Below are 113173 nucleotides of genomic sequence, written 5' to 3'. Positions count from 1 at the left end.
GGCTGGCGACCAGCGCGTCCCAGGAGGCGCCGCCAAAGGCCTGGCGGAAGTGGCTGAGGGTGAAACCGCTCGGCAGCACGCCGTTCCACTGTTCGCTCAGGCTGGACATCAGGATCACCGCCAGCGGCAGGCAGAAGAACAGCGCGAACAGCGTGACCGCCAGCGTGCAGGTCAGGGTGCGGCCGGTGCGAGACCAAATCAACATCGTCAGTTCCTCAGCCCGGCGCGCGCCGCGGCGTAGCGGTAAAGGGAGAACAGCCCGAGCGACAGCGCGATATTCACGACGGCGATCGCGCAGGCGACGGCGTAATCCGACTCCAGAATCGCTTTGGAGTAGACCATCATCGGCAGCGTGGTGACGCCCTTGGCGCCAATAAACAGCACGATGCCGAACTCATTGGTGGTCAACAGCAGGCACAGGCTGCCGCCGGCCAGCAAGGCCGGCAGCGCGGCGGGCAAAATCACCTGGCGCACCACGCGCCCCGGCCGGGCGCCGAGGATGCTGGCGGCTTCGAGCTGGCTGCGATCGATCTGCGACAGCGCCGCCATCAGCGGACGCATCACCAGCGGCGTAAACACGGTGATTTCCGCCAGGATCACGCCCCAGATGGAGTAAAGAAAGTCTACCGGCGGCAGGGTGAAACCGAAGGTCGCCATCAGCGTACCGTTCAGCAGGCCGGCGGAGCCGTAGATAAAGGTGAAGGCCAAGGTGATCAGGAAGGTCGGCATGGCGATAAAGGTATCGATCACCCAGGCGATCAGCCGGCTGCCGGGGAACGGCGTGAACACCAGCAGCAGCGACAGCAGGGTGCCGAGCACCAGGCAGCCCAGCGTCGCCAGCAGCGCAATCTGCAGCGTATTGAGCAGGGCGCTGACAAAGCGTCGGGATTCGAACACCTGCTGCAGCGCGGCGGCGCTGAACAGCCCCTGATCGTCGGTAAACGCCTGTTTGACGATCAGCGCCAGCGGATAGAAAAACAGCGTCGCCAGCACCAGCAGCGGCAGCAGGATCCATAAACGGCGCGGTGAACGCGGCCGCCGGGCCGGGCGAGTAAGCGTAGAGTCGGTCATGTCAGTCCTCGATCAGTACCGCGTCGTCAGGGGCGAAATAGAGCGGCACGCGCTCGCCGATCTGCGGCATCCGGCTCTGATGGGTGGTGACCACGCGCAGCGGGTGGCCTTGCGCGTCGAACTGCAGGTGCGTCAACTCCCCCTGCCAGTGAATATCGCGCAGCGTGCCGACGATGCAGTTGCTGCGCTGGGCATCGGCATCGAGCGCAATATGCTGCGGCCGAATGCACAGCAGTTTGTCGAAGCCGCGTTGTGCGCCGTAGGTGAAACAGCCGATCACTTTTCCAGCGCAGCTGACGGTGGTCATGCCTTGGCCGGCGGTGGTTTCCAGCGCGGTGGCCGGCAGCAGGTTGGCGCGGCCGAGGAACTCGGCGGCGAAGCGGTTTGTGGGATGACGGTACAGCGCGCGGGTCTCGCCGTGGGCGATCAGGTGTCCGTCGCGCATGATGCCAATCTTGTCCGCCAGCGTCAGCGCTTCGCCCTGATCGTGGGTGACGTACAGGATGGTCAGCTCCGGCAGCTCGCGGTGCAGGCGGGCGATCTCTTCCACCATGCTGTGGCGAATCTGCGCGTCCAGCGCCGACAGCGGTTCATCCAGCAGCAAGACTTTGGGTCGCACCACGATGGCGCGGGCGATCGCCACGCGCTGCTGTTGGCCGCCGGAGAGCTGGCTGGGATAACGCCTGGCGTAGGCGGACATGCCGACGATGGCCAGCGCCTCCTCGACGCGCTCGGCGGTGAGGCCGCGCGGCTTGCCCTGGGCGCGCAGGCCGAACGCCACATTGTCCTCGACGCGCATATGCGGAAACAGCGCGTAGTTCTGTACCACCATGCCCAGACCGCGCTCATAGGGCGGCACGTCGGTGACATCGACGTCACCGATGGCAATACGCCCGGCGGAAGGCTGCACGAAACCGGCGATCGCCCGCAGCACGGTAGTTTTGCCCGAGCCGGAGGGGCCGATCAGCGCCAGCACTTCGCCGGGGGCGATGGTGAGCGTCAGGGGTTTCAGCACTTCGGTGCCGCGATACGACACGCTGACGCGGTCGAGTTGGATGCCCGACGGCCCGGTGATGTCGAGGCTGTTATCCCGCGCCTCGGCGCGGGAAGAGAGGGTAGAAGGCATTGTCAGCGTCATTCGGTCACCTTGTGCCAGCGTGAGATATCGGCGGACAGGCTGCTCACCACCTGATTCCAGTCCGGCGCCCAGATGTCCACGCCTTCCAGCGCCGCCTGCGACCGCTTGAAGTTATCGTCGGTCGGGATGACGTCCTTACGCACCGGCATGCCGTAGGACATGGCGCTAACGCTGCTCTGCGCTTCTTTGCTCAGCAGGAAGTCGATCAGCTTTTTGCCGTTGGCGCTTTGCGGCGCGCCTTGCACCAGGCCGACATAGTAAGGCAGCGCCAGCGTGCTGCGCTTGCCGTCCGGCCCGGCCGGCCAGAACACCTGCACGTTCGGGTTGCTGCGCATCTGCGCCAGGTTCATCTGCAGATCGCCGTTGGCCACCAACAGCTCGCCTTTATTGACCAGCGCGGTCAGCTTGCCGGTGGAAGCGGAAGGGCCGACGTTGTTGCTTTGCAGCTTGCCGAGGTAGTCGAAACCGGCGTCTTTGCTACCGAAGCTGTGAAACGCCTGCAGCAATACTGCGGTGCCGTCACCGGCCTGGCCCGGCGTGGAGTACTGCAGCTTGTTGCGGAACTGCGCGTCCAGCAGCTGTTGATAGCTGGCGGGCGCCTGCGGCAACAGTTTGGCGTTATAGATGAAGCTCAGGTAGTTGTTTACCAGCGGCACGAACTGCGGCTGAGCGTCGGCGATCTGCGCCGCATCCTGCGGGGTGAAATCCTGCAGCAGTTTTTCCGCGGCGGCGCGCTGGATGAACGGCGGCGGCGTCACCAGCACGTCGGCCTGCGGGTTGCTGCGCTCTTTCGACAGCCGCTCTACGATGGCGCCGGAACCGCCTTCGACGTACTGCACCTTGATGCCGGTTGCCTGAGTGAAGGCGTCGAACTGGGTTTGATACCAGCTGTGATCGCCGGCGTGCAGACCATCGGCGGAGTAGACGGTCACCACCGCGTCGGCGGCCCAGGCCGGCGCGGAGCCGAGTGCGATGGCGGTCATCACGACCAGACGAGAAAGTTTCATAGCTTCAGCCTCACTGTTGCGGATTTATGCGTAACTGGTATACACCAGATATGCGGCCACGCTAATCGGCGAATATGACAAACAAATGAAAGCGGCAAAATATATTTGCCGGCAACGGGGAATTGGGCGTGGGGGAGAAAGGCGGGGCGGCGGGCGCAGCCCCTGTCATGCGGGGTTAAAGCGTATCGACTTCGATGCGCAGGCTGTCGTGGCGCCAGTACTCGATATCGAAATCAAGAATGCGGCCGTGCTGGTCGTAATTCAACCGGCGCAGCAATAAGGCGGGCAGGCCGACCATGGCGCCGAGCGCGTTGGCGGCGCGGTAAGGCAGGGCCGTCGGGTAGAACGACAGGTGCATGTTGCTGTAAATCAACGCGTAATGCTGTTGATAGACTTCGGTCAGGCTGCCGTTGAGATCGTGGCTGAGCAGTTCCGGCACCCGCTGCGGCAGGCAGTGGTTTTCGCAATAACAGATGGCGCGGCCGTCGGCGTAGCGCACGCGGCGCAGCAGATACACCTGGTCGAAGGGTTCGAGCGCCAGCGGCTGCATCACGTCGAGCGGCACCGTGGTTTTTTCGCCGGACAGCAGCGCGGTGCGCGGCACGCGCCCCTGCTCCTGGCACAGGCGGTGGAAGTTGGTGTTCTGCGTCGGATCCAGCCACAGCCGTTCCGGCGTGACGAACCAGCCGCGGCGATCGGCGCGATAGATGGCGCCGGTGGCCTCCAGCTGCGCCAGGCTCTCGCGAATGGTAACGCGGGTGGTGGAGAAGATGGCGCACAGCTCGCGCTCCGAAGGCAGCTTGTCGCCCGCCTGCAGCGCGCCGCGGGTGATGCGCGCCTGAAGCTGATCCTTGATCTGCAGGTAGTGGGGCATTTCGCCCTGATGTTCTTTCATTTCATCTCGCTATGGCATCGGCCCGTCATTCCGGCACGCGCTTATTATACATAGCCAGATGAATTTTTTGTTTCACCGCGCTTTGTCGTTTGACCAGGGAAGGAATTTTCCGCCACAATGCCTGCAATCTGGTATAGACCAAATAGGTGAATAACATGTCCGATCGAAACTACCTGCTGTTGACCCCCGGCCCGTTGACCACGTCGAAAACGGTAAAAGAGGCGATGCTGTTCGACAGTTGCACCTGGGATGAAGATTACAACCTGGGCGTGGTGCAAAGCATCCGGCAGCAGTTGGTGGCGCTGGCGACGCCGTCCGCCGGTTACACCTCGGTGTTGCTGCAGGGCAGCGGCAGCTTTGCGGTGGAGGGCGTGCTGGGCACGGCCATCGGCCCGCAGGACAAGCTGCTGATCGTCAACAACGGCGCCTATGGGGCGCGGATGATCGAAATGGCGCGGCTGATGGATATCGACCACCACGCTTTCGACTGCGGCGAGGTCAATGAGCCGGACGTGACGGCGATGGAGGCGGTGCTGAAAAGCGATGCGCGCATCAGCCATATCGCCATGGTGCACTGCGAAACCACCACCGGCATGCTCAACCCGCTGCAGAAGGTCGCCGGCCTGGCGGCGCGCAACGGCAAGACCTTTATCGTCGACGCCATGAGCAGCTTCGGCGGCATCCCGCTGGATGTAGACGCGCTGGGCATCGATTTTCTGATCAGCTCCGCCAACAAATGCATTCAGGGCGTGCCGGGCTTCGCTTTCGTCATCGCCCGCCGCAGCGAACTGGAGAAATGCGCCGGCCGCTCGCGCTCGCTGTCGCTGGATCTGTATGCCCAGTGGCGCTGTATGGAAGACCAGGCCGGCAAATGGCGCTTTACGTCGCCGACCCACACCGTGCTGGCCTTCGCGCAGGCGCTGAAAGAGCTGGAACAAGAGGGCGGCATTGCCGCGCGCCACCGCCGCTATCAAACCAATCAGCGGCGGCTGGTGGCGGGCATGCGCGAGCTGGGCTTTGAGACTCTGCTCGATGATGCGTTGCATTCGCCGATCATCACCGCATTCTATTCGCCAAAGGCCGACACTTACCGCTTCGCCGAATTTTATCAGCGCCTGAAACAGCAAGGGTTTGTGATCTATCCCGGCAAAGTGTCGCAGAGCGACTGCTTCCGCATCGGCAACATCGGGGAAATTTATCCGCAAGATATCGAACGTTTGCTGGCGGCCGTCGGGCAGGCGATGTACTGGAATCAATAAGGATTGACCATGAAACAGATCAACGCAGTGATCCTCGACTGGGCCGGCACCACGGTGGACTTCGGCTCCTTTGCGCCAACGCAGATTTTCGTCGAGGCGTTCAAACAAACCTTCGATATCGACATCAGCCTGGCGGAGGCGCGCATTCCGATGGGGCTGGGCAAATGGCAGCACATCGAGGCGCTGGGCAAGCTGCCGGCGGTCGACGCGCGCTGGCGGCAGAAGCTGGGCCGCTCGATGAGCCACCAGGACATCGACGCGCTGTATCAGGCGTTTATGCCGCTGCAAATCGCCAAAGTGATCGACTTCGCCGATCCCATCGAGGGTGTGCCACAGGTGATTGCCGGGCTGCGCGAACAGGGCATTAAAATCGGCTCCTGCTCCGGTTATCCGCGTGCGGTGATGGAGGTGCTGGTGCCTGCCGCCGCGCAGCGTGGCTACGCGCCGGATTACTGGGTCGCCACTGACGATCTCGCGGCCGGCGGGCGGCCGGGGCCGTGGATGGCGCTGCAGAACGCCATCGCGCTGGGCATCGATGCGGTGGCGCACTGCGTGAAGGTGGACGACGCGGTGCCGGGCATTCATGAAGGGCTGAACGCCGGGATGTGGAGCGTCGGGCTGGCGCTGTCCGGCAACGAGTTTGGCGCGACCTGGCAGGAGTACCGCCAAATGGCGGCGGCAGAGATCGAGCTGCGCCGTACGGCGGCGGCCGATAAGCTGTATGCGGCGGGCGCACATTATGTGATAGACACGCTGGCGCAATTGCCGGGCGTTATCGCCGACATCAACCGGCGGCTGGCGGACGGCGAGCGGCCGTAACGACCGGGCGCGGGGCATAAAAAAACCGGGGAGAATCCCCGGTTTTTTCGTTTTGAGACGGCGTTAACGGTGAGCCAATTCGACTTCGTCTTCGCTGTCCATCACGGTTTTGTCGGTTTGCTTCATCAGCTGGCTGGTGATGGTGCCCGCCGCCATGGAGCCGTTGACGTTCAGCGCGGTACGGCCCATGTCGATCAACGGTTCGACCGAGATCAGCAGCGCGACCAGCGTTACCGGCAGGCCCATCGCCGGCAGCACGATCAGCGCGGCGAAGGTGGCGCCGCCGCCCACGCCCGCCACACCGGCGGAGCTGATGGTGACGATGCCGACCAGGGTGGCGATCCACACCGGATCCAGCGGGTTGATGCCGACGGTCGGCGCAACCATCACCGCCAGCATTGCCGGGTAGAGGCCTGCACAGCCGTTCTGGCCGATGGTGGCGCCGAACGACGCCGAGAAGCTGGCGATGGATTCCGGCACGCCCAGGCGACGGGTCTGCGCTTCCACGTTCAATGGAATGCTGGCGGCGCTGGAGCGGCTGGTGAAGGCGAAGGTGATCACCGGCCACACCTTGCGGAAGAATTTCAGCGGATTAACGCCGGTGAAGGCCAGCAGGGCGGCGTGAACCACGAACATGATGCCCAGGCCGATGTACGAGGCCACCACGAAGCTGCCGAGCTTGACGATGTCGTGAATGTTGGAACCGGCAACCACTTTGGTCATCAGCGCCAGCACGCCGTACGGCGTCAGTTTCATGACCAGACGCACCAGCTTCATCACCCAGGCTTGCAGGGTGTCGATAGCCACCAGCACGCGCTCGCCTTTCGGCTTGTCGTCTTTCAGCAGCTGCAGCGACGCCACGCCGAGGAAGGTGGCGAAAATCACCACGCTGATGATCGACGTCGGGCTGGCGCCGGTCAGATCGGCGAACGGGTTTTTCGGGATGAACGACAGCACCATCTGCGGCACGGTCAGGTCGGCCAGTTTACCCACGTAGTTGGTCTGGATTGCCGTCAGGCGCGCGCTTTCCTGCGCGCCCTGCACCAGGCCTTCGGCGGTCAGGCCGAACAGGTTGGTGACCAGTACGCCCACCAGCGCCGAGATCAGCGTGGTGAACAGCAGCGTGCCGATAGTCAGGACGCTGATTTTGCCCAGAGAAGAGGCGTTATGCAGCTTGGCCACCGCGCTCAGGATCGAGGCGAACACCAGCGGCATGACGATCATTTGCAGCAGCTGCACATAGCCGTTGCCGACGATGTTGAACCAGCTGATGGATTCTTTCAGTACCGGGTTGTCGGAGCCGTACACCAGCTGCAGGCCCAGACCGAACACCACGCCGACCACCAGGCCGACCAGCACTTTTTTCGCCAGGCTCCATTGCTTGTGGCGGGTTTGCGCCAGCAGCAACAGGAGCGCGACAAACACCAGCACGTTAATCACGAGCGGAAAATTCATCCCCAATGTCTCCAATCATCTTTCTTATAAAAACGACTACGCATCACGTATGTCGCGATGTAAATATCGTAACAGTTTGCCGGGTGGCCCACTTATATCCAAATGGAATTTGATATAGCTTTTCGTGTGTTTTTGTTCGTTTTATATACATTAAGGTGATTGGTTGAGCGGATTTTTGTGATCAGAGTCTAATATTTCTGATTTGCTCGACATAGGATTGCACCGGCAGGGTGAAATCACCTTGCCAGCAGATGGCAAACGCCACCAGACATAGACACAACACACGCTCCAGCTGGTTGCCTTTTTGCGAGTTGAGCAGCGGCAGACGAAAACGCCAGCGGCACGGCCACAGCAGCGGAACGCCGGCGGGGGTGAGCATATCGGCCAGCAGATGGCTGAAGTAACCGATGATCATGGCGTGCAGCGCGTCGGCCGGGATCGGCCAGCTGCGCGGCACGTCCAACTGGAACAGCGCCATGCCGCCGGCGATCGCCAGCAGGCTGTGGGTGAAACCGCGGTGGCCGAATGCGCGGGCGATGGGAATGGCGAGCCAGCGCAGACGCTGGCCCAGCACTGACTTGGGGTGATCGATGTCCGGCAGCAGCGAGGTCAGCAGCGCGGCGGGTATGATGTGCCACCAGTCGCCGGCAGCCAGCTCTGGCGTCACTTCCGCCTTCTTGGCGAAGATCGCGCAAGCGACAGAGAATATAAGGTGTCCTTCCGCGGTCATGCTGTTGCGATTCCGGCTGGTAAACTGTTAATTTATCCAGTATATGGGAAAATTCCCAGTAGTGGAAGCAGTTACCCTGTAACCAATTGTTTATTTTCCCCTGTTTTACAACGGGTTGTTACGGCAATGCGTAACAAATCATCGATTTTGACCGGTGAGAATTAACGGCGGGCGATGGGCGGGTGCGGAACGGAAAGAAACGAGGGCAGTTGTTTGGCGTGCGGCGGGAGGAAGCGGCGGCCTTGAACAGCGCTGCGTGGCAGTGACAACGCTCCGCGGGCCGTCGCTTTCCCTGCCGCCCAGCATAATAATAACAACATGCCAATTCAATAATAATGAAACACTGTTTCGTTTGTTTTGCGGCGTGGATCCCCTTTATGCGCAGAGCGGCAAAGCCAGGGCGCCGGTGGCCGGCGCCACAGGTCAGGCAAAGTGGGCGGGGGTGAGCTGTTCCAGGGTCTCCAGCTGGTGGTCCGCCAGCGCCCAGCGCGGATCGTGGCGGTATTCGGCGGCCGGGATGACGATGGAACGCATGCGCGCGGCCTTGGTGGCGATCATGCCGTTAAAGGAGTCTTCCAGCGTGATGCAGCGCAGCGGATCGCTGCCCAGGCGCTCGGCGGCGATCAGGTAGACCTCCGGATGCGGTTTGCTGTACGGCAGGTATTCGGCGGAAACCAGCTGATCGAAGTAGCCCTCAAGATCGAACATCTTCAGCACCTGCCGTTGCATGTGCAGCGGCGAGGCGGAGGCGAGGCCGATGTTCAGCCCCTGCTCGCGGCACAGCTCCAGCGCCTGCCGGACGCCCGGCAGCAGCGGGCGCGTCTCGTGCACCAGCTCGATGGCGCGTTCGATAATCCGCGCCGACACCTCATCGAGCGATACGCCTTGCCACGGCATCGCCTGGTACCACATCTTCACCACCAGATCGATGCGCAGCCCCAGGGTGTCCGGCAGCTTGTGGCGATCGGACAGATCCAGACCCAGCGCGCCGAAGATATCCAGCTCGGCCTGCAGCCACAGCGGTTCCGAGTCGATCAACAAGCCGTCCATATCAAAAATTGCGGTTTCAATGCGTTGCGAATAAGCCATTAACGGTTAACTCCTGCCGGCGCGGGTGAATGTGCCGACACTCTATCATCGCCGGCGGCGAGACTAAAATCTTTGCCTGCGCGTTTGGCTTTTGCCAAAGCGAAGGATATTCCACACCTCGCGTAATTTTAACCACCAGCGTTGGTGTTGGCGCTCGGTGACCTGTTGCAACATGCGGGCATAGTCCAGCACCAGTCCCGGCGTCCAGGTCATGCTTTCGCCACGGCTGCGCAGCACCGCCAGCATCCACAGATTGGGATCCAGCACCAATAACAGAAAACGGCGCCACAGATGTTTATCGCCCAGCACGCCCTCCAGCGCGCTGTCGAGCGCGCCGATGACCGTGGTGGAGCAGTTGCGCCGAGTCAGGTTGTAAGTCGCGTCCTGCCGATACCGCCGCCAGAATGCGCGCAGCGCCGCCGGGTTATAGCGATAGAACTGAATTTTCTTGTCCGGCGGGCACCAGGCGGCGATCTCGCCCGGCAGGTCGGGCAGGAAACGCCCGTCGACGTTGTTCTGTTCGCCGGCATGCAGCAACTGGCGGAAATCCTGAACGGAATGGCTGATGTCGTTGAGCGGGTAGTGACTGATATACACATCCGGCGCGAGCGCCAGGGCGGCATGACCGGTGGAGATATTGCCGCCGCCGTCGACCGCCGCGATGTATCGGTCGACGATGTAACGCCGGCGTGGATCTTTAGCCGCACCAATCGGTGTCCAGACATACACCGTGAGCGGCGTAGCCTCGTCCGCCGGGGGCGGTGGCTGCCGCGCGGGGTGCTGATTCAGAGAGAAGCTTGCCAGCCTCCGGGCGATACGCAATAAAGCCCAGCCGGAAAGCACCATCATCACGCCGAGGCAAAAGGGCACCGTCATCCGGTGCGGCGCCGGCCAGCCGACAAAAATCATCAACGAAAGCAGGATCTCGCCGCCGCCCGCCAGCGCCACGGTTTTCCATCGACTGTGTTGAATCACCGTGGAGGAGGCGATGCGCACGGCGCCGTCAAGCAGCAGCGCGCTGCCAAACACCACGGTGGCGACGATGTTATCGTCTGCGGGCACGTCCAGCATTAAAAAGGCCATAAACACGAAGCCCAGCCCCTTCAGCAGCACCGGTCTGCTGGCGGAAGAGCCAATCACCAGCGCGGCGGATATCGCCACCAGCCCCTCCAGCGCCAGGATGACCGCCAGCGCATCCAGCGCCAGCACGGATCGGCCATCCTGCAGTATGTCGAACAGCACCAGCGCCCCTGCGGCTATCCACAGCCAACCGAACAGCACCAGCAGGCGGCGCTGGCCGTGCAGCGCCTGCGCGCCCAGCAATAAGATAATCAGTCGAATCATGGCGGCCTCTGCCCGAATGGATAACTTTATCTCTTCAATGATAGTGCCCGGACGGCGTTAAGCAGTTGATTTCGGCGAATTCGGCTAAGCTTGTAGCACAGCGGGAATGAAGAAAACGGTGGGCGAGCTTTGCCAACTGCAGGTAGACTTAGCCGATTCGGTTACGTCGCTAACAAGGGGAACACATGACGTATCAACAGGCCGGGCGTATCGCCATTTTGAAACGCATTCTCGGATGGGTGGTTTTTATCCCGGCGTTGCTGTCGACGCTGATTTCCGTGCTGGGCTTTGTCTACCAGCACAGTGAAAAAACCAAGGGCATCAACGCGGTGATGCTGGATTTTGTCCACGTGATGGTGGACATGGTGCGTTTCAATACGCCGTTCCTGAACCTTTTCTGGTACAACTCCCCGGTGCCTGACGTGGATAAAAGCCTGTTCAGCGGCGCCAATCTGATGTTCATCATCATCTACATCCTGATCTTCGTCGGGCTGGCGCTGCAGGCTTCCGGCGCGCGCATGTCGCGCCAGGTCAAGTTCATCCGCGAAGGGTTGGAAGACCAGATGATCCTGGAGCAGGCCAAGGGCAGCGAAGGGCACACGCGCCAGCAGCTGGAGGAGCGCATTACGCTGCCGCACCACACCATCTTCCTGCAATACTTCCCGCTGTACATCCTGCCGATCGTGATTGCGGTGATCGCCTGGTTCGTGATCCGCCTGTTGGGGCAGTTGGCCGGCGCGGCCTGAGGCATGAACGGGGCGCCGAGCGGCGCCCCGGAACGTTACGACGCCTCGGGCTGCAACAGCGCCTCCACCGCGCGTTGCGCAGCCACCAGATGCTGGCCGCCGAACAGGTTGCTGCGGTTGAGCAGGTAGTACAGCTGATACAGCGGCTGGCGCTCGATAAACCCGGCACCCAGCGGCCACACGCTCTGATAGCCGTCGTAGATCTGCGGCGGCAGCTCCGGATACAGCGGCAGCATCGCCAAATCGCACTCTCGGTCGCCCCAGTAACTGGCCGGGTCGAACAGAATCGGCCCGTTGGCGGTCATCGCGCAGTTGCCCGGCCACAGGTTGCCGTGCAGCAGGGAAGGCTGCGGCTGGTGGTGCTGCAAGCGCAGATACACCCGATCGACGATGTCGTCGATATCGCCGAAGGTCATGCCTTTCTCCGCCGCCAGCTGCAGCTGCCAGCCGATGCGCTGCTCGGCGAAAAATTCCGACCAGCGGCGCTGCCAGGCGTTGGGTTGCGGGGTGGTGGTCAGATCGCTGTCGAAGTCGAGACCGAACTGCGGTTGCTCGCTCCACTGGTGCAGATGCGCCAGCTGCTGGCCCAGGCAGTAGGCGCCGTGGGCGTCGAGGGGTTTCAGCTGCTGATACTCCAGCAGCAGGAAGCTGTAGTCGCGATCGCTGCCGACGCCGTACACTTCCGGCACCCGCACGCTTTTGCTGCGCGCCAGCAACGCCAGCTGATCGGCCTCGGCGGTGAATATCGGCAGTTGTTCACGGGCGTCGCATTTCACGAACACCTCGTTGTCACCGTAACTCACGCGCCACGCCGGGTGAATGTCGCCCCCGGGCAGTTCAATCCTTTCGCGTATCTCTGCGCTGCCAAGATGTTCACTTAACAGACGGCTAACGGCTTGCCACATGGTATCTCCCCCTCTGTGCTGCCTGATAATTCATTAGGTTAGCGTCTTTCCCGTGGTGAAAACACGACGCGGCGCACAGCCGGCGTCAAAGGCGGCGATTTTTTCAGCGTCTCGCCAGCTCAAAGTATATACCCTATTGATTAATTTAAGCGCAATACCGGTTGCAACTTGATGACAACAACGCAATGAGCGGGGGCAGGCGATGCGGCGAGCAGAGGGCATCGCCGCATCGAAGGTAATTAACCGACGGTGAGGGCGGTTTGGTTACGCTGTAACGGACGCAGCTTGCTGTACAACAAGGCGATAACGAACAGCACGGCCTGTACGATGACGATGCAGGGCCCGGTGGCACCGTCGATGTGGAAGCTGATCAGGGTGCCAAGCACGCAGGAGAACACCGACACCACCGTCGCCACCACCAGCATGCGTTCGAAGCGGCGGCACAGCATAAAGGCGATGATGCCCGGGGCGATCAGCATGGCGATCACCAGGATCACCCCCACGGCCTGCAGCGAGGCGACGATGGTCATTGCCAGCAGGCACAGCAGCCCGTAGTGCAGCAGCTTGACCGGCAGGCCAATCACCCGCGCATGATGCGGATCGAAGCAGTACAGCATGAAGTCTTTGCGCTTGAGCAGCACCACCGCCAGGGTGATGCCGGCGATGAGCAGTGTTTGCTTCAGCTCGCCGTCGGTAATGCCCAGCATGTTGCCGAACAAAATGTGGCTCAGGTGCTGGTCGGTATCGATGCGCGAGAACAGCACCAGGCCGAAGGCGAACATGCCGGAGAAGACGATGCCCATCACCGTGTCTTCTTTCACCCGGCTGTTCTCTTTCAGGTAACCGGTGGCTACCGCACAGAAGATGCCGGAAAGGAAGGCGCCGATCGCCAGCGGAATGCCGACCACGAACGCCACCACGATGCCGGGCAGCACCGCGTGCGAGATGGCGTCGCCCATCAGCGACCAGCCTTTGAGCACCAGGTAGCAGGAGAGCACGGCGCACACTACGCCGGTGACGATGGCGGCGACGATCGCCCGCTGCATGAACGGGTAGGCGAAGGGTTCGCTGAGCAGTTGATACAGAGTGTCCATCAGCGGCCTCCGGTTTGCGAATGCGCCACGCGGCGCCGGGACGCCAGCAGGCCGTGTTTCGGCGCGAAGAAGAACGCCGCCAGGAACACCAGCGTTTGCAGGGTGACGATCACCCCCCCGGTGGCGCCGTCGAGGAAGAAGCTCAGGTAGGCGCCGATGCCGCTGGTCAATGCGCCGATGATGATGGCGATGATCACCAGCCGGCTGAAGCGATCGGTCAACAGATAGGCGGTAGCGCCCGGCGTGATCACCATGGCGATGACCAAAATGGCGCCGACGGTTTGCAGCGCGGCGACGGTGCAGGCGCTGAGCAGGGTGAAGAACAGGATCTTCAGCCGCAGCGGCGACAGGCCGATCGACACCGCGTGGCTTTCGTCGAAGAACACCGCCAGCAGGTCTTTCCACACCAGGCACAGGATCAGCAGCGAAACGCCGATAATGATTTCCACCTGCAGCACGTCTTCATCGGCGATGCCGAGGATGTTGCCGAAGATGATCGACTGCACGTTGACCGAGGTGGGGTTGAGCGACACGATCAGCAGGCCGACGGCGAAGAAGGTGGAGAAGATAAAGCCGATGATGGCGTCTTCGCGCAGCCGGGTGATGTGGCGCACCAGCGTCATCGCCAGCGCCGCCAGCATGCCGGTAAAGAAGGCGCCGGCGGCGTAGGGCAGGCCGAGGGCGTAGGCGCCGGCCACGCCGGGCACCACCGAGTGCGACAGCGCATCGCCCATCAGCGACCACCCTTTTAACATCAGGTAGGCGGAGAGGAACGCGCAGGCGGCGCCGACGATGGCGCTGACCCAGATGGCCTTCACCATGTAGTTGTAACTGAAAGGTTGCAGCAGAAGGTCCAGCATCAGGATTGTTTCTCCCTGGCCTGGCTGTTGGCCGGCGGATCGCTCTTGGTGTGGCCGTAGAACACCGCCGGGCGCTCATCGTCGGTCAACACCGTAACGGTGCGCGGATCGTTGTCATCGTGCAGATCCGGGCCGGAGAGGTTGATATGGCGCAGCACGCCGCCGAACGCCTGCTCCAGATTGCTCTGGGTGAAGGTGGTTTCGGTCGGGCCGGCGGCCAGCACCGTGCGGTTGATGAGGATCACCCGATCGCAAAACTCCGGCACGCTGCCGAGGTTGTGGGTGGAGACCAGGATCAGGTGCCCCTCGTCGCGCAATGCGCGCAGCAGATCGATAATGGCATTCTCGGTTTTCACATCCACGCCGGTGAACGGTTCATCCAGCAGCAGCACGGTGCCCTGTTGCGCCAGCGCGCGCGCCAGAAACACGCGCTTCTTCTGGCCGCCCGACAGCTCGCCGATCTGCCGGCCGCGCAGCTCGCTCAGGCCGACGCGCTCCAGCGCCTTGTCGACCCGCAGCCGATCCTCGCGCGACGGAATGCGCAGGAAGTTCATCTTGCCGTAGCGGCCCATCATCACCACGTCTTCCACCAGCACCGGGAAGTTCCAGTCGACGTCTTCGGTCTGCGGCACGTAGGCGATCAGATTCTTTTTCAGCGCCTCCGCCACCGGTTTGTCGCTCAGCGACACCCGGCCGGCGGTGGGCCTGACCAGGCCCATGATGCTTTTGAACAACGTCGACTTGCCGCTGCCGTTGACGCCGACCAGCGCGCAGATCGAACCGCCGCTCAGGGTAAAGCTGGCGTTGTGAATGGCGGTGTGTCCGTTGTTGTAGGTCACTGTGACGTCGTCCACGTTCAACTCAGGGCGGACAAACGGTTCATGGGTCATTGATCGAATCCTTTGGCGATGGTTTGCACGGTGGTGTTAAGCAGGTCGATGTAGGTCGGCACCGGACCGTCGCGGGTGGACAGCGAGTCTACGTACAGCACGCCGCCGTATTTGGCGCCGGTTTCTTTCGCCACCTGTTTGGCCGGCTTGTCGGAAATGGTGCTCTCGCTGAACACTACCGGAATATGGTGGGCGCGCACTGCGTCGATCACCCGGCGCACCTGCTGCGGCGAGCCTTGCTCATCGGCGTTGATCGGCCACAGATAGACTTCTTTCAGCTGATAGTCCTGCGCCAGGTAGCTGAAGGCGCCTTCGCTGGTCACCAGCCAGCGCTGTGCGGCCGGAATGCGCGCCAGGCGTTCGCGCAGCGGGGCGTCCAGCGCGCCGATTTTCTCTGCGTAGGCCTTGGCATTGCGGTTATAGGTTGCCGCGTTGGCCGGATCGTGCTCCACCAGCGCTTTGCGGATGTTCTCGATGTACACCAGCGCGTTGCTCGGCGACATCCAGGCGTGCGGATTAGGGTTGCCGTTATACGGCCCTTCGCGGATCGGCAGCGGGGTAATGCCTTCGGTGACTACCGCCGCCGGCACCTGCTTGATGTTTTCGAAGAAACGCTGGAACCAGCGTTCCAGGTTCATGCCGTTCCACAGGATCAGGTCGGCGTGCTGCGCTTTGACGATATCGCGCGGGGTCGGTTGATAGTCGTGGATCTCGGCGCCCGGCTTGGTGATGGATTCTACCACGGCGGCATCACCCGCCACGTTCTGGGCGATGTCCTGAATGATGGTAAAGGTCGTCACCACGCGCAGCTTTTTTTCCGCCAGCGCGTTTTGGCTGACCAAGGCGGCGCCGAGCAGCAGGCAGGCGAGCGTGAAAGGGCGTAACAGTGTGGCAGCGCGGAAAGGGCGACTGCGACGAAAAGCGCAACTTATCAATGGCATGATGACGTCTCCTGGTTCAAATGAAAATGATTATCAATATCAATTGAAGCGAAGTCAAGCGTCACTTGCCCACCGCCGGCGGGGTACATCTCCAACTGAAAAAATAATACCCTCCGGGAAGTTATAGCATTTTATGTATCAGTATGTAACCGCTGAAGGTAGTCCTTACAGGCGCATATCGCCACCTCCGGCTGTTTTCCCAATGCCAACTGGCCGAACCCCTGTGCCAGGCGCTGTACATCCTCTTGATCCAGCACGGTTATGAACGCAAAACTGTTGCTGCCGAGCTCATGGTGCACGCCATTTTCGTCTGTCACCGACGTGACAAAACCTTCGCGCGTCAATTGCCCGGTCAGCTTCGCCAGGTCGGTTAATCCCTCTTCCTGATAGCGAAAAGTCACCACAAAGCAGTTTGTTGCAGATTGACTCATAAATCACCTCTTGGTATATGGATAGCTTGAGATTAGCCCAAAAAATTACTGCAGGTGTCCTTACAAGTTGTATATGCTACGCAACTCATTGAAAGGAGTGAGGGATTCTGTGAAAACAAAAATAGGTTGCCTTACGGCAATTTTGCTTTTGTCGGGGTGCGCCAAAGATCCGCAAACGGCAAGCAATATTTCAGGCAGTGGCACAACGCGCGGCGGTTGGTTAAAACCCCCTCCGCAGGCACCGGTAAACCGCACAGGCACGCCGGTTGCCTATAACGATTACATTCGTCAGGCCGCCAGCAACTACGGCGTTGACGAAACGCTGATTAAAGCGATTATTCAGGTGGAGTCCGGGTTTAACCCGAACGTGGTCAGCACCTCGAACGCAGTGGGATTGATGCAGCTTAAGGCTTCTACCGCCGGCCGCGACGCCTATCGCATGAAAGGAAGAAGCGGGCAACCCAGCTCGCGTGAGCTGAAGGATCCGGCGGTCAATATTGATCTGGGAACGGCCTATATCAATATTCTTCAAAGCCAGCAGCTAGCCGGGATCAACAACCCACAGACTTTGCGTTATGCCACCATCGTTTCGTACGTGAACGGGGCGGGGGCCATGTTGCGTACCTTCTCATCGGACAAGCGCGTGGCGGTCAATCGCATCAATCAGATGAGCCCGGATGAGTTTTATCAGCACATCCAGAAAAAGCATCCGGCGCCACAGGCACCGCGCTATTTGTGGAAGGTGACCACCGCCTATCAGGCGATGTCGCAGTAACCCTCTCTCTTGTCGAATCGGCCGCTGAACGCGGCCGATTTTGTTTCCGGCACCGTTCCAGCGCGCGAGCTGCTTCTCATTTTTCGTTATTTCCTCACCGCTTATCGGAAAAACCGCACGAAAAGTTAAATTTACGTTAGCAGATAAATCTTTACGTTCATTCAATAAGTTACCGGTAACATTTTTGCGCTTGGATGCATTCTGACCTTCAATAAATATACAAATAAGTAACAAATTATTTTAAAAACCCGTATCGATCGCAAGGTTGCGGTTAAATAGTTGTGACTATCTTTGGATGGAATGTGACATGTCGAATCATAAAACCAACAATTCGCGGCGCGATTTCTTGTTGAAATCGATGACCTTAATTCCTGCGGCGGTAATTGGTGGCAGCGGCGTTGGCGCGCTGACGGCACCGACACCGGCGGTCGCGGCCTCGAACACCTCAACGCAGAACGATTACCAACCGACCTTTTTCACCCCGGAAGAGTGGGCCTTCATCAAGGCCGCCGTGGCGCGCCTGATCCCGGCCGACGAGCGCGGCCCAGGCGCACTGGAAGCCGGCGTGCCGGAGTTTATCGATCGCCAGATGAATACCCCGTACGCCACCGGCGCCATCTGGTACATGCAGGGGCCGTTCAACCCCGATGTGCCGAAGGAGATGGGCTATCAGCTGCCGCTGGTGCCCAAGCAAATCTACAACCTCGGCATCAGTGACGCCGACGCCTACAGCAAGAAAACCGCCGGCAAGGCCTTCGCCGAACTGGATGGCGCGCAGCAAGACGCCATGCTGCAAAAGTTCGAGTCCGGCGAGGCGGAGTTCCCGCAGCTGCCGTCGAAACTGTTCTTCTCCTATCTGCTGCAAAACACCCGCGAAGGTTTCTTCAGCGATCCCATCCATGGCGGCAACAAAGACATGGTGGGCTGGAAGCTGATTAATTTTCCGGGCGCGCGCGCCGATTTTATGGACTGGGTTGAGCGAGGGGAGCGTTATCCCTTCCCGCCGGTCTCGATTCGTGGGGAGAGGGGCTAAGCATGGCAACGGTAATGAAAAAAGTAGACGCGGTGATCGTCGGCTTCGGCTGGGTGGGCGCGATCATGGCCAAAGAGCTGACCGAGGCCGGCCTCAACGTGGTGGCGCTGGAGCGCGGCCCGATGCGCGATACCTATCCGGACGGGTCTTATCCGCAGGTGATCGACGAGCTGACCTATAACATCCGTCGCAAACTGTTCCAGGATCTGTCGAAAAGCACCGTCACCATTCGCCATAACAGCAGCCAGACCGCGGTGCCTTACCGCCAGCTGGCGGCGTTCCTGCCGGGCACCGGCGTCGGCGGCGCCGGTTTGCACTGGTCGGGCGTGCATTTCCGCGTCGATCCGATCGAACTGCGCATGCGCAGCCACTATGAAGAGCGCTACGGCAAAAACTTCATTCCGAAGGACATGACCATCCAGGACTTCGGCGTGACCTACGACGAGCTGGAACCGTTCTTCGACAAGGCGGAGAAAGTGTTCGGCACCTCCGGCACCGCCTGGACCATCAAAGGGCAGAAAGTGGCGCAGAAGGGCGGCAACCGCTTTGCGCCGGATCGCTCCGACGATTTCCCGCTGCCGGCGCAGAAAAATACCTACTCCGCCCAACTGTTCGAGAAAGCGGCGCTGGAGGTGGGTTACCACCCTTACAACCTGCCGTCCGCCAACACCTCGGATTCTTACACCAACCCGTACGGCGCGCAGATGGGCCCGTGCAACTTCTGCGGTTTCTGCAGCGGCTACGCCTGCTACATGTATTCCAAGGCCTCGCCGAACGTCAACATCTTGCCGGCGCTGCGCATGGAGAAACGCTTCGAGCTGCGCACCAACGCCAACGTGCTGAAGGTCAACCTGACCGACGACAAGTCCCGCGCCACCGGCGTGAACTACGTCGATGCGCAGGGGCGCGAGATTGAACAGCCGGCCGATCTGGTGATCCTGGGCGCGTTCCAGTTCCACAACGTGCACCTGATGTTGCTGTCCGGCATCGGCAAGCCTTACGATCCGGTGACCGGCGAGGGTGTGGTCGGGCGTAACTTCGCCTACCAGAACATGACCACCATCAAGGCGTTCTTCGATAAAGACGTGTTCACCAACCCGTTTATCGGCGCCGGCGGCAACGGCGTGGGCGTGGACGACTTCAACGCCGACAACTTCGACCACGCCAAAGAAGGCTTCGTCGGCGGTTCGCCGTTCTGGGTCAACCAGGCGGGCACCAAGCCGATCTCCGGTCTGCCGACGCCTCCGGGCACCCCGGCCTGGGGCAGCAAATGGAAAGCGGCGGTGGCGGATGCTTACACTCACCACGTTTCGATGGACGCCCACGGCGCGCACCAGTCGTACCGCAACAACTATCTGGATCTCGATCCCAACTACAAGAACGTCTTTGGCCAGCCGCTGCTGCGCATGACGTTCGACTGGCAGGAGAACGACATCAAGATGGCGCAGTTCATGTACGACAAGATGGCGCCGATCGCCAAGGCGATGAACCCGAAACTGATCGCCGGCAGCCCGAAAAACGCCAACAGCCACTTCGACACCACCAGCTACCAGACTACCCACATGAACGGCGGCGCGGTGATGGGGGAAGATCCGAAGACCAGCGCGGTCAACCGCTATCTGCAGAGCTGGGACGTGCACAACGTGTTCTCGATCGGCGCATCGGCCTTCCCGCAGGGGCTGGGCTACAACCCGACCGGCACCGTGGCGGCGCTGGCTTACTGGTCTGCCCGCGCCATTCGCGAGCAGTATCTGAAAAACCCAGGCCCATTGGTGCAGGCATAAGGACGGCGAACGATGAAAGCATTTGTACCGGCACTGGTTCTCAGTGCAGTGAGTTTTTCCGTTTGGGCGCAGGACGCCACCGTCAGCAGCGAGCTGATCAAGCGCGGTGAATACCTGGCGCGCGCCGGCGACTGCGTGGCCTGCCACACCGACGGCAAGAGCGGCAAAACCTTCGCCGGCGGCCTGGCGATGGAGACGCCGATCGGCACCATCTACTCCACCAACATCACGCCGGACAAGAAAACCGGCATCGGCGATTACAGCTTCGAGGATTTCGACAACGCGGTGCGTAAGGGCGTAGCCAAAAACGGCAGCACCCTGTATCCGGCGATGCCGTACCCGTCGTTCGCGCTGGTGAAAGAAGACGACATGCGCGCCATGTATGCCTATTTCATGCACGGCGTGCAGCCGGTGGAGCAGGCCAACAAGGATTCCGACATCCCGTGGCCGCTGTCGATGCGCTGGCCGCTGAGCATTTGGCGCGGCATGTTCGCGCCATCGCCGGCGGACTTCGTCGCCGACGCCAAGGCCGATCCGATCATCGAGCGCGGCCGCTACCTGGTGGAAGGCCTGGGCCACTGCGGCGCCTGCCATACCCCGCGCAGCATCACCATGCAGGAAAAAGCGCTGAGCAACAGCGAAAGCGACGATTACCTGTCCGGCAGCAACGCGCCGATCGACGGCTGGGTGGCTTCCAGCCTGCGCGGTGATAACAAGGACGGCCTGGGCAGCTGGAGCGAAGCCGAGCTGACCGAGTTCCTGAAAACCGGCCGTAACGACAAGGCGATCGTATTCGGCGGCATGAGCGACGTGGTGGAGCACAGCCTGCAATACCTGAGCGATGACGATCTGACCGCTATCGCACGCTACCTGAAATCGCTGCCGCCGAAAGACGGCAAGCAGCAGGCGGCGCCGGTCGAAGACAGCGTGGCCAAGGATCTGTGGCGCGGCGACGACAGCAAGCCCGGCGCGGCGCTGTATGTCGATAACTGCGCGGCCTGCCACCGCACCGACGGGGTGGGTTACAAGCGCGCCTTCCCATCGCTGAAGGGCAATCCGGTGGTGCAGACCGAGGACGCGACCTCGCTGATCCACATCGTGCTGACCGGCAACACCACGCCGGCGGTGCAGGGGGCGGTGTCCAACATCACCATGCCGCCGTTCGGCTGGCGTCTGAACGATCAGCAGGTGGCGGACGTGGTGAACTTCATCCGCACCAGCTGGGGCAACAGCGCCAAACCGGTGAGCGCCTCCGACGTGGCCGACGTGCGTAAAGACCGCTCGATGATCCGCGACGAGAAGGAGATGGGCAGCGCCGAGGTGCCGGACCATCCGGACGCGAAGAAGTAAACCGTTTAAGGGCTCCGCAAGGGGCCCTTAGTTTTTACTGGGTGCGCCGGTTTTTTCAGCATTTCCTGTTCGTAAATCGTTCGTTCGGCCGATAAAACATAGACCCGCAACGGATTTTTCATTATCCTTTGCCGTCCTTTCATCAGGCGCAAGTATGAAATATCGCTTTAATTCACTGATTATTATTAAAAAATTCGCGGAGAAGGATATCCCGTTAGGCGCAATCGTTGGCGCCGCAGATTAAGGTAGACTGTCTCATGAGTACGATTTCTCCCGATTCAGGCACGCTGACGGCCGCTCAGCCCGCCAAATGGAACAAAACCGACACCGTCTGGATGTTCGGTCTCTATGCCACCGCGGTGGGCGCCGGCACGCTGTTCTTGCCGATCAACGCCGGCCTGAACGGCCCGCTGGTGCTGCTGTTGATGGCGCTGTTCGCTTTCCCGCTGACCTATTTGCCGCACCGCGCGCTCAGCCGCTTCGTGCTTTCCGGCTCCAGCCGCGACGGCAATATTCACGATGTGGTGGTCGAACACTTCGGCGTACTGGCCGGCAAAATCATCATGATGCTGTATCTGATGGCGTTCTTCCCGATCGTGCTGGTGTACAGCATTTCGATCACCAATGCGCTGGACAGCTTCCTGATCCACCAGTTCCACGTGGCGCCGCTGCCGCGCATCTGGCTAAGCCTGGCGGTGGTGGTGGTGCTCAATCTGGTGCTGCTGCGCGGCAAAGACAGCATCGTGGCGGCGATGGGCATGCTGGTGTTCCCGCTGTTGGTGTTCCTGATGGGCATTTCGCTGTACCTGATGCCGAGCTGGAATACCGCCAATTTCGTTCACGGCCTGGCCGCCACCCGCTTCGACACGCCGGGGCTGTGGCATTCGCTGTGGCTGGCGGTGCCGGTGATGGTGTTTTCCTTCAGCCATGCGCCGATCATCTCTTCCTTCGCCTCGACCCAGAAGAGCCTGTATGGCGATAAGGCGGAACGCCGCTGCGCGCGCATCATGCGCTACAGCTATGTGCTGATCTGCGTCACCGTGCTGTTCTTCGTGTTCAGCTGCGTGCTGAGTTTGTCCCATGAAGACATGCAGCAGGCGAAAGATCAGAACATCACGGTGCTGACCACCCTGGCCAACAAGTTTTCCAACCCGCTGATCGCCTATCTCGGCCCGGTGATGGCGATGCTGGCAATGGCGAAATCCTATCTCGGCACCTCGCTGGGGGTCACGGAGGGGGCGACCAGCCTGATCGACGGCGTCACGCGCGCGGTCGGCAAACCGCTCAGCTCGCGCATGACGCACCGCATCTCGGCGGTTTCGCTGTTCCTGCTCACCTGGGCGGCGACGGTGTGGAACCCCAGCGCGCTGCACATCATCGAAACCATCAGCGGCCCGCTGATTGCGGCTATCCTGTTTATCCTGCCGATGTACGCGGTGCGCGCGGTGCCGGCGATGCGCAAATACCGCGCGGCGAGCAACGTCTTCGTGCTGGTGATGGGCCTGATCGCGCTGTCGGCGCTGATTTACGGCCTGGTGTGATCCCCTGGGCGCGCCGCCTTCGGCGCGCCTCTCAATCCTGCGTTACACATCCCTTTGCAATTAATCGCCGGGTTGCCGGGCGTTATCTTTGATAATGCAAGCCATTCTCATTAGTATTTCCTGATTGCGTTCATGACTAAGGAGTCTTTCGTGCACCGTCGAATCACGTTGCCGGCGCTGATTTGCGCCGCCTTACTCGCCTCTCCGGCGATGGCCACCACCTATCCGCTGACCCTGACCGACACCTCCGGCCAGACCCTCACCCTCCAGCAAGAACCGAAACGTATCGTGGTGCAGGACGGGCGCGACATTCTCACGCTGGCGCTGCTCGATCGCGCCAACCCGTTCGGCCGGCTGGTGGCCTGGAATAACCTGCTGAAGAAAAGCGACGCGGCGACCTGGGATATCTTGCAGAGCAAATGGCCGGCGGCGAAAAACATCATCGATATGGGATTCAGCGACAAAGGTGAAGTGAATCTGGAGAGCGTGATCGCCAAGCGGCCCGATCTGATGATCGCCCAGCTGCGTTCCAAACCTTCGCTGAGCCAAACCGGCGTGCTGGATAAGCTCAAGGCGCTGAACGTGCCGGTGCTGTTTATCGACACCATGCTCAAGCCGGTGGAAAACACGCCGAAAAGCGTGACGCTGCTGGGGGAAACCCTCAACCGGGAAAGTGAAGCCAAGCAATATACCGATTATTATCAGCAGCATTATCAGGCCATTCTGGCCAAGACGCAGGCGGTGGAACCCAAGCCGCTGGTGTTCTTTGAAGCCAAGGCCGGCCTGAACGGGCTGGAGTCCTGCTGCTTCACCCATGCGCACGTCGGCTGGGGCGCGTTGGTGGAAGCGGTCGGCGCGCGCAATATCGGCTCTGCGCTGTTGCCGGGCGCGACCGGCGACGTGGCGCTGGAAAAGGTGATCGCCATGAAACCGGATGCCTACATCGTTTCCGGCTCGCAGTGGGCCAGCAAGACCAACGCCGCGGTGCCGTTCGGCTATGGCGTCACGCAGCAGCAGGTGGATGAGGCTTTCAATCGCATGAAACAGCGCCCGGGCTTCGCGCAGGTGTCGGCGGTGAAAGAAGGGCGGTTCTACGGCATCTACCATAACTTCTACAACCATCCGTACAACATTGTCGGGTTGGAGTATCTGGCGAAGTTTATCTATCCGGCGCAGTTCCCGGATCTGGATCCGGCCAAGACCTACAGCGAGATCCTCAGCCGCTTTACCGAAGTGCCGGAAGGCAAGGGCATTTTGGGCGCGCAGGCGCCGACGGGGAAATAACGGCAACGGGCGCGACGACGCGCCCGTTTTTGATCTTTAAGCGGCGGCCGGCGTATAGGTGGAGATGATCTCCAGCACGCCGTTGATGATGAACTGCACGCCCATGCACACCAGCAGGAAGCCCATCAGGCGCGAGATCGCCTCGATGCCGCTTTTCCCCACCAAGCGCATGATGGCGCCGGAACTGAGCAGGCAGCCCCACAGGATCACCGCGACCGTCAGGAAGATGGCGACCGGCGCCACCGCCAGCACCCAGGGTTCAAAACCCAGCGTGTTATCTTTGACGCTCGACGCTGAGCTGATGATCATCGCGATGGTGCCCGGCCCGGCGGTGCTCGGCATGGCGAGCGGCACGAAGGCGATGTTGGCCGAGGTCTTATGGCGCAGCTCGTGCGACTTGCTCTCCACCTCCGGCGCCTCATCGGCGCTTTGTTGCGGGAACAACATGCGGAAACCGATGAAGGCGACGATCAGGCCGCCGGCGATGCGCAGGCCGGGGATCGAAATGCCGAAGGTGTTCATCACCACCTGCCCGGCGTAAAACGCCACCGTCATGATGCAGAACACATAAACCGAGGCCATCAGCGACTGCTGATTACGCTCTTCGCGCGTCATATTGCCGGACAACCCGAGCAGCAACGCCACCGTGGTCAGCGGGTTGGCCAGCGGCAACAGCAGCACCAAACCCAGTCCGATGGCCTGGAATAACTGCAAAATACCCGTCATAAAAGAGACTCCCTGTGCAACGTTCAAGCCGCCACGCGGCGGCCCATGAGCTGAACAGCCTAGCCTGCCGTGCGCCTGGCGGCAATGGGGACAGCTCGTAACGTTCATTAACCGTCGGCCGGCGTTTCATCACTGCCGTTGCACTCGCCGGCGAGCTTCGGTCCATCCTCGCACCCCAGTGGCGCTTCATTGACCGCAATCGCCCGCGGCACCGAACGCTAGCCAAAATGCACCCGCCCATACAGCGTCGTTAATACTGGGTACATATTATTAATTATTTTTAACTGTTTTTACCGTTTAACCGCTTAAGAGATTAAACACTTCTATACTGGTAAGGCTTTGTGGCATTTCTTCATAATCGAAAAGCTTAAAAGGAGTTTTACTATGGAAGTGGCAAAAGAATGGGTAGCGGCGAAAAAAATCTCCTGGGGCAGCGTCATCGGTGGTGTGATCACCGTATTGGCTGTTTCACTGTTGCTGTCGACGTTGGGCACCAGTTTGGGATTTTCCATCGTGGATCCGACATCAGACGATCCGATCAACGGAGCCGGTACCACCGTAGTGATTTGGTCCGCTGTTTCAATCATCATTAGCTTGGCTGCCGGCGCTTTTATTGCCGGACGTTTGGCTGCTAATGACGGCCTTATTCATGGCTTCCTGGTATGGGCTACGTCACTGATTGTGGCGGCGGTGTTGGGTGGAATGCTGGTCGGGTCTGCAGTGAAGGCCACCGGTAATGCGCTGGGTGCTATCGCTTCGACCTCTGGCAGTTTGCTTTCCGGCGCCGGTTCCGCGATTGGCAAAGGGGCAACCGGGTTGGCAGACGTGGGCGGTAAGGTGTTTGACAAGTTGGGTATCGACACCACGTTGGAACCTGAACAGCTGCATGGTGATGTGGTTACGGCGCTCAAAAAAAGTGGTATTCCGTCATTGCAGCCTGAATTCATGCAGCAACAGTTGAATGCGGCCAAGACTGATTTGGCAGACGCAGTAAAAGCCCTGGCACTTCAGCCTGACAATAGCGATGCGATTATTAAGCAACTGGTCGACAAGCTTAAAAAACATGGTGAGGCCATCTCGCAAGATGTGGATCAAGACACACTGAAAAAAGCTCTGGTTGAAAATACCAATATGACGCCGCAGGAAGTGGACCAGACGGTGAAGAATTTGGTCGACGCCAAAAATAAAACTGCGCAGCTGGTTAATCAGCGCTTGGATGAAGCCGAAGCAAAAATCAATCAGGCAAAACAGGAGTATGCTGAGCTGAAACAGAAGGCGCGCGAACAGGCTGCCGCGGCTGCGGACGAATTGTCTCGGGCTGCCCTGTGGTCATTCTTTGCGTTGTTGATTGGCGCAGTGGTCAGTGCATTGGCAGGCTTGTGGGGCGTTAACACCAATGCCCGACGTGTAACCGTATCATCTCCGCAGGCGTAATCTCCAGGCTCGTTTGCGCGTCTCGATGATATAGGGATGAGAGCCTGAAATACCGACGACGATGAAATGACAGCCAGGAAAGACTGGCGCTTACCCCGGCCATGTGCCGGGGTTTTTATTGTTTGCGGCGTGATTAATGACCACCTTAATCGCTGTGTAGGGTATTAGGCATCAATTGCCACGATCCCTGGGGACAGGTGGATAACATAGATGCGCTGTAAATAATAATGAGTGTGATTATGAAACAAGAACTGCATATTTTGCTGGGGAAAGCCGTTACCTTTCTGCTCTACTGCGCTTTTTTGGCGGCCTTGGTCGGCCTGGTATTTATCGACGTACACTGGCTGCATAATTTCGTGCATGAAACCTCGCTGACCGAAGCGGCGCAGGAGCTGTTGCTGCTCGCCATCTCCGGCGGTTTCTTCGCCGCGGCCCGGCGGCAGGCTGAACGCCGCTCCGCCTGGATGCTGGTCGGCGGTTTCTTTCTCTGCATGCTGATCCGCGAGATGGATTTCGCCTTCGATGCGCTGTGGCACGGCGCCTGGGTGTGGTTCGCGCTGGCGGTCGCCTTGGCCTGCCTGGTGCATGCAGCGCGGCACATCGCGGCGGCGGTGCGCGGCCTGGCCTATTTCGTGACGCATCCCGCCTACGGCATGATGTGCGCCGGCCTGCTGTGCATTTTGGTGTTTTCACGCCTGTTCGGCATGAGCGCGCTGTGGCAAACGCTGATGCTGGACGGCTACAACCGGGTGGTGAAAAACATGGTGGAAGAGGGCTGCGAACTGCTGGGCTACGGCCTGTGCCTGCTGGCCACCCTCAGCTACATGAAAACCGTTTTTGCGCCGGCTGACGCGAAAGCGTGAGGGCGGCGCTTTATTTATCCGGAACAATTTTAGTGATACTATTCGCTTAGCCGAATGTGGCTGAGAAGGTATGCGTTCCATTCTGTATACCCAGTGAGGTTTCAATCTGGCAATTGTGGGCGAGATCTGAAACCTGGCTGACCAAACCCAAAATCCAATTTTCGTACTGCATGTGATCTGTCGTGTGGGTCACCACTGTAGATAAGGAATTATTAATGCCTGTTATTACCCTTCCTGACGGTAGTCAGCGTCATTTCGATCACCCCGTTTCCCCGATGGATGTCGCGCGCGATATCGGCCCTGGCCTGGCGAAAGCCTGTATCGCCGGCCGCGTCAACGGCGAGCTGGTCGACGCCGGCGATCTGATCGAATCGGATGCGCAGCTGGCCATCATCACCATCAAAGATGAGGACGGCCTGGAAATCATGCGCCACTCCTGTGCTCACCTGCTGGGTCATGCGATCAAGCAGCTGTGGCCGGATACCAAAATGGCGATCGGTCCGGTGATCGACAACGGTTTCTATTATGACGTGGATATCGACCGCACCCTGACGCAGGAAGACCTGGATCTGCTGGAAAAGCGGATGCACGAGTTGGCCGATAAGGATTACGACGTCATCAAGAAGAAGGTCAGCTGGCAAGAAGCCCGCGACACCTTCGCTGAGCGCGGCGAAATCTACAAAGTGGCGATCCTGGATGAGAACATCAGCCATGACGATCGTCCTGGCCTGTACCACCACGAAGAATACGTCGACATGTGCCGCGGCCCGCACGTGCCGAACATGCGTTTTTGCCACCATTTCAAGCTGCAGAAAACCTCCGGCGCTTACTGGCGCGGCGACAGCAAAAACAAAATGCTGCAGCGTATCTACGGCACCGCCTGGGCAGACAAGAAGCAGTTGAACGCCTACCTGCAACGCCTGGAAGAAGCGGCCAAGCGCGATCACCGCAAGATCGGCAAACAGCTCGACCTGTATCATATGCAGGAAGAAGCGCCGGGCATGGTGTTCTGGCACAACGACGGTTGGACCATCTTCCGCGAGCTGGAAGCCTTCGTGCGCATGAAGCTCAAAGAGTACCAGTACCAGGAAGTGAAAGGTCCGTTCATGATGGACCGCGTGCTGTGGGAAAAAACCGGCCACTGGGAAAACTACAAAGACGCCATGTTCACCACCGCGTCGGAAAACCGCGAATATTGCATCAAGCCGATGAACTGCCCGGGCCACGTGCAGATCTTCAACCAGGGCCTGAAGTCGTACCGCGATTTGCCGCTGCGCATGGGCGAGTTCGGCAGCTGCCACCGCAATGAGCCATCGGGTTCCCTGCACGGCCTGATGCGCGTGCGCGGCTTCACGCAGGATGACGCCCACATCTTCTGTACGGAAGAGCAGGTGCGCGCTGAAGTGAACGAATGCATCCGCATGGTGTATGACGTGTACGGCACTTTCGGCTTCGACAAGATCGCCGTCAAGCTGTCCACTCGCCCGGAAAAACGCATCGGCACCGACGACATGTGGACCCGTGCGGAAGAAGACCTGGCCGCCGCGCTGACCGAGAACGGCATTCCGTTTGAATATCAGCCGGGTGAGGGCGCCTTCTACGGACCGAAAATTGAATTTACCCTGCATGATTGTTTGGATCGCGCATGGCAATGTGGTACCGTGCAGCTCGATTTCTTCTTGCCGGGCCGTTTGGGCGCTTCGTATGTTGGCGAAAACAACGATCGCGTCGTGCCGGTAATGATTCACCGCGCCATTTTGGGCTCCATGGAACGTTTCATCGGTATCCTGACCGAAGAATACGCCGGGTTCTACCCGACTTGGATCGCTCCGGTGCAGGTGGTGGTGATGAATATCACCGACAGCCAGTCTGATTACGTCCAGCAATTGACCAAAAAACTGCAGGATGCAGGCATTCGCGTGAAAGCGGACTTGAGAAATGAGAAGATTGGCTTTAAAATTCGCGAACATACTTTACGTCGAGTCCCTTACATGTTGGTGTGCGGCGACAAAGAGGTCGAAGCAGGCAAAGTTGCCGTTCGTACCCGCCGTGGCAAAGACCTGGGAAGCCTGGACGTAAACGAAGTCGTAGACAAGCTGCTGAAAGAGATTCGCAGCCGTAGTCTTCATCAACTGGAGGAATAAAGTATTAAAGGCGGAAAACGAGTTCAACCGGCGCGTCCTAATCGCATTAACAGAGAAATTCGCGCGCAAGAAGTTCGCCTAACCGGCGTCGATGGCGAGCAGATTGGTATTGTCAGTCTGAATGAAGCTCTTGAAAAAGCTGAGGAAGCGGGCGTTGATTTAGTAGAAATCAGCCCAAATGCCGAACCGCCAGTTTGCCGAATCATGGATTACGGCAAATTCCTCTACGAGAAGAGCAAGTCGACGAAAGAACAGAAGAAGAAGCAAAAAGTTATTCAGGTCAAGGAAATCAAATTCCGTCCTGGCACCGATGATGGCGACTATCAGGTCAAACTACGCAACCTGATTCGCTTTCTGGAAGATGGCGATAAAGCCAAAATCACCCTGCGTTTCCGCGGGCGTGAGATGGCGCACCAGCAGATCGGTATGGAAGTGCTTAACCGCGTCCGTAAAGACCTGTGTGAAGATATGGATCTGGCAGTGGTCGAATCCTTCCCTACGAAGATCGAAGGCCGCCAGATGATTATGGTGCTCGCTCCTAAGAAGAAACAGTAAGGCTTACAAGTAATGGAACCCGCGCGGCGCTTGCGCTGTGTGGGTTTTATTCGCCCAACTGATTCGTTGTTTAACAATGCGAAGTGGATTTAATTAAAATGCCAAAGATTAAAACTGTACGTGGTGCAGCCAAGCGCTTCAAAAAAACCGGCAGCGGTGGTTTTAAGCGTAAACATGCCAACCTGCGTCATATTCTGACCAAAAAAGCAACCAAGCGTAAACGTCACCTGCGTCCGAAAGGCATGGTGTCTAAAAACGATCTGGTCCTGGTTACCGCGTGCCTGCCGTACGCATAAGCCATTTTTTTTGAATTTAGAATAAGACTTTAGGAGAGAGCATATGGCTCGCGTAAAACGTGGTGTAATTGCACGCGCACGTCACAAGAAAATTATGAAGCAGGCGAAAGGTTACTACGGTGCCCGTTCGCGCGTATATCGTGTTGCCTTCCAGGCAGTAATCAAAGCAGGCCAGTATGCTTACCGTGACCGTCGTCAACGTAAGCGTCAGTTCCGTCAGCTGTGGATTGCACGTATCAACGCAGCTGCTCGTCAGAACGGTCTGTCTTACAGCAAGTTCATCAACGGCTTGAAAAAAGCGTCGATCGAAATTGACCGTAAGATCCTGGCTGACATCGCAGTCTTCGACAAAGTGGCCTTCGGCGCACTGGTTGAGAAAGCGAAAGCAGCTCTGGCGTAAGTCAGTAGAAGAGGGAGCTTGCTCCCTCTTTTAATCTTTGTTTTCAGCGACAAATATTGACTTTCATTGTCCGCAGCTATATCACTGGTGGGCAATCATCGACAAGGTACCGCAATCATGCACGCAGCTATTTTTCGTTTCTTTTTTTACTTTAGCGCCTGATTTCAGGAGGCTTTGCGCGTAAGAAAAGAAACGAAAAGTAGCGCCTAAGCCTCCCTCGTGGAGGCTTTTTTGTTTTTGGCCATCGTCCCGCCTTGCAACGCGTTGCGGTGAGTACGGCTGGCGTTCAGCTCAGGTGAGCCGCCCGGCCGGCAACGCATTGAAAAGTCTTTGAAGATTGCTCAAAGGCGTGTTCGAATATAGATAACAATTACTTAGGGCCATCCCGGCCAGAGGAAGAGGAAAGCAATGCCACATCTCGCAGAGCTGGTTGCCAATGCCAAGGCAGCCGTAGAAGATGCCCAGGATGTTGCCGCGTTAGATTTGGTGCGCGTCGAATATTTTGGCAAGAAAGGTCATTTCACCTTGCAGATGCAGTCTCTGCGCGACGTCCCGGCGGAAGATCGTCCGGCGGCCGGCGCGGTGATCAACCTGGCCAAGCAGGAGGTGCAAGACGCCCTGAACGCGCGTAAGAACGCGCTGGAAAGCGCTGCGCTGAACGCGCGCCTGGCGGCTGAAACCATCGACGTCTCCCTGCCGGGCCGTCGCATGGAAAACGGCGGTCTGCATCCGGTGACCCGCACCATCGACCGTATCGAAACCTTCTTCGGCGAGCTGGGCTTCTCCGTTGCCACCGGCCCGGAGATTGAAGACGATTACCACAACTTCGACGCGCTGAACATTCCAGGGCATCACCCGGCGCGCGCCGACCACGATACTTTCTGGTTCGACGCCACGCGCCTGCTGCGCACCCAGACTTCCGGCGTGCAGATCCGCACCATGAAGAACCAGCAGCCGCCGATCCGCATCATTGCGCCGGGCCGCGTTTATCGTAACGACTACGATCAGACGCACACCCCGATGTTCCATCAGATGGAAGGGCTGATCGTCGATAAAGACATCAGTTTCACCAATCTGAAGGGCACGCTGCACGATTTCCTGAACAACTTCTTTGAAGAAGACCTGCAGGTTCGTTTCCGTCCGTCCTACTTCCCGTTCACCGAGCCGTCCGCTGAAGTGGACGTGATGGGCAAGAACGGCAAATGGCTGGAAGTGCTGGGCTGCGGCATGGTGCATCCGAACGTGCTGCGCAACGTGGGCATCGATCCGGAAGTTTACTCCGGCTTCGCCTTCGGTATGGGCATGGAGCGCCTGACGATGCTGCGTTACGGCGTCACCGACCTGCGCGCATTCTTCGAAAACGATCTGCGTTTCCTCAAACAGTTTAAGTAAGGCGGGAATATCACATGAAATTCAGTGAACTCTGGTTGCGCGAGTGGGTAAACCCGGCCATCAGCAGCGAAGCATTATCCGATCAAATCACCATGGCCGGCCTGGAAGTGGACGGCGTGGATCCGGTTGCCGGCGCGTTTAACGGTGTCGTCGTGGGCGAGGTGGTCGAGTGCGGTCAACATCCGAACGCCGACAAACTGCGCGTCACCAAGGTTAACGTAGGCGGCGATCGCCTGCTCGACATCGTCTGCGGCGCGCCAAACTGCCGTACCGGCCTGAAAGTGGCGGTCGCCACCGTGGGCGCGGTGCTGCCGGGCGACTTCAAAATCAAGGCCGCCAAGCTGCGCGGCGAACCTTCGGAAGGTATGCTGTGCTCGTTCTCCGAGCTGGGCATTTCCGACGATCATGACGGCATCATCGAGCTGCCGCTGGATGCGCCGATCGGCACCGACATCCGCGACTATCTGAAACTGAACGACAACACCATCGAGATCAGCGTCACGCCGAACCGCGCCGACTGCCTGGGCATCATCGGCGTCGCGCGCGACGTGGGCGTACTGAACCAGGTTGCGCTGACCGAGCCGGACATGAGCCCGGTGGCCGCCACCATCGACGCCACGCTGCCGATCCGCGTTGACGCGCCGCAGGCGTGCCCACGCTATCTGGGGCGCGTGGTGAAAGGTATCGACGTCAAGGCGCCAAGCCCGCTGTGGATGCGTGAAAAACTGCGTCGTTGCGGCATCCGTTCTATCGATGCCGTGGTAGACGTCACCAACTATGTGCTGCTGGAGCTTGGCCAGCCGATGCACGCTTTCGATCTGGGCCGCATCGACGGCGGCATCGTGGTGCGCATGGCGGAAGAAGGGGAAACCCTGACGCTGCTGGACGGCAACGAAGCCAAACTGAGCGCCGACACCTTAGTGATCGCCGATCATCAAAAAGCGTTGGCGATGGGCGGCATCTTCGGCGGCGAGCATTCCGGCGTCAACGGGGAAACTCAGGACGTGCTGCTGGAGTGCGCCTTCTTCAGCCCGCTGTCGATCACCGGCCGCGCACGCCGTCACGGCCTGCACACCGATGCGTCTCACCGCTATGAGCGCGGCGTCGATCCGGCGCTGCAGTACAAAGCGATGGAGCGCGCCACGCGCCTGCTGCTCGACATCTGCGGCGGCCAGGCCGGCCCGGTTATCGACGTAACCCACGAAAACGAACTGCCGAAGCGCGCCACCATCACGCTGCGCCGCGAGAAGCTGGATCGTCTGATCGGCCACGTGGTGCCGAGCGAGCAGGTCAGCGACATTCTGCGCCGCCTGGGCTGCCAGGTGACCGAGCAGGGCGACAGCTGGCAAGCGGTCGCGCCGAGCTGGCGTTTCGATATGGAAATCGAAGAGGATCTGGTGGAAGAAGTGGCGCGCGTTTACGGCTACGACAACATCCCGGATGTGCCGGTGCGCGCCGATCTGGTGATGACCCAGCATCGCGAAGCCGATCTGACACTCAAGCGCGTGAAGACCATGCTGGTCGATCACGGCTACCAGGAAGCGATCACCTACAGCTTCGTCGATCCGAAAGTGCAGGCGCTGCTGCACCCGAATGAAGAAGCGCTGATCCTGCCGAGCCCGATTTCGGTCGAAATGTCGGCGATGCGCCTGTCGCTGTGGACCGGTTTGCTGTCCGCGGTGGTGTATAACCAGAACCGTCAGCAGACGCGTCTGCGCCTGTTCGAAAGCGGCCTGCGCTTTGTGCCTGATAGTGCGGCAGATCTGGGTATTCGCCAGGACGTCATGCTGGCAGGCGTGATCGCCGGCCATACGCACGATGAGCATTGGGATCTGGCGCGCAAGCCCGTCGACTTCTATGATTTAAAAGGGGATCTGGAGTCTGTCCTCGAACTGACCGGTAAATTATCCGAAATTCAGTTCCGGGCGGAAGCCAATCCGGCCCTGCATCCAGGGCAGAGTGCGGCGATTTATTTGCACGGCGAACGCGTAGGTTTCATCGGTGTGATTCACCCGGAACTTGAACGTAAACTGGATCTTAACGGCCGCACCGTGGTGTTTGAACTGGAGTGGAACAAGCTTGCGAGCCGCGCCGTGCCTCAGGCGCGGGAGATTTCGCGCTTCCCGGCAAACCGCCGTGATATCGCCGTTGTGGTGGCTGAAAACGTCCCCGCAGAAGATATTTTGGCCGAGTGTAAGAAAGTTGGCGCAAATCAGGTAGTTGGCGTAAACTTGTTTGACGTGTACCGTGGCAAGGGCGTGGCAGAAGGTGACAAGAGCCTGGCTATCAGTCTGGTATTGCAGGATACCGCTCGTACACTGGAAGAAGAGGAGATAGCCGCTACCGTTGCAAAATGCGTAGAGGCTCTAAAACAGCGATTCCAAGCATCCTTGAGGGATTGAACCTATGGCGCTTACTAAAGCTGAAATGTCAGAACACCTGTTTGAGAAGCTTGGGCTTAGCAAACGGGACGCCAAAGACCTGGTGGAACTGTTCTTTGAAGAGGTCCGTCGGGCCCTTGAGAATGGCGAACAGGTAAAACTGTCGGGTTTTGGCAACTTTGATCTGCGTGACAAGAACCAACGTCCGGGGCGTAACCCGAAGACCGGCGAAGACATTCCGATTACGGCGCGCCGCGTGGTGACCTTCCGTCCGGGGCAGAAGCTGAAAAGCCGGGTAGAAAACGCCAGCCCGAAAGGGTGAGTGACGTGTGATATCAAAAAAGGCCGCTTGCGCGGCCTTTTTCTTTTTTGGCATAAAATTCAGTTTATTCCTAATGGGCAATGTAAGAATTAAAATCCTGCGTTCAAACGCTACGGCGAAAGTTTATTTAAGCTCGATTTCGGAATATTCTTAACTCTTATTTGGTGAGTGGCATTGTTTTCGCTTCAATAACGGCCGTGATAATGGCCAGGGCCATCGCCACGGTGGCCGCCGCCCCAGTGCGGGCCCCAGCAGCAGGCGCTGAGGCTTGCTGTCAGGGCCACAACGGCCAGCAGGCTGCCTATACGTTTAATCATCTTATTCTCCTCCGATGGAAATTCGCTTAATTATAATTGCCACGCCGCTTGAGAGCCGTCAGTTATTCGTTAAGCCTTGTCAGCGGTTATGATAATTAAAGGCGAGGGCAAACAGTGTAGGGATTGTGTAAGGCCGTCGAAAACAATCTGAAAATAGGCATCGGTGAGATAGTGGTTAAATAAACGCGCTGATATAACCACTGCAGCAAGAAAAATAGAGTGAGAAGGTAAAATGAAAAAGATCCTGTTGCTGATGTGTTTCCCGCTGTTGCTGCCGCTGGCGGCGCAGGCCGATGTCTCTGTCGATATCAATGTGCCGGGCGTTTCTCTGCATCTGGGGGATCAGGACCGTCGCGGCTACTACTGGGATGGTTACGACTGGCGTCCACCGCAGTGGTGGCATGCGCATCAGGGCCGCGGTCTGGGTGAGCGCAATGCGCGCGGCATGTACTGGGACGGCGGCCGCTGGCAGCCATCGCCGCCGCGTGGCTACGATCACCGTGAGCCGGCACGCAGCGGCAATCCGTTCCGCGGCGATCGCGATAATCGCGACCACGAGCGCAATCATGACGATCGCGGTGCCTCCGACCGCCGCGATGACGGCCGCGGCCAGCCTTATCCACCGGGCAACGCCGGCCCGCATCGTTAACCCTGAGTTTATCGGCGGCTGGTTTTGCCATCATCGTTGCGATGACGGGCAAGGCCAGCCGCTGCTTTCCTGCGCCATCATCCACGCAAGGCTTCCCCTTGCGGCGTTAACCCCCTAATATTCGACTCAAACGTCAATTATCCGGCCACGACAGCGGCCGGCAGGGAACCGCCGCGCCATGCCAACCAGCCGTACCTTCACCTTATTGTTGCAACATCAACGCTACCGCGATAAACGCCAGATCGGTCTGTTGGCGCTGGGCGTGGCGGTGGCGTTGCTGTTCAGCCTTTGCGCCGGCGACCAATGGATATGGCCGTCAGAGTGGTTCAGCGATCGGGCGCAACTGTTCGTCTGGCAACTGCGTTTGCCGCGCGCGCTGGCGGTGATGCTGGTCGGTGCCGCCCTGGCGGTGGCGGGCGCGGTAATGCAGGCGCTGTTTGAAAACCCGCTGGCGGAGCCCGGTCTGCTGGGCGTCGCTAACGGCGCCGGCGTAGCGCTGGTGCTGACGGTGTTGTTGGGGCAGGGGTTGTTGCCGGTGGCGCTGATGAGCGCCGCCGCGATAGCCGGTGCGCTGGCGATGACCTTCCTGTTGCTGGGCTTCGCTCGCCGCCGACGTCTGACCAATGCGCGGCTGTTGCTGGTCGGCGTAGCGCTGGGCATCGTGTGCAGCGCGCTGATGACCTGGGCGGTCTATTTCAGCACCAGCCTCGATCTGCGGCAGCTGATGTACTGGATGATGGGCGGTTTCGGCGGGGTCGACTGGCGCCAAAAGTGGCTGGTGCTGGCGCTGCTGCCGGTGCTGCTGTGGTTGTGTGGCCAGGGCAAAGCGCTCAACCTGATGGCGCTGGGCGAGGTACAGGCGCGGCAACTAGGGCTGTCGCTGCATCTGTGGCGTAACCTGCTGGTGCTGGCGATCGGCTGGCTGGTCGGCGTCAGCGTGGCGCTCGCCGGGGTGATTGGCTTCGTTGGGCTGGTGATCCCGCATATCTTGCGGCTTATCGGCCTGACCGACCAACGCTATCTGTTGCCGGCCTGCGCGCTGGCCGGGGCCGGGGTGTTGCTGGTGGCCGATGTGGTTGCCCGCATTGCGCTGCTGGCGGCCGAGCTGCCGATCGGCGTGGTGACCGCCACGCTGGGGGCGCCGCTATTTATCTGGTTACTGACCCGGGCAAAAGGCGTAAGGTAGTTCTCTTCATTCACCTGCCATTACAAAACCAAAGGATGACAACCGATGAGCAAGCCAATCGACAACCTGCCGTTACAAACCATTGAAAATCAGCCGACCACGCTGGGCGCCTACCGGGGTAAGGTGTTGCTGGTGGTCAACGTGGCCTCGGAGTGCGGCCTGACCAAACAGTACGAAGGGCTGGAAGCGCTGTACGAAGCCTACCGCGATCAAGGGCTGGAAGTCCTCGGGTTCCCGTCCAATGAATTCCTGGGCCAGGAGCCGGGCAGCAACGAAGAGATCCTGGCGTTTTGCCGTGGCACCTTCGGCGTGCAATTCCCGATGTTCGCCAAGATTGAGGTGAACGGCGAACGCCGTCATCCGCTGTACCAGGCGCTGATTGCCGCACAGCCGGAGGCTGTCGCACCGCAGGGCAGCGAGTTTCTGGCGCGGATGACCAGCAAAGGGCGTGCGCCGAAGCACCCCGGCGATATTCTGTGGAACTTCGAGAAATTCCTGATCGCGCGCGACGGCACGGTGATCCAGCGCTTCTCGCCTGACACTACGCCGGAAGATCCGGCGCTGGTGGCGGCGGTGAAACAAGCGCTGGCAGGATAAGACAGATGCTGCAACTCGTTGAGGTTGGGGTGGCGGGGCGCCTGGCGCCTTTTTCGGCACAGATTGACGGCGGGTTGCAGGTTCACCTGATCGGCCCCAATGGCGCAGGGAAGAGCACCCTGTTGGCGCGGGTGGCGGGCATGCTGCCGGGGCTGGGCGAAATCTGCCTGGACGGACGCGCGTTGGCCGATTATCCGGGGAGCGAGCTGGCGCGCCGACGCGGCTATCTCAGCCAGCAACAGCCGCCGGTGTCGCTGATGCCGGTGTTTCAGTATTTGGCGTTGCACCGGCCTGCCGGCGCGGCGCAAACCGAAGTGGAGCACGCCATTCTCTATCTATGCCAGCGGTTGAAGCTGGTGGATAAGCTGTCACGCACGTTGACGCAGCTTTCCGGTGGCGAATGGCAGCGGGTGCGGCTGGCGGCGGTGTTGCTGCAGGTGTGGCCCAGCGTCAATCCGCACAGCCGATTGTTGTTGCTGGATGAACCGACCAATAGCCTGGATGTGGCGCAAAAGGTCGCGCTGGATCGCCTGCTGCGCGAATTCTGCCAAAGTGGGCGCAGCGCGCTGGTGTGCGCGCACGATCTGAATCATACCCTGCAGCAGGCCGATCGGGTTTGGTTGCTGCACGCTGGGCAGCTGGTGGCGCAGGGCATCACTCGTGAGGTGATGGCGCCCGACCTGTTGTCGCAGATCTATGAAGTGGATTTTCACCTGCAATGGGTGGGGAACCAGCGTTGGATCATGACGCGCACGGCTTAATTCGTCCCGGCAGCATAAATGTAAACGAAAACTAAACGTAGTGAATATAAATAGCCGGGTAATCATCGGCTATTATTGTTCCACCGCTCATTTTATCGTGGGTTTTATTGAAAAACGTCAATGACGTGCTAGGCTTGATTCGGCAAAAATAAAATAAGTAAATAATTATTAATATATATAGTAAATTGATTTTCATAGTAAATTTAAATTAATGATGACGGCACCTATCCATCAGTTCTCCCACTGATGACACGTCTCGTCTTAAGGTTTAGTTAAGCTTGCGGCCTTACATTGTCAGTTAATCCACGGAAACGATTCTTCTCTGGCGTTTAATATTCGTTAAACGAAAGGGATTTACAGTGTCATCAAAGCAGCTCGATACGTTTGGGGTTAACTATGGATCAATTTTTGCCTTTCTCTCGTCCGGCCATCGGCGATGAAGAAATCGCCGCGGTAGAGAAAGTGTTGCGTTCCGGTTGGATCACCACCGGGCCGCAAAACCAGCAACTGGAAAGTGACTTCTGCTCCACTTTCGGCTGTAAGCACGCCATCGCCGTCAGTTCCGCCACGGCGGGCATGCACATCACGCTGATGGCGCTGGGTATCGGCCCCGGCGACGAAGTCATCACCCCTTCGCAAACCTGGGTCTCCACCCTCAACATGATCGAGTTGCTGGGCGCCACGCCGGTGATGATCGACGTTGACCGTGATACGTTGATGGTCAGCGCCGCCGATGTCGAGGCTGCCATCACCCCGAACACCAAAGCGATTGTTCCGGTGCATTACGCCGGTGCTCCCCTGCAAATGGATGCGCTGCGCGCCGTAGCCGCACGCCATCGCTTGCCGCTGATCGAAGACGCCGCCCACGCGGTCGGCACGCGCTACAACGGCGAATGGGTCGGCGCACGCGGCACGGCGATTTTCTCTTTCCACGCGATTAAAAACGTGACCTGCGCCGAAGGCGGCCTGATCGCCACCGACGACGATGCGCTGGCGGATCGCCTGCGTTGCCTGAAGTTCCACGGTCTGGCCGTCGATGCCTTCGATCGCCAGCAGCTTGGCCGCAAACCGCAGGCCGAAGTGGTGGAGCCGGGTTACAAATACAACCTGTCCGACATTCATGCGGCGATCGCCGTGGTGCAACTGTCGCGCTTTGCTGAGCTGAACGCGTGCCGTAAGGCGCTGGCACAGCGCTACCTGAGCGCGCTGGAAGGCTCGCCGTTCCAACCGTTGGGCGTGCCGGATTATCCGCATGACCACGCCTGGCACCTGTTTATGGTCCGCGTCGATCCCGCGCGTTGCGGCATCGATCGCGACCAGCTGATGGAGCGCCTGAAAGAGGTTGGCGTCGGCACCGGGCTGCATTTCCGCGCCGCGCATACTCAGAAATTCTACCGTGAGCGTTATCCGCAGCTTTCTTTGCCGAATACCGAATGGAACTCGGCGCGGCTGTGCACCTTACCGCTATTCCCTGATATGACCGACGCCGACGTGGATCGCGTGGTCAATGCCTTGTCTTCTGTTGTGGAGTCTTTACGTGCCTCGCGTTGAACCGATTAAAAAAGTCTCGGTAGTCATCCCGGTATACAACGAGCAGGAAAGCCTGCCGGCGTTGCTGGAGCGGACTACTGCCGCCTGTAAGCAGTTATCTCAACCTTATGAAATCATCCTCGTCGACGATGGCAGCAGCGACAACTCCGCTGACATGCTGACTGCGGCGGCGGAAAAGCCGGATAGCCACGTGATCGCCGTCTTGCTGAACCGCAACTATGGCCAGCACTCGGCCATTATGGCCGGTTTCAATCAGGTGACCGGCGATCTGGTGATTACGCTGGACGCCGATCTGCAGAACCCGCCGGAGGAGATCCCACGGCTGGTCAGCGTGGCGGAAGAGGGCTATGACGTGGTGGGCACCGTGCGCGCCAACCGTCAGGACTCCTGGTTCCGCAAAAGCGCCTCGCGCGTAATCAACATGATGATTCAACGCGCCACCGGCAAGTCGATGGGGGACTACGGCTGCATGCTGCGCGCCTACCGTCGTCATATCGTTGAGGCGATGCTGCACTGCCATGAGCGCAGCACCTTTATCCCGATCCTGGCGAATACCTTCGCCCGCCGCACGACCGAGATCGACGTGCGTCACGCCGAACGCGAGTTTGGTGACTCCAAGTACAGCCTGATGAAGCTGATCAACCTGATGTATGACTTGATCACCTGCCTGACCACCACGCCGCTGCGTTTGCTCAGCGTGGTCGGCAGCATCGTGGCGCTGTCCGGGTTTGTGCTGGCGCTGGTGCTGATAGCGCTGCGTCTGCTGCTCGGCCCTGAATGGGCCGCCGGCGGCGTGTTCACCCTTTTTGCCGTCCTGTTCACCTTTATCGGCGCCCAGTTTGTCGGCATGGGGCTGCTGGGTGAATACATCGGCCGCATCTATACCGACGTGCGCGCGCGTCCTCGCTATTTTGTTCAGAAAGTGGTCGGTGCACAGCAGGGCCACAATACTCAGGAAGAAGAATGATGAAAGCTATTGTATTTGCTTACCATGATATTGGCTGCGCCGGTCTGAAAGCGCTGACTGAGGCGGGTTATGACGTGCAGGCCGTGTTCACGCACACCGACGACCCTGGCGAGAACAACTTCTTCTCCTCCGTGGCCCGTTTGGGCGCCGAATTGGATCTGCCGGTCTATGCGCCAGAGGACGTAAACCATCCGCTGTGGGTTGACCGCATTCGCGCACTGCAGCCGGACGTGATCTTCTCGTTCTATTACCGCCACATGCTGAGCGACGAGATCCTGTCGCTGGCACCGCAGGGCGGTTTCAATCTGCACGGTTCGCTGCTGCCGCGTTACCGTGGCCGTGCGCCGGTGAACTGGGCGCTGGTGAACGGCGAAACCGAAACCGGCGCCACGCTGCACAAGATGGTGAAACGCCCGGACGCCGGCGACATCGTCGGGCAGCAAAAAGTGGCCATCGCCGACAGCGATACCGCGCTGACGCTGCACAAAAAAGTGCTGGAAGCCGCGCAGATCGTGTTGAAAGAGCAACTGCCGAAGCTGAAGAACGGCACCGCCACCTTCACCAAGCAGGATGAGTCCCAGGCCAGCTACTTCGGCCGCCGCAGCGCGGCGGACGGCGAGATCCTGTGGCACAAATCCGCCCAAGAGATCAACAACCTGGTGCGCGCCGTCACCGAGCCGTACCCGGGGGCGTTCAGCTACCTCGGCCAGCGCCAGCTGATCGTCTGGCGCTCTCGCGTGCTGGATACCCAACACGATAAGCAGCCGGGCACCGTGCTGAGCACCTCGCCGCTGGTCATCGCCTGTGGCGAAGGCGCGCTGGAGATCGTCGCCGGTCAAAACGACAGCGGTCTGTACGTGCAGGGCAGCCGCCTGGCGCAGGAAATGGGCATCGTCACCGACGTGCGTCTGGCCGCCAAGCCGAACGCCGCGATGAAACGCCGCACCCGCGTACTGATCCTCGGGGTCAACGGCTTCATCGGCAACCACCTGACCGAGCGCCTGCTGCGCGACGATCGCTACGACATCTACGGTCTGGATATCGGCTCTGACGCCATCAGCCGCTTCCTCGACAACCCGCGCTTCCACTTCGTGGAAGGCGACATCAGCATCCACTCCGAGTGGATCGAGTATCACATCAAGAAATGCGACGTGGTGCTGCCGCTGGTGGCGATCGCGACGCCGATCGAATACACCCGTAACCCGCTGCGCGTGTTCGAGCTGGACTTCGAAGAGAACCTGAAGATCGTTCGCGACTGCGTGAAATACAACAAGCGCATCATCTTCCCGTCCACCTCTGAAGTGTACGGCATGTGCGACGACAAAGAGTTCGACGAAGACCATTCGCGCCTGATCGTTGGGCCGATCAACAAGCAGCGCTGGATCTACTCGGTCTCCAAACAGCTGCTGGATCGGGTGATCTGGGCTTACGGCGCCAAAGAAGGTCTGAAGTTCACGCTGTTCCGTCCGTTCAACTGGATGGGGCCGCGCCTGGATAACCTGGACGCGGCGCGCATCGGTTCTTCCCGCGCCATCACCCAGCTGATCCTCAACCTGGTGGAAGGTTCGCCGATCAAACTGATGGACGGCGGCGCGCAGAAACGTTGCTTCACCGACATCAACGACGGCATCGAAGCGCTGTTCCGCATCATCGAGAACCGCGACGGCCTGTGTGACGGCCAGATCGTCAACATCGGCAACCCGACCAACGAAGCGAGCATTCGCGAGCTGGCGGAAATGCTGCTGGAAAGCTTCAACAACCACCCGTTGCGCGACCGCTTCCCGCCGTTTGCCGGCTTCAAGGACGTGGAGAGCAGCAGCTATTACGGTAAAGGTTACCAGGACGTCGAGCACCGCACGCCGAGCATCAAAAATGCTCACCGCCTGCTGGGCTGGCAGCCGAACATCGAGATGAAGCAAACCATCGCCGATACGCTGGACTACTTCCTGCGCACTACCGTTCAGGAAGGGAACGGTGCATGAAGAAAGTCGGTCTGCGGGTTGATGTAGATACCTTCAGCGGCACCCGTGAAGGGGTGCCGCAGTTGCTGGATCTGTTCGAAAAGTACGACATTCAGGCCAGCTTCTTCTTCAGCGTGGGACCGGACAACATGGGGCGCCATCTTTGGCGCCTTTTGCGTCCGAAATTTTTGTGGAAAATGCTGCGTTCGAACGCCGCCTCGCTGTACGGTCTGGACATTCTGCTGGCCGGCACCGCCTGGCCGGGGCGCAACATTTCACGCGCGCTGGGGCCGCTGATGAAGCGCACCGCCGAAGCCGGCCATGAGGTCGGGCTGCACGCCTGGGATCACCAGGGGTGGCAGGCCAGGGTCGGCAAGTGGAGCGAGGCGCAGCTGACCGAACAGGTACAGCTGGGCGTCGACGCCCTGAGCGCCAGCACCGGCCAGCCGGTGAAATGCTCCGCCGTGGCGGGCTGGCGCGCCGATACGCGCGTGCTGGAGGTCAAACAACGCTTCGGCTTCCATTACAACAGCGATTGCCGCGGCACCCATCCGTTCCGTCCGGTGCTGAGCGACGGGCGCCACGGTACGGTGCAGATCCCGGTGACGCTGCCGACCTTCGATGAAGTGATTGGCAGCGAAGTCAGCATGGCCGACTTCAACGACTATATTCTGCGCGCCATCGAGAACGATCGCGGCGTGCCGGTGTACACCATTCACACCGAAGTGGAAGGCATGTCGCAGGCGGCGATGTTCGAACAGTTATTGCAACGCGCACAGCTGCAGGGCATCGAATTCTGTCCGCTGAGCGCGCTGTTACCGCAAGATTTGGCGTCACTGCCGTTGGGCCGCATCAAGCGCGCTCCTTTCCCCGGCCGCGAAGGTTGGCTGGGCTGTCAAACCGATGTGAAGGACGTTACATGAAGGCGCTAAAAGGATCCTGGGCCATTGTGCTGGCCGTTTTTTTTGCTCTGGTTTACCTGATCCCGCTTAACGGCCGCCTGCTGTGGCAGCCGGATGAGACGCGTTATGCCGAGATCAGCCGTGAAATGCTGCAGCGCGGCGATTGGGTCGTGCCGCACCTGCTGGGGCTGCGCTATTTCGAAAAGCCGGTGGCGGGTTACTGGTTCAATAACATCAGCCAGTGGCTGTTTGGCGAAAACAACTTTGCGGTGCGTTTCGGCTCGGTGTTCAGCACCGGCATGACCGCGCTGCTGGTGTTTGCGCTGGCGATGCTGATGTGGCGCAATGCGCGCCGCGCCAGCCTGGCGGCGCTGATGTTCCTGTCGATGGTGCTGGTGTTCAGCATCGGCACCTACAGCGTGCTGGATCCGATGATCTCGCTGTGGCTGGCGGCGGCGATGGTCAGTTATTACCTGACGCTGAAAGCCACCTCGGTCAAAGGCAAGCTGGGCGCTTACGCGTTGCTGGGCCTGGCCTGCGGCATGGGCTTTATGACCAAGGGCTTCCTGGCGCTGGCGGTGCCGGTGATCGCGGTGATCCCGATCGTCATTCAGCAACGCCGCATCAAGGATCTGCTGTGCTATGGCCCGGTGGCGATCGTGACCGCTACGCTGCTCAGCCTGCCGTGGGCGCTGGCGATCGCGCAACGTGAACCCGATTTCTGGAATTACTTCTTCTGGGTCGAGCATATTCAGCGTTTCGCCGAAGATAACGCCCAGCACAAGGCGCCGTTCTGGTATTACCTGCCGGTCCTGCTGGCGGCGGTGCTGCCGTGGCTGGCGCTGCTGCCTGGTGCGCTGCTCAAGGGTTGGCGCGAGCGCGTACAGCGTCCGGAGCTGTTCTTCCTGCTGAGCTGGGTGCTGATGCCGCTGATCTTCTTCAGCATCGCCAAAGGCAAGCTGCCGACCTACATTCTGCCGTGCATGGCCCCGCTGGCGCTGCTGATGACCGCCTATGCGGAAGACTACGCCGCCACGCTGCGCGCCAGGCTGTTCAAGGCCAACGCCTGGCTGAACGGCCTGTTCGGCCTGATCGGCATCGTGGCGCTGGTGGTGTTGAGCGCCGGTCTGCTGCCGAAGGCACATCTGTTTACTCCGCAGGAGTGGCCGAAACTGGTGCTCGGCCTGATCGCTTTCGGCGGCTGGCTGCTGTTCGCGCTGGTTTCCGTACGCGACAACGGCCGCCAATGGCGCTGGGCGGCGGCTTGCCCGGTGCTGCTGTGCCTGGTGATCGGTTACGCCATCCCGCAACAGGTGACCGATTCCAAACTGCCGCAAAACTTTGCCCGCGCCACGATGGCCGAACTGAGCGACAGCCGCTATGTGTTGAGCGACAGCGTCGGGCTGGCAGCCGGCCTGGCCTGGGAGCTGAAGCGTAGCGACGTGCTGATGTACAGCCAGAAAGGCGAGGTGGCCTATGGTCTGGAGTACCCGGACGCCAAGGGGCACCTGATCAGCGATGCCGACTTCCCGCAGTGGCTGGCGCAGGCGCGCAAGCAGGGGAACGTGTCGCTGGTGCTGCAGCTGTCCCGTGGCGAAGCGCTGCCGCAGGAACTGCCCGCCGCAGACAAGGTGGATCGCATGAACCGCCTGGTGCTGATGTGGTATAAACAGCAACCATGATGGGTTTTCTGTTGGTGATTGTGGTCAGCCTGCTCACCTGTGGTGGGCAGCTGTGCCAGAAACAGGCGGCGCACTGTTGGGAACGGGGGGACGAGGCGCGGCTGAAGCTGACGCTGCGCTGGTTGGCGCTGGCGGTGCTGCTGCTGGGGCTGGGCATGGCGGTGTGGCTCAATGTGCTGCAACGCCTGCCGCTCAGCCTGGCTTACCCGATGCTCAGCCTGAACTTCGTGATGGTGACGCTGACGGCGCGCTGGCTGTTTCATGAGCCGACGACCGCCCGCCACTGGTGCGGCGTAGCGTCGATTATGTTGGGGATCCTGCTGATGAGCGTGCATTCATGAGGGGCTATGCCTGGGGCGCCGCCAGCGTGTTGCTGGTGACGTTGGCGCAGTTGCTGATGAAGTGGGGCATGGTGCAAATCCCGCTGATGTCGTTCGCCGACGTCTCGCTGGCGCTGATCGGCGGCTACTGGCTGCCGCTGCTGGCGGTGGGCGGCGGCATCTGCGGTTATGCGCTGTCGATGCTGTGTTGGTTCTTTGCGCTGCGCCACCTGCCGTTAAACCGCGCTTATCCTCTGTTGAGCGTCAGTTACGCGCTGGTCTATCTGGCGGCGGTGATCCTGCCGTGGTTCAACGAGTCCGCTACGCTGCTGAAAACGCTGGGCACGCTGTTTATTCTGTTCGGCGTCTGGCTGATTAACAGCAAGTCCGAGACTAAATCGCCGGAATAGGGCCAAAACCGGCGATCCTGTCATTATCTCCCTTATGGCGCTTGCCTTTTTCCCCGTGCGGGAGATAAATTAACGCCAAATAGCGCTCTCCTTACGTGGTGCCGGCTTTGCCTCGCAGGCGGTGTGGTGGTGTACCGGATGGCATAATGCGGCAACGTGTTCAATGAAGGGATATTATGCGGATGCGTGTGTGGTTTTTATTAGCCAGTTTGATCCTCGCCGGGTGCAGCAGCCATGCGCCGCCGCCCAGCGGCCGCCTGGCGGACTCTATCGTGGTGGTGGCCCAGCTCAATGAGCAGCTGCGCCAGTGGTACGGCACGCCATACCGTTACGGCGGCCTGGATCGGGGCGGCGTAGATTGTTCCGGCTTTGTTTACCGCACGTTCCGCGATCGCTTCGACATGCAACTGCCGCGTTCGACCGAAGAACAGACCTCGCTGGGCACCAAGGTCTCACGCGATGAGCTGATGCCGGGCGATCTGGTGTTTTTCAAAACCGGCGGCGGTGAGAACGGCCTGCACGTCGGCATTTACGATACCAACGACCAATTTATCCACGCGTCGACCAGCCGCGGGGTGATCCGCTCCTCGCTCGATAACGTCTACTGGAAGCGGGTGTACTGGCAGGCGCGACGCATTTAGCCTTAACCCATTGATTTGGTGTATCATGGCGGCATCTCATGTTTTGGACGGTGCCTGCCATGAACAGCCTGCGTTTACTGATCTCCGACTCCTACGATCCCTGGTTCAACCTGGCGGTGGAAGAGTGCATCTTCCGCGAAATGACCACGCAAAAAATTCTCTTCCTGTGGCGCAATGCCGAAACGGTGGTGATTGGCCAGTCGCAGAACCCCTGGAAAGAGTGCAACACCCGGCGCATGGAGCAGGACGGCATTCGGCTGGCGCGGCGCAGCAGCGGCGGCGGGGCGGTATTTCACGACCTGGGCAACACCTGTTTCACCTTTATGGCCGGCAAGCCGGGCTACGACAAGAGCGTCTCGACCGACATCATTCTGCAAGCGCTGCGGCAACTGGGCGTTGCGGCCGGCGCGTCGGGGCGCAACGATCTGGTGATGGAAACCGCCGACGGGCCGCGTAAAATATCCGGCTCGGCCTATCGAGAAACCCAGGATCGCGGTTTCCACCACGGCACGCTGCTGCTGAACGCCGACCTGGAACGGCTGGCGAACTACCTCAATCCGGATCCCAAAAAGCTGCAGGCCAAGGGCATCACCTCGGTGCGTTCACGCGTCGCCAATCTGGCGGAGTTTTTGCCGGGCATCAGCCATGAGCAGGTATGCGACGCCATCGTGCAGGCTTTCTTCGCCCACTATGGCGAAACGGCCGAGCCGGAGATCATTTCGCCGGACGTGTTCCCCGATCTGCCCGATTTTGCCGCGCAGTTCGCCAAACAAAGCAGCTGGGAATGGAATTTCGGCAAGGCGCCAGCATTCAGCCACTTGCTTAACGAGCGCTTTGTCTGGGGCGGCGTAGACCTGTTCTTCGATGTGGAGAAGGGGGCTATCGTTCGCGCGCAGGTGTTCACCGACAGCCTTAATCCCGCCCCGCTGCAGCGGCTGGCGGATATGCTGGTGGGCTGCCCGTATCGAAGCGAGCCCGTTGCCGCCTGCTGTGACCGACTAATGGCGGATTATCCGCAGCAGGCGGCCGAATTAGCCGAACTGCGGCAATGGTTGAGTGAAACGATCCGTTAGCGAAGGCCTGGTGATGAAGGGATGAGCGTGCTCATCCCTTTTTTTATCGCTGAAATCGACGTTTTGCACGGCGGTAGCGCAGATTTTCTGAAAATCAAGGTGGGCATTTTTTTGCGTTTTCAATGCCGAGAATAACGGGCGGAATTGATGCGTTATTAAATTTAATCAGTCATCGTTAACGGCAGGAAAAATCGGCGTTAAGGCGGGAAGATTATTTTACTTTATTTAAGATTTTTCTTAAATAAAACAAAGGAGATAAGTCAAATTTGGCCGTCAATCCATTCCACTTAAGCCAAATACCTTTTCACATAACGCGTTTGGCGGGCGCCATGGCATAAGTTAGGCTGCTTTTCTTTGCGCCTTTCACGATTGTCGTATAGCTTTAATCTATCAATTAAATGATATTTCATGGGTATTTACATTGATATTTCCGATTAATCCTAGAGGGATTGATCGATAAAATATATTGATATACGATGATACGCTAGCCATTCATCCTGTGGCATTAAAATGAACATCCAACTCGAAGCTGACTTTATTAGTAGCTATGTTTTTCAACCTGTTTACTCAATGGAGGGCGGGCTGTTGGCGGTGGAAATGTTGAGCCGATTCAACAGTCTCGACGGTGATTTAGCCATGCCGGCCGAAATTGGGATTAATTTATTGGCGCCTGAACAAAGGATTGAGTTATTTAATGAGCAACTGAAACTTGCGGAGCAGCATGCGGCTTGGTTTACCGGTAACAACGTGCAGTTGACCATCAATATCGAAGAAACCATCGTTGAGCTTATTCTTTCCGATTCGGCGTTGTGCCAACGGATCGGGCAATATCCTTTTATTGCATTTGAAGTGAGTGAGAGTTTTCCGAATCTTTCGGCCGGGAAGAACAACCCGAGCGTGCGGCGATTAAGCGAAATGTTTACGCTGTGGCTCGATGATTTCGGTTCCGGTAAAGCCACGCTGACCGCGTTGTACGATGGTTTGTTTGACTACGTAAAGATAGACAAGCGTTTTTACTGGCAGCTGTTTACCCATCAGGGATATGACGTGGTCATCGACTCGTTGTTAAAGAATATCAACCTGTTATGTAAAGGCGTGATCGTCGGAGGAATAGAGAAAAAAGAGTATTTTAATAAACTCAGGTACGCCGGTGTTTTAGGTCTGCAAGGTTTTTTATGGCCCAGCGTTGGTGTGGATAATCTGCAAGCTTTGCTGGCGACGCCCAGCGAGTTCAATAATTAAGAAGTGATATAAAAAATTACACACAATGAGGTAAATCATGCGCGGAATGAGGTTACCGTGATTCCGCTACCGTTATTGATCCTCGTTGTTGGGCTGATAACACCGTTTATCAGCCGGCATTAAACCCGCGCTTCCTCAGCCAGGCGGAACGCTAAACTCCCCGCATCCGTCCTGACGACAGGCGGATGCGTTCTCCCTGCATTCCTTCGGTGTTAATCCGCTCGTTCAGGCTCTACACTACGCTGAAACGGAGGGCCTATGCCGCAGTTCGATAACGCTTACTACCAACAGTTACCCGGCTTCTACACCGCTCTGAACCCGACGCCGCTCAAGGATGCGCGCCTGCTGTACCACAGCGAGCCGCTGGCGCGCGAGCTGGGGCTGGATGAAAGCTGGTTTACTCAGGATAAAACCCCGATTTGGGCGGGAGAAACGCTGCTGCCGGGCATGCAGCCGCTGGCGCAGGTGTACAGTGGCCACCAGTTCGGCGTGTGGGCCGGGCAGTTGGGCGATGGCCGCGGCATTTTGCTTGGCGAACAGGTTCTGGCGGACGGCAGCCACCGCGACTGGCACCTGAAGGGCGCCGGGCTTACGCCGTATTCGCGCATGGGGGACGGCCGCGCGGTGCTGCGTTCGGTTATCCGCGAGTTTCTGGCCTCTGAGGCGCTGCACCATTTGGGGATCCCCACCACCCGAGCGTTGACCATCGTCACCAGCAGGCAGCCGGTATTCCGCGAGCAGCCGGAACGCGGTGCCATGCTGATGCGGGTGGCGGAAAGCCACGTGCGCTTCGGCCACTTCGAACACTTTTACTACCGTAAACAGCCGGAGCAGGTACGGCAGCTGGCGGATTTCGTCATTGCCCGTCACTGGCCGCAGCTGCAGGATCAGGCCGAGCGCTACCTGTTGTGGTTTACCGACGTGGTCGAACGGACGGCGCGCCTGATCGCCCATTGGCAAACCGTCGGTTTCGCGCACGGCGTGATGAACACCGACAACATGTCGATTCTCGGTATCACCATCGATTACGGCCCTTACGGTTTCCTTGACGACTACCAGCCCGGCTATATCTGCAACCATTCCGATCACCAGGGGCGTTACGCCTTCGACAATCAGCCGGCGGTGGCGTTGTGGAACCTGCATCGTCTGGCGCAGACCCTATCGGGGCTGATGACCACCGAACAGCTGCAGCAGGCGCTGGCGGCGTATGAGCCGGCGCTGATGCGCGCCTATGGCGAACAGATGCGCGCCAAACTCGGCTTCTTCACGCCGACGGCGCAGGACAACGACGTGCTCACCGGTCTGTTGAGCCTGATGGCGCAGGAAGGGCGGGACTATACCCGCACGTTCCGCCTGTTGAGCGAGACCGAACAGCAGCAGGCGCAGTCGCCGCTGCGCGACGAGTTTATCGATCGCGCGGCGTTCGACGCCTGGTATCAGCAGTATCGTCAGCGTTTGCAACAGGAGCAGGTGAGCGATGCGGAGCGGCAACGGGCGATGAAGGCGGTGAATCCGCGGCTGATCCTGCGCAACTATCTGGCGCAGCAGGCGATTGAGGACGCGGAGAAAGACGACGTGGGCCGTTTGCAGCGATTGCATCAGGCCCTGCTGCGGCCGTTCGACGATGTGCCGGAGTATGACGATCTCGCCGCGCTGCCGCCGGACTGGGGCAAGCACCTGGAGATTTCCTGCTCCAGCTGAGATGAAGAAAGGGCGCTTGATAGCGCCCTTAAATTTTTTATTGGCGCAGGTAGACCTGCGGCAGCGACACTTCGGGATGATGCACCACGCCGAGATCGGCCTGATACCAGCGGGTGAGGATCTCCGTTTGCAACACTTCCTGCGGCGTGCCGCTCGCCACCAACCGCCCCTGATGCAACAGCAGGATCCGATCGGCGTACAGCGCGGCCAGATTGAGATCGTGCAGCACGCAGCAGACGCCCAGCGGCTGTTGGCGCGTCAGTGAGCGCAGCAGGCGCAGGGTGTGCTGCTGGTGATACAGATCCAGCGCCGAGGTCGGTTCGTCGAGGAACAGCCAGGCGGGGGACGGCTGCGGTTGCCACAGCTGCGCCAACACTCGCGCCAGCTGCACCCGCTGTTGTTCACCGCCGGACAGCTGGCGGTAGTCGCGCTGCGCCAGCGCCAGGCAGTCGGTTTGCGCCATCACCTGTTGGATCGCCTGATGCTCGTCGCGTTTGCCGTGCGGCGAACGCCCCATGCTGACCACTTCTTCCACGCTGAACGGAAACGCCAAATCGCTGTACTGGCGCATCACGGCCCGGACTTTGGCCAACTGTTGCGGCGCCCAGTGTTCCAGTGGGCGGTCAAGCAGCCGACATTCGCCGCAGTCCGGCGTCAAATAGCCGGTCAGCAAGCGCAGCAGCGTCGACTTGCCGGCGCCGTTAGGGCCGATAATCGCCACCATTTCACCGCCGGCAAGGCTGAGCGAAACGTCGTTGATCAACCGGCGCGTACCGAGGCTGTAACGCAGCTCCCGGGCTGTCAGGCAGGCGGCGTTATCCACCGGCTCGCTCCCGCTGGCGCATCACCAGCCACAAGAAATAGGGACCGCCGATCAGGCTGGTCATCAGCCCCACCGGCATTTCGGCCGGCGCCACCAGCGTGCGCGCCAGCGTATCGCTGACCAGCAGCAGGCAGGCGCCGCCCAGCGCGGAGCAGGGCAGCAGCCAGCGGTGATCGCCGCCGAGGCGCATGCGCACCAGATGCGGCACCACCAGGCCGACAAAGCCGATCACGCCGCTCATCGCTACCGCCGCGCCGATCAGCAAGGCGCTCAACAACAGCAGCTGCAGCTTGGCGCGCTGGACGTTCACCCCGAGGTAGTGGGCCTCTTCGTCCCCCAGCTGCAACAGGTTCAGCCGGCGCGCCTGCAGCAGCGTCAGCAGCGCCGCAGGCAGGATCAGCGAGGCGGAAACCGCCAGGGTCGGCCACTGCGACTGGCTGAGGCTGCCCATCATCCACAGCGAGAACTGGCGCAGCTGTTGATCGCTGCTGACGTAAGAGAGCACGCCGATGGCCGCCATGCACAGGGCGTTGATGGCGATGCCCGCCAGCAGCAGCCGCGACAGATTGCCGTGCCCGCTGCGGCTGATGCCGTAGATCAACAATGACACCAGCAGGCTGCCGAGGAACGCCGCCAGCATATGACCGTACAGCGCGATCGTCATCGGCAACGCCAGCGGCATCACGATGAACAGCGCGACAAACAGCGCGCCGCCGCTGCTGATGCCCAGCAGGCTAGGATCCGCCAGCGGGTTGCGGAACAGCCCTTGCATCACGGCGCCGGATACCGCCAGCGCGCAGCCGATCACCACCGCCAGCAGCACGCGCGGCAGGCGAATGTTCAACCAGATGTGCCAGGCTGCGTCGCTGAAGGGCTCGCGCCATAGGGTGCGAAACGACAGCGTCAGCGCGCCCAGGTTGGCGGCGACCAGCGCCAGCAGCGTCAGCAGCACCAGCAGACCGATGATGGCCAGCTGAGGCGAGGTGCGACAGCGCATTACTTTTGCTCCGCCGCGTGGCGCAGCTTGGCCAGCGCCGCCGGCGTTTCCAGACCGAAGCCCAGCAGCGCCATGTCATCGACGATCAGCACGCGGCGCTGCTTGCCTGCCGGCGTCAACGCCAGGCCCGGCAGCGTCCACAGCTGCTGTTCGCCGCCGAGGGTGCGCACGCCGTCGGTGGTGACCAGCAACAGATCCGGCGCGCTGGCGATGACGCCTTCCTGCGACAGCGGCCGGTAGCGGTCAAAGCCCTGCATGGCGTTTTTCAGACCGGCGGCGGCAATCACCGCGTCGGCGGCGGTGTGTTGCCCGGCGGCCATCGGCGTAATGCCGCCGTGGCTCATCACGAACAGCACCTTGACCGGCAGCGGGGAGGTATCCACCGCCGCCAGCTGTTGTCGATAGCGCTCGCTCAGCTGTTTGCCTTGCTCAACGCGCTGCAGCGCGGCGGCGATCGTAGCGATTTTCTGCGGCACCGCCTGCAGGGTGGTGTCACCCGGCACGCTGACCACGTTGACACCGCTGTCCGCCAGCTGTTTGAGCACCAGCGCCGGCTGTGCCAGCTCGGTCGTCAGCACCAGAGTCGGCTTCAGCGCCAAAATGCCTTCGGCGTTCAGCTGGCGCATATAGCCGACGTCCGGCAGCTTTTTCACCGCTTCCGGATGCAGACTGGTGCTGTCGCGGGCGATCACCTCGTCGCCGGCGCCGAGCGCGAAGGCGATTTCCGTCACGTCGCCGCCGATCGAGACGATGCGCTGCGCCGCTGCGGCGGTGAGCGGCAGCGCCAGCGACATCATCAACGCCAGGCGGCGGATCAAGGAAGATTTCATGCGGCGATGTCCTTGGCGGCGAGCGCGGCAACCTGCTCGCGCCACTGGGTTTGTTCCGGCTGGCCTTCGGTGCGCTGGCCATACAGCTGCGCAATCTGCGTGCCGTCGGCGGCGAACAGCTCCAGGCTGGTGACGATGCCGTCCTTGGTCGGTTTGCGGGTGATCCAGCTTTCGGCGATGGCGTCTTCAATCAGGTGCAGCGTGAAGCGGCGGTTGAACACGTTGATCCAGCCTTCCTGCGGCATCAAACGTTCGATCTGGCCGGTGAAGATCTGCACGCAGCCGCGGTTGCCGACGAAGATCATGATCTCGTTTTGCTGTTGCTGCGCCGCTTCGAGCAGCTGCGACAGCGCGCTATTGTCCACCTGGTAGGCCAGATCGTTGCCGACGGCGCGGAAGGCCTGTTGGCGCGTCAGCTTGTTGCGGCTCAGCAGCTGGAAGAACTGGTGAACGTCGGTCATCGCGCGCCACTCACCGTCGATTTTGGCATGATCCTGCGTCGTTTCATCGGTGGTTGCCGCCTCGGCGGGCTGCAGCGCCAGCGCCGGGTTTTCTTCGCTCAGGTGGCGCTCCACCAGCGCCATCCAGGCCGGCAGATCGGTTTCCTCGGTGGTGTAGACCTTGTGCAGCGCATCGCCCTGTTGGTCGAAGAACTGAATGCTGTGGCGCACGCCGCGCTTGTTGGTTTCGCTCATGGCGAAGACGCTGGTCCAGTGGTTGAGGAACAGGCGCAGATCCAGCTCGCGTGGGTTGAGGATCAGCCCGGCGTGGCCGTTGAGGTGCTGGTTGCGGTAGCGGCCCATCTGCTCATGCACCGCATAGCTGTTGCGGGTGATGGACTTGGTGACACCGACCTGCTCAAGCTCGGTCAGCAGGGTGCGCGCGTCGGCCTGCAGGCGGCGGGTGTCGTGGCCGACGCGGGCGTGCGTCAGCTCCGCTTCGCTGACGCCGAGGATCGCCGCCAGATCGCGGGCGTATTTACCGGGGTGATCGATTTTAGCCTGTTGGTAGCGTTCGTATAGGGTGTTGCTCATGCGGGATTCTCCTGCGCTGTAATGCGAACGGCGGACAACCGGGTTGTCCGCCAGATAGTCAAATGATTACCACTGGTAGCTGACCAGCAGTTTGGCGTTGCGGCCATCCTGCGGGACGCCCTGCGGCGAGTAATATTCCTTGTCGAAGGCGTTGCCCAGCACCACGGTGGTGGTCATGCCCTGCAGCCGATCGCGGCCCTTGTAGCTCAGATAGAAGTCGTTGACGCCATAGCCGCCTTGTTCCGAGTAGGTGGCGGGCACTCGCTTGGCGCGTTCGGCGAAGGTGGCGACCCAGCCGGCGGACAGACCGGTTTCGCCCAGCGGCACGTCCAGCGAGCTGGTAACGGTATCCGGGCTGATGTCGGCCAGCCAATCGCCGCTTTTCGCGTTCAGCTCGCCATTGCGAGACTTGTCCTTGCCGCGTGTACGGTTGTAAGCCAGATCCCAGTTAAACCACTTGGTCTGATAGTTCAGCGAGGTGTCCCAACCCCAAATTTTGGCGCGAGAGATATTCGCTGAGGCGGTCTGCGTGCGAGTGACATACATGAAGATGTAGTCTTTGGCATCGGTATCGAAGTAACTGGCCTTGAATTGCAGGCTGTCATCCGCCAACAGCAGATCGTCGAAGCGCAGCCCGAAACCGGCTTCGGTGGTGCTGGTGGTTTCCGGCCGCAGATTAGGATTGGGTACCCAATAGTTGCCGGGGAAGTGGCGCGAATCGTTGTACATCTCGCCCATGGTCGGGGCACGGAAGGCCTGGGAATAGGAACCGAACAGCATCAGCCAGTCGGTCGGCGAGTAGCTCAGGGCTCCGCGGGACGACCATTTGTCGGCCTTGACGTCTTCGTGGCCCTGGCTGCTGCCTTTGTAATCGTCGTAGCGCGTGCCTGCCAGCACGGTGATCGGAATGTCGCGCAGCGTAATTTCATCCTGTAGCCAGCCGGAGGCGAAGTTGATCTTGGCCTGCGGGAAGCTGGTGGTGGCGCCGCCCGGCTGCTGTTTCTGTTCATAGACCTCGGAGCCGTAGGTCAGCAGGTGTGACGCAAAGCTGTCGGCGAACAGGCGCGTGCGGTTTTCCAGCTTGCCGCCGTTGGTGGTCTGCTTGCGGAATTCGTCGGTCGCGCCGGCGTTGTGTGCATTGATTTTGACTTCCGAGGTGTACAACTTGGCGGTGGCGTCCAGCCAATCCTGGCCGACTGGCTTGAGTTTATAGCTCAATGCCGCATCGCGCTGGATGGTCGAGCGGTTGGTCATCGGGTTGCCGCTCGAGCTGCCCGGCGTCTGCGGATTTTTCGGCTCTTGAGCGCTGTTGTTGTAGTAGCGCAGATCGCCGCTCAGCGACTGATTGTCGTCGATCTTCCAGGTGCCTTTGGCCAACACGTTGCTGATGGTTTCGTCGTTAGGCGCATCGAAGCCGTTGCCCTGACGCAGATCGCCGACGTCGCGGGTGCCAAACGACAGCAAACCGTCGAGGTTATCGGTCTTGCCGTAGGCGCTGGCGCCCATGCCCAGGCTGTGATCGCCGGTGCCGGCGGTGCCGTAGACGCGGAACCCGCTATCGTGGCCCGGCAGCAGCAGATCGGCGGCATCAACGGTCTCATAGGCGATAACGCCGCCCAGCGCGCCGCTGCCGTACAGCAACGCGGAGGGACCGCGCACGATTTCAATGCGTTTCACCAGCGCCGGATCGAGGAAGGTGCCGCCGATATGGCCGGTATCGGTCCCCTGGCGGATGCCGTCGACCAGCGTCAGCACACCGTTTTTGCCGTAGCCACGCATCGTCACGTCCTGGCCGTTGCTGCGCCCGGTGCCGTTGACGGTGATGCCCGGCACGCGGCGCAGCATATCGGCGGCCGAGGTGGCGGTCTGGCTTTCCGGCGAGTTGCCTTCGATGACCGTGACCATCATCGGCGCTTCAAAGCTGCTGCGCTGGTTGCCGGTGGCGACCACGGTCATGGTCTCGTCGGCGGCTTTGGCTTTTTTGGCCGGCGCCGCGTTGGAAGAGGATGTTGTGCTGGTGTTTTGTGCCAAGGCCACCGTAGGCAGAGCGCAGGCAATCGCCAGACTCAAAGCGGAAAAACGCAGCCGGGTGGAAAATGTCAGAGGCATGGTGCAACTCTCCGTATGTAATAAAACATATCAATAGATTTGCTGGCTGCCTGGATCAAAAGATCGGGGTGGCTGGCGTTTGAGGGTTCTGTGGTTATTTGGTCAGGATCAATTTCCCGGCTTTGGTCTGCCGCAGCTGATAGCGCTGGCCCTGATGGGTAATGAACGCGATGCCGTCGGCGCCGAGCAGCTGTGCGCTGTCGTAGCTGGGCGGCGCGTTTGCGCTGTGCTCGGTCGGGGCCGCGGCGGCGGGGGTAGGCGTGTTGGCAGTATCCATTATCATTGTGCTTATAAAACAGACCATTAAATGGTAATTAATATCAAACTGAGAATCATTATCATGTGAAGGAAAGGTTACATCAAGGAAAATTTTCTTACCGATGGAACCTTTTTGTCGAATGGACATCCGGCGGCGGGCCGGGCGTACCCGGCCCGTAAAAAAGGGGCGTTATTTCAGCAGGGTTTCGATGCGGTCAAACAGGCGTTCGGGTTTGGTGATCGGCGCAAAGCGCGTGACGCGCTGGCCGTCGGCGGTGAGCAGGAACTTGGTGAAATTCCATTTGATGCGGCGGCTGCCCAGAATGCCGGGCGCCAGGCGTTTCAACTCATTGAACAGCGGGTGCGCGCCGGGGCCGTTAACGTCTATCTTGCTGAACAGCGGGAAACTGACGCCGTAGTTGAGGCTGCAAAAGTTGGCGATCTCCAGCGGGCTGCCCGGCTCCTGAGAACCAAACTGGTTGCAGGGGAAGCCGAGCACCACCAGGCCGCGTTCGCGATAGTATTGCCACAAATTTTCCAGCCCGCGGTATTGCGGGGTGAAGCCGCACTTGCTGGCGGTGTTGACCACCAGATAAGCGCGCGCCGGGTAATCGCCCAGCGTTTTTTGCTCGCCCTGCAGCGTGACGCAGGGGATGGATAACAGAGAGTGAATCATGCCGTGGCTCCAGGTGCGTTTCGGCGGGTGATAAAGCGTTGCAATCAGTATAGATGAGCGGGACAGAAGGGATAAAGCCGGGGCGAGGCCCCGGCCTGCGTTGCGTCAGAAACGGCTATCGACCGCATCCGCCAGCATCGCCAGCAACTGTTCGCTGTCGGACCAGCTCAGGCAAGGATCGGTGATTGACTGGCCATAGGTCAGCGGCTGGCCGGCGACGATCTTCTGCGTGCCTTCCACCAGGAAGCTTTCCGCCATCACGCCGGTGATGGCGGCGGAGCCGGCGCGGATCTGTTGGCAGACGTTGTCGGCCACTTCCAGCTGGCGGCGGTGCATTTTCTGGCAGTTGCCGTGGCTGAAGTCGATCACCAGGTGTTCCGGCAGATCGAACTCGCGCAGGCTGTCGCAGGCGGCGGCGATGTCGCTGGCGTGATAGTTCGGCGTTTTGCCGCCGCGCATGATGATGTGGCCGTACGGGTTGCCGCTGGTCTGGTAGATGGTCATTTGGCCATGTTTGTCCGGCGACAGGAACATGTGCCCGGCGCGCGCCGCGCGAATGGCGTCGATGGCGATGCGGGTGTTGCCGTCAGTGCCGTTTTTGAAGCCGACCGGGCAGGAGAGCGCCGAGGCCATTTCACGGTGGATCTGGCTTTCGGTGGTGCGCGCGCCGATGGCGCCCCAGCTGATCAGATCGGCGATGTATTGGCCGACCACCATGTCCAGGAATTCGGTGGCGGTTGGCAGGCCGAGCTGGTTCACTTCCAGCAGCAGGCGGCGCGCCATTTCGATGCCGCGGTTGACCTGGAAGGTGCCGTCCAGCGCCGGATCGGATATCAGGCCTTTCCAGCCGACGACGGTGCGCGGTTTTTCGAAATAGGTGCGCATCACGATCTCCAGGCGATCCTGGTAGCGTTCGCGCAGGGCGTTCAACCGGCCGGCGTAATCGACGGCGGCGTCGAGATCGTGGATGGAGCAGGGGCCGATCACCACCAGCAGGCGGCGGTCTTCACCGGTGAGGATTTTTTCAATGCGTTTTCGTGACGCGGTCACGTTGTCGGCGACGGCCGCCGAGATCGGCAGCTTGTCCGCCAACGCTTGCGGCGTGACGAGGCTGTCGATGCGCGCGGTCCGCAGTTCATCTGTTTTGTACATGTTGTTCCCTGGAAACTGTTCTTCTCTGCGGCAGGAGTGCCGGGAAGTGATGGCGCTCACAATAACGCAAAAAGCGCTGAATTCAACCGTAGAGATTGTGTTCTGTTGATCAAAGCCGCGAAAAAAAGCACAAAAAAATCAGCGGCTGCTGAAATAAACGGCAGGTGGCGGGGCGCGGCGGCCCCGCGAGGAAAAGGTCAGAACATGCGGCGGCTCATGCCGAGGATGTCGAGGATTTTGGTGGAGATCTCTTCGACCGAATAGTTGGTGGTATTGAGGTAGCGGATCTGATTTTTGCGGAACAGCGCCTCGACTTCGGCGATCTCCATACGGCACTGGCGCAATGAAGCGTAACGGCTGTTTTCACGCCGTTCCTCGCGGATCGCCGCCAGGCGTTCCGGATCGATGGTCAGGCCGAATAATTTATGCTGAAACGGTTTCAGCGAGGCCGGCAGGTGCAAATTGTCCATATCGTCGGCGATAAACGGGTAGTTGGCGGCGCGGATGCCGAACTGCATCGCCAGATAAAGGCTGGTGGGGGTTTTGCCGCAGCGCGACACGCCGAGCAGGATCACCTGCGCCTGATCGAGGTTGCGCAGCGAAATGCCGTCGTCGTGCGCCAGCGTATAGTCGATGGCGGCAATGCGCGCGTCGTACTTGCCGAGGTTGCTGGCGGTCAGACCGTGGGTGCGGTTCGGCACCGGCGTCGGCTCCACTTCCAGCTCGCCCTGCAGCGGGCCGACCAGCGCCTGCACGATATCCTGGCAGAAGCCCTGGCTCTGCACGATCACATCGCGCACTTCCGGCGAGATGATGGAGTAAAACACCAGCGGCCGCACGCCGGTTTCATTATAGATATCATCGATTTGTTGGCGAACTGCGCGAGCGCGCACCTCGGTTTCGACAAACGGCAGGGTATAGGTGGTCGCCGTGACCGGGAACTGCGACAGCACCGCGTGTCCCAGCACTTCGGCGGTGATCGCCGTACCATCCGAAATATAAAAAACGCTTCTTTCCACCCGAGGCTCCTTACCTGAAAACGGTGTTACTGCTGTCATCACTGTCAATATCATGAGCCGCAGACGATCCGCCGGTAAAGGGGCGAGGGGAAAAATTGTGACGGCGGGGCGGTAAAGCGCCTTGCGGCGGCGCGTGAAGAAAAGCGCGTTTTGCCGGCGGTAAAAATCGCGGCGCGGCGACGCTTTTCGATCCGAAACGTAAATTTGCCGCTATTTTCACCAAAAACGGTAGCGTTTGCGTGGTCATTAAAACAGAAGTTTAAAAAGAGCGTAATTTGTTGAGAACTAAGCTTTTCGTGCGATTGGGAACGGTTCCCAGGCAAATCAGCCGGTTAGGACATTCTCTTAAAAACCACTTTCTTCAGTGGGTTGATCGATTCACCTTTCCATTTTCCCCGGATCAGTGTGCTAGTCTGATTCGGCTCCGTGTTAGCGGCGCCGTAAAGCAAGCGAATTAAATCCGTCTTTACCCTACTGATAGCAATAAGGATTGTCTCGATGTCCAACAATGGCCCAGACTTGCGTAATGTGCTTTGGTACAACCAGCTTGGCATGCACGACGTTGACCGTGTCGGCGGCAAAAACGCCTCCCTCGGTGAAATGATCACCAATCTTTCCGATTTGGGCGTGGCCGTGCCGAACGGTTTTGCCACCACCGCACAGGCGTTTAACGATTTCCTCGAACAAAGCGGTGTTAACCAGCGCATCTATCAGCTACTGGATCAGACCGACGTTGACGACGTTGCACAACTGGCCAAGGCCGGCGCCCAGATCCGCCAATGGGTGATCGACACGCCGTTCCACGCCGAGTTCGAACGCGAAATTCATCAGGCTTACCAACAGCTCGCCGACGGCGAACCGGAAGCTTCCTTCGCGGTGCGCTCCTCCGCCACGGCGGAAGACATGCCGGACGCGTCCTTCGCCGGCCAGCAGGAAACCTTCCTCAACGTGCAGGGCATCGACGCCGTAATGGTGGCGATCAAGCACGTGTTCGCGTCGCTGTTCAACGACCGTGCCATCTCTTATCGCGTGCATCAGGGCTATGACCACCGCGGCGTGGCGCTGTCGGCGGGCGTACAGCGCATGGTGCGCTCGGATTTGGCCTCTTCGGGCGTGATGTTCACCATCGATACCGAGTCCGGCTTTGATCAGGTGGTGTTTATCACCTCCGCCTTCGGCCTGGGTGAAATGGTGGTGCAGGGCGCAGTGAACCCGGATGAGTTCTACGTGCACAAACCGACGCTGCAAAACGGCAAGCCGGCGATCGTGCGCCGCAACCTGGGTTCGAAAAAGATCCGCATGGTGTACGCGCCGTCGCAGGATCACGGCAAGCAGGTGCGCATCGAAGACGTGCCGGAAGCGCAGCGTAGCCGTTTCTCGCTGACGGATGACGAAGTGCAGGCGCTGGCGCAGCAGGCGATCCTGATCGAAAAACATTACGGCCGCCCGATGGATATCGAGTGGGCGAAAGACGGCCATACCGGCAAGCTGCTGATCGTGCAGGCGCGCCCGGAAACCGTGCGCTCCAACGAACAGACCATGGAGCGCTACCAGCTGAACGGCTCCAGCCCGGTGCTGGTGGAAGGCCGCGCCATCGGCCACCGCATCGGCGCCGGTCCGGTGAAAGTGATCCACGACATCAGCGAAATGGATCGCATCCAGCCGGGCGACGTGCTGGTCACCGACATGACCGACCCGGACTGGGAACCGATCATGAAGAAGGCCGCCGCGATCGTCACCAACCGCGGCGGGCGTACCTGTCACGCGGCGATCATCGCCCGTGAACTGGGGATCCCGGCGGTGGTGGGCTGCGGCCACGCCACCGACGTGCTGAAAGATGGCCAGAAAGTCACCGTCTCCTGCGCGGAAGGCGACACCGGCTTCGTTTACAGCGATATGCTGGATTTCAGCGTGCAGAGCTCCGAAGTGACCGAGCTGCCGGATCTGCCGCTGAAGATCATGATGAACGTCGGCAACCCGGATCGCGCCTTCGACTTTGCGCGTTTGCCGAACGAAGGCGTGGGCCTGGCGCGGCTGGAATTTATCATCAACCGCATGATCGGCGTGCACCCGCGTGCGCTGCTGGAGTTCGATCAGCAGACGCCGGCGCTGCAAAACGAGATTCGCGCGCTGATGCAGGGTTACGATCATCCGGTCGAGTTCTACGTCGGCCGCCTGACCGAGGGCATCGCGACGCTGGGCGCCGCCTTCTGGCCGAAGCGCGTGATCGTGCGCCTGTCCGACTTCAAATCCAACGAGTACGCCAACCTGGTGGGTGGCGACAAGTATGAACCGCACGAAGAGAACCCGATGCTGGGCTTCCGCGGCGCGGGCCGCTACGTGGCCGACAGCTTCCGCGATTGCTTCGCGCTGGAGTGCGAGGCGGTGAAACGCGTGCGTAACGAAATGGGGCTGACCAACGTCGAAATCATGGTGCCGTTCGTGCGTACCGTGGCGCAGGCGGAAGCGGTGGTGGCCGAGCTGGCGCGTCAGGGGCTGAAGCGCGGCGAAAACGGGCTGAAAGTGATCATGATGTGCGAGATCCCGTCCAATGCGCTGTTGGCGGATCAGTTCCTCGAACACTTCGACGGCTTCTCCATCGGCTCCAACGACATGACCCAGTTGGCGCTGGGGCTGGATCGTGATTCCGGCGTGGTGTCGGAGCTGTTCGACGAACGCAACGACGCGGTGAAAGCGCTGCTGTCGATGGCGATTCAGGCGGCCAAGCGCCACGGCAAATACGTCGGCATCTGCGGCCAGGGCCCGTCCGACCACGAAGACTTCGCCGAGTGGCTGATGGAGCAGGGCATCGACAGCCTGTCGCTTAATCCGGACACCGTGGTGCAGACCTGGATCAATTTGTCGAAAAAGAAATAATTTCTCGGCCTCGCTGAGGCATTAACGCCGGGCCGCAGTTAACGCTGCGGCCTTTTTATTTCTGAATGTAAATAACGGCGCGTAAAATAATCAATTCGACGAAAAAAGAATAAAAAAAAGCCCACCGTAGGAGATGGGCAAAGACTACACACAGCAATTCACATGTATGGCATTACATTGTTCAGAAAGGTTGCTTTAAAATCAGTGATTTGAAGCAATAGATGGCCATAATACTAGATTTTTGAACGCGACTAGTCATTAAGAATCATCCTAATCGATAGCGGCATCACATTTTATTTGCGGGAGTTATCTCTTTTTGCCGTTTGCAACAAACAGGGATTTACATTGCACCTTTCATTCGCGGTGCCGTAATCAATATATGGCGGCATTATATTGGGCGGAGATATTACTCGAATGGGGTAGGAATAACGGCAGGAGTGAAAAGTTCCGCCCGACGATGCGGGCGGAAGAGGGGAATTAGCGTTTTTCCAAATCTTCGATGACTTGCTCCGGCGCGGTGGTCGGCTCCGGCGCTTCATCCATCCAGGCGGTCAGCAGGCGATAAGATACCGCCAACACCACCGGGCCGATGAACAGGCCAATCATGCCGAAGGCCAGCAAGCCGCCGATAACGCCGGACAGGATCAGCAGCAGCGGCAGATCGGCGCCCATGCGGATCAGCACCGGGCGCAGCACGTTATCCAGCGTAGCCACCACGCAGCTCCAGACCAGCAGCACGGTGCCCCAGGTGGTATCGCCGTGCCAGTACAGCCAGATGATGGCCGGCACCAGCACCAGCAGCGGCCCCAATTGCGCCACGCAGCAGATGAAGATCAGCATCGTCAGCAGAGTGGCGGCCGGAATGCCGCTCACCGCCAGACCGATGCCGCCCAGCACCGACTGCACCAGCGCCGTCACCACCACACCCAGCGCGACGGCGCGGATCGCCTGGCCGCCCAGCAGCACCGCCGCATCGCCGCGCGCAGAGCCGAGGCGCACCGCAAAGTGGCGGATACCCAGCGCCACCTGCTCGCCGCGCGCATACAACAGGGCGCTGAACAGCAGCATCAGCGCGCAGTGCAGCAGCAGACGGCCGATATGCGCGGCCTGCGCCACGAACCAGGTGGCGGTTTGGCCGAAGTACGGCTGCACCTTCGCCAGCAGCGCGGCGCCGCCGGCGTTAACCAGCGTATGGTAGCTGGTATAGAGCCTGTCGCCGATCATCGGCACGGACTGCAGCCAGGCGAGATCGGGAATGTGCAGTTTGCCCGGCGAGCTGGCCCAGGCGATCAGCGGCGCGCTGTTATCCACCACGCTGCTGATCAGCAGAGAGATAGGCAAAATGAACAGCAGGATCAGCAGCACGGTCATCACCAGCACCGCCAGCGAGCGGCGGCCCCACAGCAGCTTTTGCAGTTTGAGCAGCAGCGGCCAGGTGGCGATCACCACCATTCCCGCCCAAGCGAAGCCGAGAATGAACGGTTGGATCACCCAAAAACAGGCGACGATCATGATGGCGATAAACAGCACGCCGAAAATAATTCGCGGTAAGTCGTAACGCGATTGCGGGAGTGGCATCAGTGGCTTCTCATCCTGGTCAATTAAATCCCTGGCACCGGCGAATCGGGTGCCTGTCGGTCGGTTTATTACCGCCGGACGGCCGCCTGTGGCGGCGTTCGCAGGGCGGTAATAATGTGAATGCCTTCACTAAACGAGTATGTTAGTTTTTAGTGTCACTAAAAAATAGGGTGGGTCTGAATTAAAGGCCCGATTCAGCGTACATCAGCGCATAAAAAATAGACGGACAGGGTCAAAAAAGCGAATGATCCCACAGATTTCTCAGGCGCCCGGCCTCGTTCAACGGGTGCTCGACTTTTTGGAAGCACTGAAGCAAAACGGATTCAACGGCGATACCGCCACCAGCTATGCCGACCGGCTGACGATGGCCACCGACAACAGCATCTATCAGCTGTTGCCCGATGCGGTGGTGTTTCCCCGTTCCACCGCCGACGTGGCGCTGATCGCCCGCCTGGCCGGGGAAGAGCGATTCAATGCGCTGACCTTCAGCCCGCGCGGCGGCGGCACCGGCACCAACGGCCAGTCGCTCAATACCGGCATCGTGGTCGATATGTCGCGCCATATGAACCGCATTCTGGAGATCAACGTTGAACAAGGCTGGGTAAAAGTCGAAGCCGGGGTGATCAAGGATCAGCTGAATCAATATCTGCGGCCGTTCGGCTACTTCTTCTCGCCGGAACTGTCCACCAGCAACCGCGCCACCCTGGGCGGCATGATCAATACCGACGCCTCCGGCCAGGGCTCGCTGGTGTACGGCAAAACTTCCGATCACGTGTTGGGCCTGCGGGCGGTGCTGCTGGGCGGCGAGATGATCGATACCCGCGCCATGCCGACGGCGCTGGCGGAAACGATTGCTCTGGACGAGACCGCCGAAGGGCGTATCTACCGCACGGTGCTGAACCGCTGCCGCGAGCAGCGTTCGCTGATCCTGGAGAAATTCCCCAAGCTCAACCGCTTCCTCACCGGTTACGATCTGCGCCACGTGCTGAGCGACGATCTGCAAACCTTCGATCTGACGCGCATCCTGACCGGCGCCGAAGGCACGCTGGCGTTTATCACCGAGGCGCGGCTGGACATCACGCCGCTGCCGAAAGTGCGTCGCCTGGTCAACGTGAAGTACGACTCCTTCGACTCGGCGCTGCGCAATGCGCCCTTTATGGTCGAAGCCAAGGCGCTGTCGGTGGAAACCATTGATTCCAAGGTGCTGAACCTGGCGCGTGAAGACATCGTTTGGCACTCGGTGAACGAACTGATCGCCGACGTGCCGGATAAAGAGATGCTCGGGCTGAACATCGTCGAGTTCGCCGGTGACGATCGAGCGCTGATCGACGGCCAGATGGAAACCCTGTGTCAACGGCTGGACGAATTGATCGCGCAGCGGCAGGGCGGCGTGATCGGTTACCAGATCTGTGGCGATCTGGCGGGCATCGAGCGCATTTACAACATGCGCAAGAAGGCGGTCGGGCTGCTGGGCAACGCCAAAGGGCGCGCCAAGCCGATTCCATTCGCCGAGGACACCTGCGTGCCGCCGCAACACCTGGCGGACTATATCGTTGAATTTCGCCAACTGCTCGACGACCACCACCTGAGCTATGGCATGTTCGGCCACGTCGACGCCGGGGTGCTGCACGTGCGCCCGGCGCTTGATATGTGCGACCCGCAGCAGGAAGTGCTGATGAAGCAGATCTCCGATCGGGTGGTGGCGCTGACCGCCAAATACGGCGGCCTGCTGTGGGGTGAGCACGGCAAGGGCTTCCGCGCGGAATACAGCCCTGAATTCTTCGGGGAAAAGCTGTATGAGGAGCTGCGCCGCATCAAAGCGGCGTTCGATCCGGATAACCGTCTGAACCCGGGCAAGATCTGTGCGCCGCTGGCGGTGGATGCGCCAATGATGCAGGTGGACGCGGTCAAACGCGGCACCTTCGATCGCCAGATCCCGGTCGAGGTGCGCACCTCGTTCCGCGGCGCGCTGGAGTGTAACGGCAACGGTCTGTGCTTCAACTTCGACGTGCGCAGCCCGATGTGCCCGTCGATGAAGATCAGCGGCAACCGCATTCATTCACCGAAAGGGCGGGCGACGCTGGTGCGCGAGTGGCTGCGTCTGCTGGCCGAGCAGGGCGTCGATCCGTTGGCGCTGGAGAAACAGCTGCCGCAGCAGCGCCTCAGCCTGCGCGGCCTGATCGAGAAGACCCGCAACAGCTGGCACGCCGGCAAGGGCGAGTACGACTTTTCGCACGAAGTGAAAGAGGCGATGTCCGGTTGCCTGGCCTGCAAGGCTTGCTCCACCCAGTGCCCAATCAAGATTGACGTGCCAGGATTCCGTTCGCGCTTCCTGCAGCTCTACCACACCCGCTATCTGCGCCCGGTAAGCGACTACATGGTCGCCGGCGTGGAGAGCTATACCCCATTGATGGCCCGCGCGCCGAAGGTGTTCAACTTCTTCTTCCGCCAGCCGTGGCTGCGGGAGATGAGCCGCAACGCCATCGGCATGGTCGATCTGCCGCTGCTGTCCAGCCCGACGCTGCGTCAGCAGCTGTCCGGCCACCGCGCGACCACCCTGACGCTGGAGCAGCTGGAAGGGCTGAGCGCCGAGCAGCGCGCAGAACACGTGCTGATCGTCCAGGATCCGTTCACCAGCTATTACGACGCCAAAGTGGTGGCGGACTTTGTCCGGCTGGTGGAAAAGCTCGGCTATAAACCGGTGCTGCTGCCGTTCTCGCCGAACGGCAAGGCGCAGCATGTGAAGGGTTTCCTGACGCGGTTCGCCCGCACCGCGCGCAAAACCGCCGATTTCCTCAACCGCGTGGCGCAGCTCGGCATGCCGCTGGTGGGCGTCGATCCGGCGCTGGTGCTGTGCTACCGCGACGAATACCGCGAGATCCTCGGCGCCGAACGCGGCGATTTCCAGGTGCTGCTGGTGCACGAATGGCTGCAGCAGCGGATCGCGGATCGCGCCGAACAGCCGGCGACCGGCGAACCCTGGTATCTGTTCGGCCACTGTACCGAAACCACCGCGCTGCCGGCCAGCGGCCAACAGTGGGCGGCGATCTTCGCCCGCTTCGGCGCCAAACTGGAGAACGTCAGCGTCGGCTGTTGCGGCATGGCGGGCACTTACGGCCATGAAGCCAAGAACCTGCAAAACTCGCTCGGCATTTATGAGCTATCATGGCACCCGACGCTGCAGCGTTTGCCGCGGCAGCGCTGCCTGGCGACCGGCTATTCCTGCCGCAGCCAGGTGAAACGCATCGAGGGCAATGGCGTGCGCCACCCCTTACAGGCACTTCTGGAGATGATTGAGTGAAATTGTGGAAACGTGAAACATCGCTGGAGCAGCTGAACCGCGCCGGCGACGGCTGCATGGTCAGCCATGTGGGCATCGAGTTTACCCAACTGGGCGAGGATTTCCTCGAGGCCACCATGCCGGTCGATGGCCGCACCCGGCAGCCGTTCGGGCTGTTGCACGGCGGGGCGTCGGTGGTGCTGGCGGAATCGATGGGATCGATGGCCGGTTACCTGTGCAGCGAGGGCGAGCAGAAAGTGGTGGGGCTGGAGATCAACGCCAACCACCTGCGCGCGGTGTTCGATGGCCAGGTGCGCGGGGTGTGCCGCGCACTGCACGTTGGCCGCCGTCATCAGGTGTGGCAAATCGAGATCTTCGACGCGCGCGATCGGCTGTGCTGCACCTCGCGTCTGACCACGGCGGTCATCGACTGATTCCCGCCGGTTTCCGCAGGCGATCGGCCTGCGGAGCCTTGCGCCTTATAGCTGAAACGGCACGCGTTTGACGAAGTCCTTCTGAAACGCGTTTGCCTTCTCCCAGGTGCCTTCCATTGCATATTTTTGGCAGATCAGCGTCAGCGTGTGGCGAGCGAAGTGGTAGCTTTGCACCCGAAAAAGCTGGCAGCGCTGTGGGTTGTTGATCTCGACGATCAGCCGGTTGTGCAGCTTGCTGAGCGCATGCAGGTAGCTGTCGTCGTCGCCGTTCTCCAGACACAGATTGGCCATGGTGAGGCTGACGCTGTTGTACCGCTTCAGGTGGTCGATATTGCATTCCGGGCGCCGCAGCGCCGCCTCGGCCATGTAAAAGTCCACCGTGGCGTCGCGCACGCTGAATTTGTAGTCATCAATCTTGCCCAGCAACCATGCGTTGATCGAAAGAGTCATTGGCTTCGCGCTCAAATTACAATTGAATGATAATCATTATCATATAAACTGCCGCGTTGCCGATCAATCCCCGGCGCGGCGTTTTTTCATCGCGCGGGGGTGTAAAAGGCCGCCGACGACCCAATTTAATCCTGAGCGACTAAACTTTAACCTGAGGGTGCGCGCTTGCGCCGCGCCACGAAATGCCGATAAACGCACATTTACGACAGACAGAATGCAGAAATAGGTATTTTCTATGAATGTTTAGATTGGCAACGCCCCGCGGCGCTGTAACGCTGACGGGCCACCGGGGAGTGCGGTACGGTGATGCAGGATAGAGAACAAATTCATAGGGATAGCATGCACGCCTTGCCGCCAGACGCCGCAAGCCGCCACGGGTGTCCCGTTGGCTTGCCGCGCGCCGCAGCGAAAAACCGCGCTCGCGGCGGATACCCCCGCAAAACAAACGGTTGAAGTGATAATCGTTATCACTAACATATAAGCAACCCAGATTGGCTGTGGCCAAACACGAGTGTGAGGTAGACCCTATGCAAACGGAAAATGTCGGCACTTTTTCTCTGGATGAAAATGTCTGGCAAGGCATTTCGCTCAGCGACAGCGCCGTACGACAAATAACCAAACTGATGCAGCAGGATCCGCAGGTGAAAGGGCTGCAGCTAGGGGTGAAACAATCCGGCTGCGCCGGCTTTGCCTATGTGCTGGATCTGACCCGCGAACCCGCCGATGACGATCTGCTGTTTGAGCGCGACGGCGCCAAACTCTATGTGCCGCTGAAGGCCATGCCGTTCATCGATGGCACCACGGTAGATTACGTCCGCGAAGGGCTGAATCAGATATTCAAATTTAACAACCCTAAAGCTCAGCATGCCTGCGGGTGCGGCGAGAGCTTTGGCGTTTGAGCGATGCAATCAACATGACACGAAGCAATGTAGAAATGCCTAATGAAGTGCAGGCTTGGGTCAGCGAAGGTCGCTACAAAGAAGGTTTCTTCACCCAGCTGGCAACCGATGAGTTGGCCAAAGGCATCAACGAAGAGGTGGTGCGCGCCATCTCGGCCAAGCGTAACGAACCCGAGTGGATGCTGGAATTCCGCCTCGAGGCCTACCGCGCCTGGCTGCAGATGGAAGAGCCGCACTGGTTGAAGGCCAATTACGATCGCCTGAACTACCAGGACTACAGTTACTATTCGGCGCCGTCCTGCGGCAGCTGCGACGACGCCTGCGGTTCGCAACCCGGCGCCGAGCAGCAACCGGGCGCGGCGACGGAAAAAGATTACCTGACCAGCGAAGTGGAGCTGGCGTTCAACCAGCTCGGCGTACCGGTGCGCGAGGGCAGCGAGGTGGCGGTGGACGCCATCTTCGACTCGGTCTCTGTCGCTACCACTTACCGTGAAAAACTGGCGGAGAGCGGGGTGATTTTCTGCTCGTTCGGCGAAGCGATCCAGGAATACCCGGATCTGGTGCGTCAGTACCTGGGCCGCGTGGTGCCGTCCAACGATAACTTCTTCGCCGCGCTGAACGCCGCGGTGGCTTCCGACGGCACCTTCGTTTATGTGCCGAAGGGCGTACGCTGCCCGATGGAACTGTCGACCTACTTCCGCATCAACGCCGCCAAAACCGGCCAGTTCGAGCGCACCATCCTGATCGCCGACGAAGGCAGCTACGTCAGCTATATCGAGGGCTGTTCCGCCCCGGTGCGCGACAGCTATCAGCTGCACGCGGCGGTGGTGGAAGTGATCCTGCATAAAGACGCCGAAGTGAAATACTCGACGGTGCAGAACTGGTTCTCCGGCGGCGAGAGCAAGGGCGGCATCCTCAACTTCGTCACCAAGCGCGCGCTGTGCGAAGGCGCCGGCTCGAAAATGTCCTGGACCCAGTCGGAAACCGGCTCGGCCATCACCTGGAAATACCCGAGCGTGATCCTGCAGGGCGACAATTCGATCGGCGAATTCTTCTCGGTGGCGCTGACCAGCGGCCATCAACAGGCCGATACCGGCACCAAGATGATCCACATCGGCAAAAACACCAAGTCGACCATCATCGCCAAAGGCATCTCCGCCGGCCACAGCGAGAACACCTATCGCGGCCTGGTGAAAATCCTGCCGGGGGCGGAAAACGCCCGTAACTTTACCCAGTGCGACTCGATGCTGATCGGGCCGGACAGCGGCGCCCACACGTTCCCTTACGTTGAAGCGCGCAACAACAGCGCTCAGTTGGAGCACGAAGCCACCACCTCGAAGATCGGCGACGACCAGCTGTTCTACTGCCTGCAGCGCGGCATCAGCGAGGATGACGCCATTTCGATGATCGTCAACGGCTTCTGCAAGGACGTTTTCTCCGAGCTGCCGCTGGAGTTCGCCGTCGAGGCGCAGAAACTTCTGGCCATCAGCCTGGAACACAGCGTGGGTTAATCGCCGCATTTTTAGCGCCGTCGGCGCTATCTGAGGACACAGCATGTTAAGCATCAAGAATTTGAAAGTCAGCGTGGAAGGCAACGAGATCCTCAAGGGATTGGATCTGGAGATCAAACCGGGCGAAGTGCACGCCATCATGGGGCCGAACGGCTCGGGCAAGAGCACGCTGTCCGCCACGCTGGCCGGGCGTGAAGAGTACGAAGTGACCGAAGGGGAAGTCACCTTCAAGGGCAAGGATCTGCTGGAGCTGGATCCGGAAGATCGCGCCGGCGAAGGCGTGTTCCTGGCCTTCCAGTACCCGGTGGAGATCCCCGGTGTCAGCAACCACTTCTTCCTGCAGACGTCGGTCAACGCGGTGCGCAAATACCGCGAGCAGGAGCCGCTGGATCGCTTTGACTTCGCCGATTTCATCGAAGAGAAAATCGCGCTGCTGGATATGCCGGCCGATCTGCTGACCCGTTCGGTCAACGTCGGCTTCTCCGGCGGCGAGAAAAAGCGCAACGACATTCTGCAGATGGCGGCGCTGGAGCCGGATCTGTGCATTCTCGATGAAACCGACTCGGGCCTGGATATCGACGCGCTGAAGATCGTCGCCAACGGCGTCAACTCGCTGCGGGACGGCAAGCGCGCGTTTATCATCGTCACCCACTATCAGCGCATTCTGGACTACATCCAGCCGGATTACGTACACGTGCTGTCCCAGGGGCGCATCGTCAAATCCGGCGATTTCTCGTTGGTGAAACAGTTGGAGGAGCAGGGCTATGGCTGGCTTACCGACCAACAGTAATTCAAACGCGCTGCAGCAGCTGTATCGCCTGTTCGAAGGCCGCGGCGGCGAGCGTTCGCCGCATGCGCTGGCGCACTGGCAGCAGGCGCTGCGCCTCGGCTGGCCAACGCGCAAGCATGAAAACTGGAAATACACGCCGCTGGAGAGCCTGCTGGAGCAGCAGTTCCTCGATCCGCAGCCCGCGCCGGTGAGCGCTGAGCAGCTTGAGGCGCTGGCGCTCGGCATCGATGCCTGTCGGCTGGTGTTTATCGACGGCCGCTACAGCGCCGCGCTGAGCGATGGCGATTTGTGCGAATACCAGTTCGAATTGACCGCCTACGGCACGCCGCAGGCGCTGCCGGAGCCGATCCAGCCGGAAATTTTCCTGCACCTGACTGAAAGCCTGGCGCAGGAAACCAGCCTGATTCGCTTGCCGGCCGGCAAGGCTCCGGCCCGCCCGCTGTACCTGCTGCATATCAGCAGCGGACGCGGCGCCACCGGGGAAGTGAACACCGTGCATCATCGTCACCATCTGGAGATCGGGCGCGGGGCCGAGGCGGAAGTGATTGAACACTACGTCAGCCTGGGCGAGGCCGCGCACTTCACCGGCGCGCGCCTGACCGCCAACGTGGCGGACAACGCCGGGCTGTTGCACTGCAAGCTGGCGTTTGAGAGCCAGCCGAGCTACCACTTTGCCCACAACGATCTGGTTATCGGCCGCGACGCGCGGGTGAAAAGCGACAGTTTCCTGCTGGGCGCCGGCCTGACGCGCCACAACACCAGCGCGCAGCTGAACGGCGAAGGCGCAAATCTGGTGATCAACAGCCTGGTGCTGCCGGTGGGCAAAGAGATCTGCGATACCCGCACCTATCTGGAGCACAACAAGGGCTATTGCGAAAGCCGCCAACTGCATAAAACCGTGGTCAGCGATCGCGGCAAAGCGGTGTTCAACGGCATGATCAAAGTGGCCAAGCACGCGATTAAAACCGACGGCCAGATGACTAACCATAACCTGCTGTTGGGCAAGGTGGCGGAGGTGGATACCAAGCCGCAGCTGGAGATCTACGCCGACGACGTCAAATGCAGCCACGGCGCCACCGTGGGGCGCATCGATGAAGAGCAGTTGTTCTATCTGCAGTCGCGCGGCATCGACAAACACGCGGCGCAGCAGATGATCATTTTCGCCTTCGCCGCCGAGCTCACCGAAGGCATCGCCAATGACACCATCCGGGAACGGGTGCTGGCGCGTATCGCCCAGCGCCTGCCGGGGGAGGCTGAATGAGTTATCCGATTGAACGCGTGCGCGGCGATTTCCCGCTGCTGGCGCGTGAGGTGAACGGCCAACCGTTGGCCTATCTCGACAGCGCCGCCAGCGCGCAGAAACCGCAGGCGGTGATCGACCGCGAGCTGGAGTTCTACCGCCACGGTTATGCGGCGGTGCATCGCGGCATCCACACCCTGAGCGCCGAGGCGACCCAGCAGATGGAAGCGGTGCGGGAACAGGCGGCACGCTTTATCAACGCCGCCTCGGCGGAAGAGATGGTGTTCGTCAAGGGCACCACCGAAGGCATCAATTTGGTGGCCAACAGCTTTGGCAGCCACCTGCTGCAACCGGGCGATGCGATTCTCATCACCGAGATGGAGCATCACGCCAATATCGTGCCGTGGCAGATGCTGGCGCAGGAGCGTGGGCTGCAGCTGCGGGTGTGGCCGCTGCAGCCGGACGGTACGCTGGATCTGGCGCTGCTGCCGGAGCTGGTCGACTCGTCCTGCAAACTGCTGGCGCTGACCGAGGTCTCCAACGTGCTGGGCACCGTCAACCCGGTACGCGACATCATCGCCCGCGCCAGAGCCCTGGCGCCGGAGCTGACGGTGCTGGTGGACGGCGCGCAGGCGGTAATGCACCAGCGCGTCGATGTGCAGGCGCTGGACTGCGATTTTTACGTATTTTCCGGCCATAAGCTGTACGGCCCTTCCGGCATCGGCATGCTGTACGGCCGCCAGGCGTTGTTGCAGCAGATGCCGCCGTGGGAAGGGGGCGGCTCGATGATCCGCCAGGTCAGCCTGACGGCGGGCACCACCTTCGCCGATCCGCCGTGGCGCTTTGAGGCCGGTTCGCCGAACACCGCCGGCATCATGGGGCTGGGGGCGGCGTTCGATTACGTCGAAGCCCTGGGCCTGAATGCGATCCACGATTATGAACAGTCGCTGATGCACTATGCGCTGGAGGCGCTCAGGCAGGTGCCGACGCTGAAAGTTTATGGTCCGGCCCATCGCGCCGGGGTGATCGCCTTCAACCTGGGGGAGCACCATGCCTATGATGTCGGCAGCTTCCTCGACCAGTACGGCATCGCCATTCGCACCGGCCATCACTGCGCAATGCCGCTGATGGCGTTTTATCAGGTGCCGAGCATGTGCCGCGCTTCGCTGGCGTTATATAATACCCGCGAAGAGGTGGACCGGCTGGTGGCCGGGCTGCAACGCATTCATCAGCTATTAGGCTAGGCCGGGGCGCGTCCCCGGCGGTACAAAAGGATCCCCATGGCGAATTTGCCGGACAAAGATAAATTGGTGCGTAATTTCTCCCGCTGTTTGAACTGGGAGGAGAAATACCTGTACGTGATTGAACTCGGCGCCAAATTGCCGCCGCTGGACGAGGCCGAGCGGCAGGCCGGCAACCTGATCTCCGGCTGTCAGAGCCAGGTATGGATCGTGATGCGCCGTGATGAGCAGGGGCAGGTCGAGTTTCACGGCGACAGCGACGCGGCGATCGTCAAAGGGCTGCTGGCGGTGGTGTTTATTCTTTATCGTCAATTGACGCCACAGCAGATCGTCGATCTCGATGTGCGGCCGTTTTTCAGCGAGTTGGCGCTCAGCCAACATCTGACGCCTTCGCGTTCACAGGGGTTGGAGGCGATGATCCGCGCCATTCGCAGCAAAGCGGCGCAGCTGGCCTGACCCATAACGCCCGTATCCTCAAGGCTCATTGATACCTTCGCTTTGTCAATGAGTCTTTACAATCCGCAGTTTTCCCCTGGGCAATGCTCCCAATTCAGTGATATTTCAGCAGCTTACCTATTGACGTTTCGTTGACAATCAGCGGCGGCGATTACGTTATAACGTGTTGATTTTTAGAGGACTTATTGCCTTTGATACCAGCGTTGCTAGTATTAATCAGGTATTGTCTGATTTACCCACCGCCAGGCGCTCGTTAGCCTTGGGGGCGAACCGTCATAAAAAAATATAGGGATGATAATGAAACGTGCGTTGAGTTTAATGGGCATGGTCTTCGCCACCGTATTGGCCGGCACTCAGGCCGCCAGTGCGACCGAGTACCCGCTGCCGCCGCCGGACAGCCGTCTGATCGGTGAAAACACCACTTATACCGTGCCAAACGACGGCCGTCCGCTGGAGGCGATCGCCGCCGACTACAAGATCGGCCTGCTGGGCATGCTGGAAGCCAACCCCGGCACTGACCCGTTCCTGCCCAAGCCGGGTACGGTGCTGACCATTCCGACCCAAATGCTGCTGCCTGACACCAAGCGTGAAGGGATCATCGTCAACCTGGCCGAGCTGCGTCTTTACTACTACCCGAAAGGCGAGAACAAAGTGATCGTCTATCCGATCGGTATCGGCCAGACCGGGATGCACACGCCGCTGGAGGTGACCTCCGTCAGCCAGAAGATCCCTAACCCGACCTGGACGCCAACCGCCAATATCCGCAAACGCTATCAGTCCCAGGGCGTGACGCTGCCAGCGGTGGTGCCGGCCGGCCCTGAGAACCCGATGGGGTTGTTCGCCCTGCGTCTGGCGATGGGGCGCGGTGAATACCTGATCCACGGCACCAACGCCAACTTCGGTATCGGCATGCGCGTCAGCTCCGGCTGCATTCGTCTGCGTCCGACGGATATCGAAGCGCTGTTCAATCAGGTGCCGCGCGGTACGCGGGTGCAGGTGATCAACGATCCGGTGAAGATTTCGGTTGAGCCGGACGGCAAACGCTATGTGGAAGTGCATCAGCCGCTGTCGCGGGTAGAAAGCGACGATCCGCAGACCATGCCGATTGCGTTGTCTAAAGCGGAGAAAGCCTTCGCTGCGGATGCTCAGACCGATCGCGCCGTGTTCGATAGCGCGGTTGTACGCCGTTCTGGCATGCCGGTGCTGGTCAACGTAGGGGAGAGCCCGTCGGCGGTGAGTTTGACGCCTGCAGCGACGCCTGAGGCGAATAAGAGCCCATTCAAGGCAGCGCCAATCAGTTCCGTGAACTAAGTTTGCAGGATTGTGTGGTCGAAGAGGGGTTCAGCGTGCTGAGCCTCTTTTTTTGCCTGCGGTGCAGGAAAAACCAGTCCAAGGGACAGGCAAAAAAAACGGCGCACAATGTGCGCCGTTTTCAATAACCAAAGCTATCTTACTTTTTGTAAGCGTGAGCTTGGTTGTCCAGACGCTGGTTAGCGCGTGCTGCGTCGTCTTTAGCAGCTTGAACGTCAGAACGCATTGCGTTCACGTCGTTGCTCAGCTGATCAACTTTAGCGTTCAGAGTCTGAACGTCAGAAGACAGTTGATCGATTTTAGCGTTGCTAGAGCAGCCAGCCAGCAGAGTGGAACCCAGGATTACCGCGCCCAGTACCAGTTTAGTACGATTCATTATAACACCCTCTAGATTGAGTTAATCTCCATGTAGCGTTACAAGTATTACACAAACTTTTTTCGAAAGAGAATAATTTTTTAGTGTTGAGGTGCTTTATTTTGATCGTTCGCTCAAACTTGCATCTGGTTTTACAAATTAGTTAAAAAAACGAGGGAAAACAGCCGGCTTCCATGGGACTACTCCGATTCTTTATTAGCTAAATAATGAGCGGATCGCGGTTGCGTTTTGAGAAAAATAGTTTACTGCCGATAAAAAAAACGCCGCAAAGCGGCGTTTTGATCAAGGCAATTATGTCACGTTTTATATTACAGCACGTGTACCGAGGCAGTGTTGGTGGTGCCGCTCGGCACCAGCGCGCCGGAAACCATCACCACGACGTCGCCTTTCTGTGCCAGGCCGCTGGCCAGGGCGGCTTCTTTACCGATGCGGTAGAAGTCGTCGGTAGAGGCGATTTCCTTGACCATCTGCGGGATGACGCCCTTGCTCAGCACCAGCTGGTGCGCGGTGGTTTCATTGGTGGTCAGCGCCAGGATCACCGCGTTCGGGAAGTATTTACGCACGGATTTCGCCGACTTGCCGCCGCTGGTGGCGACCACGATCAGCGGCGCGTCCAGTTTCTCGGCGGTTTCAACCGCACCGCGGCACACCGCTTCGGTGATGCGCAGCTTGCGGCGATCGTTCAGGGCGTCGATGCGGCTTGGCATCACGCGATCGGTACGCTCGCAGATGGTCGCCATGATGTTGACCGCTTCCAGCGGGTATTTGCCCTTGGCGCTCTCGCCGGACAGCATGACGGCATCGGTGCCGTCCAGGATGGCGTTGGCAACGTCGCCGGCTTCCGCGCGGGTAGGGCGCGGGTTCTTGATCATGGAATCGAGCATCTGGGTGGCGGTGATCACCACTTTACGCGCGCGGTTGCATTTCTCGATCATCATCTTCTGGGCGAAGATCACTTCTTCGACCGGGATCTCCACGCCCAAGTCGCCACGGGCAACCATGATGCCGTCGGACGCTTCGAGGATCTCGTCGAAGTTGTTCAGGCCTTCCTGGTTTTCGATCTTGGAGATGATCTGGATTTGCTCGCCGCCGTGGGCTTTCAGGTGTTCGCGGATCTCCAGCACGTCGGAGCGTTTGCGGATGAAGGACGCCGCCACGAAGTCGACGCCTTGCTCGCAGCCGAAGATCAGGTCGCGTTTGTCTTTTTCGGCCAGCGCAGGCAGCTGGATGGATACGCCCGGCAGGTTGACGCCCTTGTTCTCGCCCAGGTCGCCGTTGTTCAGCACTTTACAAACGACTTCGTTCTCGGTCACGTTGGTGACTTCCATGCCGATCAGGCCGTCGTCAACCAGCACGGTATTGCCGATCTTCAGGTCGGCGGCGAAGCCGGCGTAGGTGACCGCCACGCGTTCGCTGTTGCCGATCACGCTCTGGTCGGTGGTGAAAGTGAAGGTTTGGCCGGCGACCAGCGAGGCGTCTTTGCCGCCTTCCAGTTTCATGGTGCGAATTTCCGGGCCTTTGGTATCCAGCAGGATGCCGGCGTTGATGCCGGTTTTCGCCATCACGGCGCGCATGTTCTTGATGCGGTTGCCGTGCTCTTCATAGTCGCCGTGAGAGAAGTTGAGACGCATCACGTTCATGCCCGCATTGAGCAGGTTGGTCAGCATTTCTTCCGATTCGGTTTTTGGACCGATGGTACAAACAATTTTGGTCTTTTTCATGGCGGAGTTTTCTACAAGTTGTGATGGATAAAAAAACGAATTTGACCGGCGCGGTTTACGCCGGTAGGGAATTTGGGCCGTGCCTGGTGGTGAAAAACATAGTTAAGGATAGGTGACGACAGTTGAAGTGGGGCGGAAAAATTCAGCCCGCGCGGGGGCGCGGGGATGCTGCGCAACGGGGTAAGATCACATCGTGTTGTTATTGCGTTTTCGCAGATCAAGGGCTGAAACCATTCAACTGATAGACGTTGCGCATTATAAAGGCTAAGCGGCGGGAAACAAAATAAAAAACCGCGGCGGTGCGGCGGATATAGCAAAACGGGGCCAAATGTGGCGCAAATGCAACGCGTTGTGGGCCGCTTGTTGCGCAAATAACCTTTCTGTAAATATGGCTTACCGCGTTAGGGGGATTTCCAGCAGCACGCCGGCGCTCAGGCAGAAGCAGCCGCTGGCGACGTTGGCCGGCAATATCAGGCTCTCGCCGGCCCGTACCACTCGCGTATCGCCGCCGAGAGTGAACTCGAATTCACCGGATATCACTCGGGTTTGCAGCGCGTGCGGGGGCTTTTGCAACTGGCCGAAGGCGCCGGTCTCGAAACGCATTTCCGCCGCCGGCGAACCGTCGCTCATCACGCCTTCACGGCGGGCAAGGCCATTGTCGAGCGGCAAAAAGGCGGTTTTGGCGGTAAAAATGGTCATGTGGCGTTCCTGATGACGGTAGCACGGCGCGATCGACATAACGAGCAGGCGGTCGGGCAGAGACGAAATAACGGGAAGTATAACGCGACAGGGGGAGGTGAATCAGCAATATGGTGCGTCCGAGTGGACTCGAACCACCGACCCCCACCATGTCAAGGTGGTGCTCTAACCAACTGAGCTACGGACGCACTGCGCTGCTTCTGAAATTTGGTGCGTCCGAGTGGACTCGAACCACCGACCCCCACCATGTCAAGGTGGTGCTCTAACCAACTGAGCTACGGACGCACTGTACTGCTTCAGGAATTTGGTGCGTCCGAGTGGACTCGAACCACCGACCCCCACCATGTCAAGGTGGTGCTCTAACCAACTGAGCTACGGACGCATCTTTTCCTGTCTGTCATGGCTGACAGCGGGGACGAATATTAACGAGCTACCCGCGTGCTGGCAAGGGGAAAAGCGCAATTTTATTTGGTATTTCACGCGATTGCTGAGGTTGTGCGCAGTCCGGCGTTTTTTTCCGCAAACCGCAGCCCGGCCGGGGATGAAACCGGCCGGGAGCGGATTCAGCGCGTGGATCGCTGCAGGATGACGGTGGTCGGCTGTTTCTGCAGCCAGCGCATGCGCAGCGCCATCATGATGGCGGCGAAGGTCAGGCCGATGATAAAGCCAATCCAGAAACCGCTCGGCCCCATCGCCGGCACCACCGCGTCGGTTAACGCCAGCAGATAGCCGCTCGGCAGGCCCAACACCCAATAAGCAATGAAGGTGATGAAGAAGATCGCGCGGGTATCTTTATAACCACGCAACACGCCGCTGCCGATCACCTGGACAGAATCCGAGATCTGGTACAGCGCGGCCAGCAGCATCAGCTGCGAGGCCATCGCCACCACCGCTGGGCTGTCGTTGTACAGTAGGGCGATCGGTTCGCGGAAGGCGGCGGTAAACAGCGCGGTGCAGACGGCCATGGTGATGCCGACGCCGATGGCGGAGTAGGCGGCGACGCGCGCGCCTTCGACCGAGCCTTCCCCCAGACGATAACCGACGCGGATGGTGGCGCCGACGCCCAGCGACAGCGGCAGTACGAACATCAGCGCGCTGAAGTTAAGCGCGATCTGGTGGCCGGCGACCGCGACGATCCCCAGTGGCGACACCAGCAGCGCCACCACGGCGAACAGCGTGACTTCGAAGAACAGCGCCAGCGCTACCGGCATGCCGATGCCGATCAGGCGCTTCAGCGCCGCCCAGTCCGGGCCGCCGAGATCGCCGGTTTGGCGTTTGATGTCGCGCTGCGACGGCGCGCGCTTCACGTAGCCGCGCATCATCAGGAACATGATCCAGTAGACGCTGCCGGTGGCGACGCCGCAGCCGACGCCGCCCAGCTCCGGCATGCCGAATTTGCCGTAGATGAAGATGTAGTTGATCGGGATATTCACCAGCAGGCCGAGGAAGCCGATCACCATGCCGGGCTTGGTTTTGGACAGCCCCTCGCACTGGTTGCGCATCACCTGAAAGAACAGGTAACCCGGCGCCCCCCACATGATGGCGTGCAGATAACCGACGGCTTTATCCGCCAGCTGCGGATCGATGTTGTGCATCATGTCGATGACGAACTTGCAGTTATACAGCACGACGATCAGCAGCACGGACACGCCGGAAGCCAGCCAAAAACCCTGGCGCACCTGGTGAGCGATGCGATCGCGACGCCCGGCGCCGTTGAGCTGGGCGATAACCGGGGTCAGTGCCAGCAGCAGGCCGTGGCCGAACAGGATGGCCGGCAGCCAGATTGAAGTGCCGACCGCAACCGCCGCCATGTCGGTGGCGCTGTAAGCGCCGGCCATGATGGTATCCACCACGCCCATGGCGGTTTGCGATATTTGCGCGATGATGACCGGGATAGCGAGAGCCAATAAACTACGCGCTTCAATTAAGTACTTCTGCACGCATACACCTTTTCTATTTATATATGTGGGAGGGAGGGCTGCCGCGAGAGGACAACAATTAAAATAGCGGAATTTTGTCAAAAAGATTGTACCTGCTCGGCGTCGTTAAGCAAACGCCGCAGATAAATAGTTATTAAATGCGCAGCCATTCGTTTTTTGCCGTCGCGGATTTGGTTTTCAGCGCCAACTGGGGCAAACTGCCGATAGCGTTTTAACCTATTTAGCAAGAAGAGGCACATATGTTCACCGGTATCGTACAAGGCACCGCGCCGCTGGTCGCCATTGATGAGAAACCCAATTTCCGCACCCACGTGATCGAAATGCCTGCCGAGCTGCTGCCGGGGCTGGAGCTGGGCGCGTCGGTGGCCCATAACGGCTGCTGCCTGACCGTCACCGCGGTGGAAGGCAACCGCGTCAGCTTCGATTTGATTAAGGAAACGCTGCGCCTGACCAACCTCGGCGATCTGGCGTTGGGCGACATCGTCAATATCGAGCGCGCGGCGAAGTTCAATGACGAAATTGGCGGCCATTTGATGTCCGGCCATATTATCTGCACGGCGGAAGTGGCCAAGATTTATACCTCGGAAAATAACCGGCAGGTATGGCTGCGCATGCCGAATGCCGAATTGATGAAATATGTGCTGCACAAAGGCTTCATCGGCATCGACGGCATTAGCCTGACCATCGGCGAAGTGGTGAATAACCGTTTCTGCGTGCACCTGATCCCGGAAACGCTGGATCGCACCACGCTGGGTAAGAAACGCCTGGGTGACAAGGTGAACATCGAGATCGATCCGCAAACGCAGGCGGTGGTGGACACCGTCGAGCGCGTGCTGGCCAATCGGGAAGCGGCGCTGGCGGCGGCGATGGCGCCGGCGCACAAAGACTGACAGCGATTCGGGCGTTGCCGCCGGAATCGAATCATAAGCAGAGAGGAGAAACGCGTGAAGTTTTATGGGAAAACGTTGTTGTTAACCGCGTTGCTGGCGCTGAGCGCCTGCAGCAGTTCGCCTGAGCAGGGCGCGGGCGCGCAAATGGCCGATGCGGATGATACCTGCGGCGCTTCGCAGTATCAAAACTTCGTCGGCAAACCGATGACCTCGCTGGAAGGCGTGCGGATCGACGCCAAGGTGCGCGCCATTCCGTACAACTCTGCCGTCACCATGGATTTCAACCTGCGCCGCCTGAACTTCCTTGGCGACAGCGACGATAAAATCATCCGCGTCTACTGCGGCTAAGCCGTACGCGTCGAACGAGCAAAAAAAGGCCCCGGCGATATTGCTGCCGGGGCCTTTTTTGTCGGGCAAACGCTTAGCGGGCGACGCGGATGCCGCCTTCAACGCCTTTCGGGCTGAACACCACCTGCCACAGCTGCAGATCGCGCGCCCGGAACGCGCCGGCGCAGGCGTTCAGGTAATAGCTGAACATCCGCTCGAAGCGTTCGGAATAGCGCGGGGCAAGCTGCGGCCACGCCTGTTTGAAGCGCTCGAACCAGGCCATCAGCGTGCGGTCGTAGTCGGCGCCGATGTTGTGCCAGTCTTCCATCACGAAATGGCCCTCGCTGGCTTCGGCGATATGGCTCACTGAAGGCAGGCAGCCGTTCGGGAAAATGTACTTGTTGATCCACGGATCGACGTTCATGTCGGTTTTGTTGGAGCCGATGGTGTGCAGCAGGAACAGACCGTGCGGCGCCAGATTGCGTTCTACCACATTGAAATAGGTGCGGTAGTTTTTCGGCCCGACGTGCTCGAACATGCCGACGGACACGATGCGATCGAACTGCTGATGCAGATCGCGGTAATCCTGCAGCAGGATCTGCACATCCAACCCGGCGCAGCGCGCCTGAGCCAGCTTCTGCTGTTCTGCGGAGATGGTCACGCCGACCACCGATACGCCGTAATTTTTTGCCGCATAGGCGGAGAGGCCGCCCCAGCCGCAGCCGATGTCCAGCAAGCGCATGCCCGGTTGCAGCTGCAGTTTCTCGCAGATCATCCGCAGCTTGGCTTCCTGTGCCTCCTCCAGCGTGGTGGCGTCTTTCCAGTAGCCGCAGGAATATTGCATGTAAGGATCGAGCATCAGGGTAAACAGATCGTTGCCGAGATCGTAATGTTCTTTGCCGACGATCCAGGCGCGCTTTTTCGATTGCAGATTGGTCAGGCGCGCGGCGGCGATACGCAGGGTATCTTTCAGGTGGTGGGGGAGTTTCTTCTCCAGCCCGGCGCTGACCACGCGCTGGAAGAACATATCCAGCCGCTCGCATTCCCACCAGCCGTCCATATAGCTTTCGCCCAGGCCCAGCGAACCTTGCTGCAAGACGCGTTTAAAGAAATCGGGGTTTTTAACCTGAATATCGAAGGGGCGCGAACCGTTGATTTCAATGCCGGCCAGGCCGAGCATTTCGTGCGCGATACGGTACCACTGATTGTCCTGGATGCTCAGATCTTCTATACACGATGAACTCATAGCTTCTCCATCACCTTCTTCTGACTGATGACCCGTTAGGAAACAGCTTAGACAATTTCTGCGGGTGCATACGTTTACCGGCGGAAAATAGGCCCGCGGCGTCTGATATCCGACTATGAACAGAGGAAATTTAAAGAAGCGACCCGGCGCGAACGGCGCGGGATAAACGCTTCCTTAAAAAAAGAGTGTGACGCAAAGCGCGTACACAAGCGCTAATTGAGATATAGAGATTATAAGGTGTTACTTTACAAGGTTGTTTTTGAGTATAGGCGTGCCGAGGCGTTGACTCAACTGTAAATCGCACTCGGCACGCATATTCTTTAAGTGATTATTAAACTTGGCAATTATGACGCTGAGTTAGCATGTTCCCGCTGCGGCTTTTGCTGCGCATCGGCCGCTTTTCCCCGCTGCAGGAAATACCCCAGCGCGGCCAGGATTACCGTAGACACCATCACCGTCACCGTCGCCAACAGCGGCTGGGCAATAAATGCCGACACCAGCATGCTCGCCACAAAGCACAGCCCCAACTGCAGCGTATTTTGCAGCGCGGCGGCCTTGCCGCTGCTTTCCGGGAACGGCATCAGCGCATTCGCCACCATGATCGGGTAGCCGGCGCCGTTGACCAGCGCCATCACGCAGAATGGGATCAGCAGCGTAGTGAGCGTCGGATCGGTCAGGGTCGCCACCAGATACAGCGCCACCATGCTGACACCATAAGCTACCAGCAGCCACGGCAGCAGGGTTTTGCCATTGATGCGCTTGAGCGCGGCGCGGCAGCCGTAGCCACCCAGCAGGAAGGCCAGCGTTTGCGGCACATAGCTCAGGCCGATATCGTTCGGGCTGTAGCCCATATCACCGAGGATGAACGGCGAGCCGGTCAGCCAGGCGAAGAAGCCGGCCGAGCAGGCGGCGTACATGGCGACGTTGCCGCTGAACACCGGGGATCTCAACAGTTGCCAAAAGCTGACGCCGTTTTTTGGCGCATCGGCGCTGGGCTGCGTTTTGGCGCGCTCTTTGAGCAGCAGCGTCGGCAGCAGCAGCAGCGCGGTGATGGCCAACAGTGCGGCGAAGATCGCGCGCCAGCTGGCGTGGTTCAGCAACCAGGCGCCGAGCAGCGGCGCCAGCGCCGGCGACAGCGCTACCAGCGGCATAATGGTGGCGAACACGCGGTTGGCCTGGCCTTCGCGGTAACGGTCAACCACCAGCGCTTGCCAGATGGCGGCGGCGGCGCAGACGCCGACGGCCTGAATAAAGCGCAGGATCCAGAGCTGCACGGCGTTTTCCACCCACAGCATGCCCAGGCAGCCGAGGGCGAACAGCGTCAGCCCGATCAATAATACCGGTTTGCGGCCCAGACGGTCGGAGAGCGGCCCCCACAGCAGCTGCGCGAAGGCGAAGCCGGCCAGGAAGATGCTCAGGCTGGCGCTCACCGCGCCGGCGGAAATTTGCAGTTCCTCCCGCATGGCGCCGAAGGCGGGCAGGTACATATCGGTCGCCAGATAACCCAGCATGCTCAGGCCGGCGAGGTAGAACATAAAGCCAAAGGAATTTCGCATGGTATTTCTCGTTAATATTTTAATGTCGCAGGTTTTTAGCGCCGGCCAGTGTATCCGGCTGGATCTCTGCTTGTGAAACGGTAATATTTGCAAAGTGCTGTTAAAAAAATTGAAGGCAAGGCGATGTGGTCTGAATATTCTCTTGAAGTGGTCGATGCGGTGGCGCGCACCGGCAGTTTCAGCGCGGCGGCGCAGGAGCTGCACCGGGTGCCGTCGGCGGTCAGCTATACCGTACGGCAGCTGGAGCAATGGCTGGCGGTGCCCTTGTTCGAGCGGCGTCATCGCGATGTGGAGTTGACGCCCGCCGGTGCGCTGTTTATCAAAGATGCGCGAGTTGTTATCAAAAAAATGCGCGACACCCGCCGCCACTGTCAGCAGGTGGCCAACGGGTGGCGCGGCCAGCTGAATATCGCGGTCGACATCATCGTCAAACCGCAGCGCAGCCGCCAACTGGTGCTGGATTTCTACCGTCATTTCCCCGACGTCGAATTGATGCTGCAACCCGAAGTGTTCAACGGCGTGTGGGATGCCTTGGTGGACGGCAGGGCGGACATGGCGATCGGCGCCACGCGCGCGGTGCCGGTCGGCGGCGGCTTCGCCTTCCGCGACATGGGTTATATGAACTGGCTGTGCGTGGTGAGCCCGCAACATCCTCTCGCGCAGTTGACGGGGCCGCTGAATGACGATCAGCTGCGGCCGTACCCTTCGCTTTGCCTGGAGGACACCTCGCGCAATCTGCCCAAGCGCGTCACCTGGACGCTGGATAACCAGCGGCGGCTGGTGGTGCCGGACTGGACTTCGGCGCTCGACTGTTTGTGCGCCGGGCTGTGCGTCGGCATGATGCCGGCGCATCGGGCGCTGCCGCGGGTGCAGCGCGGTGAGCTGACGGCGTTGCAGCTGCAGCAGCCGTTTCCCGCCAGCCCTTGCTGCCTGACCTGGCAGCAGGATAAACCGTCACCGGCGATGAGCTGGCTGCTGGCGTATCTGGGCGATGGGGAGACGCTGAATCAGGAGTGGCTGAGCGAGGTGGAACCGGAAGCCGCGCAGGCTTCCGGCGCGGGGGATTAGCGGCGGTAGTCGATGAATGGGCCGTCGGCGACCGAGCGGCGTTCGATCAGCTTCGGATGCACTTCGATCACCTGCGACTCTTCGCGTTTGCTGATAATGCGATCCAGCAGCATGGTGAAGGCCATTTCGCCCAGACGCTCTTTCGGCTGGTGAATGGTGGTCAGCGCCGGGGTGAAGTAGCGGGCGTTGCGCACGTTGTCGTAGCCGATCACGGAAATATCCTGCGGCACCCGCAGCCCCAGCTCGTCGGCCGCGCAGATGGCGCCCATCGCCATGATGTCGCCGCCGCAGAATACCGCGGTCGGCCGCTGTTTTTGCGACAGGATTTGGTGCATCGCCTTGTAGCCGGACTCCGGCTCGAAGTCACCCTGGACGATCCACTCTTCGCGAATGTCGATATGCGCTTCCTGCAGCGCCTTCATAAAGCCCTGGTGACGGCCGCCGCCGGTGTTGCGCGACAGCTGGCCCGGAATGGCGCCGATATCGCGGTGGCCGCGCTCGATCAGGTAACGGCCGGCCAGATAGCCGCCTTCGAACGCGTTATCGATGATGGTGTCGGTGAAGTCGCCGCGCGCGGCGCCCCAGTCCATTACCACCATCGGGATGTTGCGGTAATCTTCCAGCATGCCCAGCAACTGATCCGGGTATTCTGAGCACATGACCAACAGGCCGTCGACGCGCTTTTGCGCCAGCATCGCCAGGTAGGCGCGCTGCTTGTCCAGATTGTTGTGCGAGTTGCACAGGATCAGGGTGTAGCCTTTGCTGTAGCAGCTGTTTTCCACCGCCTCGATCACTTCGGCAAAGTAGGGCGCTTCGCTCGAGGTGGCCAGCAGGCCGATCGACTTGGTGTGATTGACTTTCAGGCTGCGCGCCACGGCGCTCGGCGAGTAGTGCAGCTCTTTGATGGCGGCCCACACGGCCGCTTTGGTCTCTTCGGCGACGAAACGAGTCTTATTGATGACGTGCGAAACGGTGGTGGTGGAAACGCCCGCGCGTTTGGCCACATCTTTAATCGTTGCCATGTAAGGAATGACTCCTGAACTCACATGTTTACAGCATGTAAGTGTGATGTTAATCGTTTGCCTACGTAGATCCTTCTCCAGAGAAGCGAAAACTGAGTTTTTAGTGTGTTGAAGTCTTCAGCGCTTAATCAGGAGGGGCATGGATGCCGGTACGCAGTTGTGAACTGCGAATTTTGTCGCATATTGAACAAAAGTGGAAGAGGTAATCGAGATTATAAACCGGGAAATGATAACAAGATTTTATCGGCGAACTGTGGGAAAATGATTTGACGTACTAATTGTACGCCTTTTATCCTTAGGAAAGCCCATTTTAAAGGAGTTGTCATGGATACCGAATTGAAGATGTCGCTGTTCACTACCGTCTGCGCGTTGGCGGTCATTATCGCTTTCAGCTTCGTTGCCGCGTTGAACTGATTTACCCCCGGTTATAAAAAAGGCGCAGCCTGGCTGCGCCTCATCACCTCAGAACCTGCGCTTACGCCAGGTTTTCCGCTGCGAAGGTCCAGTTGACCAACGCCCAGAAGTTTTCCAGGTATTTTGGACGCGCATTGCGGTAATCGATGTAATACGCGTGTTCCCACACGTCAACGGTCAGCAGCGGTTTGTCTTCACCGGTCAGCGGGGTGGCCGCGTTGGAGGTGTTGACGATCGCCAGCGCGCCGTCCGGTTTTTTCACCAGCCAGGTCCAACCGGCGCCGAAGTTTTTCACTGCGGCATCGGTAAACTGCTCTTTGAACGCAGCGAAAGAGCCGAAGGATTTGACGATCGCCGCCGCCAGTTCGCCCTGCGGTTCACCGCCGCCCTGTGGGGACAGGCAGTGCCAGTAGAAGGTGTGGTTCCACACCTGCGCGGCGTTGTTGAAGACGCCGCCGTTTGAGGTCTTGATGATCTCTTCGAGCGATTTGCCCTCGAACTCGCTGCCTTTCACCAGGTTGTTCAGGTTAACCACGTAGGTGTTGTGGTGTTTGCCGTAGTGGTATTCCAGGGTCTCGGCGGAGATGTGCGGCTCGAGCGCGTTTTTCTCATACGGTAATGCAGGTAATTCAAACGACATTGCTTCCTCCTTTACAGCGCCACTCTTTTTCCGCCGGAGCGGGAGCCGAATGGGCCGTTTTTTATTGTGGTCTTTTAATCTTAACAATTTTCATCATAAAAAACAGGAAGAAAAGCGAGAAATGCGCGTGAGGCGGTGTGAGGGGCGATAGCTTGAGCAGGCGGTTGCGACCGGTGCCGCAACCGCGCAGAGCAGGGAATTAACGAATGGTTTTCGGCGTTACTACGCGGCGCGCGCCGATGTAGTGGTTTTGCCAATAGTCGTTGTCGAGCTGGCTGATACGGATCTCTTCGCCGGTGCGCGGCGACTGGATGAATTTGCCGTTGCCGAGATAAACGCCGACATGATCCGCCACGCCGCGGTTGTTGATGCGGAAGAACACCAGATCGCCACTTTCCAGTTCGCTTTTCTTGATCGGCGCCGCGTCGCGCAGGTGGTACATCTCGTTGGCGGTGCGCGGCATCTTGATTTTTACCACGTCTTTATAGGCGTAATAGATAAGGCCGCTGCAGTCGAAACCGGTGCGCGGCGAGCTGCCGCCCCAGCGGTAAGGTTTGCCCATCTGGCCCATCAGCTTGGCCATCGCGGTCTGCTTGGCATGCTGATAGCGTTTTTTGTGCGCCGGGCTGAGTTTCAACGGTTTTTCATCACGCGCCAGCTTGGCGGTGGCCATACCGGCTTCGCGGTGGCGGCCGTAGCCTTTTTTGTAGCCCTTTTTCGGCGGGGTGACTTTAATCTTGGCGGTTTTCTGCGCTTTGGCCTTGGGTTTGGCGCTGGCGATCTTTTTCGCGCTTTTCTCGCTTTTCGCCTTGGCGGTCTTGGTTTTTTTCGCGGGGGCCGTCACTTTGGCTTTTTTAGCGGTTTTGTCCGCTTTCTTTTTTCTGCGGTCATCGGGCCGCGCTTCATTAGCATGGCTTTTACGCTGCTCGGCGGCAACACGCGCCTGTGGCGCAGCGTGCGCCAAATTGAAGAAGAGCTGCGTAAACAGCAGCGCAAAGAGCGTAAGAATTAAACGCATGTCGACGTCACCAACCTTGGCCCCGAAACGGATATCGAAAGAGTTACAGTATTCCCGAATTTCGCCATATAAAACAGCGAAGAACTCATAAATAATAATCCATATTGTGAGAAAACGTTAATGACATTTTTTTTGGTTCAAAATCAGCCCATTGGTGTATGAAAAAGCGCCGGCAGGGGGCTATGGATATAATTAATCCGCGCCGTCAGCGCCGCGCAATATATTAGTGAAATGGTCGGATTAAAAATGTTATTCTCAACGTATGTTTTGACCGGAATGACGTGGCCGGTGAAACGCGATCGGCGGCGGGCGAATATCCTTGCAAAAGATGGCGTTTTCTTGCGACTGTTCCAGCCGCTACAATAGCCCGCGTGATGCATGTTGTAGCCATGAAATGTGGCTTGAGGAAGCAATAAATGACGACGATACTTGAAAAAATTCAGCACCAGATCGCTGAAAACCCGATTCTGCTGTACATGAAAGGTTCGCCAAAGCTGCCGAGCTGCGGCTTCTCCGCACAGGCTGTGCAAGCGCTGTCAGCCTGCGGCGAGCGTTTCGCTTACGTGGACATTCTGCAGAACCCGGACATCCGCGCCGAGCTGCCAAAATACGCCAACTGGCCGACGTTCCCGCAGCTGTGGGTAGACGGTGAGCTGGTCGGCGGTTGCGATATCATTATCGAAATGTATCAGCGCGGCGAACTGCAGCAGCTGATCAAAGAAACGGCAGAAAAGTATAAAGCGCAGGAAGACCAGCAGTCTTAATCGACGGGCTTGCGGTTATCGCGTAACGGGCGGCGCCAGTGCAAACTGGGCCGCCTTTTTCGTTGGGCTTATTCGGCGAGATCGCCGGCGGGCAGCGGCCAACCGCCGAGACGTTTCCAGCGGTTAACCAGCTCGCAAAACAGCAGGGCGGTTTGCTCGGTGTCGTACAGCGCAGAGTGCGCCTGGCTGCTGTCGAACGGCATTCCGGCCGCGATACAGGCCTTCGCCAACACCGTTTGGCCCAGTACCAGGCCGCTCAGCGCGGCGGTGTCGAAGGTAGCGAACGGATGGAACGGGTTGCGCTTCAGGCCGGCGCGTTCGGCCGCGGCCATCAGGAAGCTATGATCGAAGTTGGCGTTGTGCGCCACGATAATGGCCCGGTTGCAACCGCGATCCTTGAGCCCTTTGCGCACCGCTTTGAAAATGGCGTGCAGCGCGTCATATTCGCTGACCGCGCCGCGCAGCGGGTTGTGCGGATCGATGCCGTTAAACGCCAGCGCTTCCGGCTGCAGGTTGGCGCCCTCGAAAGGCTCCACGTGGAAGTGCAGGGTCTCGTCCCGCTGCAGCCAGCCGTCCTCATCCATTTTCAGCGTGACGGCGGCGATCTCCAGCAGCGCATCGGTATTGGCGTTAAAGCCGGCGGTTTCAACATCTATTACTACGGGATAAAACCCACGAAAACGACCACTCAGGGCGTTAAGATCACTTTTTTCGGCCATCAGTTTCTTATCTTCATCGAATGCAGCGCGCATTATGGCAAATTTTGCGCCCGGTTGCAGGCGCTATCGCGCGGAGAATCAGCAGGGCGCAGCGCGCCCTGAAGGGGAGGCTTAGTGGCCGAGGCCCTGACCGGCGTGTTTGTTTTCGATCAGCTCGATTTTGTAACCGTCCGGATCCTCGACGAAGGCGATGACCGTGGTGCCGCCTTTCACCGGGCCGGCTTCGCGGGTGACCTTGCCGCCTGCGCGGCGGATGCTGTCGCAGGTGGCGGCAACGTCGTCCACGCCCAGCGCCAGGTGGCCGAAGGCGGTGCCCATGTCGTAGCTGTCGGTGCCCCAGTTATAGGTCAGTTCGATAACTGCGCCTTCGCTCTCTTCCGTATAGCCGACGAAAGCCAGGGAGTACTTGTACTCGGGGTTTTCGCTGGTGCGCAGCAGGCGCATGCCTAATACCTTGGTGTAGAAGTCGATGGCGCGTTGCAGATCACCGACGCGGATCATGGTATGGAGTAAGCGCATAATTCCTCTGAATTGGCTGTGCCGTGGCAGACGGCGGGTGGATTGAAGCACAAGCGAGTATAGCCTTGTCCCGCAAGGGAATTCAACGTGACGAGTGAGTGACGATGTCACGTATTGGTTTTCCGTCAACGGTGTCTAAATATTGATCGAGCGTACCGATCGATACAGAGTAATTGATCTGCACAATCAATTATCTATTCCAGCGGCAATCGTGTAAAAATTGAACGGCAATAGAGAACAACACCAGGGAACACCGGCCCGCCTCGTGCGGGCCTTTTTGCGCGCGGCGCACAAAAAAACGGCCATGCGATTGCGTGGCCGTTGGGGTCAGGAAGGGTTACTTCGCCAGAAACGGGTAGTCGGTATAGCCTTCGGCGCCGCCGCCGTAGAAGGTTTCCGGCTTAGGTTCGTTCAGCGGAGCGTGCTGACGGAAACGCTCTACCAGATCCGGGTTGGCGATGTAGCTGCGGCCGAAGGCCACCGCGTCGATGAAGCCTTTTTCGATCAACGCTTCGGCTTTCTCGGCGGTGTAGGCGCCGGCGCCGACGGTCACCCCGTTAAAGTGGGCGCGCACCGAGTCGCGGAAGGCGTCGGAGTACGGTTTGCCGCCGGCCCAGTCCGGTTCGGAGATGTGCAGGTAAGCGATGTTGCGCTTATTCAGCTCTTCCACCAGATACAGCGCCGCTTCTTCCTGATCTTCACCGTTGTCCAGCCCGTTGAACGGCCCCAGCGGCGAGATGCGGATGCCGATGTGCTCGGAACCCCATTCGGCGATGGTGGCGTCGACCACTTCCAGCGTCAGGCGAGTGCGATTCTCGATGCTGCCGCCGTATTGATCGGTACGTTGGTTGGAGGCCGGTGACATGAATTGATGCAGCAAATAGCCGTGCGCCGCATGCAGTTCGATGAAGTCGAAGCCGGCTTCCCGCGCGTTGGCGGTCGCCTGGCGGAAATCGTTGACGATGCCCGGGATCTCGCTGGTTTCGAGCGCACGCGGCGTGGAGGTCGGCACGCGCACCCAGGCGCCGGTTTCATCACGCACGGTGGTGCGGGTTTCGGCGTTGATTGCCGAAGGGGCGACCGGTGCTTGCCCGCCCGGCTGCAGGCTGGCGTGGGAGATGCGGCCTACGTGCCACAGCTGCACGGCAATATGGCCGTTGTTGTCATGCACTGCCTGCGTGATGTTTTTCCATGCGGCGATCTGCTCCGGCGTATGTAACCCCGGCGCGCCGGCGTAGCCTTTCGCCTGGAAGGAAACCTGGGTCGCTTCGGTCACGATCAGGCCGGCGCTGGCGCGCTGTGCATAATATTCCGCCATCAGCGGCGTAGGAATGTCGCCCGGCTCGATGCTGCGCAAACGCGTCAGCGGAGCCATAAACACGCGGTTGGGCAGGGTGATGGCGCCAACCTTCAGCGGAGAGAGCAATTTTTCAGTCTTCATAGTGCATCCTGTATTTAATAGACCGGTCGTCTAGTAGTGGGCGATAAAAAACCACGAACTGCATTTTCAATAAAAAGAAATTGTTACCGTTACGCTTGCGGCGGGCGCAGCAGCAACTCGATGCTTTCCAGCGCGCTGGTTAACGGCGCCAGCGAGTGGCGGATCTTGGCGCGCAGCGAGGCACCGAGCCACAGTGAATACAGCGTTTCTGCGGTCGCCGCGGGGCTCATGGCCACCGACAGCGAGCCCTCGGCGATACCGCGCTCGATGGCCTCCTGCAGGTGGCCGATCACGCGAGCGGTGCCCGTTTCCAGCGCATGACGCATCGGTTCCGACAGATCGCTCACCTCGGCGGAAAGCTTCACCGCCAGGCAGGCGTTGTGGCATTCGCTGCGGCAGTGGTAGCTGATGGCCTGAGCGTAATAGCCGAGCAGCTGGTGGCGGGCATCGCCGCGCCTGTCGGCAAACAGCGCCTGCATTTGTGCGTCATAATGGGCGAAATAGCGTTGCAGCATCGCTTCGCCGAAGGCTTCCTTCGAGCGAAAATAGTGGTAGAACGAGCCTTTCGGCACGCCCGCAGTGGCCAGCAGTTCGCTCAGCCCCATGCCGGTAAAGCCCAGGCGCAGGCTGAGGGTTTCGCCGGTGGCGAGCAGATGTTCACGTGTGTCCACGTTGCAATGCGTTGATTTGGTCATCATGGTGCCGAGCATAATAGACCGATTGGTCTAGGTCAATGGGAATAAAAAAACCGGCGCACAAAACGCCGGTTGTCTGCAAACTATTGTGCCCCAGCGGCACGCGGAAGTTAAGCCCTTACGCCGCGTTGCGGCAACGCTGCAGGATATCCAGCCGGGATTGATATTCGCGGGTCTGTACGTTCAGCATGCCCAATAGGGTGTGGAACAGGTTGTCCTGCGACACGTCGCCCTTTTCCGCCAGCGCGTTCAGGCACTGGCGATCGATGCCGAAATTGCGCTGATAGTCGGCCGACATCCACATCAGGAAAGGCACGTGCGTCTGCTGGCTCGGCGCGAAGACATAGGGCGTGCCGTGCAGATACATGCCGTTTTCCCCCAGCGATTCGCCGTGATCGGACAAATAGACCAGCGCGGTATTGAACCGGTCGTCATACTGCCGCAGCAGCTTGATGGTGGCATCGAGCATCGCGTCGGTATACAGGATGGAGTTGTCATAGGTGTTCACCAGCTGTTCATGGCTGCAATCCTGGATCTGATTGCTGTTGCAGGTCGGCGAAAATGTCTGGAATTCTGGCGTGCTGCGGCGGTAGTAAGCCGGGCCGTGGCTGCCCATCTGGTGCAGCACGATCACGCCGTCGTCTTTCAGGCCATTGATATAGTCGTTCAGCTTGTACAGCAGCGCGTTGTCCATGCAAACCTCGCCGTCGCAGTCCTGCGGCAGTTTCAGCTTGGTCATGTCGATGTGCGGCACCCGGTCGCAGGCGCCTTTGCAGCCGCCGTCGTTATCGCGCCACAGCACGCTGACGCCGGCATGCGCCAGCACGTCGAGCATCCCCTCCTGGTGCGCCGCCTGAGTCGCGTCGTACTCCTTGCGCGGCATGTTGGAGAACATGCAGGGCACGGAGATCGCCGTTTCGGTGCCGCAGGAACTGGCGTTCTTGAAGTAGACCACGTTGTCCTGCTTCAGGCGCGGGTTGGTTTCGCGTTGATAGCCGCCGAGGGAGAAGTTTTCGGCGCGGGCGGTTTCGCCCACCACCAGGATCACCAGCGTTTTCTTGGCCTGCCCGGCGATCAGCGGCCCTTTGCGCGCGTCCTCGCCGATCTTGACCAGCGGCAGATTGCGGGTGAAGTAACGCTGTTCGGTAAACTTGATGGTGCCGGCGACGAAGTTGGAAGGGGTCAACATCTTCACCACGCTTTTATTGTTGCGGATCAGCGAAGCATAGTCTTTGTAGAACAGCGCGGCGACGATCAGGATCACCGCCAGCGACAGCATGACGTTGGCGGCGCGCAGTCCAACCATGTACCACCAGGGGCGAGTCTGGCGAATCTGGGTGAAGCAGACCGCTACCGCCGGCAGAATGCCGAGCAGCGCCAGCCACAATCCCATGCGCGGCGTCAGCAGCGCCGTCGCCTCCTGAGGGTTGGTTTCGAAGGCGTTTTGCATCATGTTGCCGTCGATCACCACACCATAGCTGAACATGAAATAGTTGGCTGCGGCGCTGCCGAGCAAGAAAAAGATGATCAGCGGCTTGCGCAGGTAGGGCACGGTCAACACGCTGAAGATGATATTCAGCGCACAGAAGATCACCACCGGCATGCTGGCAGCGAAAATCACGCTGTGGACGCTATCGAAGGTGATATACGACCAGGCGCGATGCAGGAATAACGCGTTTTGAAACAGAGTGAAGAACAGGGCGGTGGCGAGGGTAAAACCGAGGCTGTTGCACCGTAAGCGTTGACGTAACCACATTGCCGAATCGGGATCCTGAAAGTAGATAATGCTTTGAAATCTACCGGATGAAACTTAAGGAAACCTTAGAAACTCAGAATATTGGCGGCGGAGCCTGCGCGGAAAACGCCAGGCCGGGCGGCCTGGCGGTGGGGCGGTTTAGTAGGCGGCGGTGAATTGCGCGCGAATAAACTGAGGCTTTTCAATTTCGTCAACGATAGCGACCGCCAGGTCTTCTACCGAAATGCTGGCCGGCGCTTCGCCGTTCATCAGCAGTTGCGTGGTGCCGAGGCGGAACTGGCCGGTGCGTTTGCCCGGCTCCAGCAGGGCGGCCGGCGAGAGATAGGTCCAGTCGAGCGCCGATTCATTGCGCAGTTTGTTGCGCAGATCGCGCACCGCCTGCGCGCCGGGGCGGATATTTTCCGGGAACTGCGGCGTATCCACCAGTTCAACGCCGGGCGCCACTTCCAGGCTGCCGGCGCCGCCGACCACCAGCAGGCGCTTGACGCCGGCCTGTTCGACCGCGGTGAGGATCTGTTGGGCGCCGCGGAGGGTTTTTTCATACAGGTTGTCTTCGCCCCAGCCGGGGTTGTAGGCGCTGATCGCCGCATCCTGACCGCGCAATTGCCCCGCCAGCCAGGCGGTATCGGCAACGTCGCCCAGCGCGACGGTCAGGTTGGCGTGCTCCGGCAAATCTTTTTTCTGGCGGGCGATTGCCGTCACCTGAATACCGCGAGCCAGCGCTTCATCCACCACGCGGCGGCCAACAAAACCGGTTGCTCCAATAATGGCTACTTTCATCTGCATGCTCCTTCGGGGATAGGTTCAGTATCGTGACGCAGGCCGATGTGCCTGCTGCGTGGTGTTTACTCTAGTCCTTAACAATAGCCGTGATTAGTGCCATATTCATGCTTTCTTGATTAAGTAAAACTTCATAATCGTGGATAAACTCAATCGAATGGCGGTATTCGCCACCGTGGTGGCGGAGGGATCGCTGGCCGGCGCGGCGCGGCGGCTGGGCATGACGCCGTCGGCGGTCAGCCAGCACATGCGCTCGCTGGAGAAGGCGCTTGGGGTGCCGTTGCTACATCGCTCCACCCGCCGTCTGGCGCTGACCGAGGCCGGGGCGGCGTTCTACCCCGGCTGCGAGGCGATGCTGCAACAGGCGCAGCAGGCGGAGCAGCGGCTGGCGGAATTGCGGGATACGCTGGTGGGCGAGCTGCGCATCGCCACCCCGGTCGGCATCGGCGGCCGATCGCTTGCGGAGGCGCTGGCGCCGCTGTTGCAGGCGCACCCCAAGCTGACGCTGCGGGTGCTGGCGGACGATCGCATCGTCGATATGATAGAGCAGCGGGTCGACATCGCGCTGCGGGCCAACCGTCAACTGGCGGACGCCAATATGATCGCGCATCCGCTGACGGCGTGGCCGATGGTGCTGTGCGCCGCGCCGCGTTATCTCAGCCAGCATGGGGTGCCGGAAAAGCCGCAGGATTTGGTGCAGCACCGCTGGATCTCCAGCGGCTACAGCGGGGCCCATCTGGACTTGCTGCACCAGTCCGGCCAGCAGGTTAAGCTGCGGCTGGCGGAAGGGCAGATCGTCAGCGAGAGCATGAACGTGATGCGCGCCTTTACCCGCGCCGGGCTGGGCATTTCCGTTCAGCCGCTGTATGAAATTGGCGACGAGCTTCAGCGCGGCGAGCTGTTGCTGCTGTTGCCTGAGTGGCGGCCGGCGCCGCTGCGGCTGCACGCGCTGACGCTCGAGCGCAACGTGCCGGAGAAAAGTCGCCAGGCGCTGCGCTATTTGCGCGACTATTTTCGCCGCAATGGCGAAAAGGGACTTGCCAGCGGCGGCGATGGCGTCTTCAATTAGCAAGAGAACGCAGGAGGAGCCCCGTGGCGCAGCAGCTTGAGTTTTTCGACATTCCCAGCCCGTGTCGCGGCATTTGCCAGGCCGACGATCGCGGATTCTGCCGTGGCTGCCTGCGCAGCCGCGAGGAGCGTTTTGGCTGGATGAACATGAGCGACGCGCAAAAGCGCGAGGTGCTGCGCCTGTGTCGTCAACGCTTCCTGCGCCTGCAGCGCGCCAATAAAGCGCCCGACGAGCCGCTGCCGGAGCAGCCGTCGCTGTTTTAACCTTTCCTGATCTGCCGCACGTTCGTGTGGCTTACCGCTTCCCTGTGCCTCACCGGCTTGTGTATGCTGACTGGCAACTAATGTCATGAGGTTTTCGCAATGGTAGAACGTATTCGTCTCGCGCCGCAGGGGCCTGAATTTTCCCGCATGATTTGCGGTTACTGGCGGTTGATGGAGTGGGGCATGTCGCCGCAGCAGCTGCTGACGTTCATCGAACAGCATGTCGAACTGGGCGTCACCACCGCCGATCACGCCGATATCTATGGCGGCTATGCCTGCGAACAGGCGTTCGGCGACGCGCTGCGCCTGAAGCCGGCGCTGCGCCAGTCGCTGGAGCTGGTGAGCAAATGCGGCATCGCCACCACCGCCAAGCCCGGTAACCCGATCGGCCACTACATCACCGACCGCGACCATATCGTACAGAGCGCGGAACAATCGCTGCGCCATCTGCATACCGACTACCTCGATCTGCTGCTGATCCACCGGCCGGATCCGTTGATGGACGCCGACGACGTGGCCGAAGCCTTTGTTGCGCTGCACAAAAGCGGCAAGGTGCGCCATTTCGGCGTCTCCAACTTTACGCCCGCGCAGTTCCAGCTGCTGCAGTCGCGCCTGCCGTTCTCGCTGGCGACCAATCAGGTGGAGATCTCGCCGATTCACCAACCGGCTATTCTCGACGGCACGCTCGACCAGTGCCAGCAACTGCGCATCAAGCCGATGGCCTGGTCCTGCCTGGGCGGCGGGCGCCTGTTCAACGACGCCGAGTTCCAGCCGCTGCGCGACGAGCTGCAGCGGGTGGCGCAAGAAATCGGCGCCGAGACCATCGAGCAGGTGGTGTACGCCTGGGTGATGCGCCTGCCGTCGTCGCCGCTGCCGATTATCGGTTCCGGCAAGATTGAGCGGGTGCGTTCGGCGCTGAAGGCGCAGAAACTGGTGCTGAACCGCCAGCAGTGGTTCCGCATTCGCAAGGCGGCGCTGGGGTATGACGTGCCTTAAGGCGGAGTAAAAAAGAGCAAAGCCGGGCGGCGAAAGCACCCGGCTTTTTTACGTCGATCTTTAGGCCAACACCACCTGATCGGTGTTGAAGTGATCGAGCGAGACGCCGATCAGCGTGACCTGGCTGTGGCCGAAGGCCAGCACCAGATCGTCGTTTTGCTGCGTGGCGTAGTCGCGGATATTCCCGCTGGCGCCTTCGGTGCCGACAAACACCAGCTTATCGGTGGCGTTGAAGCCATACAGCTGATCGCGGCCAAAGTCACCGCTGAACAGGAAGGTATTGCCGCTGCCGACGCCCTTCAGGATGTCATCGCCGCTGCCGCCGACGAAGGTCAGGTTGCCGCCGGCGTGGCCGTTAAGGGTGTCGTTGCCGGCGTTGCCGAACAGCCAGGCGTCGTGGCTGCGAGCCTGCAGGACGTCATCGCCGTCGCCGCCGGCGGTGGCGGCGGCATAGGCTTTGAGGCCAGAGTCCGATTTCAATCCGGCGGCGGTCACCTGATGGTCCACCTGTTTGTTGAAGATAAGCCACGAGGTTTCTTTGCTGCGCAGGGTGCTGATGTCGTCCGCCAGCGTAATGCCGCCTTTGGCGTCGCGCAGGTAAAGCGTGTTGCCGTCGTAGGCGACCTCGGTGTTTTTCAACGCCTGTTGGGTATCGAAGATATTGTGGCCTTTGCCGCCGGCGATCAGGTTATAGCCGCCTGCATCGCGGAAGATATCGTCGCCGTCGCGCCCCTCGAGATAGTCGTTGCCTTTGCCGCCCTTGATCAGATCATTGCCGTCGCTGCCGATGATAAACGTCGGCCCGCTGTGCGTTTCCGCGTTGCGGTTCAGGTCTTCCACCCAGGTATTGCCGCGCGTCACGTTCGACAGGTTGGAGACGATGATGGTCGAGTCTTTGTCGGTCAGCGAATAAAACTCGGAGTTCAGCACCCGCATCAGACCGTCCTGATAGAAGAACGGCAGGTGCGACAGCCAGGTCGGAATGTTGAGAATGGAAAACGGCAGCAGGTTCCAGGCGTCCGACGCGTAGTGGTCGTTGAAGTTGACGATATTGTTGGTGGCGGAGGCATGGGGCGCATCGTGTACGCCTAACGACGCCCCGGTCAGCGTGGTGCCGTCGAGCGCGCGGAACACCGGATCGTTCTCGTAGCCGATGTTGATCACCTTGCCGCCGGCCTCGTACTGGGTCGGCGAGGCGAAGGCGACATAGTTGGACTGCGCGTAAAAGCCGCCCCAGTTGGCGTCGCTCTGCGCCGCCATGCTGTTGACCGCCAGCCCGCCGAGGCTGTGGCCGCTGACCACCACGTCTTCTCCGCTCAGCCCGTGCGCCTGCGCGAACTTCGCCACGTCGCCCAGCAGCTGGCCGAAGGCCTTCAGCGTGTAGCCGTCGGCGTAGCCTTTCGGCCCGAAGCCGGCCAGCAGATCGTTAATCACATCGCCGATGGTATCGCCGATCAACGACTCGCGCGGGCCGCTGGTGCCGCGAAATGAGATGCCAATGGCGGTGAGATTGCCTTCGCTGTCATATTTGCCCAGCACCTCGGCCTGAGCGGTGGTGTAACCGGCGGTCTCGCCGTAGTAGGTGCCGCGTGCATCGGTTTTGCCAGCGTAACCCAGCTGCGCGGCGCTGATCACCGACCAGCCGGCGTTATTCACCGCCTGCTGCGCGGCCTGTTCGGAATCGGGATTCCAGGGAATGCCGGGCAGGCCGCCCTGCGATTGGGTGCTGCCGATGAGCGCAGTGACCAGCGTCAGCGGCAGGCCCAGCCCGAAACCGGTCTGGTGATAGCCTTCATCGAAGCCGTTATCGATATTGTGGTAAGCGTAGGTAGAGATGGCCAAGGCGTCGGAAAATAGCGCTTTCGACGCCTTTTCGTCCAGATCCTTATAGCTAAAGATGCCCATATCAGTTCCTTATGAAGTATGCCGCGGGCCTGTAAGTGAACTCACACGCGTCGGCGGTGGAAACAGGGAAACAACGTTAGCCGAACGACAGCTGGTCAGAGGACCAACATCGGTAGAATTATTATTAGTGTTAAATATTAGGCCCGCGAATCAAATTAGCGAGATTGTGCGTTGGTTAACAGTGCCGGCGCAGGCTCTCCTATACTGATAGCTCGATATAGTCATTAAGGAGACTGATTGATGAAACGTTATTGGTATGCAGCGCTCGGCCTGATGGCGTGTGGTGCGGCTCAGGCGGCGACAACCGACGTCGAGATGCACCTGGTGACCGGGCAGGGGATCGGTCAGGACATCGGCAAGGTGGCCATCAGCGAAACGCCGTATGGCCTGCTTTTCACGCCGAGCCTGAAAGCATTACCGGCCGGGGTACACGGCTTCCACGTGCATGAGAAAGGCAGCTGCGAGCCGGGCATGAAGGACGGCAAAGCGGTGGCGGCGCTGGCGGCCGGCGGACATTTCGACCCGCAAAAGACCGGAAAACACCTCGGGCCGTATGCCGACGGGCACCTGGGTGACCTTCCGGCCATCTATGTGACCGCCGACGGCATGGCGAACTATCCGGTGTTGGCGCCGCGGCTGAAAAAAATCAGCGACATTGAGGGTAAAGCGCTGATGGTGCACGCCGGCGGCGACAACCATTCGGATCATACACAACCGCTCGGCGGCGGCGGAGAACGCTTCGCCTGCGGTGTGATCAAATGATTATCCGCCGCTAACGGCCGGTACGGCGGTGGGCTGGCCCATCGCCTGTTGCAACTGCTGCAGCGAGCAGTAGAGCCGCCAGATCAGGCCGGCCAGATCGCGCGCCGCCTGTTCCGGGTGGTGCGCCAGCGCGTTGCTCATGCGCAGCAACTCCTGCAGCGTGGCGTCCAGCGAACTGTGCTGCACGCCTTTCTCCGTCATGATGCCGCGCAGGCAGTGGATACAGACGTTGCGCACCGCCGAGAGCGGATCGGAACGGGTTTGCCAGTCGCGCAGTTGCCAGACGATATGGCTGCAGTTGAGCAGCACCACGCCCCAGCGCAGCAGCCAGGTGCGAGCGTCCTGATCCTGACTTTGATTGAGCTGGCTGATGCGATGGTAGATCAGCGATTCGAACTGGCTTTCGCTCTGCTGCGGCCGTTTGCTCAACTGATCGATAAAGTCGCGTCGCAGCGCGCGGATAATGCGGCGGCTTTTGCGTTTGTCCGAGCTGGGGCGCAGGATCTGAAACGCCAGCCCGGCCAGGAGCACGCCGACGATTTTAGCGATGTTGTCATTGATAAAGGACTGGTAGTCATAGCTCGGCGGATTGCTGACGGTCAGGAACGAGCCCATAAAGACGATCAACTGCCCCCAGAGCGCGGCATAAGGTGGATTCTGCAGCTTGAGCATCTGCATGGTCACCAGGATCGGGAACAGGAAGGCGCAGAACACCCAGAAGTCGTCAATCTGGATCATCAAACCGAATTTCACCACGAAGCAGGCGACCGAGAGCAGCAGCATCGCCTTGAGCAAGGTGCTGACGCTGTTGATCGGCGAAGGCGTGGACGAGTATAGCACGCAGCTGATGGCGGTGAGCGTCAGCGCCGCGCTGCCGGCGTCCCACTGCGTGTTGATCCAGTAGGCGCAGCCGATCACGATGCACAAAAAGGTGCGCAGGCCGTTGTAGGCGGCTTCGTAGCTGTCGGTATGGCGCGCCAGCGAAGTGACGCGCGGCGGTTGGAGATCGCTGACCGCCGTGGCGCTTTCCAACCGCCGCAGCCAGCGGTTGCAGCGCAGGTAAAGCCAACAGAAATCGCGCAGCCGCAGCCAGAAGGCGCGATGGCGGTAGTCCGTAGCCTCTTGCGGGGCGATCTGCTGAAGCAGGCGCGCCAAACGGTATTTGTCGGTGGCGGGATCGCGCAACTCGTCCAGCAGTTGCGTCAGCACCGGCATCAGATTGGCGGGGCGATCCGGCCAGTTCAGCAGCATGCGGCGCAGGCTGGAGATAACGCTGGTCATGCGCAGCTGTTGGTGCAGCAGATAGTTGAGCAGGTTATTTTGCCGCCGCAGCCGGTAGTGGCTCCAGAATGCCTGAATGCGCAGCAGGTTCATGGTCAGGATCTGGCCGATGACCCCTTCGTGCGAGGTGCGCATCTGCGCGGTGATCTCCGGCTGCCACAGCATGGCGGCATGCTCCAGCAGGCGCAGCTGCATGCGCCTCAGCGAGGTCAGCAGGGCTTCGCCGTCCGAGGTGCTGGGCAGGATCATCATCATCAACCCGCCGCATAGAATGCCGGTGATCACTTCGCAAACCCGCGCCTGTGCGATATCGAAGATTTGCTGGGTATCGGTGACGTTGACCGTGCCGAAGGCGATGATGGCGGCGGTATAGCCCGCCAGCGCGAAGGCGTAAGAGACGTTGTTTTGGTAATGGTTGGAGACGTAGGTGCACAGCCCGATCCAGGCGGCGATGAACAGCGTAAACAGCCAGGGATCGTTCAGGCAGTGGCCGGCGATCGCCACCGACGCGGCGGCGCCTACCAGGCTGCCGAAGATGCGGCCGATGCTTTTGCTGATCACGCCGCCGATGGTGGGGAAGCTCACCACCGCGGCGGAGGTAAGCGCCCAATAGGGTTCGTCGAGTTCGAGCACGAAGGCTACCCATAGCGCCAGACACATCGCCAGTGAGTTGCGCAGCGCATAGCGCCATTGGCCGCCGGTCGCCTTACCCCAGGGGGTGCGGCTCCACTCCAAAAAAGGCAGGTTCACACTTTAGTTCCGCTGATGAATCGAAATGGTGCAGGTGGTGCCGGCGACCAGCGTCAAATCGGCGGGCACGTTGAGCAATTTTATCCGTACCGGCACGCGCTGAGCCAAACGCACCCAAGGAACATTAGGCTTAACGTCCATTAATAGATCGTTGCTGCTGTCAACGCTCTGATCGTAAATGGCGCGGCCGATGCTCTCTACTTCCCCCTGTAGCGGCGTGTTGCCGTTATATAAAACGATGTCCGCTTTATTGCCTTCTTTTATATGCTTCAGCTTGGTTTCTTCGAAATAACCGAGCACATAAAACGAATGCACATCCACCAACGCCACCAGCGGCGTACCGGCGTTGGCGTAGTTCCCGACCCGCGCCTGCAGGTTGGTGATATAACCGTCGGTTGGTGCGTAAATTTTGGTTTTGCTCAAATTCCATTTGGCCTGTTCCAGATTGGCCAGGGCGGCTTTATAGGCGGCCTTCATTGCCTGCGCGGCTAAATTTGACTCGTCCAAATCTTCAGCGGAAATAACGTTACGCGCTAAACCGCGGCGGCGGGCAGCCTCGTGGTCCGCTTTGGCCAGATCGGATTGCGCTTTTGCCACCGCGGCCTCGGCATTGTCCAGCGCAATCTGGTAGGGCACCGGGTCGAGGGTAAAAATCAGACTTCCCGCAGGTACGAACTGATTGTCATTCGCGCTTATTTTCTCTAATCTTCCAGAGACTTCAGGGGTGATATTGACGAGTTCGGCGCGCACTTTTCCATCACGGGTCCATGGGGATTGCATATAATAATTCCAGAGCCACCAACCGGCGCAGACGGCAATGGCGCAGACGATCACCGTAGAGAAGTATTTTAATGTTTTATGCTGCATGGGTTACCAACTCGCTAAAATCCATAAGGAACCGCTGACGGTCAGAACGAAAATGGACAGGTCCATCAACATGGGATGCCAGATTTCACCGGAATACATCCAGTCTCTCAGCAGCTGATGAATCAGCAGCCATAAGAGCAGTCCTAGTAAAAAAGCTTTAAATATAGGTGGAAAATAAAGCGATGCTCCCAGGACCAAATCGGGCAAGGGAGATGAGGTGTGTAACCATGATGTATTCACATTAACAATCCCTAAGGGTGAATATGTTGAATATTTGCATAACGATTAAACAATAGCGGCTAAAAATAGTGGCTATTTCCACAATATACATTATATACATTTGTGTTTTTAATGTGAGTTACCCAAAATAGTCTAAGCTCTGGGAGGTAATGTTAGCATGCTAATTATAAGGAGGGGGAAGTGGAGTCAACATTAGGTTCAGATTTAGCACGATTAGTTCGTGTGTGGCGCGCGCTCATCGATCATCGGCTCAAGCCGTTGGAGCTGACCCAAACGCATTGGGTCACGTTGCACAATATCAATCGCTTGCCGCCGGAGCAGTCGCAAATCCAGCTGGCCAAGGCGATCGGTATCGAGCAACCGTCACTGGTCCGTACGCTGGACCAACTGGAGGAGAAAGGGCTGATCACGCGTCACACCTGTGCCAACGATCGCCGCGCGAAGCGCATCAAGCTGACCGAAGCGGCCGATCCGATCATCAGGGAAGTGGACAGTGTGATCACGTCTACGCGCAGTGAGATTTTAAGCGGCATTACCGCCGACGAAGTGCATCTGTTGGTAGGGCTGATTGGCAAGTTAGAACAAAATATCACCGAACTGCAGAACAAATAATAATATTCTTATTTTCTACGATTACAGTTTCACAGCATCAGAAATAAAACCGGAGGCGATTGCCTCCGGTTTGCCGCTTGTCGCCGGCTGGCTTACAGCGGGGAAACGGTGATGGTGTCGCCCATGCGCGCCATGCGCACGCGCTGGCCAGGGCTGAACTTGGTGTCGCCCGCTTTCTGCACCACCACGATGTTTTCTTTCTGGTCGGTTTTGATCTCCAGCTCGTAGCCGGAGGTGCGGCCGGCCACTTCACCGATGCTGTTACCTGCCGCGCCGCCGGCGATAGCGCCCGCCGCGGTAGCCAGCGTACGACCGGTGCCGCCGCCAACGGTGTTGCCCAACAGCCCGCCAATCACCGCGCCGCCGATCATCCCCATGGCGTTGGAGCCTTCGCCGCCCTGAATTTTAACCGGACGCACGGAAACCAGCGTCCCGTAGGTGACGTTCTGCACCTGCTTGGCCTGCGAGGACGAGTAGACATCACCGGACATGGATTCATTGGCACAGCCGGCCAGCGTAACGGCGGCGACGGCAACGACGAGAAGACGCTTGATCATACAAAACTCCTGATGGTAGTAGTCCATAACCTGGTAATGCTCCCCAGGCAAGATTCAGTGAAAACGATAGACAAAGTATGGCTGAAAGTTGACACACCGCCATGCTTCATCGCTGCATGCAGCTTAACTTTTCTCTGTTCAACCAATAATAAACCGCGGTTTACCTTTATGACAGCCTTGGCGACATTCCGTCGCCTGTTATGGCACGGTTTAACACATAACCCGTGCCACAGCGGCGTCGGGGGGCATCTGGCTCACGAACCGTAAAAAAAGCATCATAATTCATGGCGTTAATCCGGCAATTCTGGTTTATTTGTCAGGATGAATTTTGCTTACCGCGCGGGTTAGAGGATGTTGCTATGAAGTCAGGCCGCTATATAGGCGTCATGTCCGGCACCAGTCTGGACGGAATCGATGTGGTATTGGCCGCGATCGACGATCGCATGGTGGCGCAGCAGGCCAGCTATAGCCATCCGATGCCGATGGCGTTGAAAAAAGAGATCCTGGGCATGTGCCAAGGGCAGCAAACCACGCTGGCCGCCGTCGGCCGCCTGGACGCGCAACTGGGCACGTTGTTCGGCGAGGCGGTGCTCGGCCTGCTGAAGCAAACCGGCATCGGCGCTGAGCAGATCACCGCCATCGGGTGCCACGGCCAGACGGTGTGGCACGAACCGGAGGGTGACGCGCGTTTCTCGATGCAGCTCGGTGATAACAACCGCATCGCCGCGCTGACCGATATCACCACCGTCGGCGATTTCCGCCGGCGCGACATGGCCTACGGCGGGCAGGGCGCGCCGCTGGTGCCGGCGTTTCATCAGGCGCTGCTGGGGCATCCCGTCGAGCGGCGCATGGTGCTGAACGTCGGCGGCATCGCCAACCTTTCTCTGCTGTTGCCCGGTACGCCGGTGCGCGGTTTCGATACCGGGCCGGGCAACATGCTGATGGACGCCTGGGTATGGCGCCACCGCGCGCAGCCTTACGATCAGGACGGCGGCTGGGCGATGCAGGGGCGAGTCTGCTTGCCGCTGTTGCAGCAGATGCTGGCGGATCCGTACTTCGCGCTGCCGGCGCCGAAAAGCACCGGCCGCGAGTATTTCAATATCGCCTGGCTGGAGCGGCAGCTGGCCGGATTGCCGGCGATTGCGCCGGTCGACGTGCAGGCCACGCTCACGGAGCTGACCGCGGTCAGCATCAGCGAGCAGGTATTGCTGGCCGGCGGGTGCGAGCGCCTGTTGGTCTGCGGCGGCGGGGCGCGCAACATGCTGCTGATGGCGCGCCTGTCGGCGCTGCTGCCGGGCACGGAGGTCGGGCTGACCGACGATTTTGGCGTCAGCGGCGACGACATGGAGGCGCTGGCCTTTGCCTGGCTGGCCTTCCGCACGCTGTCCGGCCAGGCCGGCAATCTGCCTTCGGTGACCGGCGCCAGCCGTGAAACGGTGTTGGGTGGGATTTATCCGGTTTTGCCATTGGGGGCCCGTTAGCTCTGTTAGGATAGCCTGTGAAGGATTTTTCTAAGGAGCAACAGCATGAAAAAAGTCATTTTCGTCGCCGGCGCGCTGGCGCTGTCCGGCTGCAGCTACATCCTGCCGCAAAGCAGCCAGACGATGCACTACCAGTGCGGCACCACGCCGCTGACGGTGGCGCTTGACGGCAAGGCGAGCGAAGTCAGCCTGCTGATGGACGGCGAACAGCTGCATCTCAAGCAGGTGCTGGCGTTGACCGGCGCCAAATACAGCGACGGCAAATACACTTTTTGGTCGAAAGACCGTAACGCCTATCTTGAGCGCAACGGCAAGGTAGTCATGAGCGACTGCGTGTTGACGGAGTGAAGGTCGACGGCGGCGTCGGAGCGATTGAGTTCCTGACGCCGCAGGCGCAGAATGTAACGACGGATTTTTTCAGTTGGTCGATAACCCAGATGATTGAAAAGAGTGAGTTTGATGTTGCGGACCTGCGCCGTGAATACACCCGAGGCGGCCTGCGCCGCAACGATCTGACCGCCAACCCGCTCGAACTGTTCGAGCGTTGGTTGAAACAGGCCTGCGACGCGCGCCTGGCCGATCCCACCGCCATGTGCGTCGCGACCGTCGACGAACACGGCCAGCCTTATCAACGCATCGTGCTGCTGAAGCATTTCGATGAGCAGGGGCTGGTGTTCTACACCAACCTCGGCAGCCGCAAGGCGCAGCAGCTGGCGCACAACCCGCATATCAGCCTGCTGTTCCCCTGGCACATGCTCGATCGCCAGGTGATTTTCCTCGGCCAGGCGGAGCGCCTGTCGACCCTCGAAGTGCTGAAGTATTTCAACAGCCGGCCGAAAGACAGCCAGATCGGCGCCTGGGTGTCGCAGCAGTCGTCGCGCATTTCCGCGCGCGGCGTGCTGGAAAGCAAATTCCTTGAGCTGAAGCAGAAGTTCCAGCAGGGCGAGGTGCCGTTGCCGAGTTTCTGGGGCGGATTCCGCGTGAAATTTGACTCCGTCGAGTTCTGGCAGGGCGGCGCCCATCGCCTGCATGACCGTTTCCTGTATCAGCGGGACGGGAATGACTGGAAAATTGACCGACTGGCACCCTGAAGACGGAAAATCCCCTCTAAGCGCTGGTGCTGACGCCGCCGGCGCTTTATTCTATGCGCTACCCTGAATTTTTATTTCGCCACTGGGCGAAAGGCCGTGTACCGGCAAAGGTGCATTCGTTTATACATGGAGTCATTGATGGCAAGCAGCAACTTGATTAAACAACTGCAAGAGCGGGGCCTCGTTGCCCAGGTTACGGATGAGGAAGCGTTAGCGGAGCGACTGGCGCAAGGGCCAATTGCACTGTATTGCGGTTTCGATCCGACCGCTGACAGCTTGCATTTGGGCCATCTGGTTCCTCTGTTGTGCCTGAAGCGCTTCCAGCTGGCCGGCCACAAGCCGGTAGCACTGGTGGGCGGCGCCACTGGCCTCATCGGCGATCCGAGCTTCAAAGCGGCGGAACGCAAGCTGAACACCACCGATACGGTGAACGAGTGGGTCGAGAAGATCCGCAAGCAGGTTTCCCCGTTCCTCGATTTCGACTGCGGCAGCAACAGCGCTATCGCGGCCAACAACTACGACTGGTTCGGCGGCATGAACGTGCTGACCTTCCTGCGTGACATCGGCAAGCACTTCTCCGTCAACCAGATGATCAACAAGGAAGCGGTCAAGCAGCGCCTGAATCGCGACGACTCCGGCATCTCCTTCACCGAGTTCTCTTATAACCTGCTGCAGGGCTACGATTTCTCCGAGCTGTATAACCGCCACCAGGTGGAGCTGCAGATCGGCGGTTCCGATCAGTGGGGCAACATCACCTCAGGCATCGATCTGACGCGTCGTCAGCACCAGAAGCAGGTGTTCGGCCTGACCGTACCGTTGATCACCAAAGCAGACGGCACCAAGTTCGGTAAAACCGAAGGCGGCGCGGTCTGGCTGGCGCCGGAAAAAACCAGCCCGTACAAGTTCTACCAGTTCTGGATCAACACCGCCGACGCCGACGTTTACCGTTTCCTGAAGTTCTTCACCTTCATGAGCCTGGAAGACATCAACGCGCTGGAGGAAGAAGACGAGAACAGCGGCAAGGCGCCGCGCGCCCAGTACGTGCTGGCGGAAGAAGTGACCGGCATGGTGCACGGTGCGGAAGGCCTGGCGGCCGCCAAGCGCATCACTCAGAGCCTGTTCTCCGGCGCGCTGCACGACATGACCGAAGCGGACTTCGCCCAGCTGGCGCAGGACGGCATGCCGACCATTAAACTGGAGCGCGACGCCGATCTGCAGCAGGCGCTGGTGAATGCCGAACTGGTGCCGTCACGCGGCCAGGCGCGCACCATGATCGGCTCCAACGCGGTGACCATCAACGGCGAGAAACAATCGGATGCCGAATACCGCTTCAGCGATGCGGACCGTCTGTTCGGCCGCTACACGCTGCTGCGCCGCGGCAAGAAACACTACTGCCTGGTGGATTGGCAGTAAGCGTCAGGCAGCCTATATGACGTGAAAAGCCCGGGGAGATCCCCGGGCTTTTTTTATCACATGGCGCGGATGAAGATTAGGCAAACGCCTCCGGCAGCGAGTTTTCGGCCGCAACACCGTTCACGGTAATGGCTGGCGAGTGGTAGTGCAGAGAGACGGCAGCCAGATAGGGATCCTGATTGCCGATCGAGAACACCACATCATCGGCGTCAAACGTTTGGTTATGATTGTTATCCACGATGACATAGAGCGATTTGTCCAACTTTAGCAATCCGACTTCCGCCAGGTTGTTGGCGCTGGCGCCGTTGGTCATCTTCGCCAGAACCTGCGAGAACAGCGCTTGGGCATTGTCCGTCGCATTCAGGCCACTGAACGCATTTTGTAACTCAGCTTGGGTAGTGGCGCTGCCGTACAAGGTTGCGGTCTTGTCTCCTGTCTTGGAGAAAACCCATGGGTTATCGGTTTCTCCCACGGAGATGACGCTGTTGGCATAGCCGGTATTGAGCGTGACCATATTGTCTATTTTGCTATCGGTAAAATGTAACGCACCGGCGCTATCCAGCGTTGTGTTGCCCTTAACGTCGGCTTTATAGACGGTCAATCCGGTGCGGTCGATCGTTAACTGGTCGCCGGCAAGTTCGGCAATGACATGGGCGAAATCGTCTTTATTGGCCAGCGTATTTAGCGTGTGGTAGAAAGCGCCGCCGCCGGTGCCGCCTTTTTCTGCGACGAGGTACAGCTTCATGTCGGAGTAATAACGGCGTTCATCGGTAAATTCGCTGCCGATGATGGTCTTCAGGTTATCGCTAAAATCTGCGGCGACGGTCAGATTAAGCACCAGCGGCTTATCGCCTGTGTACATATAGCCGCTCAGCATCAACGTGCTAATCGAGTTGTCCCCGCCGCTCAGGGTCAACGTGCGATTTTGCACAATGTCGAGATTGCTGCCCATACGGATTTCGAGCGTTTCTTTATGGTTCGATGTAAAGCTGAAAGTACCCATATTGAGGTTGGTTACCGTATGGCTAGCCGCATCGGTAAAGAACAATTTAAAGCTGTCGTCGCTTTGCGCCGTATCGCTGATATGGATACGGCTTTTCGCGGTCAAGTCGCCGCCGAGGGTAAATTGCCCGCTGCTGACGTTGAGCAGCGTTAAATCTCCGGAGTAGGCCGTAATTACCCCCCCAGCCGATCCCGTAGCGTTTTGCGAAGCATTGGGCTGCGCCATTTCGCCTTGTTTTAGCGAGTTGATGTTGCCGTAAATCGGATGGGAGACGGTGGCTTCTTGCGTGAACAACCCAAAGTCAAAGACCTTGTTGCCTTCGGTGGCGACCCGCTGCCCGTTAAGATAAATCTCTCCGGTACCGCGATAATGGGTCAAATCTACATAGTTGAAGTACAGGAACTGGTTAACGTTATTTGTGATTTCAGCATCATAGCCACCGCCGGCGCTGGCCGTCAGGTGGACGACCTTGGTGAAAAAATTGGCTGAGACACTGTAGTAAGATGTCTCGGGATCGCTATTAAGTGCCGTCGCTTTGAAGTCACTGCTGACCCTATTGCCGCTGTCGGCGGTGGCATTGCCTTGCCAGACAAGCTGATGTTTCCCGGCGGCCAGATTGATTTGCGTGGCCGCCGTCGTCATATCGAGCCGGTCGGCGACGACGGTGCTGTTCTTAACGTTGGTAAAGTTAATCCCTTCGGGGGCGTTCAGCAGATTGCCCTCGCTAAGAATGAGAGTGATATTCAGGTTTCTCAGCGACTGTAGCATTGCGTCATTGGTGGCAAAATCGCCCTGCAGCGTGACTTTTTGCAACGATTTGGCAAAGCTGAGATCGACCGCGGAGCCGACCTCCGCGTTAAGAGTGATCTCGCGCAGTTGGCTGATTTCCGCATGACTTAACGTATGTTGCTTACCGGTATTCAGGCTGCCGTTGAGGGCGCCGTCGGCATTCGACATCGTGACGTTGCCACGGATCTGATACCCCAGCTCGCTGCCAATTTTGTATTCGAGATTGACGAGTTGCTCGTGACTGGGGCTGACTCCTCCCTCCAGCGGCGCTTCCCCGTTGCGGAACGCATGCAAAATATTCAGCGTCGCCTGCAGCGGATTATTGCCGGCTTTGAGCAAAATTGCCTGTTTTTGCAGTTCGCTCAGCGCCGGGCCGTAATACAGTTCGTGATAAACCCTGGCGAAGTCTGCGGCATCTTTGAAGGGGGAGGATTTAGCCAGAATGGTCAGCAGATCAAGCTCGGAATTTCCCGCGGCGAGGAATTTGCTGTAACTGTCCAACCCGGTTGATTCCAGCGTGGCCTTTTTTCCCAGTTGCAGAAAGAGCAGCGCTACGCTTTCCTGATAGTGGGTCGCAGCCATCTCACCCGCAGCGTAGACATGGGTAGCATTAAGAAAAGCCTGTTTGGCTGCGCCATGGGCAGTGTCGTTACGAATATCGGCGATCAGACGCATGATGACGTCGCCGCGCGTTTCGGTATGATTATTCAACCCGGTGACGTAATTGGCGAGCTCGCTTGCGCCTGCATCAACGCCGAACGTATTTTTATAGACGGTTTTGACGAAGTCTTCATTACTTAACGTGGTCAACGCGCTGCGCGTCTCGACGAAACGGCCGGCGATATAGCTGGCGTCGGCTTTTCCCGTCGCCAGAACCTGGCTCCAGTAATTGACGCCTTCCGCCACCGCAAGGCTGCCTACGATGTAAAACAGAGCTTGAATATCGGCTGCCGCTTCGGCGTTGGCGGGATAGGGGGACAAAGCGGGGTGTAAGGTTGTATCAATAATATCAAACAGATGCTGTTGCTGTGCGACCGGTGCCGTAGCATCACCCATATAGCTTTTCACGCCGGCGATGAGATCCTTGGTAATCAGCCCCAGCGTTTTTCCTGCATTGGCTTGCGCGACCAGCGTGGCCAGCACTGCGGGCGCTGGATCCGCGCCTGTCGTATTTTTATAGATGTATTGAATTTTTTGCGATGTTGTCAGGCCATCGTAGCGATGATGTCCATCCTGAGACTGGATGAATTTTTCTGCCAGTTGATCTCTGCTGTACTGCCCCGATTCCAGCTGGCGGGCAAAGAAGTTCAAGGCGGCGCTATCGGCTTTTTTACCGAGCGTGGCGTAAAAAAGGATGGCCACATCCTGTTGTGACGACAATAAACTCATGTTAACCCCTGTGTTGACATAGAAATAAGCATCAACAAGTACAGTTCAAAACCGGGTTATTGCAATGCGGCGAAATATGAGGAAATTCTGTTTCTGCCGAAAATGCGGTTGTCCTCTGTGTAAAAGCACTGCGGCGAAAGGCTCGATACTGGGGCAACCCTATAGTGGCAGTCCACTATCGTAAATATCTTGGCGTGGATCGGGTTTTTCTCTCTGTCGAAGCCATGGCTGCAGGCTCGCGGCTTTTTTTGGATCGGACTTTTCGCTACAATATGCCGCCGTCGAAAGCATAAAAATCCCTCTCATTTCTTGTTTTTAACAGCGCCGGCATGACGTTTTAGCGTCGTGCACCCATTATCATTTCGCCGCGGGCTGATGCACACGGCATGGCGAGGTCAGTTGTTCCGATGAAAAACATTCTTTCTATCCAGTCGCACGTGGTGTTTGGTCACGCCGGCAACAGTGCGGCTGAATTCCCGATGCGCCGCATGGGCGTCAATGTCTGGCCGCTGAACACGGTGCAGTTCTCCAACCATACGCAATACGGCCAGTGGACCGGCTGCGTCATGCCTGCCAGCCACCTGACCGAGATCGCGCAGGGTATTGCCAATATCGAGCAGCTGCAACGCTGTGATGCGGTGCTGAGCGGTTATATCGGTTCGCCGGAGCAGGGCGACCATATTCTGGAGATTGTGCGTCAGGTTAAGCAGGCGAACCCGAATGCCTGGTATTTCTGCGATCCGGTGATGGGGCATCCTGAAAAGGGCTGCATCGTGGCGCCGGGCGTGGCCGAGTTTCACTGCCGCCAGGCGTTGCCGTGCAGCGACATGATGGCGCCGAACCTGCTGGAGTTGGAGATGCTGAGCCAGATGGCCGTCGCCAACGTGGCTGATGCGGTGCAGGCCGCCCGCGTGCTGATCGCCAAGGGGCCGCGGCTGGTGCTGGTCAAGCACCTGGCCCGCGCCGGCTATCACGCCGACTGCTTCGAAATGCTGCTGGTGACGGCGGACGAGGCCTGGCACATCAGCCGGCCGCTGGTGGACTTCGGCGCGCGTCAACCGGTTGGCGTCGGTGATTTGACCAGCGGTCTGCTGCTGGTGGATCTGCTGAAGGGCGAGGCGCTGGACAAAGCGCTGGAGCACGTGACCGCCGCCGTGTATGAGGTGATGCTGACCACGCAGGAGATGGGCGAATACGAACTGCAGGTGGTGGCGGCGCAGGATCGGATCGTGCAG

General features: G+C 59.5%; 108 protein-coding genes, 3 tRNA genes, 1 other RNA gene and 1 other annotated feature (2 of these 113 only partly in view). Of the genes, 59 read left to right on the top strand and 53 right to left on the bottom strand.

Going from position 1 to position 113173, the window contains the following annotated elements; all coding sequences use genetic code 11:
- The 5 genes from ACF8MC_RS05315 to phnR form a co-directional block, all read right to left on the bottom strand.
- Nucleotides 1–205: the 5' end (the start) of an ABC transporter permease gene (locus ACF8MC_RS05315; protein WP_049212642.1), read on the bottom strand. 599 nt of this gene lie to the left of the window's left edge; only the first 205 of its 804 coding nucleotides appear in the window; it begins with the start codon at nt 203–205; the stop codon falls past the left edge of the window.
- 2 nt (nt 206–207) lie between these two features.
- Nucleotides 208–1071, bottom strand: a complete 864-nt coding sequence (gene phnU, locus ACF8MC_RS05310) for a 2-aminoethylphosphonate ABC transporter permease subunit (protein ID WP_033646329.1) — start codon at nt 1069–1071, stop codon at nt 208–210.
- A gap of 1 nt (nt 1072) precedes the next feature.
- Complete coding sequence (gene phnT, locus ACF8MC_RS05305) at nt 1073–2203, bottom strand: 2-aminoethylphosphonate ABC transport system ATP-binding subunit PhnT (RefSeq protein WP_392423173.1); 1131 nt, start codon at nt 2201–2203, stop codon at nt 1073–1075.
- Between the two features lie 2 nt (nt 2204–2205).
- Nucleotides 2206–3216, bottom strand: a complete 1011-nt coding sequence (locus tag ACF8MC_RS05300) for a 2-aminoethylphosphonate ABC transporter substrate-binding protein (RefSeq protein ID WP_041034835.1) — start codon at nt 3214–3216, stop codon at nt 2206–2208.
- Nucleotides 3217–3391: 175 nt separating this feature from the next.
- The gene (gene phnR / locus ACF8MC_RS05295; RefSeq protein WP_047567850.1) at nt 3392–4111 is read right to left on the bottom strand and encodes a phosphonate utilization transcriptional regulator PhnR; all 720 of its coding nucleotides are present in this window, start codon (nt 4109–4111) and stop codon (nt 3392–3394) included.
- Between the two features lie 155 nt (nt 4112–4266).
- Between phnR and phnW the strand changes: the two genes are divergently transcribed.
- Together phnW and phnX are read left to right on the top strand one after the other, a co-directional pair.
- Nucleotides 4267–5370: a 2-aminoethylphosphonate--pyruvate transaminase gene (phnW, locus tag ACF8MC_RS05290; protein ID WP_033653908.1), complete on the top strand. Its 1104-nt coding sequence runs from the start codon at nt 4267–4269 to the stop codon at nt 5368–5370.
- 9 nt (nt 5371–5379) lie between these two features.
- A complete protein-coding gene (phnX, locus tag ACF8MC_RS05285; RefSeq protein WP_033653909.1) occupies nt 5380–6189 on the top strand; it encodes a phosphonoacetaldehyde hydrolase in 810 nt (269 codons plus the stop codon).
- A gap of 63 nt (nt 6190–6252) precedes the next feature.
- Here phnX and ACF8MC_RS05280 read toward each other — a convergent pair whose 3' ends face one another.
- From ACF8MC_RS05280 to ACF8MC_RS05265, 4 genes are all read right to left on the bottom strand, one after another.
- Nucleotides 6253–7644 (bottom strand): L-cystine transporter, encoded by a 1392-nt coding sequence (locus ACF8MC_RS05280; protein ID WP_033653910.1) that lies wholly within the window; start codon nt 7642–7644, stop codon nt 6253–6255.
- Nucleotides 7645–7825: 181 nt separating this feature from the next.
- Nucleotides 7826–8374, bottom strand: a complete 549-nt coding sequence (locus ACF8MC_RS05275; RefSeq protein ID WP_164105105.1) for a metal-dependent hydrolase — start codon at nt 8372–8374, stop codon at nt 7826–7828.
- 423 nt (nt 8375–8797) lie between these two features.
- Nucleotides 8798–9463 (bottom strand): hexitol phosphatase HxpB, encoded by a 666-nt coding sequence (hxpB, locus tag ACF8MC_RS05270; RefSeq protein ID WP_033638306.1) that lies wholly within the window; start codon nt 9461–9463, stop codon nt 8798–8800.
- A gap of 63 nt (nt 9464–9526) precedes the next feature.
- A complete protein-coding gene (locus ACF8MC_RS05265) occupies nt 9527–10807 on the bottom strand; it encodes an HdeD family acid-resistance protein (protein WP_033653912.1) in 1281 nt (426 codons plus the stop codon).
- Between the two features lie 185 nt (nt 10808–10992).
- On the opposite strand from ACF8MC_RS05265, the gene ACF8MC_RS05260 reads away from it, so the two are divergent.
- A complete protein-coding gene (locus ACF8MC_RS05260) occupies nt 10993–11553 on the top strand; it encodes a YniB family protein (RefSeq protein ID WP_033638308.1) in 561 nt (186 codons plus the stop codon).
- 35 nt (nt 11554–11588) lie between these two features.
- Here the strand turns inward: ACF8MC_RS05260 and ACF8MC_RS05255 are convergent, their stop codons facing one another.
- From ACF8MC_RS05255 to ghoS, 6 genes are all read right to left on the bottom strand, one after another.
- On the bottom strand, nt 11589–12458 hold the full coding sequence (locus ACF8MC_RS05255; RefSeq protein ID WP_033642864.1) for a fructosamine kinase family protein: 870 nt from the start codon (nt 12456–12458) through the stop codon (nt 11589–11591).
- Between the two features lie 239 nt (nt 12459–12697).
- Nucleotides 12698–13552, bottom strand: coding sequence for a metal ABC transporter permease (locus ACF8MC_RS05250; RefSeq protein WP_164105106.1), 855 nt, complete (start codon nt 13550–13552; stop codon nt 12698–12700).
- Entirely contained in the window at nt 13552–14412 is an 861-nt protein-coding gene (gene yfeC, locus ACF8MC_RS05245) for an iron/manganese ABC transporter permease subunit YfeC (protein ID WP_033638311.1), read from the bottom strand. Before yfeC ends, ACF8MC_RS05250 begins: the two co-directional genes overlap by 1 nt.
- Nucleotides 14412–15302 carry a manganese/iron ABC transporter ATP-binding protein gene (locus ACF8MC_RS05240; RefSeq protein WP_033638312.1) on the bottom strand — a complete coding sequence of 297 codons (891 nt, stop codon included), beginning with the start codon at nt 15300–15302 and terminating at the stop codon, nt 14412–14414. Before ACF8MC_RS05240 ends, yfeC begins: the two co-directional genes overlap by 1 nt.
- The gene (locus ACF8MC_RS05235) at nt 15299–16243 is read right to left on the bottom strand and encodes a metal ABC transporter substrate-binding protein (RefSeq protein ID WP_033638313.1); all 945 of its coding nucleotides are present in this window, start codon (nt 16241–16243) and stop codon (nt 15299–15301) included. The genes ACF8MC_RS05240 and ACF8MC_RS05235 overlap by 4 nt, the downstream gene beginning before the upstream one ends.
- Before the next feature lie 131 nt (nt 16244–16374).
- The gene (ghoS, locus tag ACF8MC_RS05230) at nt 16375–16674 is read right to left on the bottom strand and encodes a type V toxin-antitoxin system endoribonuclease antitoxin GhoS (RefSeq protein WP_033646321.1); all 300 of its coding nucleotides are present in this window, start codon (nt 16672–16674) and stop codon (nt 16375–16377) included.
- A gap of 109 nt (nt 16675–16783) precedes the next feature.
- Here ghoS and ACF8MC_RS05225 point away from each other — a divergent pair, with 109 nt between their 5' ends.
- The 6 genes from ACF8MC_RS05225 to ACF8MC_RS05200 all read left to right on the top strand — a co-directional run bounded on the left by ACF8MC_RS05225 (nt 16784) and on the right by ACF8MC_RS05200 (nt 24441).
- Entirely contained in the window at nt 16784–17449 is a 666-nt protein-coding gene (locus ACF8MC_RS05225; protein WP_004931439.1) for a transglycosylase SLT domain-containing protein, read from the top strand.
- 307 nt (nt 17450–17756) lie between these two features.
- On the top strand, nt 17757–18482 hold the full coding sequence (locus ACF8MC_RS05220) for a gluconate 2-dehydrogenase subunit 3 family protein (protein ID WP_033646320.1): 726 nt from the start codon (nt 17757–17759) through the stop codon (nt 18480–18482).
- A 2-nt stretch (nt 18483–18484) separates the two neighbouring features.
- Nucleotides 18485–20266, top strand: coding sequence for a GMC family oxidoreductase (locus ACF8MC_RS05215; protein WP_004931432.1), 1782 nt, complete (start codon nt 18485–18487; stop codon nt 20264–20266).
- Between the two features lie 12 nt (nt 20267–20278).
- Nucleotides 20279–21616 (top strand): cytochrome c, encoded by a 1338-nt coding sequence (locus ACF8MC_RS05210; RefSeq protein ID WP_033638319.1) that lies wholly within the window; start codon nt 20279–20281, stop codon nt 21614–21616.
- A 257-nt stretch (nt 21617–21873) separates the two neighbouring features.
- Nucleotides 21874–23157, top strand: a complete 1284-nt coding sequence (locus ACF8MC_RS05205; protein WP_033638320.1) for a serine/threonine protein kinase — start codon at nt 21874–21876, stop codon at nt 23155–23157.
- 150 nt (nt 23158–23307) lie between these two features.
- Nucleotides 23308–24441, top strand: coding sequence for an ABC transporter substrate-binding protein (locus tag ACF8MC_RS05200; RefSeq protein ID WP_033646319.1), 1134 nt, complete (start codon nt 23308–23310; stop codon nt 24439–24441).
- 36 nt (nt 24442–24477) lie between these two features.
- Here the strand turns inward: ACF8MC_RS05200 and ACF8MC_RS05195 are convergent, their stop codons facing one another.
- Nucleotides 24478–25167, bottom strand: coding sequence for a MarC family NAAT transporter (locus ACF8MC_RS05195; RefSeq protein ID WP_033653915.1), 690 nt, complete (start codon nt 25165–25167; stop codon nt 24478–24480).
- A 384-nt stretch (nt 25168–25551) separates the two neighbouring features.
- Here ACF8MC_RS05195 and ACF8MC_RS05190 point away from each other — a divergent pair, with 384 nt between their 5' ends.
- From ACF8MC_RS05190 to ihfA, 10 genes are all read left to right on the top strand, one after another.
- Nucleotides 25552–26601 (top strand): hypothetical protein, encoded by a 1050-nt coding sequence (locus ACF8MC_RS05190; protein WP_039566428.1) that lies wholly within the window; start codon nt 25552–25554, stop codon nt 26599–26601.
- A 239-nt stretch (nt 26602–26840) separates the two neighbouring features.
- Nucleotides 26841–27464 (top strand): hypothetical protein, encoded by a 624-nt coding sequence (locus ACF8MC_RS05185; RefSeq protein ID WP_060430087.1) that lies wholly within the window; start codon nt 26841–26843, stop codon nt 27462–27464.
- 215 nt (nt 27465–27679) lie between these two features.
- On the top strand, nt 27680–29608 hold the full coding sequence (gene thrS / locus ACF8MC_RS05180) for a threonine--tRNA ligase (protein WP_025159696.1): 1929 nt from the start codon (nt 27680–27682) through the stop codon (nt 29606–29608).
- Nucleotides 29609–29611: 3 nt separating this feature from the next.
- Complete coding sequence (gene infC, locus ACF8MC_RS05175) at nt 29612–30163, top strand: translation initiation factor IF-3 (RefSeq protein ID WP_048233542.1); 552 nt, start codon at nt 29612–29614, stop codon at nt 30161–30163.
- 98 nt (nt 30164–30261) lie between these two features.
- Entirely contained in the window at nt 30262–30459 is a 198-nt protein-coding gene (rpmI, locus tag ACF8MC_RS05170; protein WP_004931418.1) for a 50S ribosomal protein L35, read from the top strand.
- A gap of 43 nt (nt 30460–30502) precedes the next feature.
- Entirely contained in the window at nt 30503–30859 is a 357-nt protein-coding gene (gene rplT, locus ACF8MC_RS05165) for a 50S ribosomal protein L20 (RefSeq protein WP_004931417.1), read from the top strand.
- Nucleotides 30860–30972: 113 nt separating this feature from the next.
- Nucleotides 30973–31095, top strand: a sequence feature (Phe leader region).
- Nucleotides 30977–31021, top strand: coding sequence for a pheST operon leader peptide PheM (pheM, locus tag ACF8MC_RS05160; RefSeq protein ID WP_121626058.1), 45 nt, complete (start codon nt 30977–30979; stop codon nt 31019–31021). Its footprint overlaps the feature before it by 45 nt.
- 172 nt (nt 31096–31267) lie before the next feature.
- A complete protein-coding gene (gene pheS / locus ACF8MC_RS05155) occupies nt 31268–32251 on the top strand; it encodes a phenylalanine--tRNA ligase subunit alpha (RefSeq protein ID WP_060387686.1) in 984 nt (327 codons plus the stop codon).
- Nucleotides 32252–32265: 14 nt separating this feature from the next.
- Entirely contained in the window at nt 32266–34653 is a 2388-nt protein-coding gene (gene pheT / locus ACF8MC_RS05150) for a phenylalanine--tRNA ligase subunit beta (protein WP_047567827.1), read from the top strand.
- Nucleotides 34654–34657: 4 nt separating this feature from the next.
- Nucleotides 34658–34954 (top strand): integration host factor subunit alpha, encoded by a 297-nt coding sequence (ihfA, locus tag ACF8MC_RS05145; RefSeq protein ID WP_004931414.1) that lies wholly within the window; start codon nt 34658–34660, stop codon nt 34952–34954.
- A gap of 185 nt (nt 34955–35139) precedes the next feature.
- Here ihfA and ACF8MC_RS05140 read toward each other — a convergent pair whose 3' ends face one another.
- Nucleotides 35140–35271: a hypothetical protein gene (locus ACF8MC_RS05140; RefSeq protein ID WP_033653919.1), complete on the bottom strand. Its 132-nt coding sequence runs from the start codon at nt 35269–35271 to the stop codon at nt 35140–35142.
- Nucleotides 35272–35503: 232 nt separating this feature from the next.
- Here ACF8MC_RS05140 and ACF8MC_RS05135 point away from each other — a divergent pair, with 232 nt between their 5' ends.
- From ACF8MC_RS05135 to ACF8MC_RS05065, 15 genes are all read left to right on the top strand, one after another.
- Nucleotides 35504–35920, top strand: coding sequence for a DUF2502 domain-containing protein (locus ACF8MC_RS05135; protein ID WP_039566415.1), 417 nt, complete (start codon nt 35504–35506; stop codon nt 35918–35920).
- A 178-nt stretch (nt 35921–36098) separates the two neighbouring features.
- Nucleotides 36099–37106 carry a vitamin B12 ABC transporter permease BtuC gene (gene btuC / locus ACF8MC_RS05130; protein WP_033638330.1) on the top strand — a complete coding sequence of 336 codons (1008 nt, stop codon included), beginning with the start codon at nt 36099–36101 and terminating at the stop codon, nt 37104–37106.
- Between the two features lie 45 nt (nt 37107–37151).
- Entirely contained in the window at nt 37152–37703 is a 552-nt protein-coding gene (locus ACF8MC_RS05125) for a glutathione peroxidase (protein ID WP_033638331.1), read from the top strand.
- Nucleotides 37704–37708: 5 nt separating this feature from the next.
- The gene (btuD, locus tag ACF8MC_RS05120) at nt 37709–38464 is read left to right on the top strand and encodes a vitamin B12 ABC transporter ATP-binding protein BtuD (RefSeq protein WP_033638333.1); all 756 of its coding nucleotides are present in this window, start codon (nt 37709–37711) and stop codon (nt 38462–38464) included.
- A gap of 396 nt (nt 38465–38860) precedes the next feature.
- Entirely contained in the window at nt 38861–40015 is a 1155-nt protein-coding gene (gene arnB / locus ACF8MC_RS05115) for a UDP-4-amino-4-deoxy-L-arabinose aminotransferase (protein WP_033653921.1), read from the top strand.
- Entirely contained in the window at nt 39972–40982 is a 1011-nt protein-coding gene (gene arnC, locus ACF8MC_RS05110) for an undecaprenyl-phosphate 4-deoxy-4-formamido-L-arabinose transferase (protein ID WP_194243198.1), read from the top strand. The genes arnB and arnC overlap by 44 nt, the downstream gene beginning before the upstream one ends.
- On the top strand, nt 40982–42964 hold the full coding sequence (gene arnA / locus ACF8MC_RS05105; protein WP_164105131.1) for a bifunctional UDP-4-amino-4-deoxy-L-arabinose formyltransferase/UDP-glucuronic acid oxidase ArnA: 1983 nt from the start codon (nt 40982–40984) through the stop codon (nt 42962–42964). The genes arnC and arnA overlap by 1 nt, the downstream gene beginning before the upstream one ends.
- Nucleotides 42961–43866, top strand: coding sequence for a 4-deoxy-4-formamido-L-arabinose-phosphoundecaprenol deformylase (gene arnD / locus ACF8MC_RS05100; protein WP_164105107.1), 906 nt, complete (start codon nt 42961–42963; stop codon nt 43864–43866). The genes arnA and arnD overlap by 4 nt, the downstream gene beginning before the upstream one ends.
- Complete coding sequence (arnT, locus tag ACF8MC_RS05095) at nt 43863–45527, top strand: lipid IV(A) 4-amino-4-deoxy-L-arabinosyltransferase (RefSeq protein WP_164105108.1); 1665 nt, start codon at nt 43863–43865, stop codon at nt 45525–45527. Before arnD ends, arnT begins: the two co-directional genes overlap by 4 nt.
- The gene (gene arnE / locus ACF8MC_RS05090) at nt 45524–45868 is read left to right on the top strand and encodes a 4-amino-4-deoxy-L-arabinose-phosphoundecaprenol flippase subunit ArnE (protein ID WP_074026490.1); all 345 of its coding nucleotides are present in this window, start codon (nt 45524–45526) and stop codon (nt 45866–45868) included. The genes arnT and arnE overlap by 4 nt, the downstream gene beginning before the upstream one ends.
- A complete protein-coding gene (arnF, locus tag ACF8MC_RS05085) occupies nt 45865–46257 on the top strand; it encodes a 4-amino-4-deoxy-L-arabinose-phosphoundecaprenol flippase subunit ArnF (protein ID WP_033638346.1) in 393 nt (130 codons plus the stop codon). Before arnE ends, arnF begins: the two co-directional genes overlap by 4 nt.
- A gap of 176 nt (nt 46258–46433) precedes the next feature.
- Nucleotides 46434–46898 carry an NlpC/P60 family protein gene (locus ACF8MC_RS05080; protein WP_016927954.1) on the top strand — a complete coding sequence of 155 codons (465 nt, stop codon included), beginning with the start codon at nt 46434–46436 and terminating at the stop codon, nt 46896–46898.
- Nucleotides 46899–46957: 59 nt separating this feature from the next.
- Nucleotides 46958–47971: a lipoate--protein ligase A gene (locus ACF8MC_RS05075; RefSeq protein ID WP_047571639.1), complete on the top strand. Its 1014-nt coding sequence runs from the start codon at nt 46958–46960 to the stop codon at nt 47969–47971.
- 510 nt (nt 47972–48481) lie between these two features.
- On the top strand, nt 48482–49213 hold the full coding sequence (locus ACF8MC_RS05070; RefSeq protein WP_033646308.1) for an EAL domain-containing protein: 732 nt from the start codon (nt 48482–48484) through the stop codon (nt 49211–49213).
- A 258-nt stretch (nt 49214–49471) separates the two neighbouring features.
- Entirely contained in the window at nt 49472–50914 is a 1443-nt protein-coding gene (locus ACF8MC_RS05065) for a protein adenylyltransferase SelO (protein WP_041034872.1), read from the top strand.
- A 37-nt stretch (nt 50915–50951) separates the two neighbouring features.
- On the opposite strand, the gene ACF8MC_RS05060 is transcribed toward ACF8MC_RS05065, so the two are convergent.
- The 9 genes from ACF8MC_RS05060 to ACF8MC_RS05020 all read right to left on the bottom strand — a co-directional run bounded on the left by ACF8MC_RS05060 (nt 50952) and on the right by ACF8MC_RS05020 (nt 59851).
- Nucleotides 50952–51737 (bottom strand): heme ABC transporter ATP-binding protein, encoded by a 786-nt coding sequence (locus tag ACF8MC_RS05060; protein WP_033646306.1) that lies wholly within the window; start codon nt 51735–51737, stop codon nt 50952–50954.
- A complete protein-coding gene (locus tag ACF8MC_RS05055; protein WP_164099055.1) occupies nt 51730–52734 on the bottom strand; it encodes an iron ABC transporter permease in 1005 nt (334 codons plus the stop codon). Before ACF8MC_RS05055 ends, ACF8MC_RS05060 begins: the two co-directional genes overlap by 8 nt.
- Complete coding sequence (locus ACF8MC_RS05050) at nt 52734–53564, bottom strand: hemin ABC transporter substrate-binding protein (RefSeq protein WP_033638352.1); 831 nt, start codon at nt 53562–53564, stop codon at nt 52734–52736. Before ACF8MC_RS05050 ends, ACF8MC_RS05055 begins: the two co-directional genes overlap by 1 nt.
- Complete coding sequence (locus tag ACF8MC_RS05045; protein WP_049196148.1) at nt 53561–54598, bottom strand: hemin-degrading factor; 1038 nt, start codon at nt 54596–54598, stop codon at nt 53561–53563. The genes ACF8MC_RS05050 and ACF8MC_RS05045 overlap by 4 nt, the downstream gene beginning before the upstream one ends.
- A 66-nt stretch (nt 54599–54664) precedes the next feature.
- Entirely contained in the window at nt 54665–56707 is a 2043-nt protein-coding gene (locus ACF8MC_RS05040; protein WP_164105109.1) for a TonB-dependent hemoglobin/transferrin/lactoferrin family receptor, read from the bottom strand.
- 94 nt (nt 56708–56801) lie between these two features.
- Nucleotides 56802–56984, bottom strand: coding sequence for a hemin uptake protein HemP (gene hemP / locus ACF8MC_RS05035; RefSeq protein ID WP_016927944.1), 183 nt, complete (start codon nt 56982–56984; stop codon nt 56802–56804).
- Between the two features lie 171 nt (nt 56985–57155).
- Nucleotides 57156–57641 carry a glutathione peroxidase gene (locus ACF8MC_RS05030; protein WP_033646302.1) on the bottom strand — a complete coding sequence of 162 codons (486 nt, stop codon included), beginning with the start codon at nt 57639–57641 and terminating at the stop codon, nt 57156–57158.
- A gap of 105 nt (nt 57642–57746) precedes the next feature.
- Entirely contained in the window at nt 57747–58793 is a 1047-nt protein-coding gene (locus tag ACF8MC_RS05025) for a 3-deoxy-7-phosphoheptulonate synthase (RefSeq protein WP_049186319.1), read from the bottom strand.
- A 197-nt stretch (nt 58794–58990) separates the two neighbouring features.
- Nucleotides 58991–59851 carry a pyruvate, water dikinase regulatory protein gene (locus ACF8MC_RS05020; protein ID WP_161764664.1) on the bottom strand — a complete coding sequence of 287 codons (861 nt, stop codon included), beginning with the start codon at nt 59849–59851 and terminating at the stop codon, nt 58991–58993.
- A 459-nt stretch (nt 59852–60310) separates the two neighbouring features.
- Between ACF8MC_RS05020 and ppsA the strand changes: the two genes are divergently transcribed.
- Complete coding sequence (gene ppsA / locus ACF8MC_RS05015) at nt 60311–62689, top strand: phosphoenolpyruvate synthase (protein WP_041034881.1); 2379 nt, start codon at nt 60311–60313, stop codon at nt 62687–62689.
- A 109-nt stretch (nt 62690–62798) separates the two neighbouring features.
- Here ppsA and rprA read toward each other — a convergent pair.
- Together rprA and ydiK are read right to left on the bottom strand one after the other, a co-directional pair.
- Nucleotides 62799–62910, bottom strand: an RNA gene (gene rprA / locus ACF8MC_RS05010) — antisense sRNA RprA.
- A gap of 256 nt (nt 62911–63166) precedes the next feature.
- A complete protein-coding gene (gene ydiK / locus ACF8MC_RS05005; protein ID WP_060427742.1) occupies nt 63167–64267 on the bottom strand; it encodes an AI-2E family transporter YdiK in 1101 nt (366 codons plus the stop codon).
- Nucleotides 64268–64511: 244 nt separating this feature from the next.
- Here ydiK and ACF8MC_RS05000 point away from each other — a divergent pair, with 244 nt between their 5' ends.
- Complete coding sequence (locus ACF8MC_RS05000; protein ID WP_164105110.1) at nt 64512–67568, top strand: FAD-binding and (Fe-S)-binding domain-containing protein; 3057 nt, start codon at nt 64512–64514, stop codon at nt 67566–67568.
- Nucleotides 67565–67981 carry a 1,4-dihydroxy-2-naphthoyl-CoA hydrolase gene (gene menI / locus ACF8MC_RS04995; protein WP_016927938.1) on the top strand — a complete coding sequence of 139 codons (417 nt, stop codon included), beginning with the start codon at nt 67565–67567 and terminating at the stop codon, nt 67979–67981. Before ACF8MC_RS05000 ends, menI begins: the two co-directional genes overlap by 4 nt.
- A gap of 45 nt (nt 67982–68026) precedes the next feature.
- On the opposite strand, the gene ACF8MC_RS04990 is transcribed toward menI, so the two are convergent.
- A complete protein-coding gene (locus ACF8MC_RS04990; RefSeq protein WP_004931369.1) occupies nt 68027–68431 on the bottom strand; it encodes a hypothetical protein in 405 nt (134 codons plus the stop codon).
- A gap of 527 nt (nt 68432–68958) precedes the next feature.
- On the opposite strand from ACF8MC_RS04990, the gene sufA reads away from it, so the two are divergent.
- From sufA to ACF8MC_RS04955, 7 genes are all read left to right on the top strand, one after another.
- The gene (gene sufA / locus ACF8MC_RS04985; RefSeq protein WP_004931368.1) at nt 68959–69330 is read left to right on the top strand and encodes a Fe-S cluster assembly scaffold SufA; all 372 of its coding nucleotides are present in this window, start codon (nt 68959–68961) and stop codon (nt 69328–69330) included.
- A 14-nt stretch (nt 69331–69344) separates the two neighbouring features.
- Nucleotides 69345–70841, top strand: a complete 1497-nt coding sequence (gene sufB, locus ACF8MC_RS04980) for a Fe-S cluster assembly protein SufB (protein WP_033638360.1) — start codon at nt 69345–69347, stop codon at nt 70839–70841.
- Nucleotides 70842–70884: 43 nt separating this feature from the next.
- On the top strand, nt 70885–71631 hold the full coding sequence (sufC, locus tag ACF8MC_RS04975; RefSeq protein ID WP_016927936.1) for a Fe-S cluster assembly ATPase SufC: 747 nt from the start codon (nt 70885–70887) through the stop codon (nt 71629–71631).
- Nucleotides 71606–72892: a Fe-S cluster assembly protein SufD gene (gene sufD / locus ACF8MC_RS04970; protein ID WP_164105111.1), complete on the top strand. Its 1287-nt coding sequence runs from the start codon at nt 71606–71608 to the stop codon at nt 72890–72892. Before sufC ends, sufD begins: the two co-directional genes overlap by 26 nt.
- Complete coding sequence (gene sufS / locus ACF8MC_RS04965; protein ID WP_164105112.1) at nt 72889–74115, top strand: cysteine desulfurase SufS; 1227 nt, start codon at nt 72889–72891, stop codon at nt 74113–74115. Before sufD ends, sufS begins: the two co-directional genes overlap by 4 nt.
- Nucleotides 74116–74151: 36 nt before the next feature.
- Nucleotides 74152–74568, top strand: a complete 417-nt coding sequence (gene sufE, locus ACF8MC_RS04960; RefSeq protein ID WP_033646295.1) for a cysteine desulfuration protein SufE — start codon at nt 74152–74154, stop codon at nt 74566–74568.
- Between the two features lie 297 nt (nt 74569–74865).
- Nucleotides 74866–75879, top strand: coding sequence for a L,D-transpeptidase family protein (locus ACF8MC_RS04955; RefSeq protein ID WP_033653930.1), 1014 nt, complete (start codon nt 74866–74868; stop codon nt 75877–75879).
- Nucleotides 75880–76018: 139 nt separating this feature from the next.
- Here the strand turns inward: ACF8MC_RS04955 and ACF8MC_RS04950 are convergent, their stop codons facing one another.
- The 7 genes from ACF8MC_RS04950 to ACF8MC_RS04920 all read right to left on the bottom strand — a co-directional run bounded on the left by ACF8MC_RS04950 (nt 76019) and on the right by ACF8MC_RS04920 (nt 80615).
- Nucleotides 76019–76255 (bottom strand): major outer membrane lipoprotein, encoded by a 237-nt coding sequence (locus ACF8MC_RS04950; protein WP_004931354.1) that lies wholly within the window; start codon nt 76253–76255, stop codon nt 76019–76021.
- 308 nt (nt 76256–76563) lie between these two features.
- A complete protein-coding gene (gene pykF, locus ACF8MC_RS04945) occupies nt 76564–77976 on the bottom strand; it encodes a pyruvate kinase PykF (RefSeq protein ID WP_033638367.1) in 1413 nt (470 codons plus the stop codon).
- Nucleotides 77977–78369: 393 nt separating this feature from the next.
- A complete protein-coding gene (locus ACF8MC_RS04940) occupies nt 78370–78675 on the bottom strand; it encodes a cupin (protein ID WP_164105113.1) in 306 nt (101 codons plus the stop codon).
- A 111-nt stretch (nt 78676–78786) separates the two neighbouring features.
- Nucleotides 78787–78863: transfer RNA gene (locus ACF8MC_RS04935), tRNA-Val, on the bottom strand.
- A gap of 20 nt (nt 78864–78883) precedes the next feature.
- Nucleotides 78884–78960 (bottom strand) — tRNA-Val (locus tag ACF8MC_RS04930).
- 20 nt (nt 78961–78980) lie between these two features.
- A tRNA-Val gene (locus ACF8MC_RS04925) sits at nt 78981–79057 on the bottom strand.
- A 181-nt stretch (nt 79058–79238) separates the two neighbouring features.
- A complete protein-coding gene (locus tag ACF8MC_RS04920; RefSeq protein WP_033638369.1) occupies nt 79239–80615 on the bottom strand; it encodes an MATE family efflux transporter in 1377 nt (458 codons plus the stop codon).
- A 239-nt stretch (nt 80616–80854) separates the two neighbouring features.
- Between ACF8MC_RS04920 and ACF8MC_RS04915 the strand changes: the two genes are divergently transcribed.
- Both ACF8MC_RS04915 and ACF8MC_RS04910 read left to right on the top strand, forming a co-directional pair.
- Nucleotides 80855–81505, top strand: a complete 651-nt coding sequence (locus ACF8MC_RS04915) for a riboflavin synthase (protein ID WP_033638371.1) — start codon at nt 80855–80857, stop codon at nt 81503–81505.
- A gap of 54 nt (nt 81506–81559) precedes the next feature.
- Entirely contained in the window at nt 81560–81853 is a 294-nt protein-coding gene (locus ACF8MC_RS04910; protein WP_016927929.1) for an I78 family peptidase inhibitor, read from the top strand.
- Nucleotides 81854–81926: 73 nt separating this feature from the next.
- On the opposite strand, the gene cfa is transcribed toward ACF8MC_RS04910, so the two are convergent.
- Together cfa and punC are read right to left on the bottom strand one after the other, a co-directional pair.
- Complete coding sequence (gene cfa / locus ACF8MC_RS04905; RefSeq protein ID WP_033638372.1) at nt 81927–83078, bottom strand: cyclopropane fatty acyl phospholipid synthase; 1152 nt, start codon at nt 83076–83078, stop codon at nt 81927–81929.
- 344 nt (nt 83079–83422) lie between these two features.
- The gene (gene punC / locus ACF8MC_RS04900; protein ID WP_049213019.1) at nt 83423–84634 is read right to left on the bottom strand and encodes a purine nucleoside transporter PunC; all 1212 of its coding nucleotides are present in this window, start codon (nt 84632–84634) and stop codon (nt 83423–83425) included.
- A 123-nt stretch (nt 84635–84757) separates the two neighbouring features.
- On the opposite strand from punC, the gene punR reads away from it, so the two are divergent.
- Nucleotides 84758–85702 (top strand): DNA-binding transcriptional activator PunR, encoded by a 945-nt coding sequence (gene punR / locus ACF8MC_RS04895; protein ID WP_164105114.1) that lies wholly within the window; start codon nt 84758–84760, stop codon nt 85700–85702.
- Here the strand turns inward: punR and purR are convergent.
- Complete coding sequence (purR, locus tag ACF8MC_RS04890) at nt 85699–86724, bottom strand: HTH-type transcriptional repressor PurR (protein WP_033638375.1); 1026 nt, start codon at nt 86722–86724, stop codon at nt 85699–85701. The genes punR and purR overlap by 4 nt on opposite strands.
- 324 nt (nt 86725–87048) lie before the next feature.
- On the opposite strand from purR, the gene ACF8MC_RS04885 reads away from it, so the two are divergent.
- Nucleotides 87049–87138, top strand: coding sequence for a YnhF family membrane protein (locus ACF8MC_RS04885; RefSeq protein WP_019455989.1), 90 nt, complete (start codon nt 87049–87051; stop codon nt 87136–87138).
- Between the two features lie 61 nt (nt 87139–87199).
- On the opposite strand, the gene sodB is transcribed toward ACF8MC_RS04885, so the two are convergent.
- Nucleotides 87200–87778 (bottom strand): superoxide dismutase [Fe], encoded by a 579-nt coding sequence (gene sodB, locus ACF8MC_RS04880; RefSeq protein WP_004931333.1) that lies wholly within the window; start codon nt 87776–87778, stop codon nt 87200–87202.
- Nucleotides 87779–87977: 199 nt separating this feature from the next.
- Nucleotides 87978–88796, bottom strand: a complete 819-nt coding sequence (locus tag ACF8MC_RS04875; RefSeq protein ID WP_033638376.1) for a C40 family peptidase — start codon at nt 88794–88796, stop codon at nt 87978–87980.
- 416 nt (nt 88797–89212) lie between these two features.
- Here ACF8MC_RS04875 and ACF8MC_RS04870 point away from each other — a divergent pair, with 416 nt between their 5' ends.
- Nucleotides 89213–89560: a Grx4 family monothiol glutaredoxin gene (locus ACF8MC_RS04870; RefSeq protein WP_164096234.1), complete on the top strand. Its 348-nt coding sequence runs from the start codon at nt 89213–89215 to the stop codon at nt 89558–89560.
- A 68-nt stretch (nt 89561–89628) separates the two neighbouring features.
- Here ACF8MC_RS04870 and rnt read toward each other — a convergent pair whose 3' ends face one another.
- From rnt to ACF8MC_RS04840, 6 genes are all read right to left on the bottom strand, one after another.
- The gene (rnt, locus tag ACF8MC_RS04865; RefSeq protein WP_016927925.1) at nt 89629–90312 is read right to left on the bottom strand and encodes a ribonuclease T; all 684 of its coding nucleotides are present in this window, start codon (nt 90310–90312) and stop codon (nt 89629–89631) included.
- A gap of 78 nt (nt 90313–90390) precedes the next feature.
- Nucleotides 90391–90798, bottom strand: coding sequence for a lactoylglutathione lyase (gene gloA, locus ACF8MC_RS04860; RefSeq protein WP_004931325.1), 408 nt, complete (start codon nt 90796–90798; stop codon nt 90391–90393).
- Nucleotides 90799–91135: 337 nt separating this feature from the next.
- Nucleotides 91136–92239 carry an alkene reductase gene (locus ACF8MC_RS04855; protein WP_164105115.1) on the bottom strand — a complete coding sequence of 368 codons (1104 nt, stop codon included), beginning with the start codon at nt 92237–92239 and terminating at the stop codon, nt 91136–91138.
- An 89-nt stretch (nt 92240–92328) separates the two neighbouring features.
- Nucleotides 92329–92949 (bottom strand): TetR/AcrR family transcriptional regulator, encoded by a 621-nt coding sequence (locus tag ACF8MC_RS04850; protein WP_033648177.1) that lies wholly within the window; start codon nt 92947–92949, stop codon nt 92329–92331.
- A gap of 103 nt (nt 92950–93052) precedes the next feature.
- On the bottom strand, nt 93053–94690 hold the full coding sequence (gene eptA / locus ACF8MC_RS04845) for a phosphoethanolamine transferase EptA (RefSeq protein ID WP_060425713.1): 1638 nt from the start codon (nt 94688–94690) through the stop codon (nt 93053–93055).
- A gap of 138 nt (nt 94691–94828) precedes the next feature.
- On the bottom strand, nt 94829–95470 hold the full coding sequence (locus ACF8MC_RS04840; RefSeq protein ID WP_033648179.1) for an NAD(P)-dependent oxidoreductase: 642 nt from the start codon (nt 95468–95470) through the stop codon (nt 94829–94831).
- Nucleotides 95471–95609: 139 nt separating this feature from the next.
- Here ACF8MC_RS04840 and ACF8MC_RS04835 point away from each other — a divergent pair, with 139 nt between their 5' ends.
- From ACF8MC_RS04835 to ACF8MC_RS04825, 3 genes are all read left to right on the top strand, one after another.
- Nucleotides 95610–96539: a LysR substrate-binding domain-containing protein gene (locus tag ACF8MC_RS04835; RefSeq protein WP_187325707.1), complete on the top strand. Its 930-nt coding sequence runs from the start codon at nt 95610–95612 to the stop codon at nt 96537–96539.
- A 23-nt stretch (nt 96540–96562) separates the two neighbouring features.
- The gene (locus ACF8MC_RS04830; protein WP_015377731.1) at nt 96563–96802 is read left to right on the top strand and encodes a DUF1289 domain-containing protein; all 240 of its coding nucleotides are present in this window, start codon (nt 96563–96565) and stop codon (nt 96800–96802) included.
- 99 nt (nt 96803–96901) lie between these two features.
- Entirely contained in the window at nt 96902–97798 is an 897-nt protein-coding gene (locus ACF8MC_RS04825) for an aldo/keto reductase family oxidoreductase (protein ID WP_033638383.1), read from the top strand.
- Nucleotides 97799–97858: 60 nt separating this feature from the next.
- Here ACF8MC_RS04825 and ACF8MC_RS04820 read toward each other — a convergent pair whose 3' ends face one another.
- The gene (locus ACF8MC_RS04820; protein ID WP_033648183.1) at nt 97859–99703 is read right to left on the bottom strand and encodes a polyurethanase; all 1845 of its coding nucleotides are present in this window, start codon (nt 99701–99703) and stop codon (nt 97859–97861) included.
- A gap of 240 nt (nt 99704–99943) precedes the next feature.
- Between ACF8MC_RS04820 and sodC the strand changes: the two genes are divergently transcribed.
- Complete coding sequence (gene sodC, locus ACF8MC_RS04815) at nt 99944–100465, top strand: superoxide dismutase family protein (RefSeq protein ID WP_164105116.1); 522 nt, start codon at nt 99944–99946, stop codon at nt 100463–100465.
- Here sodC and ACF8MC_RS04810 read toward each other — a convergent pair whose 3' ends face one another.
- The 3 genes from ACF8MC_RS04810 to ACF8MC_RS04800 are packed head-to-tail and all read right to left on the bottom strand — an operon-like array spanning nt 100466 to nt 103603.
- The gene (locus ACF8MC_RS04810) at nt 100466–102496 is read right to left on the bottom strand and encodes an FUSC family protein (RefSeq protein ID WP_033648186.1); all 2031 of its coding nucleotides are present in this window, start codon (nt 102494–102496) and stop codon (nt 100466–100468) included.
- A gap of 3 nt (nt 102497–102499) precedes the next feature.
- A complete protein-coding gene (locus ACF8MC_RS04805) occupies nt 102500–103363 on the bottom strand; it encodes an HlyD family secretion protein (protein ID WP_033648187.1) in 864 nt (287 codons plus the stop codon).
- A 3-nt stretch (nt 103364–103366) separates the two neighbouring features.
- A complete protein-coding gene (locus ACF8MC_RS04800; protein ID WP_049234481.1) occupies nt 103367–103603 on the bottom strand; it encodes a DUF1656 domain-containing protein in 237 nt (78 codons plus the stop codon).
- Between the two features lie 180 nt (nt 103604–103783).
- Here ACF8MC_RS04800 and slyA point away from each other — a divergent pair, with 180 nt between their 5' ends.
- Nucleotides 103784–104215 (top strand): transcriptional regulator SlyA, encoded by a 432-nt coding sequence (gene slyA / locus ACF8MC_RS04795; protein WP_004931301.1) that lies wholly within the window; start codon nt 103784–103786, stop codon nt 104213–104215.
- Nucleotides 104216–104307: 92 nt separating this feature from the next.
- On the opposite strand, the gene ACF8MC_RS04790 is transcribed toward slyA, so the two are convergent.
- On the bottom strand, nt 104308–104772 hold the full coding sequence (locus tag ACF8MC_RS04790) for a glycine zipper 2TM domain-containing protein (protein WP_033638390.1): 465 nt from the start codon (nt 104770–104772) through the stop codon (nt 104308–104310).
- Between the two features lie 359 nt (nt 104773–105131).
- On the opposite strand from ACF8MC_RS04790, the gene anmK reads away from it, so the two are divergent.
- The 4 genes from anmK (at nt 105132) to tyrS (ending at nt 108757) form a co-directional block, all read left to right on the top strand.
- Nucleotides 105132–106253 carry an anhydro-N-acetylmuramic acid kinase gene (gene anmK / locus ACF8MC_RS04785; RefSeq protein WP_060426213.1) on the top strand — a complete coding sequence of 374 codons (1122 nt, stop codon included), beginning with the start codon at nt 105132–105134 and terminating at the stop codon, nt 106251–106253.
- A 45-nt stretch (nt 106254–106298) separates the two neighbouring features.
- Nucleotides 106299–106601, top strand: a complete 303-nt coding sequence (locus ACF8MC_RS04780; RefSeq protein WP_004931294.1) for an MliC family protein — start codon at nt 106299–106301, stop codon at nt 106599–106601.
- Between the two features lie 89 nt (nt 106602–106690).
- Nucleotides 106691–107344, top strand: coding sequence for a pyridoxamine 5'-phosphate oxidase (pdxH, locus tag ACF8MC_RS04775; protein WP_033648477.1), 654 nt, complete (start codon nt 106691–106693; stop codon nt 107342–107344).
- 138 nt (nt 107345–107482) lie between these two features.
- On the top strand, nt 107483–108757 hold the full coding sequence (gene tyrS, locus ACF8MC_RS04770; RefSeq protein WP_060426210.1) for a tyrosine--tRNA ligase: 1275 nt from the start codon (nt 107483–107485) through the stop codon (nt 108755–108757).
- Between the two features lie 76 nt (nt 108758–108833).
- Here tyrS and ACF8MC_RS04765 read toward each other — a convergent pair whose 3' ends face one another.
- Nucleotides 108834–111938 (bottom strand): DUF4214 domain-containing protein, encoded by a 3105-nt coding sequence (locus tag ACF8MC_RS04765; RefSeq protein ID WP_164105117.1) that lies wholly within the window; start codon nt 111936–111938, stop codon nt 108834–108836.
- A gap of 407 nt (nt 111939–112345) precedes the next feature.
- Between ACF8MC_RS04765 and pdxY the strand changes: the two genes are divergently transcribed.
- A protein-coding gene (gene pdxY / locus ACF8MC_RS04760; protein WP_033638395.1) for a pyridoxal kinase PdxY crosses the window boundary here: on the top strand, nt 112346–113173 show its 5' portion. Its footprint extends 33 nt past the window's final position; 828 of the gene's 861 nt are visible here — the first part of the coding sequence; its start codon is at nt 112346–112348; its stop codon lies off the right edge, out of view.

Source organism: Serratia sp. LACPHL-BACT-2024-00286 (genome assembly GCF_043109535.1).
Taxonomy (GTDB): Bacteria; Pseudomonadota; Gammaproteobacteria; order Enterobacterales; family Enterobacteriaceae; genus Serratia; species Serratia sarumanii.
This window is presented reverse-complemented; position numbering and strand designations above follow the sequence as displayed.

Coding starts and splice junctions, on each gene's coding strand:
- phnU (WP_033646329.1), bottom strand. CDS start 1,071: ATGACCGACTCTACGCTTACTCGCCCGGCCCGGCGGCCGCGTTCACCG.
- ACF8MC_RS05300 (WP_041034835.1), bottom strand. CDS start 3,216: ATGAAACTTTCTCGTCTGGTCGTGATGACCGCCATCGCACTCGGCTCC.
- phnR (WP_047567850.1), bottom strand. CDS start 4,111: ATGAAAGAACATCAGGGCGAAATGCCCCACTACCTGCAGATCAAGGAT.
- phnW (WP_033653908.1), top strand. CDS start 4,267: ATGTCCGATCGAAACTACCTGCTGTTGACCCCCGGCCCGTTGACCACG.
- phnX (WP_033653909.1), top strand. CDS start 5,380: ATGAAACAGATCAACGCAGTGATCCTCGACTGGGCCGGCACCACGGTG.
- ACF8MC_RS05280 (WP_033653910.1), bottom strand. CDS start 7,644: ATGAATTTTCCGCTCGTGATTAACGTGCTGGTGTTTGTCGCGCTCCTG.
- ACF8MC_RS05275 (WP_164105105.1), bottom strand. CDS start 8,374: ATGACCGCGGAAGGACACCTTATATTCTCTGTCGCTTGCGCGATCTTC.
- hxpB (WP_033638306.1), bottom strand. CDS start 9,463: ATGGCTTATTCGCAACGCATTGAAACCGCAATTTTTGATATGGACGGC.
- ACF8MC_RS05265 (WP_033653912.1), bottom strand. CDS start 10,807: ATGATTCGACTGATTATCTTATTGCTGGGCGCGCAGGCGCTGCACGGC.
- ACF8MC_RS05260 (WP_033638308.1), top strand. CDS start 10,993: ATGACGTATCAACAGGCCGGGCGTATCGCCATTTTGAAACGCATTCTC.
- ACF8MC_RS05255 (WP_033642864.1), bottom strand. CDS start 12,458: ATGTGGCAAGCCGTTAGCCGTCTGTTAAGTGAACATCTTGGCAGCGCA.
- ACF8MC_RS05250 (WP_164105106.1), bottom strand. CDS start 13,552: ATGGACACTCTGTATCAACTGCTCAGCGAACCCTTCGCCTACCCGTTC.
- yfeC (WP_033638311.1), bottom strand. CDS start 14,412: ATGCTGGACCTTCTGCTGCAACCTTTCAGTTACAACTACATGGTGAAG.
- ACF8MC_RS05240 (WP_033638312.1), bottom strand. CDS start 15,302: ATGACCCATGAACCGTTTGTCCGCCCTGAGTTGAACGTGGACGACGTC.
- ACF8MC_RS05235 (WP_033638313.1), bottom strand. CDS start 16,243: ATGCCATTGATAAGTTGCGCTTTTCGTCGCAGTCGCCCTTTCCGCGCT.
- ghoS (WP_033646321.1), bottom strand. CDS start 16,674: ATGAGTCAATCTGCAACAAACTGCTTTGTGGTGACTTTTCGCTATCAG.
- ACF8MC_RS05220 (WP_033646320.1), top strand. CDS start 17,757: ATGTCGAATCATAAAACCAACAATTCGCGGCGCGATTTCTTGTTGAAA.
- ACF8MC_RS05215 (WP_004931432.1), top strand. CDS start 18,485: ATGGCAACGGTAATGAAAAAAGTAGACGCGGTGATCGTCGGCTTCGGC.
- ACF8MC_RS05210 (WP_033638319.1), top strand. CDS start 20,279: ATGAAAGCATTTGTACCGGCACTGGTTCTCAGTGCAGTGAGTTTTTCC.
- ACF8MC_RS05205 (WP_033638320.1), top strand. CDS start 21,874: ATGAGTACGATTTCTCCCGATTCAGGCACGCTGACGGCCGCTCAGCCC.
- ACF8MC_RS05195 (WP_033653915.1), bottom strand. CDS start 25,167: ATGACGGGTATTTTGCAGTTATTCCAGGCCATCGGACTGGGTTTGGTG.
- ACF8MC_RS05190 (WP_039566428.1), top strand. CDS start 25,552: ATGGAAGTGGCAAAAGAATGGGTAGCGGCGAAAAAAATCTCCTGGGGC.
- ACF8MC_RS05185 (WP_060430087.1), top strand. CDS start 26,841: ATGAAACAAGAACTGCATATTTTGCTGGGGAAAGCCGTTACCTTTCTG.
- thrS (WP_025159696.1), top strand. CDS start 27,680: ATGCCTGTTATTACCCTTCCTGACGGTAGTCAGCGTCATTTCGATCAC.
- rpmI (WP_004931418.1), top strand. CDS start 30,262: ATGCCAAAGATTAAAACTGTACGTGGTGCAGCCAAGCGCTTCAAAAAA.
- rplT (WP_004931417.1), top strand. CDS start 30,503: ATGGCTCGCGTAAAACGTGGTGTAATTGCACGCGCACGTCACAAGAAA.
- pheS (WP_060387686.1), top strand. CDS start 31,268: ATGCCACATCTCGCAGAGCTGGTTGCCAATGCCAAGGCAGCCGTAGAA.
- pheT (WP_047567827.1), top strand. CDS start 32,266: ATGAAATTCAGTGAACTCTGGTTGCGCGAGTGGGTAAACCCGGCCATC.
- ihfA (WP_004931414.1), top strand. CDS start 34,658: ATGGCGCTTACTAAAGCTGAAATGTCAGAACACCTGTTTGAGAAGCTT.
- ACF8MC_RS05140 (WP_033653919.1), bottom strand. CDS start 35,271: ATGATTAAACGTATAGGCAGCCTGCTGGCCGTTGTGGCCCTGACAGCA.
- ACF8MC_RS05135 (WP_039566415.1), top strand. CDS start 35,504: ATGAAAAAGATCCTGTTGCTGATGTGTTTCCCGCTGTTGCTGCCGCTG.
- btuC (WP_033638330.1), top strand. CDS start 36,099: ATGCCAACCAGCCGTACCTTCACCTTATTGTTGCAACATCAACGCTAC.
- ACF8MC_RS05125 (WP_033638331.1), top strand. CDS start 37,152: ATGAGCAAGCCAATCGACAACCTGCCGTTACAAACCATTGAAAATCAG.
- btuD (WP_033638333.1), top strand. CDS start 37,709: ATGCTGCAACTCGTTGAGGTTGGGGTGGCGGGGCGCCTGGCGCCTTTT.
- arnB (WP_033653921.1), top strand. CDS start 38,861: ATGGATCAATTTTTGCCTTTCTCTCGTCCGGCCATCGGCGATGAAGAA.
- arnC (WP_194243198.1), top strand. CDS start 39,972: ATGCCTTGTCTTCTGTTGTGGAGTCTTTACGTGCCTCGCGTTGAACCG.
- arnA (WP_164105131.1), top strand. CDS start 40,982: ATGAAAGCTATTGTATTTGCTTACCATGATATTGGCTGCGCCGGTCTG.
- arnD (WP_164105107.1), top strand. CDS start 42,961: ATGAAGAAAGTCGGTCTGCGGGTTGATGTAGATACCTTCAGCGGCACC.
- arnT (WP_164105108.1), top strand. CDS start 43,863: ATGAAGGCGCTAAAAGGATCCTGGGCCATTGTGCTGGCCGTTTTTTTT.
- arnE (WP_074026490.1), top strand. CDS start 45,524: ATGATGGGTTTTCTGTTGGTGATTGTGGTCAGCCTGCTCACCTGTGGT.
- arnF (WP_033638346.1), top strand. CDS start 45,865: ATGAGGGGCTATGCCTGGGGCGCCGCCAGCGTGTTGCTGGTGACGTTG.
- ACF8MC_RS05080 (WP_016927954.1), top strand. CDS start 46,434: ATGCGGATGCGTGTGTGGTTTTTATTAGCCAGTTTGATCCTCGCCGGG.
- ACF8MC_RS05075 (WP_047571639.1), top strand. CDS start 46,958: ATGAACAGCCTGCGTTTACTGATCTCCGACTCCTACGATCCCTGGTTC.
- ACF8MC_RS05070 (WP_033646308.1), top strand. CDS start 48,482: ATGAACATCCAACTCGAAGCTGACTTTATTAGTAGCTATGTTTTTCAA.
- ACF8MC_RS05065 (WP_041034872.1), top strand. CDS start 49,472: ATGCCGCAGTTCGATAACGCTTACTACCAACAGTTACCCGGCTTCTAC.
- ACF8MC_RS05055 (WP_164099055.1), bottom strand. CDS start 52,734: ATGCGCTGTCGCACCTCGCCTCAGCTGGCCATCATCGGTCTGCTGGTG.
- ACF8MC_RS05050 (WP_033638352.1), bottom strand. CDS start 53,564: ATGAAATCTTCCTTGATCCGCCGCCTGGCGTTGATGATGTCGCTGGCG.
- ACF8MC_RS05045 (WP_049196148.1), bottom strand. CDS start 54,598: ATGAGCAACACCCTATACGAACGCTACCAACAGGCTAAAATCGATCAC.
- ACF8MC_RS05040 (WP_164105109.1), bottom strand. CDS start 56,707: ATGCCTCTGACATTTTCCACCCGGCTGCGTTTTTCCGCTTTGAGTCTG.
- hemP (WP_016927944.1), bottom strand. CDS start 56,984: ATGGATACTGCCAACACGCCTACCCCCGCCGCCGCGGCCCCGACCGAG.
- ACF8MC_RS05030 (WP_033646302.1), bottom strand. CDS start 57,641: ATGATTCACTCTCTGTTATCCATCCCCTGCGTCACGCTGCAGGGCGAG.
- ACF8MC_RS05025 (WP_049186319.1), bottom strand. CDS start 58,793: ATGTACAAAACAGATGAACTGCGGACCGCGCGCATCGACAGCCTCGTC.
- ACF8MC_RS05020 (WP_161764664.1), bottom strand. CDS start 59,851: ATGACAGCAGTAACACCGTTTTCAGGTAAGGAGCCTCGGGTGGAAAGA.
- ppsA (WP_041034881.1), top strand. CDS start 60,311: ATGTCCAACAATGGCCCAGACTTGCGTAATGTGCTTTGGTACAACCAG.
- ydiK (WP_060427742.1), bottom strand. CDS start 64,267: ATGCCACTCCCGCAATCGCGTTACGACTTACCGCGAATTATTTTCGGC.
- ACF8MC_RS05000 (WP_164105110.1), top strand. CDS start 64,512: ATGATCCCACAGATTTCTCAGGCGCCCGGCCTCGTTCAACGGGTGCTC.
- ACF8MC_RS04990 (WP_004931369.1), bottom strand. CDS start 68,431: ATGACTCTTTCGATCAACGCATGGTTGCTGGGCAAGATTGATGACTAC.
- sufA (WP_004931368.1), top strand. CDS start 68,959: ATGCAAACGGAAAATGTCGGCACTTTTTCTCTGGATGAAAATGTCTGG.
- sufB (WP_033638360.1), top strand. CDS start 69,345: ATGACACGAAGCAATGTAGAAATGCCTAATGAAGTGCAGGCTTGGGTC.
- sufC (WP_016927936.1), top strand. CDS start 70,885: ATGTTAAGCATCAAGAATTTGAAAGTCAGCGTGGAAGGCAACGAGATC.
- sufD (WP_164105111.1), top strand. CDS start 71,606: ATGGCTGGCTTACCGACCAACAGTAATTCAAACGCGCTGCAGCAGCTG.
- sufS (WP_164105112.1), top strand. CDS start 72,889: ATGAGTTATCCGATTGAACGCGTGCGCGGCGATTTCCCGCTGCTGGCG.
- sufE (WP_033646295.1), top strand. CDS start 74,152: ATGGCGAATTTGCCGGACAAAGATAAATTGGTGCGTAATTTCTCCCGC.
- ACF8MC_RS04955 (WP_033653930.1), top strand. CDS start 74,866: ATGAAACGTGCGTTGAGTTTAATGGGCATGGTCTTCGCCACCGTATTG.
- ACF8MC_RS04950 (WP_004931354.1), bottom strand. CDS start 76,255: ATGAATCGTACTAAACTGGTACTGGGCGCGGTAATCCTGGGTTCCACT.
- pykF (WP_033638367.1), bottom strand. CDS start 77,976: ATGAAAAAGACCAAAATTGTTTGTACCATCGGTCCAAAAACCGAATCG.
- ACF8MC_RS04940 (WP_164105113.1), bottom strand. CDS start 78,675: ATGACCATTTTTACCGCCAAAACCGCCTTTTTGCCGCTCGACAATGGC.
- ACF8MC_RS04915 (WP_033638371.1), top strand. CDS start 80,855: ATGTTCACCGGTATCGTACAAGGCACCGCGCCGCTGGTCGCCATTGAT.
- cfa (WP_033638372.1), bottom strand. CDS start 83,078: ATGAGTTCATCGTGTATAGAAGATCTGAGCATCCAGGACAATCAGTGG.
- punC (WP_049213019.1), bottom strand. CDS start 84,634: ATGCGAAATTCCTTTGGCTTTATGTTCTACCTCGCCGGCCTGAGCATG.
- punR (WP_164105114.1), top strand. CDS start 84,758: ATGTGGTCTGAATATTCTCTTGAAGTGGTCGATGCGGTGGCGCGCACC.
- purR (WP_033638375.1), bottom strand. CDS start 86,724: ATGGCAACGATTAAAGATGTGGCCAAACGCGCGGGCGTTTCCACCACC.
- ACF8MC_RS04885 (WP_019455989.1), top strand. CDS start 87,049: ATGGATACCGAATTGAAGATGTCGCTGTTCACTACCGTCTGCGCGTTG.
- sodB (WP_004931333.1), bottom strand. CDS start 87,778: ATGTCGTTTGAATTACCTGCATTACCGTATGAGAAAAACGCGCTCGAG.
- ACF8MC_RS04875 (WP_033638376.1), bottom strand. CDS start 88,796: ATGCGTTTAATTCTTACGCTCTTTGCGCTGCTGTTTACGCAGCTCTTC.
- ACF8MC_RS04870 (WP_164096234.1), top strand. CDS start 89,213: ATGACGACGATACTTGAAAAAATTCAGCACCAGATCGCTGAAAACCCG.
- rnt (WP_016927925.1), bottom strand. CDS start 90,312: ATGCGCGCTGCATTCGATGAAGATAAGAAACTGATGGCCGAAAAAAGT.
- gloA (WP_004931325.1), bottom strand. CDS start 90,798: ATGCGCTTACTCCATACCATGATCCGCGTCGGTGATCTGCAACGCGCC.
- ACF8MC_RS04855 (WP_164105115.1), bottom strand. CDS start 92,239: ATGAAGACTGAAAAATTGCTCTCTCCGCTGAAGGTTGGCGCCATCACC.
- ACF8MC_RS04850 (WP_033648177.1), bottom strand. CDS start 92,949: ATGCTCGGCACCATGATGACCAAATCAACGCATTGCAACGTGGACACA.
- eptA (WP_060425713.1), bottom strand. CDS start 94,690: ATGTGGTTACGTCAACGCTTACGGTGCAACAGCCTCGGTTTTACCCTC.
- ACF8MC_RS04840 (WP_033648179.1), bottom strand. CDS start 95,470: ATGAAAGTAGCCATTATTGGAGCAACCGGTTTTGTTGGCCGCCGCGTG.
- ACF8MC_RS04825 (WP_033638383.1), top strand. CDS start 96,902: ATGGTAGAACGTATTCGTCTCGCGCCGCAGGGGCCTGAATTTTCCCGC.
- ACF8MC_RS04820 (WP_033648183.1), bottom strand. CDS start 99,703: ATGGGCATCTTTAGCTATAAGGATCTGGACGAAAAGGCGTCGAAAGCG.
- sodC (WP_164105116.1), top strand. CDS start 99,944: ATGAAACGTTATTGGTATGCAGCGCTCGGCCTGATGGCGTGTGGTGCG.
- ACF8MC_RS04805 (WP_033648187.1), bottom strand. CDS start 103,363: ATGCAGCATAAAACATTAAAATACTTCTCTACGGTGATCGTCTGCGCC.
- ACF8MC_RS04790 (WP_033638390.1), bottom strand. CDS start 104,772: ATGATCAAGCGTCTTCTCGTCGTTGCCGTCGCCGCCGTTACGCTGGCC.
- anmK (WP_060426213.1), top strand. CDS start 105,132: ATGAAGTCAGGCCGCTATATAGGCGTCATGTCCGGCACCAGTCTGGAC.
- ACF8MC_RS04780 (WP_004931294.1), top strand. CDS start 106,299: ATGAAAAAAGTCATTTTCGTCGCCGGCGCGCTGGCGCTGTCCGGCTGC.
- pdxH (WP_033648477.1), top strand. CDS start 106,691: ATGATTGAAAAGAGTGAGTTTGATGTTGCGGACCTGCGCCGTGAATAC.
- tyrS (WP_060426210.1), top strand. CDS start 107,483: ATGGCAAGCAGCAACTTGATTAAACAACTGCAAGAGCGGGGCCTCGTT.
- ACF8MC_RS04765 (WP_164105117.1), bottom strand. CDS start 111,938: ATGAGTTTATTGTCGTCACAACAGGATGTGGCCATCCTTTTTTACGCC.